The 112,566-nt window shown below is 67.9% G+C and carries 108 protein-coding genes and 1 pseudogene (1 of these 109 only partly in view); 65 read left to right on the forward strand and 44 right to left on the reverse strand.

Features of this window, described 5'->3' with window-relative positions:
• On the forward strand, window positions 1-185 hold a 185-nt coding region (locus tag CFN17_RS15690; RefSeq protein ID WP_208748670.1), incomplete at its 5' end, for a transposase.
• A 348-nt stretch (window positions 186-533) separates the two neighbouring features.
• Window positions 534-710, forward strand: a complete 177-nt coding sequence (locus CFN17_RS15695) for a CsbD family protein (protein WP_208748671.1) — start codon at window positions 534-536, stop codon at window positions 708-710.
• A 181-nt stretch (window positions 711-891) separates the two neighbouring features.
• Here the strand turns inward: CFN17_RS15695 and CFN17_RS15700 are convergent, their stop codons facing one another.
• From CFN17_RS15700 to CFN17_RS15710, 3 genes are all read right to left on the reverse strand, one after another.
• The gene (locus CFN17_RS15700; RefSeq protein ID WP_208748672.1) at window positions 892-1,032 is read right to left on the reverse strand and encodes a hypothetical protein; all 141 of its coding nucleotides are present in this window, start codon (window positions 1,030-1,032) and stop codon (window positions 892-894) included.
• Window positions 1,033-1,309: 277 nt separating this feature from the next.
• Window positions 1,310-2,953 (reverse strand): amidohydrolase, encoded by a 1,644-nt coding sequence (locus CFN17_RS15705; protein WP_208748673.1) that lies wholly within the window; start codon window positions 2,951-2,953, stop codon window positions 1,310-1,312.
• Complete coding sequence (locus CFN17_RS15710) at window positions 2,943-4,400, reverse strand: APC family permease (protein WP_208748674.1); 1,458 nt, start codon at window positions 4,398-4,400, stop codon at window positions 2,943-2,945. The genes CFN17_RS15705 and CFN17_RS15710 overlap by 11 nt, the downstream gene beginning before the upstream one ends.
• 151 nt (window positions 4,401-4,551) lie before the next feature.
• Between CFN17_RS15710 and CFN17_RS15715 the strand changes: the two genes are divergently transcribed.
• Both CFN17_RS15715 and CFN17_RS15720 read left to right on the forward strand, forming a co-directional pair.
• Window positions 4,552-5,160 (forward strand): TetR/AcrR family transcriptional regulator, encoded by a 609-nt coding sequence (locus CFN17_RS15715; RefSeq protein WP_208748675.1) that lies wholly within the window; start codon window positions 4,552-4,554, stop codon window positions 5,158-5,160.
• 214 nt (window positions 5,161-5,374) lie between these two features.
• A pseudogene (locus tag CFN17_RS15720) lies at window positions 5,375-5,862 on the forward strand (VOC family protein).
• A gap of 467 nt (window positions 5,863-6,329) precedes the next feature.
• On the opposite strand, the gene CFN17_RS15725 reads toward CFN17_RS15720, so the two are convergent.
• The 8 genes from CFN17_RS15725 to CFN17_RS15760 form a co-directional block, all read right to left on the reverse strand.
• Entirely contained in the window at window positions 6,330-7,496 is a 1,167-nt protein-coding gene (locus CFN17_RS15725; protein WP_208748676.1) for a CdaR family transcriptional regulator, read from the reverse strand.
• A 77-nt stretch (window positions 7,497-7,573) separates the two neighbouring features.
• Complete coding sequence (locus CFN17_RS15730) at window positions 7,574-8,830, reverse strand: M20 family metallo-hydrolase (RefSeq protein ID WP_208748677.1); 1,257 nt, start codon at window positions 8,828-8,830, stop codon at window positions 7,574-7,576.
• A gap of 8 nt (window positions 8,831-8,838) precedes the next feature.
• Window positions 8,839-10,533 carry an amidohydrolase gene (locus tag CFN17_RS15735; protein WP_208748678.1) on the reverse strand — a complete coding sequence of 565 codons (1,695 nt, stop codon included), beginning with the start codon at window positions 10,531-10,533 and terminating at the stop codon, window positions 8,839-8,841.
• A 54-nt stretch (window positions 10,534-10,587) separates the two neighbouring features.
• On the reverse strand, window positions 10,588-11,919 hold the full coding sequence (locus tag CFN17_RS15740) for an MFS transporter (protein WP_208748679.1): 1,332 nt from the start codon (window positions 11,917-11,919) through the stop codon (window positions 10,588-10,590).
• 248 nt (window positions 11,920-12,167) lie between these two features.
• A complete protein-coding gene (locus tag CFN17_RS15745) occupies window positions 12,168-12,794 on the reverse strand; it encodes an RraA family protein (RefSeq protein WP_208748680.1) in 627 nt (208 codons plus the stop codon).
• Window positions 12,791-13,186, reverse strand: coding sequence for a RidA family protein (locus CFN17_RS15750; protein ID WP_208748681.1), 396 nt, complete (start codon window positions 13,184-13,186; stop codon window positions 12,791-12,793). The genes CFN17_RS15745 and CFN17_RS15750 overlap by 4 nt, the downstream gene beginning before the upstream one ends.
• 1 nt (window position 13,187) lies before the next feature.
• Window positions 13,188-14,576 carry an MFS transporter gene (locus tag CFN17_RS15755; protein WP_261792221.1) on the reverse strand — a complete coding sequence of 463 codons (1,389 nt, stop codon included), beginning with the start codon at window positions 14,574-14,576 and terminating at the stop codon, window positions 13,188-13,190.
• 52 nt (window positions 14,577-14,628) lie between these two features.
• Window positions 14,629-15,855 (reverse strand): PLP-dependent aminotransferase family protein, encoded by a 1,227-nt coding sequence (locus CFN17_RS15760; RefSeq protein WP_208748682.1) that lies wholly within the window; start codon window positions 15,853-15,855, stop codon window positions 14,629-14,631.
• Window positions 15,856-16,024: 169 nt separating this feature from the next.
• Here CFN17_RS15760 and CFN17_RS15765 point away from each other — a divergent pair, with 169 nt between their 5' ends.
• From CFN17_RS15765 to CFN17_RS15780, 4 genes are all read left to right on the forward strand, one after another.
• Window positions 16,025-16,927 carry a LysR family transcriptional regulator gene (locus tag CFN17_RS15765; protein WP_208748683.1) on the forward strand — a complete coding sequence of 301 codons (903 nt, stop codon included), beginning with the start codon at window positions 16,025-16,027 and terminating at the stop codon, window positions 16,925-16,927.
• Between the two features lie 148 nt (window positions 16,928-17,075).
• A complete protein-coding gene (locus CFN17_RS15770; RefSeq protein WP_261792222.1) occupies window positions 17,076-18,728 on the forward strand; it encodes a thiamine pyrophosphate-dependent enzyme in 1,653 nt (550 codons plus the stop codon).
• A gap of 9 nt (window positions 18,729-18,737) precedes the next feature.
• The gene (locus tag CFN17_RS15775) at window positions 18,738-20,114 is read left to right on the forward strand and encodes an NAD-dependent succinate-semialdehyde dehydrogenase (protein ID WP_208748685.1); all 1,377 of its coding nucleotides are present in this window, start codon (window positions 18,738-18,740) and stop codon (window positions 20,112-20,114) included.
• Between the two features lie 113 nt (window positions 20,115-20,227).
• Window positions 20,228-20,806, forward strand: a complete 579-nt coding sequence (locus CFN17_RS15780; RefSeq protein ID WP_208748686.1) for a DoxX family protein — start codon at window positions 20,228-20,230, stop codon at window positions 20,804-20,806.
• A 29-nt stretch (window positions 20,807-20,835) separates the two neighbouring features.
• On the opposite strand, the gene CFN17_RS15785 is transcribed toward CFN17_RS15780, so the two are convergent.
• The 4 genes from CFN17_RS15785 to CFN17_RS15800 form a co-directional block, all read right to left on the reverse strand.
• The gene (locus CFN17_RS15785; protein WP_208748687.1) at window positions 20,836-21,585 is read right to left on the reverse strand and encodes a dienelactone hydrolase family protein; all 750 of its coding nucleotides are present in this window, start codon (window positions 21,583-21,585) and stop codon (window positions 20,836-20,838) included.
• Between the two features lie 9 nt (window positions 21,586-21,594).
• A complete protein-coding gene (locus CFN17_RS15790) occupies window positions 21,595-21,795 on the reverse strand; it encodes a hypothetical protein (protein WP_208748688.1) in 201 nt (66 codons plus the stop codon).
• Between the two features lie 332 nt (window positions 21,796-22,127).
• Entirely contained in the window at window positions 22,128-22,676 is a 549-nt protein-coding gene (locus tag CFN17_RS15795) for a TOPRIM nucleotidyl transferase/hydrolase domain-containing protein (RefSeq protein ID WP_208748689.1), read from the reverse strand.
• 100 nt (window positions 22,677-22,776) lie between these two features.
• Window positions 22,777-23,364: a hypothetical protein gene (locus tag CFN17_RS15800; protein WP_208748690.1), complete on the reverse strand. Its 588-nt coding sequence runs from the start codon at window positions 23,362-23,364 to the stop codon at window positions 22,777-22,779.
• A gap of 380 nt (window positions 23,365-23,744) precedes the next feature.
• Here CFN17_RS15800 and cls point away from each other — a divergent pair, with 380 nt between their 5' ends.
• Together cls and CFN17_RS15810 are read left to right on the forward strand one after the other, a co-directional pair.
• On the forward strand, window positions 23,745-25,211 hold the full coding sequence (gene cls, locus CFN17_RS15805; protein ID WP_208748691.1) for a cardiolipin synthase: 1,467 nt from the start codon (window positions 23,745-23,747) through the stop codon (window positions 25,209-25,211).
• A 62-nt stretch (window positions 25,212-25,273) separates the two neighbouring features.
• Window positions 25,274-26,410 carry an aminopeptidase P family protein gene (locus tag CFN17_RS15810; RefSeq protein WP_208748692.1) on the forward strand — a complete coding sequence of 379 codons (1,137 nt, stop codon included), beginning with the start codon at window positions 25,274-25,276 and terminating at the stop codon, window positions 26,408-26,410.
• On the opposite strand, the gene CFN17_RS15815 is transcribed toward CFN17_RS15810, so the two are convergent.
• The 4 genes from CFN17_RS15815 to CFN17_RS15830 form a co-directional block, all read right to left on the reverse strand.
• Window positions 26,373-27,941 (reverse strand): alpha-amylase family glycosyl hydrolase, encoded by a 1,569-nt coding sequence (locus CFN17_RS15815; protein ID WP_208748693.1) that lies wholly within the window; start codon window positions 27,939-27,941, stop codon window positions 26,373-26,375. The genes CFN17_RS15810 and CFN17_RS15815 overlap by 38 nt on opposite strands.
• Window positions 27,925-30,693, reverse strand: coding sequence for an MGH1-like glycoside hydrolase domain-containing protein (locus CFN17_RS15820; RefSeq protein WP_208748694.1), 2,769 nt, complete (start codon window positions 30,691-30,693; stop codon window positions 27,925-27,927). The genes CFN17_RS15815 and CFN17_RS15820 overlap by 17 nt, the downstream gene beginning before the upstream one ends.
• Window positions 30,694-30,860: 167 nt before the next feature.
• Window positions 30,861-32,111: an MFS transporter gene (locus CFN17_RS15825; protein WP_261792223.1), complete on the reverse strand. Its 1,251-nt coding sequence runs from the start codon at window positions 32,109-32,111 to the stop codon at window positions 30,861-30,863.
• Window positions 32,108-33,496, reverse strand: coding sequence for an MFS transporter (locus tag CFN17_RS15830; protein ID WP_208748695.1), 1,389 nt, complete (start codon window positions 33,494-33,496; stop codon window positions 32,108-32,110). The genes CFN17_RS15825 and CFN17_RS15830 overlap by 4 nt, the downstream gene beginning before the upstream one ends.
• A 166-nt stretch (window positions 33,497-33,662) precedes the next feature.
• Between CFN17_RS15830 and CFN17_RS15835 the strand changes: the two genes are divergently transcribed.
• The 3 genes from CFN17_RS15835 to CFN17_RS15845 all read left to right on the forward strand — a co-directional run bounded on the left by CFN17_RS15835 (window position 33,663) and on the right by CFN17_RS15845 (window position 35,072).
• The gene (locus CFN17_RS15835) at window positions 33,663-34,544 is read left to right on the forward strand and encodes a helix-turn-helix transcriptional regulator (protein ID WP_208748696.1); all 882 of its coding nucleotides are present in this window, start codon (window positions 33,663-33,665) and stop codon (window positions 34,542-34,544) included.
• Window positions 34,545-34,623: 79 nt separating this feature from the next.
• Entirely contained in the window at window positions 34,624-34,773 is a 150-nt protein-coding gene (locus tag CFN17_RS15840) for a hypothetical protein (RefSeq protein WP_208748697.1), read from the forward strand.
• Complete coding sequence (locus CFN17_RS15845; protein ID WP_261792224.1) at window positions 34,770-35,072, forward strand: hypothetical protein; 303 nt, start codon at window positions 34,770-34,772, stop codon at window positions 35,070-35,072. Before CFN17_RS15840 ends, CFN17_RS15845 begins: the two co-directional genes overlap by 4 nt.
• A 16-nt stretch (window positions 35,073-35,088) precedes the next feature.
• Here CFN17_RS15845 and CFN17_RS15850 read toward each other — a convergent pair whose 3' ends face one another.
• The gene (locus CFN17_RS15850; RefSeq protein WP_208748698.1) at window positions 35,089-36,360 is read right to left on the reverse strand and encodes an amidohydrolase; all 1,272 of its coding nucleotides are present in this window, start codon (window positions 36,358-36,360) and stop codon (window positions 35,089-35,091) included.
• Between the two features lie 319 nt (window positions 36,361-36,679).
• On the opposite strand from CFN17_RS15850, the gene CFN17_RS15855 reads away from it, so the two are divergent.
• On the forward strand, window positions 36,680-37,075 hold the full coding sequence (locus CFN17_RS15855; RefSeq protein WP_261792225.1) for a hypothetical protein: 396 nt from the start codon (window positions 36,680-36,682) through the stop codon (window positions 37,073-37,075).
• A 353-nt stretch (window positions 37,076-37,428) separates the two neighbouring features.
• Here CFN17_RS15855 and CFN17_RS15860 read toward each other — a convergent pair whose 3' ends face one another.
• Together CFN17_RS15860 and CFN17_RS15865 are read right to left on the reverse strand one after the other, a co-directional pair.
• The gene (locus tag CFN17_RS15860) at window positions 37,429-39,141 is read right to left on the reverse strand and encodes an AarF/ABC1/UbiB kinase family protein (RefSeq protein WP_208748700.1); all 1,713 of its coding nucleotides are present in this window, start codon (window positions 39,139-39,141) and stop codon (window positions 37,429-37,431) included.
• Window positions 39,142-39,144: 3 nt separating this feature from the next.
• Window positions 39,145-39,675 (reverse strand): PadR family transcriptional regulator, encoded by a 531-nt coding sequence (locus tag CFN17_RS15865; RefSeq protein ID WP_208748701.1) that lies wholly within the window; start codon window positions 39,673-39,675, stop codon window positions 39,145-39,147.
• A gap of 149 nt (window positions 39,676-39,824) precedes the next feature.
• Here CFN17_RS15865 and CFN17_RS15870 point away from each other — a divergent pair, with 149 nt between their 5' ends.
• Window positions 39,825-40,577 (forward strand): lytic transglycosylase domain-containing protein, encoded by a 753-nt coding sequence (locus CFN17_RS15870; RefSeq protein ID WP_208748702.1) that lies wholly within the window; start codon window positions 39,825-39,827, stop codon window positions 40,575-40,577.
• A 16-nt stretch (window positions 40,578-40,593) separates the two neighbouring features.
• Here CFN17_RS15870 and CFN17_RS15875 read toward each other — a convergent pair whose 3' ends face one another.
• Complete coding sequence (locus CFN17_RS15875) at window positions 40,594-41,406, reverse strand: MBL fold metallo-hydrolase (protein WP_208748703.1); 813 nt, start codon at window positions 41,404-41,406, stop codon at window positions 40,594-40,596.
• A 138-nt stretch (window positions 41,407-41,544) separates the two neighbouring features.
• Here CFN17_RS15875 and CFN17_RS15880 point away from each other — a divergent pair, with 138 nt between their 5' ends.
• Window positions 41,545-42,135 (forward strand): dihydrofolate reductase family protein, encoded by a 591-nt coding sequence (locus CFN17_RS15880; protein WP_208748704.1) that lies wholly within the window; start codon window positions 41,545-41,547, stop codon window positions 42,133-42,135.
• On the opposite strand, the gene CFN17_RS15885 is transcribed toward CFN17_RS15880, so the two are convergent.
• Both CFN17_RS15885 and CFN17_RS15890 read right to left on the reverse strand, forming a co-directional pair.
• A complete protein-coding gene (locus CFN17_RS15885) occupies window positions 42,120-42,902 on the reverse strand; it encodes an isocitrate lyase/phosphoenolpyruvate mutase family protein (RefSeq protein WP_208748705.1) in 783 nt (260 codons plus the stop codon). The genes CFN17_RS15880 and CFN17_RS15885 overlap by 16 nt on opposite strands.
• A 2-nt stretch (window positions 42,903-42,904) precedes the next feature.
• The gene (locus tag CFN17_RS15890; protein WP_208748706.1) at window positions 42,905-43,480 is read right to left on the reverse strand and encodes an HhH-GPD-type base excision DNA repair protein; all 576 of its coding nucleotides are present in this window, start codon (window positions 43,478-43,480) and stop codon (window positions 42,905-42,907) included.
• Between the two features lie 81 nt (window positions 43,481-43,561).
• On the opposite strand from CFN17_RS15890, the gene CFN17_RS15895 reads away from it, so the two are divergent.
• The 3 genes from CFN17_RS15895 (at window position 43,562) to CFN17_RS15905 (ending at window position 45,764) form a co-directional block, all read left to right on the forward strand.
• Window positions 43,562-43,885 carry a hypothetical protein gene (locus tag CFN17_RS15895; RefSeq protein WP_208748707.1) on the forward strand — a complete coding sequence of 108 codons (324 nt, stop codon included), beginning with the start codon at window positions 43,562-43,564 and terminating at the stop codon, window positions 43,883-43,885.
• Window positions 43,886-43,993: 108 nt separating this feature from the next.
• Window positions 43,994-44,260, forward strand: a complete 267-nt coding sequence (locus tag CFN17_RS15900; protein ID WP_208748708.1) for a DUF1876 domain-containing protein — start codon at window positions 43,994-43,996, stop codon at window positions 44,258-44,260.
• Between the two features lie 40 nt (window positions 44,261-44,300).
• Window positions 44,301-45,764 carry a YdiU family protein gene (locus tag CFN17_RS15905; RefSeq protein ID WP_208748709.1) on the forward strand — a complete coding sequence of 488 codons (1,464 nt, stop codon included), beginning with the start codon at window positions 44,301-44,303 and terminating at the stop codon, window positions 45,762-45,764.
• A gap of 38 nt (window positions 45,765-45,802) precedes the next feature.
• Here CFN17_RS15905 and CFN17_RS15910 read toward each other — a convergent pair whose 3' ends face one another.
• A complete protein-coding gene (locus CFN17_RS15910) occupies window positions 45,803-46,117 on the reverse strand; it encodes a hypothetical protein (protein WP_208748710.1) in 315 nt (104 codons plus the stop codon).
• Window positions 46,118-46,153: 36 nt separating this feature from the next.
• The gene (locus tag CFN17_RS15915) at window positions 46,154-47,365 is read right to left on the reverse strand and encodes a M43 family zinc metalloprotease (RefSeq protein ID WP_222612640.1); all 1,212 of its coding nucleotides are present in this window, start codon (window positions 47,363-47,365) and stop codon (window positions 46,154-46,156) included.
• Between the two features lie 195 nt (window positions 47,366-47,560).
• Here CFN17_RS15915 and CFN17_RS15920 point away from each other — a divergent pair, with 195 nt between their 5' ends.
• The gene (locus CFN17_RS15920) at window positions 47,561-47,968 is read left to right on the forward strand and encodes a histidine phosphatase family protein (protein WP_208748711.1); all 408 of its coding nucleotides are present in this window, start codon (window positions 47,561-47,563) and stop codon (window positions 47,966-47,968) included.
• 16 nt (window positions 47,969-47,984) lie between these two features.
• On the opposite strand, the gene CFN17_RS15925 is transcribed toward CFN17_RS15920, so the two are convergent.
• Window positions 47,985-48,296 (reverse strand): protealysin inhibitor emfourin, encoded by a 312-nt coding sequence (locus tag CFN17_RS15925; RefSeq protein ID WP_208748712.1) that lies wholly within the window; start codon window positions 48,294-48,296, stop codon window positions 47,985-47,987.
• The gene (locus tag CFN17_RS15930; RefSeq protein ID WP_208748713.1) at window positions 48,293-49,369 is read right to left on the reverse strand and encodes a M4 family metallopeptidase; all 1,077 of its coding nucleotides are present in this window, start codon (window positions 49,367-49,369) and stop codon (window positions 48,293-48,295) included. Before CFN17_RS15930 ends, CFN17_RS15925 begins: the two co-directional genes overlap by 4 nt.
• A gap of 186 nt (window positions 49,370-49,555) precedes the next feature.
• Here CFN17_RS15930 and CFN17_RS15935 point away from each other — a divergent pair, with 186 nt between their 5' ends.
• Window positions 49,556-50,266: a bacterial transcriptional activator domain-containing protein gene (locus CFN17_RS15935; RefSeq protein ID WP_208748714.1), complete on the forward strand. Its 711-nt coding sequence runs from the start codon at window positions 49,556-49,558 to the stop codon at window positions 50,264-50,266.
• A gap of 79 nt (window positions 50,267-50,345) precedes the next feature.
• Here the strand turns inward: CFN17_RS15935 and CFN17_RS15940 are convergent, their stop codons facing one another.
• The gene (locus tag CFN17_RS15940; RefSeq protein ID WP_208748715.1) at window positions 50,346-50,576 is read right to left on the reverse strand and encodes a hypothetical protein; all 231 of its coding nucleotides are present in this window, start codon (window positions 50,574-50,576) and stop codon (window positions 50,346-50,348) included.
• Between the two features lie 234 nt (window positions 50,577-50,810).
• On the opposite strand from CFN17_RS15940, the gene CFN17_RS15945 reads away from it, so the two are divergent.
• Window positions 50,811-51,113, forward strand: coding sequence for a hypothetical protein (locus CFN17_RS15945; protein ID WP_208748716.1), 303 nt, complete (start codon window positions 50,811-50,813; stop codon window positions 51,111-51,113).
• Window positions 51,114-51,137: 24 nt separating this feature from the next.
• Here CFN17_RS15945 and CFN17_RS15950 read toward each other — a convergent pair whose 3' ends face one another.
• Window positions 51,138-51,722: a helix-turn-helix domain-containing protein gene (locus CFN17_RS15950; protein WP_208748717.1), complete on the reverse strand. Its 585-nt coding sequence runs from the start codon at window positions 51,720-51,722 to the stop codon at window positions 51,138-51,140.
• 121 nt (window positions 51,723-51,843) lie between these two features.
• Here CFN17_RS15950 and CFN17_RS15955 point away from each other — a divergent pair, with 121 nt between their 5' ends.
• From CFN17_RS15955 to CFN17_RS16025, 15 genes are all read left to right on the forward strand, one after another.
• The gene (locus CFN17_RS15955) at window positions 51,844-52,866 is read left to right on the forward strand and encodes an NAD(P)/FAD-dependent oxidoreductase (protein ID WP_208748718.1); all 1,023 of its coding nucleotides are present in this window, start codon (window positions 51,844-51,846) and stop codon (window positions 52,864-52,866) included.
• A 75-nt stretch (window positions 52,867-52,941) separates the two neighbouring features.
• Window positions 52,942-53,517, forward strand: a complete 576-nt coding sequence (locus CFN17_RS15960; protein WP_208748719.1) for a TetR/AcrR family transcriptional regulator — start codon at window positions 52,942-52,944, stop codon at window positions 53,515-53,517.
• Entirely contained in the window at window positions 53,514-54,476 is a 963-nt protein-coding gene (locus CFN17_RS15965; protein WP_208748720.1) for a DMT family transporter, read from the forward strand. The genes CFN17_RS15960 and CFN17_RS15965 overlap by 4 nt, the downstream gene beginning before the upstream one ends.
• Before the next feature lie 106 nt (window positions 54,477-54,582).
• On the forward strand, window positions 54,583-55,074 hold the full coding sequence (locus CFN17_RS15970) for a dual specificity protein phosphatase family protein (RefSeq protein ID WP_208748721.1): 492 nt from the start codon (window positions 54,583-54,585) through the stop codon (window positions 55,072-55,074).
• A gap of 145 nt (window positions 55,075-55,219) precedes the next feature.
• Window positions 55,220-56,014, forward strand: a complete 795-nt coding sequence (locus CFN17_RS15975) for an IclR family transcriptional regulator (RefSeq protein WP_208748722.1) — start codon at window positions 55,220-55,222, stop codon at window positions 56,012-56,014.
• 165 nt (window positions 56,015-56,179) lie between these two features.
• Window positions 56,180-57,457: a cytochrome P450 gene (locus CFN17_RS15980; RefSeq protein WP_208748723.1), complete on the forward strand. Its 1,278-nt coding sequence runs from the start codon at window positions 56,180-56,182 to the stop codon at window positions 57,455-57,457.
• Between the two features lie 5 nt (window positions 57,458-57,462).
• Entirely contained in the window at window positions 57,463-58,542 is a 1,080-nt protein-coding gene (locus tag CFN17_RS15985) for a PEP/pyruvate-binding domain-containing protein (protein ID WP_208748724.1), read from the forward strand.
• A gap of 82 nt (window positions 58,543-58,624) precedes the next feature.
• On the forward strand, window positions 58,625-60,493 hold the full coding sequence (locus CFN17_RS15990) for a PEP-utilizing enzyme (protein WP_208748725.1): 1,869 nt from the start codon (window positions 58,625-58,627) through the stop codon (window positions 60,491-60,493).
• Window positions 60,486-61,247 carry an SDR family NAD(P)-dependent oxidoreductase gene (locus CFN17_RS15995; RefSeq protein ID WP_208748726.1) on the forward strand — a complete coding sequence of 254 codons (762 nt, stop codon included), beginning with the start codon at window positions 60,486-60,488 and terminating at the stop codon, window positions 61,245-61,247. The genes CFN17_RS15990 and CFN17_RS15995 overlap by 8 nt, the downstream gene beginning before the upstream one ends.
• Window positions 61,248-61,293: 46 nt before the next feature.
• On the forward strand, window positions 61,294-61,614 hold the full coding sequence (locus CFN17_RS16000; protein WP_208748727.1) for a 2Fe-2S iron-sulfur cluster-binding protein: 321 nt from the start codon (window positions 61,294-61,296) through the stop codon (window positions 61,612-61,614).
• A gap of 2 nt (window positions 61,615-61,616) precedes the next feature.
• Window positions 61,617-62,939 carry an NAD(P)/FAD-dependent oxidoreductase gene (locus tag CFN17_RS16005; RefSeq protein WP_261792226.1) on the forward strand — a complete coding sequence of 441 codons (1,323 nt, stop codon included), beginning with the start codon at window positions 61,617-61,619 and terminating at the stop codon, window positions 62,937-62,939.
• Between the two features lie 41 nt (window positions 62,940-62,980).
• Window positions 62,981-63,718 (forward strand): HD domain-containing protein, encoded by a 738-nt coding sequence (locus CFN17_RS16010; RefSeq protein WP_208748728.1) that lies wholly within the window; start codon window positions 62,981-62,983, stop codon window positions 63,716-63,718.
• Window positions 63,715-65,235: an aldehyde dehydrogenase family protein gene (locus CFN17_RS16015; protein WP_208748729.1), complete on the forward strand. Its 1,521-nt coding sequence runs from the start codon at window positions 63,715-63,717 to the stop codon at window positions 65,233-65,235. Before CFN17_RS16010 ends, CFN17_RS16015 begins: the two co-directional genes overlap by 4 nt.
• Window positions 65,236-65,352: 117 nt before the next feature.
• Entirely contained in the window at window positions 65,353-66,558 is a 1,206-nt protein-coding gene (locus CFN17_RS16020; protein WP_261792227.1) for an alanine racemase, read from the forward strand.
• Complete coding sequence (locus tag CFN17_RS16025) at window positions 66,551-67,216, forward strand: GAP family protein (protein WP_208748730.1); 666 nt, start codon at window positions 66,551-66,553, stop codon at window positions 67,214-67,216. Before CFN17_RS16020 ends, CFN17_RS16025 begins: the two co-directional genes overlap by 8 nt.
• 31 nt (window positions 67,217-67,247) lie before the next feature.
• Here CFN17_RS16025 and CFN17_RS16030 read toward each other — a convergent pair whose 3' ends face one another.
• Complete coding sequence (locus tag CFN17_RS16030) at window positions 67,248-67,532, reverse strand: hypothetical protein (protein WP_261792228.1); 285 nt, start codon at window positions 67,530-67,532, stop codon at window positions 67,248-67,250.
• Between the two features lie 261 nt (window positions 67,533-67,793).
• Here CFN17_RS16030 and CFN17_RS16035 point away from each other — a divergent pair, with 261 nt between their 5' ends.
• Window positions 67,794-68,165 (forward strand): VOC family protein, encoded by a 372-nt coding sequence (locus tag CFN17_RS16035; RefSeq protein WP_208748731.1) that lies wholly within the window; start codon window positions 67,794-67,796, stop codon window positions 68,163-68,165.
• Window positions 68,166-68,190: 25 nt separating this feature from the next.
• On the opposite strand, the gene CFN17_RS16040 is transcribed toward CFN17_RS16035, so the two are convergent.
• Together CFN17_RS16040 and CFN17_RS16045 are read right to left on the reverse strand one after the other, a co-directional pair.
• Window positions 68,191-68,856, reverse strand: coding sequence for an FMN-binding negative transcriptional regulator (locus CFN17_RS16040; protein WP_208748732.1), 666 nt, complete (start codon window positions 68,854-68,856; stop codon window positions 68,191-68,193).
• A complete protein-coding gene (locus CFN17_RS16045; RefSeq protein ID WP_208748733.1) occupies window positions 68,822-69,841 on the reverse strand; it encodes a DMT family transporter in 1,020 nt (339 codons plus the stop codon). Before CFN17_RS16045 ends, CFN17_RS16040 begins: the two co-directional genes overlap by 35 nt.
• Between CFN17_RS16045 and CFN17_RS16050 the strand changes: the two genes are divergently transcribed.
• The 3 genes from CFN17_RS16050 (at window position 69,840) to CFN17_RS16060 (ending at window position 72,285) form a co-directional block, all read left to right on the forward strand.
• Complete coding sequence (locus CFN17_RS16050) at window positions 69,840-71,246, forward strand: PLP-dependent aminotransferase family protein (RefSeq protein ID WP_208748734.1); 1,407 nt, start codon at window positions 69,840-69,842, stop codon at window positions 71,244-71,246. The two genes, CFN17_RS16045 and CFN17_RS16050, sit on opposite strands and share 2 nt — an antisense overlap.
• 179 nt (window positions 71,247-71,425) lie before the next feature.
• Window positions 71,426-71,941: a flavin reductase family protein gene (locus CFN17_RS16055; protein WP_208748735.1), complete on the forward strand. Its 516-nt coding sequence runs from the start codon at window positions 71,426-71,428 to the stop codon at window positions 71,939-71,941.
• A gap of 125 nt (window positions 71,942-72,066) precedes the next feature.
• Window positions 72,067-72,285, forward strand: a complete 219-nt coding sequence (locus CFN17_RS16060) for a hypothetical protein (RefSeq protein WP_208748736.1) — start codon at window positions 72,067-72,069, stop codon at window positions 72,283-72,285.
• Between the two features lie 151 nt (window positions 72,286-72,436).
• On the opposite strand, the gene CFN17_RS16065 is transcribed toward CFN17_RS16060, so the two are convergent.
• Window positions 72,437-72,775, reverse strand: coding sequence for a YnfA family protein (locus tag CFN17_RS16065; protein ID WP_208748737.1), 339 nt, complete (start codon window positions 72,773-72,775; stop codon window positions 72,437-72,439).
• Window positions 72,776-72,996: 221 nt separating this feature from the next.
• Here CFN17_RS16065 and ribA point away from each other — a divergent pair, with 221 nt between their 5' ends.
• The 7 genes from ribA to CFN17_RS16100 all read left to right on the forward strand — a co-directional run bounded on the left by ribA (window position 72,997) and on the right by CFN17_RS16100 (window position 81,419).
• Window positions 72,997-74,886, forward strand: a complete 1,890-nt coding sequence (ribA, locus tag CFN17_RS20055; protein WP_208748738.1) for a GTP cyclohydrolase II RibA — start codon at window positions 72,997-72,999, stop codon at window positions 74,884-74,886.
• Window positions 74,887-74,972: 86 nt separating this feature from the next.
• A complete protein-coding gene (locus tag CFN17_RS16075) occupies window positions 74,973-75,770 on the forward strand; it encodes a dioxygenase (RefSeq protein WP_208748739.1) in 798 nt (265 codons plus the stop codon).
• Window positions 75,771-75,798: 28 nt separating this feature from the next.
• A complete protein-coding gene (locus tag CFN17_RS16080) occupies window positions 75,799-76,350 on the forward strand; it encodes a universal stress protein (protein ID WP_208748740.1) in 552 nt (183 codons plus the stop codon).
• 166 nt (window positions 76,351-76,516) lie between these two features.
• Window positions 76,517-77,638, forward strand: coding sequence for a hypothetical protein (locus tag CFN17_RS16085; protein ID WP_208748741.1), 1,122 nt, complete (start codon window positions 76,517-76,519; stop codon window positions 77,636-77,638).
• A 67-nt stretch (window positions 77,639-77,705) separates the two neighbouring features.
• Window positions 77,706-78,905, forward strand: coding sequence for an SLC13 family permease (locus CFN17_RS16090; RefSeq protein ID WP_208748742.1), 1,200 nt, complete (start codon window positions 77,706-77,708; stop codon window positions 78,903-78,905).
• Between the two features lie 117 nt (window positions 78,906-79,022).
• Window positions 79,023-79,616, forward strand: a complete 594-nt coding sequence (locus CFN17_RS16095) for a PRC-barrel domain-containing protein (protein ID WP_208748743.1) — start codon at window positions 79,023-79,025, stop codon at window positions 79,614-79,616.
• A 195-nt stretch (window positions 79,617-79,811) separates the two neighbouring features.
• Window positions 79,812-81,419, forward strand: a complete 1,608-nt coding sequence (locus CFN17_RS16100; RefSeq protein ID WP_208748744.1) for an MFS transporter — start codon at window positions 79,812-79,814, stop codon at window positions 81,417-81,419.
• Between the two features lie 27 nt (window positions 81,420-81,446).
• On the opposite strand, the gene CFN17_RS16105 is transcribed toward CFN17_RS16100, so the two are convergent.
• The 4 genes from CFN17_RS16105 to CFN17_RS16120 form a co-directional block, all read right to left on the reverse strand.
• Window positions 81,447-82,109 carry a GAP family protein gene (locus CFN17_RS16105; RefSeq protein WP_208748745.1) on the reverse strand — a complete coding sequence of 221 codons (663 nt, stop codon included), beginning with the start codon at window positions 82,107-82,109 and terminating at the stop codon, window positions 81,447-81,449.
• Between the two features lie 39 nt (window positions 82,110-82,148).
• Window positions 82,149-83,303, reverse strand: a complete 1,155-nt coding sequence (locus CFN17_RS16110) for an AI-2E family transporter (protein ID WP_208748746.1) — start codon at window positions 83,301-83,303, stop codon at window positions 82,149-82,151.
• 83 nt (window positions 83,304-83,386) lie between these two features.
• Entirely contained in the window at window positions 83,387-83,773 is a 387-nt protein-coding gene (locus CFN17_RS16115) for an SHOCT domain-containing protein (protein WP_208748747.1), read from the reverse strand.
• A 53-nt stretch (window positions 83,774-83,826) separates the two neighbouring features.
• On the reverse strand, window positions 83,827-84,264 hold the full coding sequence (locus CFN17_RS16120) for a hypothetical protein (protein WP_261792229.1): 438 nt from the start codon (window positions 84,262-84,264) through the stop codon (window positions 83,827-83,829).
• A 292-nt stretch (window positions 84,265-84,556) separates the two neighbouring features.
• Between CFN17_RS16120 and CFN17_RS16125 the strand changes: the two genes are divergently transcribed.
• Window positions 84,557-85,387: a class II glutamine amidotransferase gene (locus CFN17_RS16125; RefSeq protein ID WP_208748748.1), complete on the forward strand. Its 831-nt coding sequence runs from the start codon at window positions 84,557-84,559 to the stop codon at window positions 85,385-85,387.
• Between the two features lie 10 nt (window positions 85,388-85,397).
• On the opposite strand, the gene CFN17_RS16130 is transcribed toward CFN17_RS16125, so the two are convergent.
• Window positions 85,398-86,990 carry a hypothetical protein gene (locus CFN17_RS16130; RefSeq protein ID WP_208748749.1) on the reverse strand — a complete coding sequence of 531 codons (1,593 nt, stop codon included), beginning with the start codon at window positions 86,988-86,990 and terminating at the stop codon, window positions 85,398-85,400.
• A gap of 275 nt (window positions 86,991-87,265) precedes the next feature.
• On the reverse strand, window positions 87,266-87,832 hold the full coding sequence (locus tag CFN17_RS16135; protein ID WP_208748750.1) for a potassium channel family protein: 567 nt from the start codon (window positions 87,830-87,832) through the stop codon (window positions 87,266-87,268).
• 153 nt (window positions 87,833-87,985) lie between these two features.
• Here CFN17_RS16135 and CFN17_RS16140 point away from each other — a divergent pair, with 153 nt between their 5' ends.
• The gene (locus CFN17_RS16140; RefSeq protein ID WP_208748751.1) at window positions 87,986-90,622 is read left to right on the forward strand and encodes a LuxR C-terminal-related transcriptional regulator; all 2,637 of its coding nucleotides are present in this window, start codon (window positions 87,986-87,988) and stop codon (window positions 90,620-90,622) included.
• A 63-nt stretch (window positions 90,623-90,685) separates the two neighbouring features.
• Window positions 90,686-91,150 (forward strand): universal stress protein, encoded by a 465-nt coding sequence (locus CFN17_RS16145; protein WP_208748752.1) that lies wholly within the window; start codon window positions 90,686-90,688, stop codon window positions 91,148-91,150.
• Between the two features lie 104 nt (window positions 91,151-91,254).
• Here the strand turns inward: CFN17_RS16145 and CFN17_RS16150 are convergent, their stop codons facing one another.
• Window positions 91,255-91,551, reverse strand: coding sequence for a hypothetical protein (locus tag CFN17_RS16150; RefSeq protein ID WP_208748753.1), 297 nt, complete (start codon window positions 91,549-91,551; stop codon window positions 91,255-91,257).
• Window positions 91,552-91,744: 193 nt separating this feature from the next.
• On the opposite strand from CFN17_RS16150, the gene CFN17_RS16155 reads away from it, so the two are divergent.
• The 3 genes from CFN17_RS16155 to CFN17_RS16165 are packed head-to-tail and all read left to right on the forward strand — an operon-like array spanning window position 91,745 to window position 95,996.
• A complete protein-coding gene (locus CFN17_RS16155; RefSeq protein WP_208748754.1) occupies window positions 91,745-92,851 on the forward strand; it encodes a DUF2235 domain-containing protein in 1,107 nt (368 codons plus the stop codon).
• Complete coding sequence (locus tag CFN17_RS16160; RefSeq protein WP_208748755.1) at window positions 92,848-94,701, forward strand: hypothetical protein; 1,854 nt, start codon at window positions 92,848-92,850, stop codon at window positions 94,699-94,701. The genes CFN17_RS16155 and CFN17_RS16160 overlap by 4 nt, the downstream gene beginning before the upstream one ends.
• A 2-nt stretch (window positions 94,702-94,703) precedes the next feature.
• Entirely contained in the window at window positions 94,704-95,996 is a 1,293-nt protein-coding gene (locus CFN17_RS16165) for a hypothetical protein (RefSeq protein ID WP_208748756.1), read from the forward strand.
• Between the two features lie 35 nt (window positions 95,997-96,031).
• Here CFN17_RS16165 and CFN17_RS16170 read toward each other — a convergent pair whose 3' ends face one another.
• Window positions 96,032-96,877 carry an IclR family transcriptional regulator gene (locus CFN17_RS16170; protein WP_208748757.1) on the reverse strand — a complete coding sequence of 282 codons (846 nt, stop codon included), beginning with the start codon at window positions 96,875-96,877 and terminating at the stop codon, window positions 96,032-96,034.
• A gap of 183 nt (window positions 96,878-97,060) precedes the next feature.
• On the opposite strand from CFN17_RS16170, the gene CFN17_RS16175 reads away from it, so the two are divergent.
• From CFN17_RS16175 to CFN17_RS16225, 11 genes are all read left to right on the forward strand, one after another.
• Window positions 97,061-98,617, forward strand: a complete 1,557-nt coding sequence (locus tag CFN17_RS16175; RefSeq protein WP_208748758.1) for an ABC transporter substrate-binding protein — start codon at window positions 97,061-97,063, stop codon at window positions 98,615-98,617.
• Window positions 98,618-98,674: 57 nt separating this feature from the next.
• On the forward strand, window positions 98,675-99,628 hold the full coding sequence (locus tag CFN17_RS16180; protein ID WP_208748759.1) for an ABC transporter permease: 954 nt from the start codon (window positions 98,675-98,677) through the stop codon (window positions 99,626-99,628).
• Window positions 99,625-101,784, forward strand: coding sequence for a dipeptide/oligopeptide/nickel ABC transporter permease/ATP-binding protein (locus tag CFN17_RS16185; RefSeq protein WP_208748760.1), 2,160 nt, complete (start codon window positions 99,625-99,627; stop codon window positions 101,782-101,784). The genes CFN17_RS16180 and CFN17_RS16185 overlap by 4 nt, the downstream gene beginning before the upstream one ends.
• Entirely contained in the window at window positions 101,781-102,788 is a 1,008-nt protein-coding gene (locus CFN17_RS16190) for an oligopeptide/dipeptide ABC transporter ATP-binding protein (protein WP_208748761.1), read from the forward strand. The genes CFN17_RS16185 and CFN17_RS16190 overlap by 4 nt, the downstream gene beginning before the upstream one ends.
• Before the next feature lie 76 nt (window positions 102,789-102,864).
• Window positions 102,865-105,552, forward strand: a complete 2,688-nt coding sequence (locus CFN17_RS16195; protein ID WP_208748762.1) for an alpha-L-rhamnosidase — start codon at window positions 102,865-102,867, stop codon at window positions 105,550-105,552.
• A complete protein-coding gene (locus tag CFN17_RS16200; protein WP_208748763.1) occupies window positions 105,549-106,565 on the forward strand; it encodes an alpha/beta hydrolase in 1,017 nt (338 codons plus the stop codon). Before CFN17_RS16195 ends, CFN17_RS16200 begins: the two co-directional genes overlap by 4 nt.
• Window positions 106,562-107,521: an alpha/beta hydrolase fold domain-containing protein gene (locus CFN17_RS16205; RefSeq protein WP_208748764.1), complete on the forward strand. Its 960-nt coding sequence runs from the start codon at window positions 106,562-106,564 to the stop codon at window positions 107,519-107,521. The genes CFN17_RS16200 and CFN17_RS16205 overlap by 4 nt, the downstream gene beginning before the upstream one ends.
• A gap of 97 nt (window positions 107,522-107,618) precedes the next feature.
• Complete coding sequence (locus tag CFN17_RS16210; RefSeq protein WP_208748765.1) at window positions 107,619-108,488, forward strand: alpha/beta hydrolase; 870 nt, start codon at window positions 107,619-107,621, stop codon at window positions 108,486-108,488.
• Window positions 108,489-108,628: 140 nt separating this feature from the next.
• On the forward strand, window positions 108,629-109,477 hold the full coding sequence (locus CFN17_RS16215; RefSeq protein ID WP_208748766.1) for a fumarylacetoacetate hydrolase family protein: 849 nt from the start codon (window positions 108,629-108,631) through the stop codon (window positions 109,475-109,477).
• Window positions 109,477-111,195 carry an FAD-dependent monooxygenase gene (locus CFN17_RS16220; RefSeq protein ID WP_208748767.1) on the forward strand — a complete coding sequence of 573 codons (1,719 nt, stop codon included), beginning with the start codon at window positions 109,477-109,479 and terminating at the stop codon, window positions 111,193-111,195. Before CFN17_RS16215 ends, CFN17_RS16220 begins: the two co-directional genes overlap by 1 nt.
• Window positions 111,173-112,411: a DUF3500 domain-containing protein gene (locus CFN17_RS16225; protein ID WP_208748768.1), complete on the forward strand. Its 1,239-nt coding sequence runs from the start codon at window positions 111,173-111,175 to the stop codon at window positions 112,409-112,411. The genes CFN17_RS16220 and CFN17_RS16225 overlap by 23 nt, the downstream gene beginning before the upstream one ends.
• Before the next feature lie 75 nt (window positions 112,412-112,486).
• Here CFN17_RS16225 and CFN17_RS16230 read toward each other — a convergent pair whose 3' ends face one another.
• On the reverse strand, window positions 112,487-112,566 hold the 3' end of the coding sequence (locus CFN17_RS16230) for a quercetin 2,3-dioxygenase (RefSeq protein ID WP_208748769.1). 988 nt of this gene lie beyond the right edge of the window; the window shows 80 of its 1,068 coding nt (coding positions 989-1,068); its start codon lies off the right edge, out of view — the gene reads right to left on this strand; its stop codon occupies window positions 112,487-112,489.

Consider the following 112,566-nt stretch of genomic DNA (forward strand, 5'->3'; position numbering starts at 1 on the left):
ACCGCAGGCACCGGCCCATGGTCGAACGGTCCATCGCCTGGCTCACCCGGGGCAACCGGCGCGTTCCCCATCGCGGCACCAGCCGAAACAACGCCTGGCTGCAGCTACGGATCGCCGGGCTGAACCTCCGCAGGCTCCTGAAGCTCGGACTCACCAGCGAACACGGATCCTGGGCCATCGCGTGAGGGCCGCCCCAAGGCCCTGGAAAGACCCGGAGGGCCCCTCGGCACCAGGCCTCCGCCCCAAACCGACAACTGACCACCCAACGGAATCCGAACCGGCCACCCGCACACGCCCGANGGGCCGGGCAAAGCGCTCACGCGCCCGCCCGACCCCTCTTAAAAGCGATTAGTTCAGCAGTCTCCTAGCGCCCGGCGGCGCCGAACGGGTGCTGCCCCAGAACCGTACGTTAGTCCGGGCGCCGCATATGGGGATGGAGCTGCGCCCCCACTTTCGACCGTTTTTGTACTTACAATTAATTGTTGGCCTCCGTGGCATCCACGTCGCGGAGGCGACCAATAAGGAGGATCATCATGGGCTTGGGTGACAAGATCCACAACGCCGCCGAGAAACTCCACGGCAAGGGCCAGGAAGCCGCCGGAAAAGCCACCGGCAACGACCGGCTGAAGGCCGAGGGCAAAGGCCACCAGATCAAAGCCGACCTGAAGCAGGCCGGCGAAAAAGTCAAAGACGCCTTCAAAAAACACTGACACGCGGCCCGTCCGGGGGCGGAGGTCCGGTCCGACGGAGCGCACCTCCGCCCAGGCCTCGCAACATATCGCTTCTACCGGCCGACGATTCTTGTCCGGAACCTGGGTTTTCATTTTCAGGGCTTCAAGAACAACCACCGGGTCCCCGGCCCAGACCTCGGCGCCGGTCCTACCAGCCACTTCACCACGGTGCCAGCCATGTCGGCACGCAGCTCCCCGGGTCGGCGGCGGCGGGACCGCCGTCGGTGAGGTCCAGGTTGAGGGCCGCAGCCGCGTCGGTCAGGTGGTGTTGTTTCGTGGCTCCGAGGATGGGGGCGTCCACGACCGTGTTCGTCAGGACCCGCGCGTTCGCGACCTGCGCCGTTGAGACGCCCGTGCTTCGGCGATGTGCTGGATTGCGTCACTAGTGCCCCGGTCGCTGTCGAGCCGGAACGGGTTCATGTTGACGTCGGAGTGGGCCTTGGCCCGGTCGGGCTGTTCTCACCCCAGGGGCGGGCGATAGGCCCGCAGGTTGGGTGCCCGGTCATTTCCAGGGGTGGCAGAGGCGCGTCTCGTGGCCGGCCCATCGGTCCGGCCGATAGGCCGTGGCCCACGCGTTCCTACCCGAGCGACCCCACCGCCAGGTGCTGGACCTGCCCGTCCACGAATGTGGCCAGTGCCTGCGCGGCAGCGAGGTCGTCCGGGGCAACCGACAACGGGTCGACGTCGAACACCGTGAAATCCGCACGCTTGCCTACGGTGATCGACCCGGAATGGGCCCACTCTCCCGCGGCCTTGGCGGCGTGGGAGGTGTAGCCTTCCAGCGCCTGCCGTGCCGTGAGGGCCTGACCCGGAACGATCGGCTGTTCGCCCCGGTGGCCTGCCCGCCGTCGTAGTTGCGCGTCCGCCAGGATGGGCAGCGGTTCGAACGGGGCAATCGGCCAGTCGGAGCCCAGCCCCAGGGTGCCTCCGGCCGTACGGAGATCCGCGCACCGCCAGGCGTTGTTCGCCCGGTCCGTTCCGAGCCGGGTGGACCAGTTGTCGGTATGGTCGGCGCGGGAGTAGTGGGTGCAGTGCGTCGGCTGCATGCTGGCCACCAGCCCCGAGCGTGAGAACCGCCCGATGAGGGCGTCCGGGACGGTTTCGAGGTGTTCGATCCGGTGCACGGCCTCCGGCGCCGCTGACCGCGTTGCGGGAGGCAGAGACTCGAAAGCGTCCAGAACGGCCGCCACGCCGGCGTCGCCGATCGCGTGGGTAGCGGTGGGAATGCCGCGGCCGGCGAAGTAGCGCACCGCCGCCGCGTACTCCTCAGGGCGCGGCCAGAAGGGGGCCTCCGATTCCCCGTAGGTGTCGGGCTCAAACAGCCAGGCCGTGCCGTTGTCCACCGTCCCGTCAACGAACAGCTTGATGCCGGCCACCCCCCAGCGCTTTCCGCCCAGCCCGATCTGTTCCGCAAGTCGGTGCCAGTCGTCCTCGCCGCTGCCGGGCATGCACCATGGCGAGATCCGCAGGCGCAGCGGGAGGCCGCCGTCCAGGTCATCTTCGAGGGCGCGGTAGAGTTCCAGTGAACCCTCCCCGCAGTCCATGACATGGGCACCTGTCAGCCCGGACCGCGCAAACTGTTGGAGGAGGTCCGCAAGCCTCGCCTTCCGCTCGTCGAAGGACTCCGCCGGCATCACCTGCGCAACGAGTTCGACGGCGGCGGCCTCCAGCAGGAGCCCCGTGGGCCTGCCGCTGCCGTCGCACACCACCTCGGAGGCCTGTTCGAAGGTCCGCGGCTCGGTGATCCCGGCGATCTCGAGGGCGCGGGAACTGGCCAGCGCGGAATGCCCGTCGAAGAGCCGGAGCAGGCACGGCCTGCCAGCGGCGGCATCGTCAATCAGCTCGCGTGTAGGGGCCGCGGTTCCGAACACGTTGGGGTCCAGGCCCCAGCCCCGCACCCAATCCCCAGGGGGCGTTGTCGCGGCTTCGGCGCGCAGCAGTGCGCGCACCCCGGCAAGGTCCCCGGCGCCGGACAAGTCGCAGCCGCGTGTCAGTTCCAGTCCCAACACAGGGTGCATGTGGCAGTCCACCAGGCCGGGGGTCAGCACCGATGCGCCGAAGTCGATGACTTCAGCTGCCGGCCAGGATTCGGCGTCGGAGCGGCTCCCGACGGCGGCAATCACGCCGTCCCGGACCGCCACCGCCTGCGGTCCAGGGCTGTCGGCGGCCCCGCTGTCCATGGTGTGGATGGTATCGGCGAGGATGATTACATCAGGATTCATGGGTTTCGAAGCTTCCAATCTGTGCGAAGGTACCGGGACGGTTGCGGCGCACCCAGCGGGCGGCCAGGAGTCCGGCGATGAAGACGAGGGGCGTCACCAGGATGAGGATCGTGTTGGTCAGCGTGTCAGCGAATGTGAGCAGTTCGATGTTCAGGCCGATCAGCAGCACCACGCCGAAGAGCAGGATGGCCGAGGCGAGGCTGAGCGGGACCATGAGCTTGTGCGTCGCCGCCGCGGGATTCCGGCGCAGGTACAGGAAAGCCGCAACCGAAACCAGGCCCTGGAGCCCCACGATGCCGAAGATGCCCGGCGTGTTCACCCAGATCAGCAGCTGCTGGTAGGGGTCGGCGCCCAGCAGGGCGCAAACGGTGATCACGACGGCGGCCAGGACTGTCTGCAGCTGGCCGGCCCGGTGCGGGGACTGGAACCGGCGGTGGGTCCGGCCGAGGAAGGCCGGGAGCACGCCGTCGCGGGCCAGCATGTACACGTAGCGGTTGATCGCGTTGTGGAAGGCCAGCTGCGACGCGTAGACGCTGGTGACGATCAGGAGATACATGACCACTTCGGCCCACGGGCCCACGTAGTGGTTGATGGTCTGGAAGAACATCCCGCCGGCCAGTTCACCGGCGGCTTCCACGGCGCGGTCTTCGCCGAAGGCCTGGACCACGGTCCAGACAATGAAGGCGTAGAAGACAGACATGAAGCCGACGGCGATGTACATGGCCCGCGGCACGGACTTGTCCGGGTTGCGGGCTTCGGAGCGGTACAGCACCGTGGACTCGAAGCCCATGAAGGCGGCAAAACAGATGCCAAGGATCGCCAGCACGCCGGGTCCGAACGCCTGGTCCGGGCTGAAGGAGCCCAGGCTGATCCCGTGCGCTCCGCCGCTGCCAAGGATGCCCGCTCCCATCACGGCGAGGATGCCCGTCTCGGCCACCAGAAGGACGCCGAGGACCTTCGCCCCGACGTCTATGCCCCGGTATCCGAGGAACCACACGGCTGCGACGGCGGCCAGCGCGATTGCGGGCCAAGGTACTTCGAGCCCGAAGAGCACCTTGAACATGTCGTGGGTCTGGACGGCGAAGAGGCCGTAGACGCCGATCTGGAGGCAATTGTAGGAGACGATCGCCAGGATGGCGGAGGCCAGGCCCGCGGTCTTGCCCATGGCGAGCGAAATGTAGGTGTAGAACCCGCCGGATGCTTTCACATGACGGGTCATCGCCATGAAGCCGATGGCGAAGAGGGTGAGCACGATGCCTGCCAGCAGGTAGCCTGCCGGGGCGCCGATACCGCCCACGCCGATGGCTACCGGCGCCACCCCGGCCATGACGGTGAGCGGAGCTGCTGCCGAGATGACGAGGAAGGCAATGCCGCCTGTACCCAGGGCATTGCGCTTGAGGGTGCCGTCTGCGGACGACTTTGGTGGTCTGGTTTGGGTTTCCGGCACTAGTCCGTCCTTTCTTGGGAGCCTAAACGAAAGGCTTTCGTTTATTATGGATGCCTGTGGCGCGGAACACAATAGTGTTCCCACGGCGGCGTGGCGGTGCCCCGCCCACTAGGCTGGGACTGACTTTCAAGAGCTGCAGTCAGGAGAACCCATGGGGCGCCCGCTCCTCCCGCTGATATCCGTGGAGGCCCTGACCACGGCCGCCCTTGAGCTGGTTGATGAGAGCGGCGATTTCAGCTTCCCGAAACTGGCGAAGAGGATCGGCGTAAGCCAGTCCTCCATCTACAACCACGTCAGCGGCCGGGACCAGATCCTCGAACTGCTGCGCCACCGGATCATCACCGAAGAGCCGTACCCGGCCGTTAACCACAGCGACTGGGAAGCGGCCCTAAGGGTCCTGATCCGCGCCTACCGGGACGCGTTTGCCCGCCACCCGCGGCTGGCGCCGCTGCTGGTGCTGCAGTCCATCACCGATCCGGCGGTCATTGGCCTGTACGAGGACCTCGCGCTGGCCCTCGAGGGCGCAGGGTTCCGGGGACGGGACGTGGTGGCGGCCATCTCCACGATCGACAGCTTCGCCCTCGGCGCAGCCCTGGATCTGGCGGCCCCGGAAGTTGTCTGGGACCCGCCGGCGGAGGGCTACCCCACGCTCAAGCGCGCCCTTGGCAATGCCGGGCCGGCGGAGGAGAGAGGCGGGCATGCCTTCGATTTTGGCCTGGAGGTGATCATCGGCGGGCTCCGGGCCAAGCTGGCCGGATAGCGCCGCAAGGGCATGCTCGTACGCAGGGGCCGGCCGATCCGCAGCTGAACGATGCGGCAGGATCTGCTGGTCAGGATCAGGGCGACAATGATGCAACGAGGGCGGGAGTGGTGCCTTCCGGCCGGCAGTGCGTTTGGGCCTATTCATCGGGCGGCCGTCGTCGGGTTCGGGGTCGACGCTGGAGCTAATGGGCCCGGCTTGGTAGCTTCAACGCATGGCCATCAAACTTGAGAACGTCGGCATCGCCGTTCGCGACCTCGAAGCAACCATCGCCTTTTCACCGACCTCGGGCTCACGGTCATTGGCCGTGACACGGTCAGCGGCGAATGGACCGATACGGCCGTCGGGCTGGACGGGAACCACGCGAACATTGCGATGCTGCAGACCCCGGACGGTCACGGTCAGCTTGAGCACTTCGAGTACATCCACCCCAAGGCGATCGAGTCGAACCCGACCCGACCCAACGACATCGGCATGCACCGCGTGGCCTTCTCGGTTGACGACATCGACAAAGCCCTTAAGGTAGCTGCGAAGCACGGCTGCCATCCTCTCCGCGGCGTGGCGACTTATGGCGACGTCTACAAGCTGACGTACCTCCGCGGTCCCAGCGGTATCCTAGTCATGCTCGCCGAGGAACTGAAGAAGACTGAGGCGTCCGGGCGTCCGGACATCGATGTTATTACCTGCTTGGCCCGCCTGTGATGTCTACATTGCCCACACCCACGACGCTGGGTGATGCCCGTTCCTCGACTGGAGTTTCGCCGTAGGCCGGACGTGGAACTGCAGGTTGCCGAACTAGACGCGCACCACGGGCGCGACCGGCTGCTTCGACGTGAGCTGGACGTGACCGTCGGGTATCAGTCGTAGTCGGTGTCCGTGTCATCGTCGGTGGAGTCCTTCGCCCAGGCCCTGACGGTGGGATGGGCCGATCCACACCGGGTCTCCGGCGCCCCGTCCGGGACGGTCGGCGTAGGCGTGGGTGCAGGCTGGTGAGTTCGAGAAGATCATCGGGTTCCAGGGGACGGACGGGGATTTGGGCCGGCGTGGTGTTCTCGTCTCCGGTCGTGGCAACCCGGGTGGGGTGCTTCTTGGTGGAGGGCTGACGAGCAGGACCATATAAGCGCAGCGAATGGATGAAGCAAGTGGGGAGACCACCCCATGGCGATGTCCTAAGCCCACGCCACTACGAGCCGTGCCGCCTGATCGGGAACCGCGGGGTCGATGCCTGTGAGTTCCCGGAAACGGCTGAGCCTGTTGAGGACCGTGTTGCGATGACAGAAAAGCTGCTCGGCCGTTAGGGAAACGTTCCCTGACCGGAGAAAATGGTGCACTGCCTCGATGAGCCTCTCGCGTTCGACGCCGCGGCAGTGTTGCAGGGCTTCATCAATTTCCTCCGAGAGGTCCAGCCCGGCTTCCTGAAGTTGCCGTTTGGCAAGCCGCGGCCAGGCGAGATCTGCTGACAGCGGGCCCATATCCGTTGGGCTCAGGAGGGCAGCCAGGCTTGAAGCGGTCCGTGCTGCTGCCGGCAACGCGCGCAGTCCGTTGGCCATCGCCACCCCACAGGGAACAGTGGCCAGCGCCGGTGGCACCACGGAGAGGAGCGCCCCCGCTTCAGGGTGCTCCGGGACGGGCCAAAAAACGTAGGCCATGTCACCGGATTCGCGCAGAAAGAGCCTGCGGCCAAGGCGGGCCGATGTTGCGCTGTGGACAGCGCGCAGCCGGGAAGCGGCTTGTCCGCTGGCAGCAGCGAGGCCGAACTGGCCCGACGCCGAGAGACCCAACGCGTCGGCTACTTGGGCCGCCGTTTCCGCAGACGGTGTGACGACACTGAAAAGCCGCGCGATAAATTCGTGCTGAAGGCTTGACTCCTCCTGTGCCATGCGTACGCGCTCGTCGAGGTAGCTGGTGTGCGTGCGGGCCGCGAATTCGTCGACGATCCGCCAAACTTGCTCCACCTTCGACGTCAGCATCGGAGCATCCGCGGGAGTGGCGATATCGAGCAGCTCCGCCCATAGCAGGGCGAAATCCAGCCTCACCGCAGTGATCAGCGCCTCGGCGGGTATTCCGGCCCGGGCGCGCTTGGCTCCGAGCTGGACCGACAAACCCCCATCGTCACCGACTACCGCTCCGGGCCGGTTCTTCAGCGCATGCACCAAACGGTGGAATGTTTCACGCGCGGTGTCCGCAATCTCCTCGGTTCCGACACCGGATTCCCGGTAGTCGTCCATCTGCCACAGCCGTGCGATGAATTTCTCGGTGAGGCTGTCGACCCTGGTCTCCAACAGGTCCAACAGCTCGTACCACCGTGGGGACTCTTCGTCTTCGGTTTTGTGCATTCCCACACTTTATGGCTTGATTTTGGCTGCCGCTAGCGGCTGTCCTTGGGGATAAGTCCGGCCAGAAGAGAAGCCAGCTACTTCTCCAACGCCCCATCGCAAAGCCGGCTGACAACCTCAGTGAGCATGGTCAGCCCCGCGACGATGTCCTCGTCCGTCGTGTATTCGTGTTCGTTGTGGGAGATTCCATCCACGCTGGGCACGAAGAGCATCACGGTGGGGACGAGATCCTTCATGTTGGTGGAGTCGTGCCCGGCGAGCGTCATGACTTCCCTGTTGGACAGCCCGAGGTCGGCGGCGACCTTGGCCGCGAGTTCCACGCCTTCGGGCTGGTACGGAGTCACAGCCCAGGAGTGGGAGTGGTGCTTCTCCACGGAGACGTTGGCTGCCCGTTCGATCTCCGCGATCCGTTCGTGGAGGAGGGTGTCGGCCTGGGCCAGCACGGCCTCATCGGCGCTGCGCAGATCGAGCAGCAGGTTGACGCGTGACGGCACCACCACCGGCGAGTTCGGGTACACGTTGAGCTGGCCCACGGACGTATGTAGCGCTCCCGGGAAACGGTCCGCGAGTTCGCGGGCTGCGACCACCAGCATGGAAGCTCCCAGGAGTGCGTCCTTGCGGTCGGCGATGACCGTGGACCCGGTGTGGGCCTGCTCGCCGTGGACCGCGAATTCGTACTTATTGGCAGCCCAATTGGACCTCACCAGGCCGATGGTGATGCCTTCGCGTTCCATATTGCGGCCTTGCTCGATGTGGATCTCTGCACAGTACGCAGCTTCCGGTCCTTCGTAGTCGCCGCGGCAGCCGATCGCGTCCAGGGCGTCCCGTACCGTGATTCCGGCCGGGTCTTCGGTGTTCAGCGCGTCTTCGAGGGCCAGCTTGCCGGTGTAGACAGAGGAGCCCATCATGGACGGCTTGAAGCGGCTGCCTTCCTCGTTGAACCAGTTGACGACGGCGAGGTTGAACTTGGGTGCCTCCGCGCCGCGCTTCCAGCGGTCCGCCAAGCGGAACGCGGCGTGGGCGGCAGCGAGGACGCCGTATGCGCCGTCGTAACGTCCCGCCGTCGGTTGTGAATCCATGTGCGAGCCGACCACCACGAAGGGCGCGCCGGGCACGGCCTCGTAGAGGCCCCACTGGTTGCCCGCGCGATCGAACTTCACCGTGAAGCCGCGCTCTTCGAGGAGGCCCGTGAGCCAGTGGCGCTGTTCGCCGTCGGGGACGGTGGCCGCTTGGCGGTCCACCCCGCCGTTCCCGGTGGCGCCGAACGCGCTCATGGTCCGGAAGTCCTGCACGAAGGCGGTGTCCCGGGCGGTGAAAGTGGTGGTGGTTGTCATGGTTTCCCTTAAGAGCGGTGGGACGCGAACGGACTCTCCGAAGAGAGTGCTGCGTGGAACTCGGTTGACTGATAGGTGAAGCGGCCGCCGACGGCGGTGCCCAGGACGCGCAATTCGCTGATGTCCGGCGCGTCTAACGGAGAGGCGGAGAGGACGGTGAAGTCCGCGAGTTTGCCGGGCGTCAGCGAGCCCTTGTCGCCGGATGTCCCGGTCGCCTCCGCAGCACCGCTGGTATAGGCGGCAAGTGCCTGCAGCGGGGTGAGCCGCTCGGCCGGATTGCCGAAAATGGCGCCGGACGCCGTGTGCCGGTCCACGAACGCCTGCATCGCGCGGAGGACATTCCCGTCGGCCACGGGCCGGTCGGAGCTGCCGGCAAGGGTGACCCCGGCTTCGAGGAAGCTCGCGGCGCGGTAGGCCCAGGAGAGCCGGTCCGGCCCCAGGGAGTTGGTCATGCCGTCGCCTCCGTCACGGAAGAAGCTGGCCTGCGGGGTCACGGCAATTCCTGCGTTCGCGAGCCTGGCCAGCTGATCGGGGCGCGTCATGGATGCGTGTTCGATCCTGTTGGGGATTGTGCGTAGGCCGTGTGTTGCCTGGCAGTTGGTGATGATGTCCACCGCGAGGTCGATCGCGCGGTCACCGATGGCGTGGGCAGCGATGGACCATCCGGCTGCGTAGGCCGCTTCGATGCGCCCCCGCAGCTGGGCGGGGTCCGCTTGGAAGTAGCCGACGTTTCCGGAGTTGTCCTTGTGTCCGTGGCTGCAGAACTCATAGCTGACGGCCGCCGTCTCGCCCAGCAGCGAACCATCCAGGAACACCTTGGCCGGTCCAAGTGACAGGAGCTCATTCCCGAACCCGCTGCTGATGCCGAGGTCCAGGCCGGCCGGGACCGCTCCGGCACTGTCTGCGGCATGCCCGCCCAGCGCGTGCAGGACGTCGAGCACGGGCATGACCTGAGCCCGGGCATGGAGCTTTCCCTTGGCAGCCGCCCGCTGGTACGCGGAGAGCTCGGCAGGACTGTGCCCGATCCACCCGCCGCCGACCCCGGCTTCGGTGAAACTCGTGATCCCCTCGGAGGCGTAGTGGCGGGTGGCCCGCTCCAGCGCGGCCTCGATATCTTCCAGCGAATAGGGCAGGATCAGCTGCTGGATCAGTTCCTGCGCCGTCTCCTGGACGAGGCCTGTGGGACGTCCCGATGCGTCGCGGACTATCGCTCCGCCGTCGGGGTCGGGGAACGACGGCGACTCCGCACCAGCCAGCCGCAGTGCGGCTGTATTGACCACGGCCATATGCCCGGAGTTGTGGCGCATGAAAAGCGGCCGGGCTCCCGTGATGCGGTCGAGCTCTGCGATGTCCGGGAACAGGCCGTCATGCTGTGTCTGGCTGAAGCCGGTGGCGAAAAGCCAGTCCTCGCCGTCGGAGCCCGCACCGCGGAGAAGGTCATACAGCTCCTCCAGTCCGCGGGCACCGGAGACGTCCAGTTCCGCAAGCCCGAGCCCGAACCACGTGGTGTGGCAGTGGGCATCGATGAATCCGGGCGTCACAGTGGTGCCGCGGAGGTCGAGAACCGTTTGGGCCTCCAGGCCCTCGACGTCCCCGTCGAGGCCCACGATGCGGCCTTGCCAGATACCCAGGGAACTGGCCGCAGGGCGGACCGGGTCCATGGTGATGATGTGCGCATTGCGCAACAGAAGGTCGAGTTTCATTTCGTTCTCAGCAGGGGAGGTAGTGACGGGCAACCGGGCTGCCGGCGGTGGGGCTCAATGCTTCATGCCCTCTTCCGCGATGGAGAGCTTCGGGAGGAACAGCCCGGAGAGGGCCGTCAGTGCGGACACGATCAGCAGGATGATGGCGCCGGGCCAGAAGGAGTTGTTGGCCGCGACCAGGGCAGTGGCAACGAGGGGCACGAAGCCGGAGATGACGCCTGCCGTGTTCGACGTGATCGCGACGCCTGTGTAGCGGACCTTCGTGGCGAACAACGCTGTCAGCGCTGTGCCGGAGACGGCGTACGGGATGGACAGCACAGCGACGCCGAACATCATGCCCACGACAACGAGGAAGGGGTTGCGGGAGTCGATGGCCAGGAAGACCGGGACTGCAATCAGGGCGGAGGCCACACCGCCCCAGAGGATGACCTTGCTGGCGCCGAACCGCTCACCGAGACGCCCGGCCCAGATCAGGGCACCGATCTCCAGGGCCGCGGCCAGCAGGGTGCCTAGGAGCAGGAGCTCCGAAGGCATTTTGAGGACCTTGGTGCCGTAGAAGACCACAAAGCTGGTGATCAGGTAGAACCCGCCGATGCCGAGAAGGGCAGAACACATGCCTACCAGGATCTGGCGCCAGCTGTTCTGCAGGACGCCGCGGATGGGAGCGTGCTCGGTCTCGCCGGATTCCATGAGCGCTTCAAATTCGGGTGATTCGCTGAGGCGGCTGCGGATCCAGAGGGAAATGGCCAGCAGCGGGATGGCCGCGATGAACGGGATGCGCCAGCCCCAGGCATCGAAGTTGGCCTGGCCCACTAGAAACAGCATGCCGAAGAAGCCGCCGGAGGACAGGATCGTGCCGATCGGGGATCCGATCTGTGGCAGCGCGGCGTAGCGGGCACGCTTCTCCACGGGCGCGTTCTCGACGGCGATAATCACCGCGCCGCTCCACTCACCACCCACGGCTAGCCCCTGGACGATGCGCAGGGCCACCAGCAGGATGGGGGCGGCCATGCCGATGGTCATGTAGTTCGGAAGCAGGCCGATGAGGCCGGTGACGACGCCGATGCCCACGATCGTGACCATGAGGATCTTCTTGCGGCCCACTTTGTCGCCGAGAGCACCGAAGATGAAACCGCCGATGGGGCGGGCCACGAAGCCAACCGCCAGCGTAGCGAACGATCCCATGGCCGCCACGAAGGGATCCTGCGACACGAAGAACTGTGCGTTGAACACCAGCGCTGCCGCTGTGGTGAAGAGGAAGAAGTCGTACCACTCCAGCGCGGTGCCGACCAGGGCGGCCAGGGCCACCTTCTTCGTTACATTCTCGTCGACGACGCGCACGGCCACGGGACTGGTGTCCGTGGCTCCACTGACGGTACTTGCCATTGTTGCTCCAAATTGCGTTCGGAACCGGGCCGGGAACCCGGTGGGTGTTTGTGAGGGGTTTCACTTCACAGTGATTCATTCCATAGTGACAGTAATTTTGCCCAGAATATCTAGCTAAAACTCACCAGAAAGCTCGTTCCCGGTGTGTGAATGCACAATTCGCGTTTGGCTCCCGCGCTGGCCGTTGTAGAGGCGGGCCGCCGCCTCGCGTGGAAGCGGGGCGGCCCGCGTGGCTATTGGGGGAGGGGTTAGTGAACGAGGATGCCTTCGAGGGGTTCGCCGGCGCGGATGCGGCGGAGCAGGTCGGGCTCGGCGGCATCGGATTCCTGCGCGGGGCGCACGACGCCCGCCGCGGCGTCGCGCGTGAGGCTCGCCACGCCGTCGTCCGAGGCCAGGACGAGGTCGCCGGTGGCTACCCGAACGCCGCCGCACTCGACTGGGGCGCCCTGCTCCGAATCGCTGCCGTAGTGCCGCTTGGTAGTGAGGCATGTGGTCCCGCGGGCGTGGACGGCGAGGCGCGAGGCGCGGAGGTCCGCGACGTCGGTGACCATGCCGTCGACGACGACGCCGAGGCCGCCCCGGGCGACGATGGCAGCGGCTGTCACGGCGCCGAGCGGAGCGTGGCGGTGGTCTCCGGACATCGAGACGACGAGGATCTCTCCGGGCTCGAGGGCGAGGATTGCCTGGTTCATGGCGATGGCGTCGTTGCCGGCGATCCTGACCGTGCGGGCGGGCCCCACCACAGTCCCGGAGCCGGCGAGCCGGGCGATTCCGGGGTCGAGGAAGCCGTCCTCGAGGAAGTGCCCGATCGTGGGGACGGTGACGCCTCGGAGCCGTTCCAGGAGGGTTTCTGTCTCAGTGGCCGCCGGAGTCATGAGGCTGCGGCGTTGTTGTCGGGAATTACTGCGATGCAGTCGATTTCGAGGTCCAGGCCCCACAGTTCCACGCAAATGCTCGTGCGGGCGGGGCGGTGGCTGCCGAAGAACTCGGCGTAGATCTTGTTGTACGGTTCGAGTTGGTCCTTTGACGTGAGGTATCCGTTGCAGCGGACAACGTGGTCCAGGTCCGTTCCGGCTTCGTTGAGGACGGAGCGGAGATTCTCCAGGGTGCGGCGGACGCGGTCCTCGAAGCTCTCGGGCTGGTCCTCGAGCCCGCCAGGGCCGGAGGCCATTTGCCCGGTTACAAAGACGAACCCGTTGGCGACGACTGCCTGGGAGAAGGGGCCGATGGCGTCGGCGAGGCCGGGGGCGTGTGCGATCTTCTGCATGTCAGTGAACTTCCGTTTCTGCGGGCTGGGGCTGGGTCTGGTGGAGCTGGACGGCTGCGGGGGCGCCTTCGACAACGTCGATGTTGCTGCTGCGGGTCTCGGCGAGGACCACGAGCGCGACGAGTGACAGGCCGGCGCTGATGAGGATGAACCACGCGACCGAGGAGCTTTGGTGCGTGACGCCGAGGAGCCAGGTGGTGATGAACGGCGTGGTCGCCGAGCCGAGCAGGCCCGAGAGCATGTAAGCGAGGGACAGTCCCGAGTAGCGCACCTTGGAGCCAAAGAGCTCCGCGAGGAACGTGGCCAGCGGGCCGTAGTGGGCGGCGAACGCCGTCATCATGGCCAGGTAGGCGACGAAGAGGAGCGCCACCGACTTGGTGTCCATGAGCCAGAACATCGGGAACGCGATGAGCGCCTCGGCGCAGACGCCGGCCAGGATGATGGGCTTGCGGCCCACCCTGTCGCTGAGGCGGCCGAAGAACGGAATGAGCACAAAGCACAGGGCACAGGCGGCCATGACCGCGATGAGCATCGTCGTGTCTGAGTGGCCGAGGTCCTTCTTGCCGTAGGCCACGGCGGTGGCGGTAATGAGGGTGAAGGTCGAGCCGGTCGAGAGTGTGGCGAAGGCGCCCAGGAGAACCTGCTTCCCGTGGTCCCGCATGAGCGAGGCGAAGGGGAGCTTGGCCTTCGCACCGGCATCGCGGACCGCCTGGAAGGACGGGGTCTCCTCGATGTTGAGGCGGATGTAGATACCTACTGCAACAAGCACCGCGGAGGCCAGGAAAGGGATGCGCCAGCCCCAACTGACGAGCGCGTCCGCGGAGACGCTGGCGGCCACGAGGAGGAAGGCCAGGTTGGCGATGAGCGTTCCGACGGGCACGCCGATCTGTACAAGCGAGCCGTAGAAGCCGCGGCGGTTGGACGGCGCGTGCTCGACGGTCATGAGAACCGCCCCGCCCCACTCGCCGCCGAGCGCGAGGCCCTGGATGACGCGGAGGGTCAGGAGGAGGACGGGCGCCCAGACGCCGATCGTGTTGTAGTCCGGGACCAGGCCGATCGCGAACGTTGCCGCGCCCATGGTCAGGAGCGAGACGAGGAGCATCGATTTGCGGCCCAGCCGGTCGCCGAAGTGGCCGAAGATGATGGCGCCGATCGTGCGTGCGAGGTAGGCCGCGGCGAACGTGCCGAAGGCCAGAAGTGTCCCGACGAGCGGGTCGAAGGACGGGAAGAAGATCTTGTTGAAGACCAGTGCTGAGGCGGTGCCGAACAGGAAGAGGTCGTACCACTCGACGGTGGTGCCGATAACACTGGCCATCGCGATTTTCTTCATCTTGGCCGCATCGAGCCGCGCCGACGCGGCACCTGCCGGCGGTTGGACATGCTGTGACATGGAATCTCCTATGAGGGTGCGGAAGGGGTGGAAGGGACCGGGCCCGCCGGATTCAGGCGAGGGCTTCCGAGAAGAGACGGCCGAGGATAGCGGCGCCATCCCGGATCTCTTCGACGGAGGGGAGGCAGAAGCTCAGGCGCAGCTCAGAGCGGCCGGCCCCATTGGTGTAGATCGCCGTGCCAGGGACGTAAGCGACGCCTCGTTCGATGGCCTCATGTACCAGTTCGTGCGTGTCGATGCCCTGCGGTACTGTGACCCACAGGTAGAAGCCGCCGGCCGGGAGGTCCCAGGTGGTTCCTGCTGGCATGTGCTCCGTGAGGGCACCAACGAGCGCCTCGAGCTTGGCGCGGTAGAGGCCCCTATACCTTGCCAGGGTGTCCCTCCATGACGGGCCGTCGAGGTAGGCGGTGAGCAATAGCTGGTTGAACACGGAGGGGTTGAGGGCCGCCGTTTGGGCGATATCAGTCAGGGGCTGGTGAAGCGCCTCAGGCGCCAGAAGCCAGCCCAGGCGAAGGCCGGGCGCGAACATTTTCGAGAAGGATCCGAAGTAGAAAGTGATGTCGGGAGCGTCCGGCTGGATTGCCCGCATGGTCGCACCGTCGAATCCGAGGAGACCGTAAGGGTTGTCCTCGAAAAGGAGCAGCCCCTGCTCCTGGCAGATCCGGCCGAGCAGGATTCTGCGCTCGGCGGAGAGGTTCATGCCGCCGGGATTCTGGAAGTTCGGGACGGTGTAGAGCATCCGCGGCAGCTTCCCGGCGGCCCACGCCACACGGACGAGGCATTCGAACTCTGCCGGGATGAGGCCATCCCTGTCGCCGGGGACGTGCACAATCTCCGCCTCGTAGGCAGCGAAAACTGCCATGGCGCCGGCGTAAGACGGGCTTTCAGCGAAGACCACGTCACCCGGGTTGATTGTCGCGTGCGCTGCGAAGCCGAGTGCCTGTTGCGAGCCCGCAGTGACGATCACCTGTTCGGGGTCCGCCGCGACGCCCTCAATGGCCATGAGGTCCACGATGTGCCTGCGGAGCTCGGGGATGCCGTTACTCGCGCCGTACTGGAGGGCGGTTGATCCGAACTCGGTGACGATCCTGTGAGCGTCGTCGGCGAGCTGGTGGAACGGCAGCTCGCCCAAGTATGGCGAGCCATTCGCGAACGAGATGATGCCGGTGCGTTTCAGCGCCGTCTGGAAGATTTGCCTCACCTCGGAGGACGGGCCGGACGCCACGCGGTCAGCGACCTTCAGTGGCGGCGATGACGTCGTCAAGGGTGAGGGCGGCATGCTGCAGCCTCCTTTTCGTGTTGGATTGGTGACCTGCGCCACCCGGGTGACCTCAACTATCACCGCCCGGTTCTCATGCTGTCTAAGACAACTTTTGGCTGGGTTCCATGCCGAAGGCGCATAATGTCGCGCTGTGCCAGTGGACCCGTGTTGTGACCATGATGGGGGCATGAACTTCAGACGTATCGAGTGTTTCCTCGCCGTGGTCGACGCCGGGACGGTCACCGCCGCCGCCGAGCAGTTGCATGTGGCCCAGCCCGCCCTGAGCCGGCAACTCAAGACGCTTGAGCGCGAGCTGAAACTTACGCTCTTCGAGCCTCAGGGAAGCCGGCTCAGCCTGACCTCGGCCGGCCGGGCCCTGGTGGCACCGGCGCGCCGCCTCATGGCGGAGGCGCGCTCGTTCGACGGCGCCGCCTCCACCCTGCGCACGGGCAGTGTCGAGGAACTTGTCGCCGCGACGACCAGCGCATCGCTGCGCTCATTCCTCGCCCCCTTTATCGCGACCACCGGCCCAGACGATCCCAGGATCACAACCCGCGAGGTGGGCCATTTCGAGATGACCGAGGCGCTACGCCACGGCTGCGACCTTGCAGTGTCTCCCGCCGCCCCGGACGGTTCCCTCGCCACGGCGCCGCTGGGTCAAGTGCCAATCAAAGCCTTTGTTGCCGCAGGCCATGAGTGGGCGCGGTCCGGGGTTGCCGCGCTGCCGTTGTCCGCGTTCGAAGGGTCGACGGCGATCATCCCTACCCGCCACAGCGCGAGCCGCTATGTTTTGGACGACGCGCTATCGCGGGCAGGGATCACGTTCCCGCACGTGACGGAGTGCGACGACGGCCAGACCATCCTCGCGCTCGCTGCTGCCGGGCGCGGGGTCGGCTTCTCAACGGACCGGCCCCGGTACGGAGCCCATCCGATCCTCGTCCTTGACGGCCAGGGCGGAGACGGCCGCCCGCTGGCTCTGCCACTCCACGTCGCGTGGCTTCCCGGGCACTTCGCCGAGGAGACGATCGCGGCTTTCGCGGTCCGGATCCGGGCCTTCCTTCTGGATAACGGCATCACGGTCGCCGAGTAGTTGTCCCATGGCGGGCAGCGGCTTGCTCCCGACACGATCTATGCATTTCGGGCATGGAGATTCTGCAAATTTTCTATTGGACGGCATGGCGCGAAGCGGAACACACTGGAATCCACGCCAAAAATTCGAATGCTCCAGGAGATTACCCGTGCCCCAGAAACCCCGCCACGCAGGCCAAGCAATTGTCGATTCCCTCGGGCTTCATGGCGTCAAACGCGTCTTCGCCGTCCCCGGCGAGTCCTATCTCGCGGTGCTCGACGGCCTGCACGGGACGGACATCGATACCGTCGTGGTACGGCACGAGGGCGGCGCCGCGTATATGGCCGAGGCGCACGGCAAGCTGACCGGTGAGCCCGGCGTGGCCATGGTGACCCGTGGACCGGGCGCCGCCAACGCGTACGTGGGGATCCACACGGCGTGGCAGGACGCAACCCCGATGGTCCTGTTTGTAGGCCTCGTGCCCATCGCCGACCGAATGCGCGAGTCCTTCCAGGAGTTCGATCCCAACGCCTGGTTCGGGTCCCAGGCAAAGCGCGTGTTTATCCTCGACCAGTCAGAGCGGGCCTCCGAAATTGTTGCTGAAGCATTCTTCGCCGCGAAATCCGGCCGCCCGGGCCCCGTGATCGTGGGCCTGCCGGAGGACGTCATCACGCACGACTTCACGGGCACCCTGGCGGACCCCATCCCGGTTGCGGACGGCGCCGTCTCGCCCCGCGAACTCGAGGCGATCACGGCCGCACTTTCGGGTGCCCGGAAGCCGCTCCTGTTCGTTGGCGGTCAGCGCTGGACACCCGGGGCTGCCGCGGCGCTCACACGCTTCGCGGAGACCAACGGCATTCCAGTCGCACAGGACTGGCACGCCTCGGACCGCGTCCCGTTCCGCTCCCCGGTCAACATCGGCACGCTTGGCTACGGCCGCGGCGACACGGCTGCCGCCATGTTCGACGAGGCGGACGTCGTCATTGCCATCGGCGCCCTGCCAACTGACGTCCCCACGGACGGGTTTAGACTGCGCCAGCGCCCGAACGCCGTGAACTGGCTGGTAAGCATTGACTCCGCCCTTCGGGGCCGCTCCGGAGCGGTCACCGGTCATGTCCTCGCCTCACCGGTGGCGTTCGCGCAGGCAGTCGGCGGACTGGCGCTGGGTCGCGCCGCTGTCTGGGACGCCTGGCGAGCCCGCGGCCACGATGCACACGCTGCATTTGCGGCGATCGGCGGCGACGCCGGCCTCCCCGTTACGGCGGACGGCACTGCGCACATGTCAGTAGTGGTCCGGGAACTACTCCAGCGTCTCCCCGAGGACGCGCTGTACACCATCGGCGCAGGCAACCACACGATGTGGGCCCAGCAATTCATCCCCACAAACGTGTACCCGTCCCAGCTGGCCACGCGCAACGGCTCGATGGGCTACTCCATCCCGGCCGCGATCGCCGCGGGCCTCGAGTCACCCGGGCGACTCGTCGTGGCTGTGTGCGGCGACGGCGAGTTCCTCATGAACGGCCAGGAGCTCGCGACGGCGGAGCAGCAGGGCGTCCCCGTCCTCGCGATCATCCTCGACAACCGCCAGTTCGGCACGATCCGCGACCATCAGGAACGGGACTTCCCGGGCCGTGTCTCCGGCACCCAGCTCGCCAACCCGGACTTCGCCGCCTTCGCCCGGGCGTTCGGCGGCCACGGCGAGACCGTAACTGCCGACGGCCAGGCGGCCGGCGCCGTCGAACGCGCCTTCAAAGCAGTGACTGAACAGCGCAAACCAGCCCTGATCCACGTCATTGCCGATCAGTCGATCAACCTACCGTAAAGGAACCCCATGACCCACTACGCCGTGATCAACCCCGCCACCGGCCAGACCGAGGCCGAGTACCCGGCCGCCACCGATGAGCACGTTCAGGACTGCCTCGCAGCCGCGGAAAAGGCGGTCGCAGTCCTCGCAGGCTTCACTGCCGCCGAGCGTGCGGCCCTCCTGCGCCGGGTTGCGGACCTGCACGCTGAGCGCCGCGACGAGCTCGCTGCGATCATCACCCGCGAGGTGGGCAAGCCCATCAGCCAGTCACTCGGCGAGGTTGATATCGTCATCTCCATCTACCGCTATTACGCCGAGAACGGCCCGGGCTTCCTGGCCGAGGACGTGCTGAACCCGACGGCCGGCGGTTCGGCCGTGGTACGCAAAGAGGGACTCGGCGCCCTCCTGGGCATCATGCCGTGGAACTTCCCGTATTACCAGGTGGCCCGGTTCGCGGCGCCGAACCTCATGATCGGCAACACGATCCTGCTCAAGCCGGCCCCGCAGTGCCCCGAGTCGGCCCTGGCGATGGAGGCGATCTTCCGCGACGCCGGCCTACCCGACGGTGCGTACGCGACCCTGTTCGCGACAAACGACCAAGTCGCCGACGCCATCGCGGACCCTCGCGTGGCCGGCGTCTCGCTCACGGGCTCGGAACGCGCGGGCTCGGCGGTCGCTGAAATCGCCGGGCGGCACCTTAAGAAAGTCGTTCTCGAACTGGGCGGTTCGGATCCGTTCGTGGTTCTTGACGCGGACGGGGCTGGCATGGATGCCCTCGTCAAACGGGCCGTTGCCGCGAGGCTCGGCAACGCCGGGCAGGCGTGCAACGCGGCCAAACGCTTCGTGGTTCTTGACGCGGTCTACGACGAGTTCGTCGAGAACTTCAAAGCGGCCCTCGCTGCCACCGCGCCCGGCGACCCGACGGACCCTGCAACGTTCCTCGGCCCGCTGTCCTCCCAGGCGGCCGCGGACACACTCCAGGGCCAGCTCGATGCGGCCGTGGCCGGCGGGGCCACCGTGCTCCTGGCCGGTGGGAAGACGGCCACCGATTCGGCCTACTTCCGCCCCGCGGTCCTCGCCGACGTTACCCCGGACATGGGCGTGTACTACGAGGAGCTGTTCGGTCCCGTGGCGATGGTCTTCCGTGCCCGCTCCGAGGCGCACGCCATCGCAATCGCCAATGACACTCCATTCGGTTTGGGCGCCTCCGTGCACTCGGGCGATGCGGACCGGGCGGCCCGGGTCGCGGACCAGATCACCGCCGGCATGGTCTCGATCAACGAGGCGGGCGGCAGCGCGGCGGAGCTTCCATTCGGCGGGGTGAAGCGCTCCGGCGTCGGCCGGGAGCTGGGCCGGTACGGGATGGAAGAGTTCGTCAACCGCAAGCTCGTCCGCACCCGCTGAGCCGGCAGCTGTCCGCAAGATGCGGCGGAACTTTCCTCTGACTTTTGACGTCTTGCGCCCTAGAATGGCGCAGGAACCCCAATCTCGCATCATTGCCGGAAAGGACCATCAGCATGAGCCGTGAAAACGTAACTCCAGCGGCCACAACGGCGGCCCGCACCCTGTTCCGCGCCGCACTTGGCGGTGTGCTCGTCGCGCACGGTTCGCAGAAACTTTTCGGATGGTTCGGTGGGGGCGGCATCGAGGCGACCAGCAAAGGCATGGATGCCATGGGCTTCCGCCCGGCCAAGACCAGTGCCATGCTGGCCGGCCTCGGTGAAGCAGGTGCGGGCCTTGCGCTTGCTCTCGGCTTCGCCACGCCGGCGGCAGGGGCCGCCGCAGCGACGACCATGGGAGTCGCAGCCAGCGTGCACGCACCCAACGGCTTCTTTGCCACGGACGGTGGCCTGGAGTACCCGGCGGTCCTCGGGCTCGCGGCCACGTCCTTCGCGATCGGCGGCCCCGGACGGGTTTCCCTGGATGCCCTGACCGGCCACGTCCTGGACAGGCCGTGGATGCGGGCGGTTGCCGTCACAGCCATACCGGTGGCGATCGGCATACAGATTTACCGCCGCCGCAAGGCGCTTGCTGCGGACGACAAACCGGCATCGGGTGCCACCCCGGAAGGGGACGGATCCGCAGAACCGGGCTGAGGCCACACTGCAGGGTGGAAGCAGGCAGCTCAGCCCTTCAGCGTCGCGTCGAGCAAAGCCCGCAGCTCCTGGAAGTGCCGTTCGGTCGCCTCCGGGTCGAAGGCGGACGTGTCGGCCATGGTGTAGCCGTGGGGCGCCCCTGCATAGATCTCGTTGGACGCCTCAAGCCCCGCGGCCCGCAGGGCGTCGCCGAGCCGGGCGACGGCGTCCGGAGCCATGCTGCGGTCATGGTCCGCGTGGCCGAACACGAACCGGGCCCGTGCATTGCGAAGCTGCAGGTGCGGGCTGTCCGTCTCGTCCGTGGCCAGGCCGCCGCCGTGGAAGCCGCCGCACGCCGTCACCACATCCGGGTGTGACGTCGCTGTCCGGACGGCCAGCCGGGCGCCCATGCAGTAACCGGTGGTCCCGATGGGGCCCGGCGCTACGCCGTCAAGCCCGGCCAGCGCGGATACCCACGCACTGATGTCCGGCAGCGCCTTGTCCGTCGTCAGGCGGCCTACCCGGGGAAAGGCAGCCTTGCCTGCAGCCTCCCGCCCTTCCTCGGTGGACATGTCCACGGCCGGGGCGAGGTCAGCTATGGATCCGTCACGGTAGAAAACGTTTGGAGCCAGCACCACGTAGCCCCAGTCAGCGATGCGCTGGGCCATGTCCTGGATTCGAGGGCGCAGGCCGAAGGCGTCCATGTAGAGAATGACGCCGGGAAGAGGGCCGTTGGCGGTGGACGGGCGGGCCACGAGGGCCTCGGCGGTGCCGTCTGCGGCGGGGATTTCGATGGGCATGGGCCCACACTACCGCCCGTCGATGGACGGGTCCCCATTGTTGATGCCGATCGAACGACCCCGGGCGAAATGGGCGTTGGCGATTTCGTTGACTTCACGGACACTCTTCCCGGGACAAGCCAGCCGGATCCACTCATAGTCCCAGTCCTGCATCTCCCGGACGCGGCGGATCCGTTTATTGACGCGCATCTGGGCAGCAAGATCATCCATGCCGGGGACCGGTCGGGGAGGGGCCACGACAGGTTGGGGCTTAGGTCTCGGCACTTTGGCCGGTCGGGGCGGGGCCTTTGCGGAGTGGACGACTGCCACTGTCAACGCAACCACACCCAGGGCAACAAGCAGGACCCACCAGTATTGGATGATGAGGACTATCACGAAGAGGGCGAGAATGGGGGCACACCCGATGGCGCCGGCGCCCCCGCTTCGTGAACGACGTCGTTTAGCTGCCATGCTGGAACTCTCGCACCAGGGGAGCGGCGTGTCATGAGTATTTACTACTCACTTTGGGCGGTGCCCTCTTTATGCAAAGCCTCGACAGATGCTCACTGTGAGAACGACGCAACGAGGCCGGCGAGCGGAGGGGGTGCATGTCCGGCCGGCAATGCGTCGATGAGCAGGGGCGCGTATCGGACCTTGTTACCGCTGCGTCCTCTGAAGAACCGGCGCAGTTGCGACGTCACCGGTCGCTCTCGCTGCGACGGCTGGCGTTGGAGGAGCCGGAACGACGCGAGCTCACCTTGAGCTTCGATGACCTTGAGCACGGCATCGACGCCGAGGCATCGGATGAGTTCGTCCTCCAGGTCGGCGTGACAGACGTGGAACCCAAGATCGGCCAGGGGCCCGGATCCGATGCCGGCCCGCTCGAGCGCGCGGGCGATGCCACCAGACTCTCCTGCATCGCAGACACCAAGTAACCGGTGGCCTGCGCCATTCGGGCCGTAGCGGTCGAGGAAGTGCACGATGCTGGTCGCGCCTCCCATTGCCACGACGAACACCCGCGCTGCTGTCAGATCATGGCCAAGCCGAAGGGCCAGCGCCTCGACCGCCAACCGGTCACTTTCGCCCTCGACCAACACCGTCGTCGCCTGCATGGAAACCAGTATGTCGGACGCCCTGTCGCGGCGACGATGGTGATGCTGTTTAGGAAGCTTGGACGGGCCGGAGTTGGCCCCCAGTTCGAGGTGATCGCTCCTATGACGGAGGGCCGAGTGACCCCGGATCGACGAAAGCAATCTTGCCAAGGAGGGTGATGTTGTAACTAAGTTTCAAGATCCACGCATCGTTGTCACGAATCCCTACATCGACTGTGAGGCCAGAGAAAATGTTACTGACTGGCTGCGCAGTAAACGGCGCGTGCCCCGCAAGGAAGTGGCGCGGACGCCACTTGTCGATAGCGAATCCAGCGTTTATCGACTGATGATCGTCGGAGATTGCGCTCAGGCCAGCGAACGGAGCCCATAGTTGGAGTGAAAATACCGTTGTATAGTCGTGCTGGTTTGATGACGGCCGTGGAATTGAATAGTGGTTGATCGCCCAATTAAGCGGCCCTTCCTGCAATCCAAAGCCGAGGGATACGGTGTTGGTGGGAAGGAAATCGACGGTTTCGTTCAACCAGGCCGCATTGCTGTTTCCCTCCAAGTTGGCCTCCACGACGCCGGACAGGACCAACAGCCAGTTCTGATCAAGAATTGTCCGTGGCGGTGCCTGTCCCACCGCCAGTGCGGCCGGAGTAATCAGCCAGTTTTGACCCGAGAAGTTATTGAGAACAATTTCGGTCATCAGGATTCTCCTTAGGTTCCGATACAAAGTGCCGCCCTGCATAGGATCATTTTGGGAAAACTACCCGTCAAAGGGGTCTGATAGGGAGACTAAGAGGCACCCGTTACTGGGGCGTTACGGGCCGGCAAGCAAAGGTGAGCCGGCTTCACCCCTGCCGCTGCGGTGGTGCAAACCTGGGGACCCTGCATCTATTCAGCGGATCTCACCCGGAGCGGGTGAGGTTCTTGCCGGGCCTTACGCCAACAATAGTCATACCCTTCACGGGTAGGGCCGAGGGACAGGCCGTCCTGGAAACGAGAATGCATCTTTGAGAGCAGGTACGCCAAATGAGTTTCCGCGGTGTGACGGCCTTCGCGACATCGACGTACGCTTAGGCAACCGTGCGCGAATTCTTACAGGACCCTGAAACGTTTGCGTTGCTTCTGCTGGCGGCGCACATATTAATCGTGACGGTCGTAGCTGTCCTCGTGTCGATGAATCGCCGTCCTTCCTCCGCTATTGCCTGGGTGCTCGCCATAATCTTCATACCAATTCTTGGTGCCGTAGCGTATTTCTTTGTCGGCTACTCGAAGCTGCCCAAAGCGCGCCGGGACAAACAGCGCGAAGTCAACTCCCTGGTCCTGGAGCGGACTGAAGGCAGCCCGCTGATTAGCCGCGGCCTCGACTGGCCGGACTGGCTGCATTCGGCGGTGGCGTTGAACAACAACCTTGGGGCGCTCCCTATGGTTGCTGGAAACAGCGCGACCCTGTTGGACGATTACAACGGCACCTTCGATGCCATGATTGCTGAGATTGATGCGGCCACCAGTTACGTGCACGTGGAGTTTTACATCCTGGTGCTGGACGCGACGACGGCGCCGTATTTTGATGCGCTGGCCCGGGCAAGGCGGCGCGGCGTCGACGTCCGGGTCCTGTCCGATCATCTGGCTGGCCTGAAGTTCCCCGGCCGGAAAGAAACCCTGGACTTCCTCCAGAAGATCGGGGCAGAGTACCGCCCCATGCTGCCGGTGCGGCCGTGGCGCGGCGAATGGCAGAGGCCGGACCTGCGCAACCACCGGAAGATCTTCGTCGCCGATGGCCGCGTGGGATTCACAGGATCCCAAAACGTCATCGACGCGAGCTACGACACCAAGAGCAACCTGAAGCGCGGGCTCCAGTGGCACGAGCTGATGATGCGCGTTGAGGGACCTGTGGTCCGGGAGCTGGATGCGGTCTTCGCGACGGACTGGTACAGCGAAACGGGTGTGATACTGCCCCTGGCCTCAAGCCCCGTAGGAGTCGGCCATCATTCTGTGCCCATTGACGCGCAGGTCCTGCCCAGTGGTCCCAGCTTCGACAACGACAACAATTTGAAGCTCTACGCGACGCTTATCCACAAAGCTGAGCGTCGGGTCAGCATCACCAGTCCATATTTTGTCCCGGACGAATCCATCCTCATGGCGGTTGTCACGGCAGCCGCGCGGGGGCTCAGCGTCGAGCTCTTTGTTTCCGAGGTCGGCGACCAGAGCATGGTCTACCACGCGCAGCGTTCCTACTATGAGGCACTGCTCCGCGCCGGCGTCAGGATTTACCTTTACCGGGCGCCCAAGGTGCTGCACTCGAAGCACTTCACCCTCGATGAGGAGGTTGCGGTGATTGGGTCCAGCAACATGGACGTCCGTTCATTCAGCCTCAACATGGAAGTATCCGTACTTGTCCACGGGCGCGGCTTTGTGGATGCAATTCGCGAGATCGAAGACGGCTACCGCGCGGAAAGCCGCGAGCTGCACCTCGGGGACTGGGTCCGGCGTCCCATAGCCCAAAAAGTATTCGACAACCTGGCGCGCCTGACGGCGTCCCTCCAATAGGGAAGCGGTGCAGCCCAGGCGATGGGTTGACCGTTGCTGCCCCGCGCACGAGAATGCGAACCATGAGTGATCCCAGCCTTTCCGAGCCGGCTCCATTCACCGCCGATGACTTCGCCGAGCGGTTGCGGCGGGCAGCCCGCGCCGCGGGGGAGGCCGGGCTTGACGGCATCCTGGTCACTCCCGGACCGGACCTGCTTTATCTCACCGGCTATGCACCCGTGGCCATCACTGAGCGCATCACCATGCTCGTGGTCCCCGTCGACGCGGAGCCAGCCATGATCGTTCCGAGGCTGGAGAGGCCCGATGCCGAAGCGGCCGCCGGCGCTTCGATTCTGCGGATCACCGACTGGACCGACGGGAGCGATCCCTACATGGAATCTGCGGCGCTGATGGCCGGCGCCGGACGTTATGCCGTCTCTGACTCGGCCTGGGCCATGCACCTGCTCGGCCTGCGGGATCGACTGCCCAAGTCGTCCTACGTGTCGATGACGAGCGCCCTGCCGATGCTTCGGGCGATCAAGGATGACGACGAGATCGAGCGGCTGGCAGCGGCCGGTGCGGCCGCGGACCAGGCGTACGAGGAGATCATCACCGTGCGGTTCGCTGGGCGTAGCGAGACCGACCTCGGCTCTGATCTGGCCGACCTGCTTCGCCAATTCGGTCATTCGCAGGTGGACTTCACGGTCGTCGGTTCGGGCCCCAACGGCGCCAACCCCCACCACGAGATCGGCCCGCGGATCATCGAGGACGGCGACATGGTGGTGCTCGACTTCGGCGGCCTCAAGCACGGCTACGGATCCGACACGACGCGGACCGTGCACGTCGGCGAGCCTACCGCCGAGGAGCGCGAGGTCCATGACGTCGTCAGACACGCACAGCAAGCCGGGTTCGAGGCTGTGCGGCCAGGCGTCGAGTGCCAGGAGATTGACCGTGTCGCCCGGGCGGTGATCACCGAAGCGGGCTACGGCGACTACTTCATTCACCGAGTCGGGCACGGAATCGGACTGACCACCCACGAGCCGCCGTACATGGTCGAGGGCGAAACCCAGATCCTCCACCCCGGCATGTGCTTCTCGATCGAACCCGGAATCTACCTGCCGGGCAGGTTCGGTGTGCGGATCGAGGACATTGTGACAGTCGTTCCCGACGGCGGACGGCGGCTCAACCAGACCTCGCGTGAGATGAGAATCGTCCACTAGTTTGCCGACGTGACGATGACCAGGATGCCTGCGGCGGGTCGAGGCGCAGCAGGTGCCATTGCCATGCGTCAAGCCGGACGAAGAGTCCGTCGACGAGATCGTCACCGGAGCGGTCGAAACTTTCGTCCCGGGTCGGGTCGGTCAGTCTCCACCGGTGACCCCGCAGGTCAGGCCACGGTGCCTTCACCTGGCCGGTTGCGGGCGCATTGCCCAGATTCACGACGATCAGCCACCGGGTGTCACCGTCCCAGCTCCAGGCGACGAGGTGTTCGAAGCTGGCGTCGCCCGGCCATCCCGCACGGTCACACAATTGCCAGTGGCCGTCCCGGAAGGTCGGGTCGGCGACGGCCGCCAGGAGCCGGCGGTAGAACGCCGCGACCTGGTCATCGACCGGTTCGGTCGGGAAGCGGCCGAGGAACACCGGAAGGCGCACCTTCCACCCGGACAGCTGGCCGTGATGAATCAGCCGGGCGCCCGTTTGGGTCAGTGCCGTCACTGCCGCCGCCTGTGCCCGGCCGTCCACGAATACCGTCGCGGCCCGGGGCTCGTCGTGGTTTTCCACGAACCGAACCAAGGCGTTCTGGTACGTGGGCCCGGCGAGCAGGTGCAGCCGCACATCATCCGCACTGCCGCCACGAAGGCGGTCATACAAGCGCTTGTCGTAGCAGTAGTCGAAACCCTGCTGCATCAGGGACCACTCGAGATCCCAGTAGGCTTCGGCGAGGAAGACGAACCCGGGGTGGGTTTCACGGACGGCCCGGGTCACCGTTGGCCAGTACTCCGTGCCAGGTGCCCGGCCGACCCGGGCACCCCAGGTGCGGGCGAAAACGTCGTTCATGACCAGCATCGCCATATCGCAACGCACCCCGTCGCACTGATCAGCAATCGATCGCACCGTCTCTACCGCCGCCGCCCGCAGGGCGGGGTCGAACGCGTTGAGCTGAACGACGTCGGGCCACGCCGGGAAATAGGGGTCCCGGCCGTTGGCGAGCACCCGGCCGCTGGCCTCGATATAGGACGCAGGCTCCGCCGCCAGATCCGCGGCTGTTCCCTGCACGAAGAGCCCGGGTGCCGCCGTCGTCCACGGATGATCCGGGGCGACGTGGTTCGGGACGAAGTCCAGGATCAGGCGGACACTCCGCGCCGCGAGCGCCTCCCGGGCGGCGGCCAGCCCGGCGGGTCCACCCAGGCGGTCATCGACCACATAGTCCCGTACGCAATACGGCGATCCCACGACATCCTCGTCGCGCCAATCCGGGAGTGCCTCCTGGAAATCTGACCTCAGGGCGGGATTTGCCAGGGCGATCGCGATACCGGCGGGGCTGCGACGCCAGACCCCCATCAACCAGACCCAGTCGAAACCCAGGCCCGCAATCCGGTCCCAGTGCCGTTTCGGGACGGAGCCGAGATCGATAGGTGTGCCTTCTTCGAGGCTGATTGATTCCAGCCAGGCCCAGGTGTTGATTTCGTAGATGAAGGGATGGGCTGCCGACGGCGGCAAACGGTCGGGCCCCTCAGTCTTGGTTGCCATGGATTCCCGGTTCCGTTTCCGGTGGTCCAGCCGCAATGGTCGGGTCCGGGGTCTCCGTGAACACCATCCGGTAGCTGTGGCGGGGCGGGTCGAGGAGGAGGTCCGCGACCAGGGCGGTCCATCCGGTTTGGTGCATGGCGCCTAGTCCGGCCCCGTTGTCGCCGTGGAAGTACTCGAAGAACAGCAGGTGATCCTTCCACGCGGGATCCTTCTGTAACCGGTCCACGCCCCCGTAGACGGGTCGGCGTCCGTCCGGTCCGGGGAGCCAGATGTTCACGAGCCGTTCGGCGAGGTCACCGGCAATCTCCCGCAGGGTCAGGTGCTGGCCCGACCGGGTGGGGTATTCGACGGTGAAGTCGGGGCCGAAGAACTGGTCGTACAGCAGCAGCGCCCGAATGGTGAGGTAGTTGACCGGCAACCACACCGGTCCCCGCCAGTTGGAATTGCCGCCGTACATGGCGGTCCGGGACTCGGCGGGTTCGTACTGGATGGTCGCGGCGGGCAGCCCCGGAACCGTGTACGGGGTGGTGTGCCGCTTGGAGATCGACCGCAGGCCGTAGGGCGACAGGAACGCCTCCTCATCGAACAGGGTCCCGAACAGCCGGACGAGTTTGTCCATCGGGACGACCGACAGCAGCGTCCGCCGGGAATCCCCCGAACCGCGGACCTGCCATTCGAAGATCTCGTGCCGGTCGGTCTGTTCCAGCCGGCGGGCGAAGCGCTTCCGCAGGCGCAGGATCCGGTCCGTGTCCTGGGTGGGGAGCGCCACCGCGGGCAGCACCGGGATCAACCCGACGAGGGTCTGCACCCTGATGGGGATGCTGGAGCCGGCGGGGTCGGTGAGCCGGTCGTAGAAGAAGCCGTCCCCGGCGTCGTAGCAGCCTGAATCTTCCAGCGCGTCCATGATCAGAACGGTCTGTTCCAGGAATTTCACGACCATGTCATCGTAGGCGGCGTCGTGTTCGGCGAGCTTGGTCGCCAGGGTCAGCATGGCCACGGAGTAGTACGCCATCCACGCGGTGCCGTCGGCCTGGTCCAGCTTGAAGCCGGGCGGCAGGTGCGAGCGGTCGATCGGGCTAATGTTGTCCAACCCCAGAAAGCCGCCACCGAACAGGTTGTTCCCGTCGGGGTCCTGCCGGTTGAGCCACCAGGTGAAGTTCAGCAGCAGCTTGTGGAATACCCGTTTCAGGAAGTCGACGTCGGTGCCGCCGCTGATGACGAACACCCGGATGGCGGCCAGCGCATGGACCGGCGGGTTGACGTCGTCGAAGCTCCACTCATAGGACGGCAGCGCCCCGTTCGGATGCTGGAACCACTCCCGAAGGAGCACCAGCAGCTGGTATTTGGCGAACGCGGGGTCCAGGTGCGCCCAGGTGATGGAGTGGAACGCCAGATCCCAGGCCGCGAACCACGGGTATTCCCAGGGGTCGGGCATCGCAAGAACGTCGAAGGAGTCCAGGTGACGCCATCCCGTGTTCCGGCCGTTGCGGTGCCCGGCCGGCGGCGCCGGTTGGCCGGGGTCGCCGTCCAGCCACCGGTTGACCCGATACGGGTACATCTGTTTGCTCCAGACCAGCCCTGCGCAGGACTGACGGAGCACCCGCATCGGCTCGGCGCCGATGTCGGCGGGGGCGATCGCCGCGTAGAACTCGTCGGCTTCCCGCTCCCGGTCCCTCATGACGCCGTCGAAGTATGAGCCGGACCAGCGGGGGCCGGGTGCGGACTGGTCCGGGACGGCCCGGTGCAGCCGCAGCCGCAGCTCGACCCGGTCCCCGCCCGGCACGCTCACCTGGTACCACCACGCGGCCTTGGTTCCCTGATGCTGCGGATTCACGGTATCGGCGCCGGAGACCACGTGGTCGTTGATGCCGTCTTTCGGGTAGGCGGTGACCGGAGGCGCCCCGAACAGCCGGGCCGTGTTCGTCTCGTTGTCGCAGAACAAGGCCTGCGGCCACACTCCCTCCCTGGTCGGAGCGGCATCGAGCCGGTAGCCGGACAGTCGTGGGTGCTGGACGGCAACGCCGTCCCCGTCCAGGAACAACGACGGCGGCTCACCGCCCGAGATACGCCACGTGTTGCGGAACCACAGGGTCGGCAGCACAGACAGCACGGCTTCCTCGGACGCATGGTTCTCGATGGTGATCCGGGCAAGCACATCGGTCGGTGAGGCCTTCGCGTACGCGACATCCACCGACCAGTACCGGCCGCCGTCGAAGACACCGGTATCCAGCAACTCGAACTCTGGTTCGTCCCTGGAACGACGGGCGCTCTCATCTATCAGCTGCTGGTAGGGAAATGCTGTCTGCGGGTAGTGGTAGCGCCACCGCAGCCATGCGTGGCTGGGCAGTGCATCCGGGTACCACCAGTACTCCTTGACGTCCTCGCCGTGGTTGCCCTCCGGGCCGGTCAGCCCGAACATGCGCTCCTTCAGGATCGGGTCGGTCCCGTTCCAGAGCGCCAACCCGAGGCACAGGTCATGCTGAATATCGGACAGCCCCGCCATGCCGTCCTCGTTCCACCGGAACGCACGGGACCGGGCATGGTCATGCGGAAAATATTCCCACGCGTCTCCACTGTCGCTGTAGTCCTCACGGACTGTGCCCCAGGCCCGCTCGGCCAGGTAGGGCCCCCATTCGTACCAGGGATTCGCCTCGAACAGGTCGTCCTCCGCCGCGCCCGTGGCCTCAGCCAGCCGGGCGTGCTCGGCGGTCGCGCCCCGGGGCGCCGCCGGCGGCGTCGTGTTCTCGGTCATGGGTCCTCCCAAGGAAGCGTGCCTGCCGAACCTATCAAGACATGCCCGGATGGCGGCCCGCGACCTGGCCTGCCGACCCTCCACGACGCGCCGCGCCGGGTGTGCCCTCTGGCACGACGATAGCAGGGGCTGTGCAGCCCTGGCTGGCCCGGAACGACAATTCACCGTCAGTTCACGTCTATGGCGCGCGCCGCCGTGAGCGGTCCGCGGCGGCCGAGCGCCCAGACGGTCAGGGCGAAGCAGCTTAGCGCCGCGCCCGTGAGCGAAACCGCCGACCAACCGCCCGCGCTCCACAGGAGCGCCGCGGCCGCGGAGCCGATGGCCCCGCCGATGAAGTTGGCCGTGACGTACACAGTGTTGAGCCGGCTGCGGGCCTCGTGGGACATCGACAGCAGGCGTGTCTGGTTGAGGACGTTTTGCCCCTGGACCGCGACGTCCAGGACAAAGACCACGACGACGAGCAGGGCCACGGAGCTGCCCGCGAAGCAGGACAGCACGAAGGACGCCACCGCGAGTACCCAGGCGATGCCCGTTGCCGGCAGGGACCAGCCGCGGTCGTGGAGGCGGCCGGCACGCTGCACGGTCACCGCGCCGGCGATGCCCGCGAGCCCGAACAGGCCGATCACCTCGACCGGATAGCGGAACGGCGCCCCCGCCAGCAGGAACGTGAGCGAGGTCCAGAACAGGGTGAAGACCGCGAACCCCGTGGAGGAGAGCGCGAGTGTCCAGCGCACGGCGCGCTCTTTGACAATGACGGCCCCGAGCGATGCGAGCAGCGCCGGGTAGGGGATGCGCGCCTTGGGCGGGAGCGGCGGCAGCACGCGGTACAGCAGCGCGCCGAGGAGGACGACGGCTGCTGCGGCCGCCGCGTACACGGCCCGCCACCCGCCCGCGGCGGCAATGAAGCCGCTGATGGTCCGCGAGGCGAGGATGCCGGTGAGGATGCCCGCGACTACGGTCCCCACGACGCGGCCGCGTCGTGCGTCGTCGGCGAGATCCCCGGCGAGCGGGGTGAGTATCTGCCCGGCGACCGTCGTGACGCCGAGCAGGCTCACCGCGACGAGGAGGAACGTCATGGACGGCGCGGCCGCGCACAGCCCGAGCGCGACGGCCGAGGCGAGCATCATGAGCGCCACCAGCCGCCGCCGGTCCAGAACGTCGCCAAGCGGCACGATGAGCAGGATGCCTGCCGCGTAGCCGAGCTGGGTGGCCGTGACCAGCCAGCCTGCGGTGGCGGCGGAGGAGTGCAGATCGGCCGCGATCATATCGAGCAGCGGCTGGGCCCAGTACAAGTTGCCGACGGCGGCACCCGCCGCCACGGCGAACAGGAGCGTGAGCCCCGTGGTCATGGCGGGCCGGGGTGCGGGCATCGCCCTTGGCCGGACGGGTTCCCCGGCTGTGGTCTTCCGGCGGGTCATTGAGCATCCCTTGCGTTGAGTTGTCGACTTGCGAAAGCCGCGCACAGGGCGACGGCGGCCGCGAGGAGGAGGCTGGTGAGCACTCCGGCGTGGAACGTGGAGGGGTCGGCCAGCAGGGACCCGAAGACGGCGACCGCGAGGGCCCCGCCGAACTGCCGGCTCGTGTTGAAGACTCCGCTGGCCGTGCCGGATAGATGTGCCGGGACGGCGTTGAGCAGGGCGGCGGTGATCGGCGGCATGATGAGCGGGCCGGCCAGACCGACGAGGACCATGAGGCCCGACACCGCTCCTACCGGTGCCCCGGCGGGGAGCAACGCGATGGCCGCGAGACCCGTGGCCATCACCACGAATCCGAGCACCACCAGCCGCCTGGTGCCAGAGCGCTCGACGATCCGGGCGCTGAAGGGTGTGATGATGAGCCCGATCAGCATCATCGGAAGGAACGCGATCCCGGTCTGGAACGACGACAGCCCCCGGTGTTGCTGCAGGTCCAGGCTCATCACGAACGGAAGCCCGTAGTACCCGACCATGAAGGCAAAACCGGCAGCGGCGGCGACACGCACCGTGCCGGAGCGGCGGAGCTCCGGCGGCACCATCGGATGCCGCCCCCGGGCCTGCAGGACGGCGAACGCGGCCAGCGCTGCCAGGCCGGCAGCCAGCGCTGTGACGACTTGCGGGGCGGCAAACCCGGCTGCGCCGGCCTCAATGACGCCGTACGTGATGCCGCCCATGGCGAGCATCGCCGTCGTCTGTCCGATCCAGTCGATCGGAGCACTGTGGCGGGCCGAGCGCGGCGTACGGGCCAGCAGGATCAGTGCGGCGACGCCGACCGGGAGGTTGATGAGGAAGATGAGCCGCCAGCTCACGAGGTTCAGCAGCCCGCCGACCACCGGCCCGGACGTCGACGCGATCGCCCCGCCCATGGCCCAGAAGGCGACTGCCCTCGCCCGCCGGGCCGGCTCAGGGTACGCCTGTCCGATCAGGGCCATGGATGCGGGCATCATCAGGGCGGCCGCGGCGCCCTGCACGAATCGGGCCGCAAGGAGGGTGGCGAGATCCGGCGCGACGCCGCACGCCAGCGAAGCGATGACGAAAACGGCCAGCCCGACACCGAAAGACCGTTTGGCGCCCAGCCGGTCGGAGAAGGCGCCGGCCGAGAGCAGGAACGCGGCGAACATGAGCGTGTACCCGTCCAGGACCCACTGGAGTCCTGTCATGCCCCCGCCGAGGTCGGCGCGGATGCTGGGCAGGGCCACGTTCACCACCACTGCGTCCAGGGTGATCATGAAGAAGCCCACGACGGACGCGGCCAGGGCGGTTCCGGCACGCCGGACCTTGGTGCCGGCCTGCACGTCAGGGGGCGCTGCGAGGCTGCCGATCTCCATGGAAACTCCTTAGGTACTGCGTGTTGGGTACTGTGTGCAAATCCCGCATCGCGCTGTCGGTGGTACATCCATGCAACCGTCCCCGGCCGGGATCAGGCAGTGCCCTGCCTTTACTGGTTCTGGCAGTACCTCCCACGAGTGCGGCCGCCTGTGTAGCGTGGACAGCATGGACAATCGGATGGAGGTGCGCGAGTTCCTGTCCTCGCGCCGTGCAAGAATCACGCCGGAAAAGGCCGGGCTCACCGTTTACGGCGCCATCCGCCGCGTGCCGGGTCTGCGGCGCGAGGAGGCGGCCATGCTCGCCGGCGTCAGCGTGGACTACTACACGCGCCTCGAGCGCGGGAACCTCGCCGGCGTGTCCGAGGGCGTTCTTGACGCACTGGCCCGGGGACTGCAGCTCGACGACGCCGAACGGGACCACCTCTTCGACCTCGCCCGGGCCACCAACGCCTCAGCCCGGACCCGGCAGGTCAAGGCTCCGAAGCAGCGTATCCGCCCCAGCGTGCAGGCCATGCTGGACGCCATCATCGGCGCCCCCGCGTTCATCCGTAACGGGCGCATGGACCTGCTCGCAGCGAACCGGCTCGGCTACGCCCTGTACGCCCCGATGTTGACGGACCCGGTGCGGCCGGTCAATTACGCGCGGTTCATTTTTCTCAATCCCCGCGCCCGTGACTTCTACCCCGACTGGAACCTCGCGGCCAACAACAACGTCGCGCTCCTGCGCACCGAGTCAGGACGCAACCCCTATGACAAGGGCCTCGCTGACCTGGTCGGAGAGCTGTCCCTGCGCAGCGAGGAATTCCGTGTCCGCTGGGCCGCCCACAATGTGCGCAGGCATTACTCCGGCAATAAGCACTTCCACCACCCCGTCGTAGGAGACCTTGAACTGCAGTTTGAAGCACTGCAGCTCGCCGAGGACCCCGGCCTCACCCTGACGGTATATCCCGCGCAACCCGGTTCGGCGTCCGCGGAATCCCTGCGGCTGCTCGCAAGCTGGGCGGCGACGGAGCAGGCCGAGGAGCTCACCGCGGACAACCCGGCCTGACGTCACCGGCCAGGCGACTGTTTCACATTGGAACACGGGGCCCGCAGGCGCGCCCCTACTGGCGCTGGTCGGAGCCGAAGTGGGATGCTCCCTGACGGTGTCCTCGGTTGCCGAGAACGTCACCGACCCGCACGTGCGGTTCATCCGGGTCCTCGACGAGACCCTGCCGGTCTACCTGAGGATGGCGTGGCGCGGGGAGGCCGGGGCACGTATTCGTCATCAACCTTGAGAACAAGGGCTACGGCACCGTTTGGGCGCGGCACCGCTTCGCCGGGCGACCAGGACGCCACCCGCCACAACCCCTTCGTTTACTTCGAGGCAAAAACGTCGTCTCCGGAGTGCCAGCGCAATGTCGTGGACTTCACCCAACTCGTCCGTGACCTGGGGGCGGCCGCGACGACGCCGAACCTTTCCTACTACAGCCTTCTGGCGACCATCGAAGACATCTTCGCGCTGCCCCGCCTCGGCTACGCCGGTGCGCGGGGACTGAACAGCTTCGGCCCCGACGTCTTCAACGCCGCACACTGACCACAACTACCCTTGGTCATGGTGTGGCCGGGACTTCCGGGCGCCCGACGGGCCGTTCGTCCGGCACGGAGAGGCAAGACAGTGCGGCAACGACGTGGGCCTGGACGCCTATGGACAGGGTCGGGTCGATCACGGGGGCGAAAAACGGGGAGTGGTTCGCCGGGATATCCCGGGCGACTGTTCCCTTCACGGCCGCGGCCCGGTAGGTGTCGGGGTCCACGCCGCCGAGGAGCCAGAATGTGTAGGGAATACCGAAGGCGTCCGGAATGCGGCTGAAGTCCTCGGACGCGGTCTGCCGCTCGGCGGCGTGCACCGCGTCTGCCCCGAAGCGGGCGGTAAAGGCAGCCCGCACCCGTGCTGTCACGGCCCCGTCGTTGCTCGTCAGGGGGAACTGATCGTAGTACTCGAACTCAGGTTCCCGGGGTGATCCGGCCGTGGTGCACTCGCCCTTGACGATCCGCTCAATCGCGGCGAGCACGCCGGCCCGGACCTGGTTGTCGTACGTGCGGATGTTCAGCAGGAGCGTGGCGCTGTCCGGGATGATGTTCGATTTCGTTCCCGCGTTGAGCGCTCCTACGGTGACGACGGCGAAGTCGCCGGGCTTCGTCTCGCGCGAGACGATCGACTGCAGCCTGAGCACGATCGAGGCGGCCAGCACCACGGGGTCCACGGCCATGTGAGGCATCGAGCCGTGCGCGCCTTTCCCGTACACCGTGACCTTGAGCGAGTCCCCGGCCGAGAGGACCGGCCCGGCCGCGGTGGCCAGTGTTCCCGCAGCGAACGGCATGACGTGCTGGGCGAGCGCGACGTCGGGTCGTGGCACTTTGGCGACGAGACCGTCGTCGAGCATAGCCCTGGACCCGGCACCGACCTCTTCGGCCGGCTGAAACAGGGCGATGTAGGTGCCGGACCAGGCATCGCGGCCGTCCGCCATCAGCTTGGCGGCTCCGAGCAGCGTGCTGACGTGAACGTCGTGCCCGCACGCATGCATGACGCCGTCTATGGTCGAGGAATAGGGCACCCCGGTGGCCTCGGTGACCGGAAGCGCGTCCATGTCGGCACGGGCCAGCACAGTGGGGCCTTCTCCGTTCTCAAAGACGCCGACGACGCCGGTGCCGCCGATCCTGGTTACCGAATAGCCGAAGGCGGTGAGTTTCTCCTCGACGCGGTAGGAAGTTCGATGCTCTTCGAGGCTCAATTCGGGGTGCCGGTGCAACTCGGTGTAGGTTTCCCGGACCCAGCCGAGCTCGGACTCGAGGGCCGCCAGGACGGTTTCAGGACTGTTCATGCGTGTCACGCTCCCGGAGTCCCGGCGCCCGGGCCAGCCGGGCGCAACTGACAGAACCCAGCATAGACCGGCACGCCGACGGGGAGCAGGGCTCTTCACTCAGGTGGCCGGAGGTATCGGCGCCCCGGTGGTGGCACCCGTCGGCTAGTCGGCCCCCTGCACGTTTCACCTTCCCCGGATGAGGTCCACGCTACGGTGCGGGACGAGAATGAGGGTACTCGCCCGTGGCAGGGCCGCCTGCCGCATCCATGTCGGAAAGGGGCCCCCAATGTCGAGACCACATCGGATTTTTGCAGGATCAGTCGCAGCCGCTGCAGCCATGGCGCTGCTCACGGGCTGCGGCTCTCTCACCCCCAATAACACCGTCAGCAGCAACAGAGCGGAAAAGAATGTTTCGCAGGCCTGTGCTGCTGCCAGCGCCTTTGCCGCATCCCTGACCAATTTCAAGCAAACCCTTAAGCCGGGGGCCACGGTGGGGCAGATCGATTCGGCGCGGGATCAGGTCGCGAAGTCGTACAACGACCTCGTGAAAGCGGGCCAGGACGTCGTCAAGGACGAAATGAACGCCGTCCAAGCTGCCGAGGACAAGTTCGACCGGGCCGTCAGGGCTGTTCCGAACGATGCCACCTTGAGCCAGGCGCTTACTTCGCTGCGGGACGAGGCAGCCAACGTCCAGGCCGCGGTCAGCGACCTCCAGACAGGGGCCAAGTGCTAAGCCCGGGATCCTCCGGCGGGTACTACCCGCCGGAGGATCCTCGGTAACGGCTTACTCGGCTCCTGGCGATGCGGTTTGCCAAATCAAGTCGCCGAGTTCGCGCAGCGTCTCGCCGGTGATCGCGTGCCCGCCTTGGTCCCGACGGGCGCGGGACGTCGCCGCAGAATCCGTCAGCAGATAGGCCCATGTGCGCTCCAGGAGCTCGGCTGGGATCACCCTGTCCTGATCGCCCTGGGCAACGAAGACCCGAAGCCCGGCCAGGCGCGCCGGCGGTCAGCGACTCCGCGATGGGTCTTCCAGGTTTGTTGAATCGTCAACAAAATTCGGAGGGGGTCTATTCCCGCCCGCAGCGCTCAGGGGCCGCGGCGGCCGGCCCACAGTGCATGCAGCAGCGGAGCCACCGATGCGATCATCAGCACGCTGCCGAGCACCGGGTCATCCGCCCGGACCAGGGAACCTGCGACGAGCAGGGCGCCAAATATGAGCGCCGAGCCCGCCCGCTGCACTGTGCGGTCCAGCCGTGCCATCTGGCGTTCCAGGCGCGGATTGGCCGTGGCCAATGAACCGTCTTCGATTCGGGTCACGAGCCGGTCCAGGCGTTTTGGCAGGCGCAGCGCGACCCCGGCGGTGTCGAGCGCCTGCTGGGCCGCGTCCTGCACAATGTTGCCACGCTCGTCGCGCAGCAGCCGCGCCGCATAGGGCTCGATCGCGTCCCACAGATTGAACCGGGCATCCAGTGCGCTGCACACCCCCGAGGTCAGGGACATCGCGCGGATGATGAGCAGGAAATTCTCCGGCAGCTGGAACGGCAGTGAGCGAACCAGATCCCCGAACTCCACCGCAAAATCAACGAACTCGCGTGGGTCGACCTCGCGAAGCTCGGCGAAGCCCATCCCGCCAAACCGGGCGAACAGGTGCGTCATCGCCCGCTCGAGTTCGGCCCTGTCCGCCGACGGCGCCAGCACACCCACGTCGCTGATCGCGCTCACCAGACCCTTGCCGTCACGGGCGGCGGCCGCGATCAGCAGCTTCCGCAGGCCGCGGCGGGTGCTGGGCGGCACCTCGCCCATCATGCCGAAGTCGATAAACGTCAGCTTCCACGGGCGCCCGCCGGCTGAGTCGGTAACCGGGGTGACGAAGATGTTGCCGGGGTGCGGATCGGCATGGAAGAAACCGCTAGTGAACAATTGCTCGAACATGACCGAGGCGAAAACCGGGGCCACCCGCGTGGGATCGATGCCCGCCGCCTGAAGGGCCTCCGCGTCCGTAATCTTGATTGCCGTCACGTCTTCGAGGATCAGTACGCGGCGGGTACTCCACTCCCACGCGACCTCGGGCACCTCCACCCGGCGGTCGTCGGCGAAGTCAGCCGCGAACCGCTCTGCATTCGCGGCCTCACGAAGGTAATCGATCTCCTCAAGGCTGGTTTGCGCAAACTCCTCGACCAGGGCGGGCATGTCCGCTCGGCTGGACACCACACGGAAGCGGCTGAGCCAGCCGCCCACTTTGCGCAGTGCCGCCAGGTCGACGTCGACAATTGCGTCGATGCCGGGACGTTGCACCTTCAACACCACGCTGCCGAGTCCGGCGTCGGCAGCGTTGGCGGGAAGCAGTTGGGCGCGGTGCGCCTGCCCGAGGGACGCGGCGGCGATCGGCGTCTCCTCGACAAAGGAGAAAATCTTCTCCAGCGGCGCACCCAGCTCCGCCTCGGCAAGTGCCCGGATGGCCGGGAACGCGACGGGTGGAACCTCGTCCTGCAACCCCTCAAGTTCCTTGGTGATCTCCGGCGGGAGCACATCGAGCCTGGATGACAGGAACTGACCGACCTTGATCATCAGGCCGCCCAGATCCACTGCGAGCGTGCGGAAGCGCTGCGCGAACCCCAGCATCCTTTTGGCCCGGTTGCGCTCGGCAATCCTGCCCAATCCGATGCGGGGGAGGAACAGCTCAAACCACCAGGTCCTGGCAAGGTGCCATGCCGCGAAACGCAGGATGCGTCGGTACCGGGCGCGGGCGTCCCCGGCGCCGGGTACCGGGTCCGCCCGGCTCCGACGGTCCGACGTCACCCCTCAGTCCTGGGCGAGGATCGAATACAGCCGACGGCGTGCGTCGTTCAGCACCGCCACGGCTTGCTGGACCTGCTCCGGTGTTCCCGTGCGACCGACCTGGGACGCGGCCTGCGCGAGCTCGATTCCGGCCTTGGGCAGTGCCGCGAATCCGGTGCCCGTCGCGTCCCACGGTGCCGGCTCATCGGCCTGCGCGACCTCCTCCCTGCCCGCCTCGGTCAGCGAGTAGATCTTGCGGCCGTTGGATTCCTCGGCAAGGATGATGCCCTCATCGGCGAGCAGTTGAAGTGTCGGGTAGACGGACCCGGCGCTCGGCTTCCAGCTGCCATTGCTTCGCTCCTCGATCTCCCGGATGATCTGGTAGCCGTGCATCGGACGCTCCGCGAGCAGGGCCAGCACGGCGGACCGCACTTCGCCCCGCCCGGCGCGGGTGCCCGAGCGCTTTTCAAACCGGGACCGCAGGTCCTCAAGGGCCTGCCACATGCCGTCGATGTTGGGACCGCCAAATCCGCCGGCCGGGTATGAATTACGCATGTTGCTCTCCTTATCGAATCGCGAACGATACTCAACGATACGTACCGATATACGAAAAAAACCAGCAGTCTGGCGGGCCGCCGGCCTCCTTCAGCCGCTGATCACCGTTTCGTCACCCGGTCACCGAAGTTGGGTGGTTTGATTGGTCAGTGCTCCGTCTAAAACGCCTTGTGGTTTTCACCCTGTTCGCGGTTTGTGCCATCACCGCATTCTCGTTCTGGGTCATCCGGCAGCCCGGCGCAGACACCCACGGTGTCCTTTCCGCGCCGCCACAGGCGGGGGCGAAGCTTGAAATGCTGTCCGCCGGCATCACCAGTGCCGTGAACGTCACCCCGAGCCCGGATGCCCAGTGGCTGATCGGTGCTGCCGCGGAGACCGGAATCCCCGCCCGCGCCCTCCGGGCCTACGTTGCTGCGGCCGTCACGGCCAACGAGTCCGCTCCGGCCTGCGGGATTGGCTGGAATACAGTGGCGGCCGTCGGCTTCGTCGAATCAGGGCACGGCACGTACGGTGGCGGCAGCCTCAATACGGCGGGGCAGGCGAGCGGCCCCATTGTGGGCCCCAGCCTCAACGGCGCCGGGTTCGCCGCCATCGCGGATACCGACGCCGGTGCCCTGGACGGCGACGCCCGCTGGGACCACGCCGTCGGACCCATGCAGTTCATTCCCTCCACCTGGCAACTTGCGGGGCGGGACGGAAACGGGGACGGCGTAGCCGACCCGTTCAATATCGACGACGCCGCCCTCAGCGCGGCGACATATCTGTGCGGCCACGGCCGCGACCTCACGACCGCGCAGGGCTGGACCGACGCCATCTACTCCTACAACCAGTCCGACCCCTACATTCGACAGGTGCGGGCCCAGGCGACCGCCTACGCCGCGAAGGCGGGCACCGCCGGGTAACCTCGGATGGAGGCGGCTAGGTCAAGTGGTCGAAGTCCCCTCGCGTCCATGCCGCGTGGCGCTGGGCGGAATCGTGCAGAACGGCCCTGGCTCCGGACGCGATGACATTATTGAAGTTGCCGTAGATCCGATCGAACTCCAGCTCACCCAGCTGCCTGGCGATCCGCAGCGCCACCGCGCCGGATAGCGGCAAACGGTTCGGGTAGCTGCGCATGAAGGCGATGGAACGGCGGTCTGGATTCGGAAAGACGCTGTCACCTGTCAACAGCACTCCGTTGCCGGCCGCTCCTGGAACCCAGTGGGCCACCGCGCTGCCCGGAAAGTGCCCCCCGGTCTGGTGCAGTGTCAGCCCTTCGGCGATAGTCCGACTGCCGGACCAGTAGTCGATGGCCGGATCGTTGCGTCCCAGCCATGTCCGGTCTGCCTCGGCCACAAGGACAGGGACACCGCCCAGCCGACGCGACCACTCGACCTGCACGCCAAACATGTGCGGGTGACTGGCGGCGATGGCCAGGACCGGGCCTCGCTCGAGGACTGCCGTCACAGCGCTGTCATCGACGTATCCGACCGGGTCCCAGAGCAGCGAACCCTCGCCCGTCACCACAAGCTGCGCCGTCTGGCCGATCCCCACTTTCGGCGCAGTCGTGATCCCGATAAGTCCCGGTTCGTTCTCCTGCAGCAAGGCCCGGTGCCCCTGCTGCGCCAGCCCCTCCAGGGTGAGCCACTGCTGGCCGTCTGCGGGCACGTACTGCCGCTCGTCGCAGCAGATCGGACAGACTTCCGGGACGGGTTCGTCGCGTTCGACGCCGCAGGTTGCGCAGATCAGCATGGTCGGCCCCCTCTCACCCTCTTGTGTCCTGCTCGCCTGTGTCTTTCATGGTCGGCTGCAGGCCGGCACTCCCAGACTATGGCAGACGGGAGTACCAAGCCGGGACCCGGGGGCACCCAATGGTGGCATGATGGGCGCATGAGCCGAGTCACGTGCGATCTGACCATCTCCCTCGACGGATTCGTCGCCGGTCCGAACCAAAGCCTGGAGGAGCCCTTGGGCGCGGGCGGAAAGAACTTGCACAGGTGGCAGTTCGAAGAGCCCGAAGCCAATGCAGCCGAGCGAGCGGGCATCCTCGCGGCGGGCGCCTACATCATGGGACGCAACATGTTCGCCGGTCCCGGGGCGTGGGCTGAGGAATGGCGGGGATGGTGGGGTGAGGAACCGCCCTATCACGCGCCCGTATTCGTTCTCACCCATAGCCCGCGCCGGCCCCTGCTGATGCAGGGAGGCACCACGTTCAACTTCGTGAGCGATGGCATCGAATCGGCGCTGGCGCAGGCGCGCGAGGCCGCCGGCAGCAAGGACGTGGCGATCGCCGGCGGGGCGCAGACCGCCCGCCAATACCTGTCGGCGGGGCTGGTTGACGAGCTCCGGCTCCACATCGCGCCCGTGGTCCTGGGAGCGGGTGAGCGGCTGCTCGACGGCGTCGCGAACCTCAAGCTTGTGCCGACGGAAGTGGGCGGCACGCGCCTGGTCACGCACGTCCGGTATCAGGTAGTGCGCTGACTGAATTCCACGAGCCGCGATTGCATCTCCCAGTACGGCGTCGCGCCGGGCACCTGCTTGCCGTCCCGCAGGGCAGTGGCCACGTTCACCGCCGCGTCAACGGCCGCGCGGTACGGCAGCGAGCCGGAACTGACCCGCCGGACCCCCAGCTCACCCAGCTCGGCAACGGTCAATGACGGATGCGCCAGCACGTTGACCGGCAGCCCGATGCCGGCGGTGATCCTCCGGATGTCCTCCGGAACCACAAGTCCGGGGACAAAGATCCCGTCGGCTCCGGCGTCGGCGTAGACGCCCGCACGGAGCAGGACGGCATCGACGGTGGCTTGTTCGCCGAACCATATGTTGTCCACCCGGGCGTTGATGAAGATCTCCGGGCAGCGCCGCTTGACGGCGGCAACCTTGCCGGCAAAGGCTGATGGATCGACCAGGTGCCCGGCCGTGCTGTCCTCCAGGTTGATCCCGGCCACGCCCAGGTTGGCCAGTTCGGCCACATGTTCTGCAACTTCGTCTGGGTCATCGGAGTAGCCGTCCTCGATGTCCACCGTGAGGTGGACCGGCAGCCGGCGCAGCTGCGCCACCAGCGCGGCGGTTGCGGCCTGGCTGGACCGGCCGCCGTCGGGCAGTCCGGCGCTTGCTGCAATGCCGAAGCTGGTGGTGCCGACGGCCGGGAATCCCGCCGCCGCAAAAGCCAACGCGGATCCGACGTCCCACGCATTGGGCAGCAGGAGTGGCTCCCTGGTGTGGTGAAGTTCCCGAAAAGTGGCCATGCTCATCCCTTCGCGGCTTTGGCGGCCTTCTTGGCAGCCTGCTTGCTGGCACGCACCTTTCCCAGCGACTCCGGGTCCACAATGTCGGCCACGGAAAGGTACGCGCCGTCCTGGCCGTACGGGCCGGCAGCCTCCCGCCAGCCTTCAGCCTGGAGTCCGCACTGCTTGCCGAGGAGGGCCAGGAAAATCTTCGACTTCTGCTCGCCGAAGCCGGGCAACCCCTTTAGCCTGCGGAGCACTTCCCTGCCGTCCGGGGCATCCTGCGTCCAGATGGCCGTTGCGTCCCCATTCCACTCCCGCTGGATGGTCTCCGCCAAGGCTTGAACGCGTCCGGCCATGGAGCTGGGGTAGCGGTGGACCGCCGGGCTTTGCCTGAAAATTTCCACGAACCCGGCGGGATCGCAGCCAGCGATCGCGGCAGGGTCCATGGATCCCAGACGCGACCTGATCTTTTCCGGCCCCGAAAACGCCGACTCCATGGTCACCTGCTGGTCGAGCAACATGCCGGTGAGCAGCGCGAAGGCGTCATCGCTGAGCAGTTTGTCGGCGGCGGGGTCGCCGGTGATATGCAGTTCCATGCGCCCATCCTGCCACCTGCACCGGGCTCCGCGGGCGTAATCTACGACAGAAGGGTATCTTCCAATGCCAGGGAGCTCATCATGGACAACGAATTCGCCGACGTCGTGGATCATGACGTCACCACCATCACCTGCGTATGCGGCAATACCGTCGGCAACGAGGGATTGATACAGGCCAACTCCCAGGGCGTGCCCGTGCACCTGGGCCGGAGTTCTCCCGTGCCCGCGGGGCTGGCTCCGTGGCCCGAGGACGAGGATCTCTACACCCTGTGCCCCTCATGCGGCCGCGTCTACCATGACACGGTCATAGAAGAGACGGGGACCGCGCCTGTCGCCTTCCGTGTCGATGCCAGCGCCGGACCGATTGCAGAGGCGATCCGCGTCCACTGGGACCTCAGCAAATAAGAGACCGTTCCTGCCCTGAACAAGGCAAGTCACAGGGGCAATTTTTCGGTCCTTGACGCCTCCCGGCGAGCTTGGCATGGTGGAAATTGGATCGAGGAGGCGATCGCCATGCAAGAAAAAAGCTGGTCGGTGAACATCGTCATCGACGAACATGAGAATCAAACGCGGGCCGTGGCGCGACTGAGTGCCGGGAACCGGGCCGAGTTGGAAGGCAGCGGCCTGGCCAGGCTGAATCCGGTGGACTCCGACGTCCCGGAGATCGGGGACGAACTGGCGACTGCACGCGCCCTGGCGGACCTGGCGCACCAGCTGATCGAAGTCACCGCGGCCGACATTGAAAAGATCACCAAGGAGCCTGCGCATCTGCGGCCTTAGCCGGGCCGCACTGCTGAGTGTGTCCGCCTATGCTTGATAGGTGAGTGACATCGCGCATTCAAGCGTCACACTGGATGGCCGTTTCGCCCGGGAGTTCAAAGAGATGGCCATCCCTTGGCGCGCGCAGGAGGCGCCTGATCCGCACCTGCTGGTGCTGAACGAGGACCTCGCCGCCGAGCTGGGCCTGGATCCGGTCTTTCTCCGAAGCCCCGAAGGTCTGCTTCTGCTGACCGGCAACGCCGTCCCGGCCGAGGCCAGCCCGGTGGCGCAGGCCTACGCGGGCCACCAGTTTGGCTGGTACGCGCCCCGTCTCGGGGACGGGCGTGCCCTTCTGCTTGGCGAGATCGCGCACGCGGACGGGCAGCTCCGCGACATCCACCTCAAGGGCTCCGGACGTACACCGTTTGCGCGAAACGGCGACGGTCAGGCGGTGGTCGGTCCCATGTTGCGCGAGTACATCGTGAGCGAATCGATGCACGCCCTGAACATCCCCACCACGCGGTCCCTCGCCGTCGTCGCGACGGGGCGCCCGGTGCAGCGTGAGGCGCTGCTGCCCGGCGCCGTCCTCACCCGGGTTGCCGGCAGCCACTTGCGCGTGGGCAGCTTCCAGTACGCCCGCTCCGCCGATGACACCGGACTGCTTCGCCGCCTCGCCGACTACGCAATAGCCCGCCACCACCGGGCTGCCGCCGGGGCCGGGAACCGTTATCTCGCGCTGTTCCAGGCGGTCGTATCCGCCCAGGCGACCCTGCTCGCCCGGTGGATGCTCGTGGGATTCGTGCACGGCGTCATGAACACCGACAACATGACGATCTCGGGCGAAACCATCGACTACGGGCCGTGTGCCTTCATGGACGGCTTCGACCCCGCCGTCGTTTACAGCTCGATCGACGAGTCCGGACGCTACTCCTACCGCAACCAGCCGGTGGTGGCGGAGTGGAACCTTGCCCGGCTCGCCGAGTCCGTCCTGCCTCTACTGCACGATGACCAGGAGCAGGCGGTGGACCTCGCGGTGGAAGCCCTCAGCGGATTCCGCCCGCAGTACAGTGACGCCTGGTCGGCCGGCATGAACGCCAAGCTGGGGCTTCGACAAGGACTCGACGCCGAACTGACGTCGCCACTGGTGGACGAACTCATGACTCTGCTTCAGGAATCACGGGCGGACTACACGTCGTTCTTCCGGCACCTCGGCACAGCTGCCCGCGGCCAGGCTGAAGCAGCCCGCGGTCAGGTCCTGGACCCGGCACGGTTCGATGCCTGGGTACGCCGCTGGCGTGCCCTGGCGCCGGATGCTGACGCCATGGACCGGGTCAACCCCGTCTACATCCCGCGAAACCACCTGGTGGAGGAGGCCCTGGCCGCCGCCACCGGCGGAAACACGGGCCCGCTGGAGCGGTTGATGGACGCACTCGCCGCACCCTTCGACGAGCGGCCGGGTCTCGAGCGGTACGCCGCCCCCGCCCCGGAAAGCTTCGGCCCGTACCGGACCTTCTGCGGAACCTAAGTCGCTGCATCCGGTGGGGCACGGCGCAGCGGGTGGCCCTACTTCTCCACAACCAGCATCTCAGGTGTCCACGACTGAACCCGGCGGCGGGAGGGTTCGCCGGCAGCCGTGGGGAGCGTGATTTGCGCCCGCCCGTCGCCCAGGTCCTCCCAGCGGCCCGGAACGGCCAGCCCGCGGTCATCCGGGCCGCTGCCGTGCCAGGTGCAGGTGCCGTCCGCCTGCAGTTCAATCGCGTCCCGCCACCGAGCGGGCCCGAAGGCGTAGTGGCGCGGCCGGAACACCATCGTCGAGGCCGTGTCGTCCTCGTGGGAGTGCAGCCAGATGCCAATAATCTCCGGCGGGGGCCCGCTCACTGCTGCGCCCTCCCGGTGGATGCCGTCATCATCCCATCATCCACCGGCCGGGCTGGCCTCGTCACCTTCGAGCGCGGCCCGGATGGTGTCCAGGATCGCCTCAGCCCGTTCGTAGTCCCGGCGGAGCCGCTCCACTTCCTGCCGCAGCCGGACTACCTCACTGTCCACCGGTTCCCCTGCCTCGGTCTCTGCCTGATCCGGGGGACCCGCAGCCGGGGGAGCCGCCGTTGCCGGGGCGGCGGCAGTCGCGGGAGCCGGTGCGGGCTGGGCGGCAGGCAGCGCGAACCCTGGTGCGGTCAGGAACGACGCCCGGGCGCCCTCGAGGCATGCGTCGATCCGCCTGGACTGGCCCCGGGTGAACATGAACATGGCCGCGTCATCGGTGTAGTCCATGTAGTTCATGAACATGTTGCCGTTAGGTCCGTTATTGCAGCTGATTTGCGGGAACTGCGGCTTGCCGAACGTGGCGTCTGCCTGGTTGGGCGTGTCGGCGACCAGGTCGCTTCCGCTGCAGGTGCCGCGGTCGTCGCCCCAAATGTGCCGCAGGTCCAGCCAGTGGCCGATCTCGTGAGTCGCCGTCCTGCCGAGATCGAAAGGCGGCTGCGCCGTTCCACCCGTGCCGAAGCAGAAGCCCGCGATCACGACGCCGTCGGTGGTCGGCGGGCCGCCAGGGAACTGGGCATATCCGAGGATCACCCGCCCGATCCCGTCTTTGAGTTGATTGCACACCCAGAGGTTGAGGTAGTCGTCGCTGGGCCAGGGGTCCGCCCCGCCAGTGGCGCTGGACTTGACGTCGTCGTGTTCAGTGGAGAAGGACGCGACTGTTGACGGCGTCCGGGTGATGCCGTCGGTGGGATTTCCGGCCGGGTCCTGGGACGCGAGCTGGAACTGGACCCTGCAGTCGGCCACCCGGTTAGTCCATACGGCCGGCACCTGCGCTACGTCGGGGTTGGCGGCCCGGAAATCCTGGTTGAGGACTGCTATTTGGCCCTGGATCTGGCTGAGGCTGATGTTCTGGGTTGGGTCAGCCGGGTTGTGCACCACGTGGACGACGACCGGAATGGTGACCACGCCGCTGCGCGCAGTGCTGCGCGTCCGCTGCTCATATGCCAGCGCCCGGTTGTCGATCAGGGCACGGCGTTCCTGGTAGGTGATGCTCCTGTTCAGCAGCCGGCGGTGCACTTCCATGGTGCCGCACAGTTCACGGATATGGGGGCTTGTGAGGTTGAGCTGGATGATCTCGGGCATCGTAACTTCTCCTTCACCTGGGCTCGGGCAGGATGCTGCCCTTCTCGGGCTGAGTCTCTGCCTCTGGCGTTACTCCGGTGTTACCAGCCTCAACGAGTCCTCGGTTCCGTTCCGGGCTGTAACGCCGCGATAACGCGGCAGGGGCTAGATTCTCCAGTCTCTGGTGGAGTTGCCGAGGAGGAAGCGGGTATCAGCGTGGTGGTGATCCTGATCAGGCACGCGGATGTGACGCCCGACGGCGGAGCGGACCCTCCGCTCAATGCCTCCGGCGCCACCCGCGCACAGCAGTTGCGGCACGTGTTGAGCGACGCCGGGGTCACGGCGATCTTCGTGAGTTCGCTCCAGCGGACGCAAGCGACCGCCCAACCGCTTGCTGGGGACCTTGGGCTGCAGGCAGTGGTCCAGGACGACACGGCGTCGATTGCCGCCGCGATCCGCCAGTTGGGGAACGCCGGGACGGCGCTGGTGGTCGGACACACCAACACGCTGCCCGACGTCGTCGTGCGGCTGGGCGGCCCGCCGATGACGCCCATCGCTGCCACGGAGTTCGACCGGCTGGTTGTCTTGGTAAACGGCAGCCTCTGCACTCTTCGCTACGGGTAGTCAGGCGTGGCCGGTGCTAGCGCTCGATGGATTCGGTGCGCTCGGGCCGCCCGTCCACCCACGCGACGAGCTGACGGACGCCCTCGGGCAGGTTCGACTCTGAAAAGCGGCGGCTGCCGGTGTGTCCGGACTCCTCCCAGGAGAGGTCGTAGAGCTGGTCATCAGGTCGCCGCTCAGCGGCAGGGGGTTCCCCTGGTGCCCGCAGTCCCGACTGATCCATGTATGCGGCAAATGTTTCCGCCGCGGGCGGGGGGAGGTCGCTCGTGTCGAGTTCAGTGCGCGCGACAATGCCCGCGATGCCGCCGCCCCTGCGGATTGTTAGCTTCACGGTAGAACCCCGACTCCTTCCCACGCCGTCCTGACCGCCTTCTGCTCGGCGTCACCGAAAAGCGACCCGGCGACGTCGACCGTGGCCTGCGCCGCCTCATCGAATTGGGTGCTGGGTCCCAGGCGCGTGGTCAGGGCCGTGAACCAGATCTTGCCGGCGACGTCCCATGCGTTGCCACCAAGCGCCGTGGCCGCCAGGTAGAACGCGTGGTTCGGTATTCCCGAGTTGATGTGCACGCCTCCGTTGTCGTTGCGCGGGTCGTTGTCATCGGGGAGGTCGACGTAATTGTCCATGTGGGCCGGCTGCCGGTCTCCCTCGTAGGCCGTGCCCGGCTGGCTCATCGAGCGTAGCGCCTTGCCCAGTGCGGGGACAAGGATCCCCTCGCCGATCAGCCAGTCCGCTTCTGCCGCCGCCTGTTTCAGGCTGTACTGCTTGACGAGCGAACCCACCACGTCGGAGAAGTGTTCGTTGAGGGCTCCGGGCTGTTTGCTGTAGACAAGCCCCGCGGTGAATTCGGTGACCCCGTGGGTGAGTTCGTGGGCGATGACATCAAGAGCCCGGGTCAGGCCGCCGACCTGGAAGATCCGTCCGCTGCCGTCGCCGTAGACCATCTGCGCGCCGTCCCAGAAAGCGTTATCGAACGCCACCCCGTAGTGGACCGAGGATACGAGCTCCATGCCGGCTCCATCCAGGGAATTCCGGTGAAAGACATCGCGGTAGAACTCGTATGTCGCCGCGCTGCCGTCGTAGGCCTCGTTGACCGCAACATCTTCTACGGGCGGTTCCGTCCAGCCGCGGGCCCGGACACCGGGCAGGAACGACCTCCCCTTCTTCTGGTTGTCGTAGACCGTTTGGCGGCGTTCGGTCCTGATGCCCAGTCCGGCCAAGCGTCCGCCGTCCAGGCTGAGCTGACGGGCGAACCGGCCCATCACCGCCCGTTGCGAGCGGATCGCCGCTGACGTGGCCAGCGCACGTACTGCGGCTTCCCGCTGTTTGGGCTTACCCTCGATGGCAAGCCGGCCCAGCAGGTCGGGAGGGGCTATGTGGCAACAGGCCCTGGGAATTCCGGTCATGATGTTCCTTCCATGGAGGTCGGCGTATCGAAGTGCGACCGCAGGCTAACGCCGCAAGCGTTACGGCAGCGTTACTCCCGGGTCGGGGGCGTGCACGCGACGGGCCATTGACATCCCCAGCCGAAATGCGGATCCTCTTGGCTAGGACTGTTCCAGCTCGCAGTGACGCTGGCCCGGGGGGTACCAATGGGAAGCGGCGACTTTTGCCATTTTCAACTGAGCTTGTTCCAGTCGTGGAAACTTCGCAGTGACTCGTGCATTCTGCACGTTGCAGCGCGGCAACAGCGGCTCATCACAGCTTTGGCCATCCACGGCCCCCGTCCCCGAAGCTACCTGGTCGGGCTCCTGTGGCCGGAGAGTGCCGAAAGCCGCGCCATGGAAAGCCTGCGGGTGAGCATGCACCTGGTCTCACGACAGGTTCCGGGTCTATTGGTGAACGGGGGCGCCGAGCTTTCCCTCAGCGAGCTGGTCGACGTCGACTTGCACAGGGTCAGGTCCTGCATGCGGGATCTTGGCCAGGCAGGGCTACCCGGGACAAACGTTGCCTCGTCCCTGAACCTGCTGCGCGATGCCGAACTGCTCCCGGGCTGGTATGACGACTGGGTGCTTTTTGAACAGAGCAGATTGCGGCAGGACCGGCTCCACGCGTTCCACATCATTGCCCGCGAGTCGCTGGCTCGCTGCGACTTTGAGGTTGCCCTCGAGGCCTCGGAGGCAGCCCTGGAACTTGAACCGCTCTATGAAAGTGCTGTTGGGCTGCTCATTCAGGCGCAAAGGCTTCAGGGCAACAATGCTGCGGCGCTGCGGGCCTTCGAAACTTATAGAGCGAAGCTGAGCGAGGACATGGGTCTTGCGCCGTCGGAGGGCATCCGGCGCCTCGTCGCTGACGTTGTGTGAGGGCGACTGTGCTTTTTTGACGGCACGGTGGTCAGCTTTTCAAGGGCACGGCTGTCGCCGGGCGGAGCCATGCAGGTTGCTAATCAGGCAGGTTGCCGAGCCAGCGGTTCACCGCCGCGACGACTTCCTCCCGGCTTCGGGCATAGGTGGTGGTGGATTCGTCACCGTCCGACGATCCTTCGATGATCCTTGAGCGGAATGCATCCGGGTGGTCCCGCTCCCGCCAGACCCGAATAACCAAGGTTGCCTGGGGCAGCGTCCCGTTCGAGTCTTCCGAGCCCACGGACCCGTCCGGCGTTGTCCTGCCCATAACGATCAGCTCCTCCCGATCCGGCAATGAAGCGACTCCCTCAATGTGGTTCACCAACTCCCGCAGCTTGGTTCCGCGCAGTCTCTCAGACGAATCTCGGGATTTTCTGCATCGGCCAAACTGTCAAGAGCAGTACATCGAGCGGTCGGAAAATCGTGTCCGTTGTGTGCCTTACTTGGCGGGGCCTTCCGGGCCTACAGTTGGGCTTGTACAACGGCCGACAGGAGAACCTCAGTGATTACTCTGCAGATCGAACACCAGGTCCGGGACTTCGACATGTGGAGGAGGGCCTTCGACAGTGATCCGCTGAACCGTGCCGCGTCCGGCGTGAAGTCATACCGGATCTCGCGTCCGCTTGGCCAGCAAGACTACGTGATGCTGGAAATGGACTTCGAAACACAGGCCGCCGCTGTGGACTTCCTGGGCAGGCTGCAGAACGACACCTGGAAGACCGGCGTCACAGCGCCGGCGCTGGTCGGTGAGCCTTCCACCAGAATCATCGAGACGGTCTCTATCGAGAACGTGCCCGCCCCTTAGGACCGGTGCGGGGGAGTCGCGGCACTAAGGGCGTTTGGGCCGCGCCCGTACGTGCATCCGCTCGCCCTGCTGTCCAAAGAGGCTGATGAACTCGACAGGCCTGCCGTCGGCGCTGGCGAACCAGTGGGGTGTGTGCGTGTCGAATTCCGCTGCTTCGCCAGGACGAAGTTCAAAGTCCTTGTCGCCGAGCACCAGGCGCAGCCGTCCGTTGAGTATGTACAGCCATTCGTACCCTTCGTGAACCCGCGGGTCGGGTTCCGCGCCGCGGGCATCTCCGGCGAGCACCATCTTGAAGGCCTGCAATCCGCCGGGGCGGCGTGTGAGGGGAACCGCCGTCATGCCGCTGTGGGTGATGGGACGGAGGTGAATTCTCGGATCCCCGGTGGACGGAGCGCCGACCAGATCATCGAGGGGAACGCCGTATAACCGCGCCAGAGGCAGCAGGATCTCGAGGTTCGGTTTGCGTTGGCCGGATTCAAGGCGGGACAGGGTGCTGACCGATACCCCGGACGCTACGGACACCTCTCCGAGCGTCAGGTCCCTTTCCGTACGGAGCGCCCGAAGCCGGGGGCCGACCGCCCCCAGGACGTCGTCGAGTTCATTAGCCATATCCCTACTTTGCCATACCAGCAAACTACTTTGCCAGAAGTCGCCTGGCCGTTGGACGCTTGTAGAGCTGCTGGATGACCCTGGCGGCGATCAAGCAGGATGCGACGAAAGGCACATCAGTATGGACACCACACGCTATGACGTTGTCATTGTCGGGGGCGGCGCGGCGGGACTGAGCGCGGCCACCACACTGGGCCGGGCCCTGCGATCGGTGCTGGTCATCGACGCCGGCACTCCACGCAACTCACCCGCGGAAGGGGTGCACGGCTACCTTTCGAGGGACGGCATGAACCCGCTGGAACTGCTGTCCATCGGACGCGACGAGGTGCACTCCTATGGAGGAACCGTCATTGACGGCGAAGCCGTTGCGGCACGGCGAACCCCGGGTGGATTTGAAGTGACCCTCGGTGACGGCCGCCGGTTCTCCGGCAGGCGCCTGCTCGTCACGACCGGCTTGACGGACGAACTGCCTCCCATTGAGGGGCTGCGCGAGCAGTGGGGCAACGGCGTTGTCCACTGTCCCTACTGCCACGGCTGGGAAATCCGCGGTCAGCGGATTGGCGTGCTCGGGACGGGCCCGCAGTCCGTCCATCAGGCACTCTTGTTCAGGCAGTGGTCCCCGGAAATCACCCTCTTCCTCAATGACACCGTGGCACCCACCGATGAGGAGTGGGACAAACTTGCGGCCCGGTCCGTGACGGTCGTGGACGGCGCCGTGGCCTCCGTTGACGCCGTCGACGGTGTCCTCACCGGACTCTCACTCCGCCAGGGCACTCCGTTCGACCTGCAGGCCCTGGCGGTCGGCCCGCGGATGGAGGCCGGATCCGCCCTGCTGGAATCACTCGGGTTGAGTTCGCAGGTGCACCCCTCGGGGGCCGGCCGCTTCGTCGAGACCAACGGCGCGGGCGCGACGGCGGTCCGGGGCGTGTACGCGGCGGGCAACGTGACGAACGTGATGGCCCAGGTGATCACCGCCGCCGCCGAGGGTGTCATGGCGGGTGCGGCAATCAACGCCGACCTGGTGGAAGAGGAAACCCGGTGGGCTGTCGAGGGGCACTTTGGCGCCTTCTCCGCCGCGTCGGAAGCAGCCGTCGCTGAGATCGTGCTGGGCCACCGGCGCCATGGCGTGGAGGCTGGCCAGTAGGCCGGCTGCCTCGGGCCCTCGACGGCCGGACGGGAACTAGGTAGACTGGTCTACCTAGTCGAAGCGAGGGTGGGCATGAGTCGAAGACTGGCTCCGGCGCGGGAGCGCCTGCTGGACGCGGCAGCGCGGTTGTTCTATGCCGACGGCATGATGGCGACCGGAATTGATGCGATCACTGCGGAAGCGGGGGCCGCGAAGATGAGCCTGTACAACAACTTCTCCTCGAAGGAGGAGCTCATGATGGCCTATATCGAGGCCCGTCATGAGGAATGGCTGCAGCTGTACCGGGCCCGCGCCGAACACGTCCACTCGGCCGTCGACGGGGTGCTGGCCGTGTTCGACGCCTACATCGACCACGCGTCGGCGGCATACCCGCATGGTTTCCGCGGATGCGGTTTGCTCAACGCAGCCGCCGAACTGCCGGCAGGAGCGCCGGGCCGGGACGCGGTGCGCCGGCACAAAGAAGAGGTCGAGGCAATCCTCGCCGGGCACCTGCTGGGTGTCACCGCCGATGCCGGCGCCGCAAAGGACGCCGCAGAGCACCTGACGTTCGTACTCGAAGGTGCCATGAGCCGCGCCGGACTGGAGGGACGGCCGGAGCGTCTCCGGCACGCCCGGAACATCGCCCGCGCCGTCGTCGAGGCCCTGTGAACCGCCCCCGCCTTGTGGGGCTCGGAGCCATAACTGTCACGTCCTTGCTGTGGGGAACGACCGGCACGGCTGCCACCTTCGCGCCCGGGGCCGGGCCGCTGGCCATCGGCGCGGCCGCCCTCGGGATCGGCGGTCTGTTACAGGCGGTTATCGCGGTGCCGGCCCTGCGCACTGCCGGCCCGGCGCTCCGTGCCAACCTGTGGGTGGTCTCGCTGGCCGCACTGGCCGTCGCGGTCTACCCCCTGGCGTTCTACAGTTCCATGCACTACGCCGGTGTCGCCGTGGGCTCGGTCGTCTCCCTCGCGTCCGCACCGCTGGCCTCGGGAGTACTGGAACGGGTCGTCGACCGCCGGCCGCTGAGCCTTTGGTGGATGCTGGCGGCCGGCCTCGGAGTGTCCGGCAGCACGCTGCTCTGCCTGTCGAAGATGCACGGCCCGGAGTCCGCCATCGTGTCCACCGTCCTCGGGACCGGCCTGGGGCTCGTCGCCGGCATGACCTACGCCACGTACTCGTGGGGCGTGCACCGGCTCATGTCACGGGACGTGTGCCGTGCGGCCTCCATGGGGGCAGTTTTCGGCGCCGGGGGTCTCTTGCTGATGCTGGTCCTTCTCGTCACGGGAGCGCCGCTCGTCGCTTCCGCCGAGGCGTTCCTCGTTGCCGGGTACATGGCCCTGGTCCCGATGTTCCTCGGCTACCTGTTGTTCGGCTTCGGGCTCACGCGGGTGAGCGCCAGCACCGCTACCACCGCCACCCTCACGGAGCCCGCTGTGGCCGCAATCCTGGCGGTGGTGATCGTAGGGGAGCAGCTCGAAATCCTCGGCTGGATCGGCCTGGGAATCATTGCCGTCGTCCTGCTCATCCTCGCCCTGGCGCCGACGAACACGCCGGCGGCGGTCCCTGCGTCGCCCCGGGAGCCCACCCGGAGCGAAGGCCTGCCGGTGACGGTGCCCACGCGATAGTGGCGGGGCCGCCGTCGTCCCCGGCCCGGAACGGTAGCGATGGGCGAGCGCCGTGCGCGGCGAATGGGTGGAGAATTTAATCCAGGGTTCTGCTGAAGGAGCGGACATGACCGTGGACCCCACCAGGATTGACATCCAGTTCGATCCGACTGTCCAGCGCATGCGGGGGATCTCCAAACACGGCCTCATGCCCTTCGACGTGCCGTACGTCAGCGGCATCGTCGAGAACCTCTGGCTGGGCGGCTGCCAGGCCGGGCTGATCCTCCCCGAATTCGTCAAGCATCTCGTCTCGCTGTACCCGTGGGAGTCCTACGTCGTCACGCACCCCATCAGCTCGCTGCTCCTCGTGACGATGTACGACAGTGAGGACCAAGGGTTCGCGCAGGTCGATGCGATGGCGCTCTGGGTCAACGTCTGCAGGGCTGACGGCCCGACCCTGGTCCATTGTCAGGCGGGCCTGAACCGATCGGCGCTCGTCGTTGCCCGGGCGCTTATCCTCGACGGCATGCCCAGCGCGGACGCGATCCGGCTGATCCGGGCCAAGCGCTCGCCGGCGTGCCTCTGCAATCAGTCGTTTGAGCGGTGGTTGCTGCACTGAACTGCTGCACTCAGCGGCGGTATTGAGAGGCTGCGCATTGGCTCTTGCGGTCCGGGCGGTGGCTGCGGTTTAGACTCGATTCCGGGCGGCCCGTCGGCCGTCCTGCGGCCGCAGCCGGGCCACTGACGACGACGAGGAGGTCACCATGGCGGGCGGAAGCCGCGAGCCGGGACGCACCGTGACCTCCAAGGTGCTGGCCATCCTGGAGGCGTTCGAACAATCCCGCGGCCCGCTGAGCCTGACGGACATCGCCGAGAAGTCCGGCCTGCCGCTCAGCACGGCCCACCGGCTGGTTAACGAGCTCACGGACTGGGGCTTCCTGGCCCGCGGCACCAACGGCCGGTACCAGCTCGGCATCAGGCTCTGGGAACTTGCCCAGAACACCGGCCGGCAGCTCCGCGAGGCCGCGCGGCCCTACGTGCAGGACCTCTTCTCTCTCACCGGCGAAACCGCGCACCTGGCCGTCCGGGCGGGCCACGAGGTGCTGTACATCGACCGCGTCTATGGTTCCAAGCGCGTCCCGCGCGCGTCGCGGGTCGGCGGCCGGCTGCCGATGCACGCGACCGCCGTCGGCAAGGTCATTCTGGCGTTTGATGAGGACTGGGTGCGCGCCGCCTACCTGAACCGGCAACTGGAACGGCACACGGCCCACACCCACGTGGATCCGAAGCGCCTGTCCGAGGAACTCCTCCAGATCCGGGAGCAGGGCTACGCCACCACGCTGGAAGAGGTCCGGCTCGGCTCATGTTCCATCGCCGTCCCCGTCTTCCACACGGGCCGCCTCGGCGCCGCGCTGGGCCTGGTCCTGCCGACCTCCCAGGCGGCCACGATGACCCGCCACCTCCCCGTGCTGAAGGGCATCTCGGCGCAGATTGAACGCGCCACCGCCCGCATCCCGCTCGAAACCCTTCTCGGCAACCGCTTCGCCGGCAACGGCTGAACGCCCGTCCGCTGCACGCCGCCATGAGGCGAGGGGCCACACACGATTGCCTTCCACTCAGTGGAAGGCAAGCCTCCCATCCGGCAGTGATCGGGACCACACTGATGGAAGTGAAGCCGCAGGCTGCGAAGACGCGGCCGGCGGAAACAATCTCAAGGAGTCCACATGTCATCGTCGACAGAAACGGCCGGCCGCTGTCCGTTCGGCCACGGCGCCGAAGCCCCTGCCGGTCACCACGGCTACGAGCCGTTCCAGATGAAGGATCCCTTCCCCGCCTACGCCGAGCTGCGGGCCGAGCAGCCCGTCATGTTCGACGAGCGGACCGGCCTGTACGTCGTCTCCCGCTACGACGACATCAAGGCCGTCTTCGAGGACTGGGAGACCTTCTCCAGCGAAAACGCCCAGGCCCCCGTGCGCGAACGCGGCGCCGCCGCGAAGAAGATCATGGACGACGGCGGCTTCACCGCCTACTCCGGCCTCTCCGCGCGGCGGCCGCCGGAGCACACCCGCATCCGCGCCGTGGTCCAGAAGGCTTTCACTCCGCGCCGCTACAAGGCTCTGGAGCCTTTCATCCGGCAGAACGTCGTGGGGCTGCTCGAAACCATGCTCGCCCGGCCGGACCGCCGCGGCGACATGGTCAAGGACCTTGCTTACGACGTCCCCACCATCACCATCCTGACCCTGATCGGCGCCGACGTCTCGCAGGTGGACACCTTCAAACGCTGGAGCGATTCCCGCGCCGCCATGACCTGGGGCAACCTCAGCGACGAGGAGCAGATCCCGCATGCCCACAACCTCGTGGAGTACTGGCAGGAATGCCTGCGGCTGGTGAGGGCAGCGCACGAGGAAGGCGGCGACAACCTCACCGCGGACCTCGTCAAAGCCCAGCAGGACGGCGCCGAAATCTCGGACCACGAGATCGCCTCGGTCCTGTACAGCCTGCTGTTCGCCGGGCACGAGACCACCACCACGCTGATCTCCAACGCCCTCCGCGAACTCCTGGCCCGCCCCGCACAGTGGGCGCAGCTGGTCGAGGACCCCAAGAAGATCCCCGCCGCCATCGACGAAGTGCTGCGCTACGCCGGCTCCATTGTCGGCTGGCGCCGCAAGGCGCTCAAAGACACCGAAGTCGGCGGCGTGCCGATCGCCGAAGGCAGCCAACTGCTGCTCCTGATGGGATCGGCCAACCGGGACGAAGCCAAGTTCGACGCCGGCGAGGACTTCGACATCACCCGCCCCAACGCCCGCGAGCACCTCTCCTTCGGGTTCGGCATCCACTACTGCCTGGGCAACATGCTCGCCAAGCTCCAAGCCAAAATCGCGCTCGAGGAAGTAGCCCGGCTCGCCCCGGAGCTGCAGCTGGAGGACCCGGAAGCCATCGCCTTCCGCGAAAACCTCTCCTTCCGCGTCCCCGAGACCGTCCCTGTCAGCTGGAAGGCCTGAGAAACATGCAAAGCAACGAATACATCCAGTTCTTTGACGGCGGGATCGAACCGAAGCTGGAAATCCTCGGCGGCAAGGGCGCATCCCTGGTCACCATGACCTCCGCCGGCATGCCCGTCCCTCCCGGCTTCGTGGTCACTACCGCCCAGTTCGATGCCTTCATGGAAGAAGCCGGCATCACCCGGGACATCCACCAGCTCCTCGCCGGGCTGGACCCCGAAGACACGGGGCAGGTGGACAAGGTCTCCGCCGCCATCCGTGAGGACATCCACTCCCGTCCCGTGCCGCAGGCGCTGCGCGAGCTCACCATCGCGGCCTACGAGTCCCTGATGTCCCGCTTCGAGGCGCCGGTCCCCGTCGCTGTCCGCTCCAGCGCCACCGCCGAGGACCTTCCCGATGCCTCCTTCGCCGGGCAGCAGGACACCTACCTGTGGCTCGACGGCGTCAAGGCCGTCACGGACCACATCCGCCGGTGCTGGGCCTCGCTCTTCACCTCGCGCGCCATCATCTACCGGCTCCGGAACAACATCCCCAACGAGGGGCTCTCCATGGCAGTCGTGGTGCAGAAGATGGTCAATTCCAAGGTCTCCGGCGTCGCGATCACCATGGACCCCACCAACGGCGACCGCTCCAAGATCACCATCGACTCTTCCTACGGCGTGGGGGAGATGGTGGTCTCCGGCCAGGTCACCCCGGACAACATCATGCTGGACAAGGTCACGCTGACAGTCATCGCCGAACACCTCGGGGACAAACATGCAGAACTCGTCCCCGACGCCGGCGCCGGGAAGCTCGTCGAGCGCGAAGTCGACGCCGGGCGCCGTGGCCGGCGCAGCCTTTCCGATGCCGAGCTGACCGCCGTCGCACAGATGGCCAAACGCGCGGAGAAGCATTACAAATGCCCGCAGGACATCGAATGGGCCCTCGACGCCGATCTGCCCGATGGCGAAAACCTGCTCCTGCTCCAGTCCCGCCCCGAGACCGTGCACTCCGCCAAGGCATCAATCCACACCGCCCCGCAACCGGTGGTTTCCGGCGGCTATTTCAGCGGATTCAGCGGCGGAACCCTCAAGCCGTCCGCGTAGCACCACGCCCGTCCTGTACCGATTTTTACTGATCCGCTCCATCACCCAGGCTCAACGCCGAGCCCGTACTGAAAGGACCGCCATGTCCCTGAAGTCCTTCCCCAAGCCCTCCGAGCTCCCGGTCCCCGCCGGCGCCGAGGGCTGGGAAAAGATCTACCCCTACTATCTGGTCTTCCAGGACAAGCTGAAGGAGCAGGAAGACGCCAAGTTCTGGTTCTGCGACAGCCAGCACTGGCCCACCGTCTTCAAGCCCTTTGAGACGATCGGCGGCGAGTTCGCGGTCAAATGCCTGGGCCAGTACAACGCCCGGCACCTGATGATCCCCAACGCCAACGGCATCGAATTCCGCATCCACCTGGGCTACCTTTACATGTCGCCCATCCCGGTCCCGGAGGACCGGATCGCCGCCCGCGTGCCCCTGTTCGAACGGCGCGTGGGCCACTACTTCCAGAACTGGGAGCAGCTGCTCAAGCAGTGGCACGTGAAGGTCAAGGGAACGATCGACGAGATGGAAAGCATCTCCTTCCCCAAACTCCCCGACGTGGTGCCCATGGAGGACATCCTCTCCGGCAAGGGCAAGGACGGCTCCGAGACGCTGCTGGAAAGCTACGACCGCCTGATCCAGCTGGCCTACCAGAACTGGCAGTACCACTTCGAGTTCCTCAACCTCGGCTACATCGCCTACCTGGACTTCTTCAACTTCTGCAAGCAGGTCTTCCCCAACATCCCTGACCAGTCCATCGCCACCATGGTGCAGGGCGTGGACATGGAACTCTTCCGCCCGGACGACGAGCTCAAGCAGCTCGCCAAGCTCGCCGTCGAGCTCGGACTGCAGGGTCATTTCAGCAACACGGACGACGTCGACGCCACCCTCGGCGCGATCGCCGCCGCCGCAGGCGGGGACCGCTGGCTGGCCCAATATGAGGGCGCCAAGGACCCGTGGTTCAACTTCACCGTGGGCAACGGCTTCTACGGCCACGACAAGTACTGGAACGAGCACCAGGAAATCCCGCTCGGGTACATCGCGGACTACATCCGCCGGGTGGACGACGGCCAGGAAATCATGCGCCCGGTGGAGGCCCTGATCGCCGAACGTGACCGCATCATCGAGGAGTACCGGGACCTGCTGGAAGGCGAAAACCAAGCCCTCTTCGACGCCAAACGCGGACTCGCCGCCACCGCCTACCCGTACGTGGAGAACCACAACTTCTACATTGAACACTGGACCATGGGCGTCTTCTGGCGCAAGATCCGCGAGCTGAGCCGCATGATGCAGGCCGAGGGCTTCTGGACCGAACCGGATGACCTCCTGTACCTGGGCCGCAACGAGGTGCGCGACGCGCTGTTCGACCTCGTGACCGGCTGGGGCGTGGGCGCCAGGCCGATCGGCCCCGATTACTGGCCGGCCGAAATCGAGCGCCGCCGCGGGATTGTCGAAGCCCTCAAGACCGCCCGTCCCGCCCCGGCGCTGAACACGCCGCCGGAATCCATCACCGAACCCTTCACCCGGATGCTCTGGGGCATCACCACCGAACAGGTCCAGCAGTGGCTCGGTGCCGGCGAGGCAGTGGAAGGCGGCGGCCTGCGCGGCATGGCGGCCTCGCCCGGCGTCGTCGAAGGCCTGGCGCGGGTGGTCACCGACGCGGACCAGCTTGCCGACGTGCAGCAGGGCGAGATCCTCGTCGCCACAGTCACCGCGCCGTCCTGGGGGCCGATCTTCGGCAAGATCAAGGCCACGGTCACGGACATCGGCGGCATGATGAGCCACGCCGCCATTGTCTGCCGCGAGTACGGGCTGCCGGCTGTCACCGGGACCGGCTCGGCCTCCACCACGATCAAGACCGGGCAGCGGCTGCGGGTCGACGGCACGAAGGGCACGGTCCGGATCCTCGACGCCGAGCCCGAACTCCTGGCCGCCGGCCCGTCCGCGCACAGCCACAGCCATGTCTGATCCCGGGACGGCGGAGACGCGCACTGTCCTGGTCACCGGTGCCGCCGGCGGGCTGGGCCGGGCGTTCGCGCTCGGTTTCGCCCGCCGCGGCTACCGCGTCGCCGTCGCGGACATCAACCTCGACGGCGCCGAGGAAACCGCCCGCCTCGTCAAGGACACCGGCGCCGAGGCGGCCGCCTTCCACGCGGACGTCACCAGCGTCGACTCCACGGAGACCCTTGCGAAGGGCTGCGCGGACTTCGGCGGCGGAAGCATCGACGTCGTACTCAACAACGCCGCGGTGTACGCGGGGGTGACCAGGAGCCCGTTCGAGGACATCGATCCGGCCGAATGGGACCTGGTGATGAACGTGAACCTCAAGGGCCCCTGGCTCGTGACCCGGGCCGCGAGCCCGTACCTGCCCGAGGGCGGGCGCGTCATCAACCTCTCCAGCGCAACGATCTTCAGCGGCTCGGAACACTGGCTCCACTATGTTGCCTCCAAGGGCGGCGTGGTGGCCCTCACCAGGGTCATGGCCAAGGAACTCGGCCGGCGGGGGATCACCGTCAACGCGATCGCCCCCGGCTTCACCCTCACCGAGGCCAGCTACGGGCTCATGGAGAACGCCGAGAACTACGGCGTGGACCGCGGTGCCATCAAGCGGGCCAGCCAGCCCGAGGACATTGTGGGCGCCGCGCTCTTCCTGGCCGGGCCGGACAGTTCCTACTACACCGGCCAGACCATGGTGGTCGACGGCGGCCGGCAGTTCATCTAGCCCCGTCCCACCCCTACCCACCACCTGCCACCCCAAGGAGAACCCCATGCCAACGGTCCATTTCACCGACGCCGAGGGCGCTGTCCGCGACGTCCAGGGAAATCCCGGCGACTCCGTCATGGAAACCGCGGTCCGTAACGGCGTGCCCGGCATCATCGCCGAATGCGGCGGCTCACTGTCCTGCGCCACGTGCCACGTCTTCGTTCGGGAGGACTGCCTTTCGCAGCTGCCGCCGATGGAGGACATGGAGGACGAGATGCTCTACGGCACCGCCGTGGACCGCGAGGAGAACTCGCGGCTGTCCTGTCAGCTGCGGCTCACTGACGAGCTCGACCTGTTCGTCACCACTCCGGAAACGCAGGTGTAGCCATGAGCACGCACGTCGCGGCAGCGGCCCCCGCAGCGGCGCCCGGCCTGGAATCGCAGCCGGGCACACCCACCCGGACCGGGTTGCTGATCATCGGCGCCAGCCAGTCCGGCGTCCAGCTCGCGGTCTCGCTCCGGGCCCTCGGCTTCGACGAGCACATCACCTTGCTCGGCGACGAGGACCACCGCCCTTACCAGCGTCCGGCCTTGTCCAAGGAATTCCTGCAAGGCACTGTGGAAAGCGAATCGCTGATCTTCCGGTCCAACACGTACTGGGCCGAACACAACGTGGACCTGGTCAAGGGCGAATTCATCGTCCGGATCGACAAAGAACCCGACGGCTCGGGAGTAGCGCACTCCGCGTCCGGGAAGCAGTTCCCGTTCAAGCGACTGGCCCTCACGGTCGGCGCCCGCGCCCGGAAACTGGAGATTGAGGGCGGGGACCTTGACGGCGTTCTCTACCTGCGCAACGCTGACGACGCCCTGGCCCTCAAAGCCCGGGTAGGTGACGCCCGGGACGTCGTGGTGATCGGCGGCGGCTTCATCGGCCTCGAAGCTGCGTCCAGCCTGCAGAAGATGGGCAAGAACGTCACGGTGCTGGAATTCGGGCCGCGGCTGGTAGGCCGGGCAGTTGGCGAGGAAACGGCCGACTACTTCCTGCAGGCGCACCGCGCCCGCGGGCTGGACATCCGGCTCAACACCGCCGCCGCGCGGTTTACCGCGGACGCGTCCGGGGCCTCCGTCGCCGGCGTCGAACTTCAGGATGGCACCGTGCTGCCCGCTCAGATCGTCCTGATCGGGATCGGCGTCATCCCCAACACCCAGCTGGCCGAACAGCTCAGCCTGGCCGTTGACAACGGGATCGTCGTGGACCGGTATGCGCTGGCCTCCGACGGCACCACGGTCGCGATCGGGGACTGCGCCAACATGCCCAACCCGGTGCCCGGCTCGGCGCCGGGGGAGCGGATCCGGCTCGAAAGCGTCAACAACGCGATCGAACACGCCAAGGTGGCCGCCTACTCGCTGACCGGCCGGCGCGAAGAATACGCGGGCATCCCGTGGTTCTGGTCCAACCAGGCCGACCTCAAACTCCAGATCGCCGGCCTCTGCAACGGATACGACCAGACCGTGATCCGGCGCGACCAGGAACGCGGCAAATTCAGCGTCCTGTACTACCGGCAGGGCCAGGTCATCGCGGCAGACTGCGTCAACGCACCCCTGGACTTCATGGCCGTCAAGAACGCCCTCGCCAAGGGCCAGAACATCCCCGCCGGCCCCGCCGCGGACCCTGCAACACCCCTCAAGACGATCACCACGGACAGCTGACTGCGCGCAGACAGTAAGTCGGCCGCCACCGAAGGAGCACCATGAGCACCCCCCAGACCCCGGTCACCGATACCGGCCCCGGCACCTCCGTAGACCCGGCGGCGGAGGCCTTTGCCGCCGCCTATCCCGTCAGGCCCGTCCCGGCACAGGGGCCGGTCGACACCGCACCGATCGCCGCCACCCCCGCAGCCCGGGGCGAGCTCGACGGACTCTGGCGGGCCGTGTTGCACGAGACCCGGACCCGCGGCAACGACATCCACCTGCCGATTTCCCTCGCCTTCGCCGAACGGCTGTGCCGGGCCCATCCGGACGCCGACGCCGAACTCGTGCGCGTGGCTACGCTGCTGCACGACACCGGCTGGGCCCACGTGGACGAATCCCGGATCATCTCCGAAGGGTTTGCCGGGGACTGGCGCAAGGCAGCGATACGGTACGAACACGAGAAGCAAGGCTGCGTCGTGGCCCGCAGGGTCCTGCCCGGGCTCGGCTATCCGGCGGAGTTCGTGGACCGGGTTTGCGCGATCATCGACGGGCACGACACCCGGTTCGTCGCACGCTCCCTGGAAGATGCCCTGGTGCGCGACGCGGACCGGCTATGGCGCTTCGACCAGGCGGGCATCGCGCTGGCCTCCTCCTGGTTCGGCCTGGACCCGGCCGCCTACACCGACCGGCTCGCCGCAGAAATCGTGCCCGAGCTGATCACCCAGGCGGCCGTGGACATGGCCACCGCCGACCTCGGCCGGTCCACCGCCCTGCTCAAGACGGCGGTCCTCCGATGACCGCCGGGACCCACGAAGCCCCGGCGCTGGCGGCACGCAAAGCGCTGAGGCTGCCGTACACCCACGTGGATGACTTTTTCATCGACGGTGGCTGGACTCCGGCGCGCGGAACCGGCCGCAATCCGGTCACGGACCCCGCCACGGGCGAAGTCTGGGGCTCCGTCCCGGACGGCACGGCTGACGACGTGGACGCCGCCGTCGGCGCCGCCCGCAGGGCATTCGACGGCGGCATGTGGCCCCGGCTCGCGCCCGCCGAACGGGCCGCCCACTTGGTCCGCATCGCCGAGGAAGTGGAGAAACGGGCCGAGGCGCTCTCGCTGACCAACAGCCGTGAGAACGGCACGCCGGTGTCCGAATCGGCCGGCGCCGCCGCAAACGCGGCGGGCATCTTCCGCTACTTCGCGACTCTGGCCGGGTACCTGGAACGTGAGGACGTACGGGCCTTCCCGAAGGGCGGCGGCGAATCGGTGGTGCGGCGTGACCCCGTCGGCGTCTGCGCGCTGATCGCGCCATGGAACTTCCCCATCAACCTCGTGGTCATCAAGCTCGCGCCGGCGCTGCTGGCCGGCTGCACCGTGGTGATCAAACCGGCGTCCCCGACGCCGCTGTCCATCCGGATCATTGTCGACGCCGTGGCGGCCGCCGGGGTTCCTGCCGGCGTCGTTAACCTGGTCACCGGCTCGGGCCGGCTGGGAGACGCCCTGGTCAAGCATCCGGACGTGGACAAGGTGGCATTCACGGGCTCGACTCCGGTGGGGCGGAAGATTGCGGCCGCCTGCGGAGAGTTGCTGCGCCCGGTCACCCTGGAACTCGGCGGCAAATCGAGCGCCATCGTGCTGCCGGACGCGGACCTGGATGCCATGTCGAAGGTCCTGATCCGCTCCTCGATGCGCAATACCGGACAGACCTGCTACATCTCCACCCGCATCCTGGCCCCCGCCAGCCGCTACGAAGAAGTCGTGGACATGGTCACGGCCACCATCGCTGCCGGCAAGCAGGGCGACCCGCTGGACCCGGACACGGTGTTCGGGCCGTGCGCCACCGAATCCCAGTACCGGACAGTGCTGGATTACGTCGCCTCGGGGCTGGCCGAAGGCGCCCGCGCCACCACCGGCGGACACGCCGCGTCACCGGGCGGCGGCCTGGACGGCGGCTACTTCGCCGCGCCCACCGTCTTCGCCGGCGTCACGCCGGAGATGCGGATCGCCCGCGAGGAAATCTTCGGCCCGGTCATCTGCATCCTCAAATACGACGACGCCGGCGGCAACGTTGACGAGGCCGTCGGGCTCGCGAACAACACCGAGTTCGGGCTCGGCGGCCTGGTGTTCGGCACGGACCCGGCGGCGGCGCTTGCCGTTGCGGACCGGATGGACACCGGCTCCGTAGGCATCAACTTCTTCGCCTCCAACCACGCCGCCCCCTTCGGCGGCCGCCACGACTCCGGCCTGGGCACCGAGTACGGCATCGAGGGCCTGAACGCGTACATCAGCTACAAATCGATCCACCGGAAGGTATGACCGGCAGCCCGACCGCGCCGGTCGCGCAGCCCGGTCAAGCCCTAACACGCGGCCCGGTCAAGTAAATTGTCCTAGGGGCAATCCGGCGTACCGGCAGCAACTAACCTAGGGAGTAGCGTGAGCGAGCTGATCACGAGCCAGGAAGGGACCGGCAATGGCGCGGCACCGTCCGGGACCGGCGCGGCGTATCCGCAGTTGCGGCTCAACACGGCGGCCCTGGAGAATAACATCCGGGTCATGGCGAACTGGTGCCGGGACCGGGGCGTTGAGCTGGCCCCGCACGTCAAGACCACGATGTCGGCGCCGATCATTGAACGGCAGCTGGCGGCCGGCGCGGTCGGCGTCACCGTCGCCACCGTGGACCAGGTCAAGTCGGCCCTGACCTGGGGACACAGCCGGGTCCTCGTCGCCAACGAGATCGTCGACGGGTACGGCCTGCGGCGCCTCCGCGGCTGGCTGGAGGACGATCCGAACCGGGAAATCCGGTGCTTCGTCGATTCCGCCGCCGGCGTCGCAGCGGCGGCCGCAGCATTCGACGGCGCCGCGGCCGCCCTCGAGGTGCTGATCGATGTCGGGACGCCCGGCGGGCGCACCGGGGTCCGCAGCCTGGACGAAGGCCTGGTCCTGGCCCGGACGGTCCATGCCACACCGGGCCTGAAGCTGGTGGGCGTCGCCGGTTATGAAGGCGTGGTGCCCAACAGCCGGGCGGAGGACACGGTCACGGCGGTTGACCGGCACTGCCGGCTGGTGCGCGACCTGTACATCGAAGCGTCAGGCTTCTTCGAGACCTCCGCCCCCGTCTATTCCATGGGCGGGTCCGCGTTCCCGGACCGGGTGGTGGAGTTCCTTCCCGACCCCGGCAGGGTGCCGGGAACCAGGAATGTCCTCCGTTCCGGGTGCTACGTCACGCACGACCACGGGACGTACGCCGCTGTGAGCCCCATTCCCGGACTGATCCCGGCGCTGTCCGTCCGCGCCGTCGTCCTGTCCACGCCCGAACCGGGGCTCGCCGTCGTCGGTGCCGGCAAGCGAGACCTTCCCTACGACGCCGGACTGCCCGCCTTCCTGTCGGCCCGGACGGCGGACGGCGCCGTCAAGGACGGCGCATCCGCACAGGTGCGGACTCTCTTCGATCACCACGCGGTGCTGGCCGGGGCGACCGGCCTGGACGTCACCGACACAGTCGATTTCGGGATCTCCCACCCCTGCTCGGCGTTCGACCGCTGGCCCGACTACGTCGTCACCGACGGCGACGGGCACGACATTGACGTGTGGGGCACCGACTTCCACCGGTCATCCCTGGCAGGGAAGCGGCGTGCTTGAACTGGTCGCGGAACTGGTGCCGCAGGCCATTGGCGTGGCGGCCAGCCCGCTCCCGCTGATCGCGGTGCTCCTGATGGTCCTGTCCCCGGACGGCCGGGGCAGGAGTACCGCCTTCGCCGCCGGCCGGGTCCTCGGGGTCCTGACCGCAGTGCTTGCGGTGGCCGCCCTGTCCGAATTTGTCACCCAAGCCTCGGGCGGGACGCGCGCGGGCGCCGTCATTCGCCTCGTGCTGGGTGCAGCGTTGATCGTCCTGGCCGTCGCCAAGCTCCGATCGCGACCAAAGGATGCAGCCGAGCCGAAGACCCCCGGCTGGATGCAGGCCCTGGACAGCATGCCGCCCGCGAAGGCCCTGAAGACCGGATTCATGGTGACAGTGGTCAATCCTGAGGAACTTATCTTCGCCATCGCGGCCGGCGTCGTGATCGGCAGCGCGACGGTCCCGCCCGGCATGGTTGCCGCGGCAGTGCTCGTTTATACGGCGATCGCCACTGGCACCGTCGTGGTGCCGGTGGTGGCATATCTCCTGGGCGGCGCACAGGTACGCGATGTGCTGGAACCGGTCAGGACATGGCTGGTGCGCTATTACAACATCATCATCGCGGCGGTGCTGGCCATCATTGGCGCGGTCATGATCGGCAAAGGCCTCGCCGGCCTCTGACCGGTCCGGCGTTGGCTGGCCACGCTGCAGCTCAGCTCTTGAGCTGCCTTGTCAGGACTTCGAATTCCTCCACGCCCAGGACCTGCATGTGCTGCTCGGCGCTGGTTTCGGTGCGGATCTTCGTGGCGGCTTCCTCGCTGCCGGAGAGGGCGGCCTCGTCGTCCCACAGCGTGATGGACAGCGATTTGTTGTCCTTCCCGAGCAGGTAGTAGATGCCGAGGCAGCCGGGCAGTTGGAGTACCCGGCTGACGGTCTCGTCCGAGGGAGCTCCGGAGCTGTCCGGGCCGGGCTGGTACGTGCTGACGCGAGCGAACATGTCGATCCTCCTGGATCCGGGTGTGTTGCGAAGGCCTGCCCTCCTCCCACCAGTAAGGACCCGTTCCGGCGGGATGCACAAGAGGGATGCACAAGGGTGGAGTTGCTTGATCCCGCCGGCAGGGGTCCCAAGACTCTGTCTTGCGGCCGGCGGACAGTGGGACGATCCGGGGGCGGGCGCAAGGATCCGGCTCACTGCTCCGTGCCCGGCGCGATCACCATCCGGTCCCGCCGGGCGGACGGGTCCGTCAAGGAGGTTCACATGATTACTGCCACGATGGTTGTCGCAACGATTCCGGTCACCGACCTCGAGCGCGCGAAAGCATTCTACGCAGATACCCTCGGCCTGGAATTCCTGTGGGAGACCCCCGTCGGCGTCCGGTTCCGCTGCGGCACTGCCAGCGAGATCTCAATCTTCAAACGCCCGCCGGTCACAACGGAACACACGCTCGCCCACTTCGAAGTGGAGGATATCGAGGCCGTTGTCCGGGACCTGGGCGGAAAGGGCGTGGAATTCCTGGACTACACCGAAGGCCCGCTCGTCACCACCGGCCATATCGCGCAACTCGGCCCCGCGCGGGGCGCGTGGTTCCGCGACCCTGACGGCAACACCCTCGGACTGCGCCAGGGCTAGCGAACCGGCCCGGCAGGTTCCGCATTCAGACGGGTGCCCCGCCGGACTGCGGGCACCGCGCCTGATCGCGGGCCTCGCGGGCCGCCGCGACGTCGGCGGCGCTGTCCATGTCGCCCCGCGCGTGCAGACCGGCCACCACGCCGTCGATGTCGGCGTCGGGCCGGTTCTGGCTGAGCTTGTTCTTGGCCTCGATGCGCGTGATGAGGAGCTCGACGCCGACGATTGCGCGCAGCTGCCCCGCAATGTAGCGCTCGGGAGCGTCATCGACGCTCCAGGGCCGCTCCTCGCCTGCCTCGTTGTGTTCGCTGAGCCGCCGCACGTGGCTGGCGAGCCAGACGGGATCTTCGTGGATGACGAGTGTGCCGTACACGTGGGCGATGGAGTAGTTCCAGGTCGGAACGACGCGCCCGTGCTCCGCCTTCGAGGCGTACCACGACGGCGAGATGTAGGCGTCAGCGCCCTGGATGATGACAAGCGATTCGCCGAGCGCCGGTTCCGACCACTGCGGGTTGTTGCGGGCCAGATGCCCGCGCAGCGCCCCCTGCTCGCCGGCGTCGGGGTCGAAGACGAACGGCAGCAGGGTGGCCAGCATGCCCTGCGCGGTGGCGGTGATCAGGTTGGCCGCGGCCGGGCGGGTGAGCAGGTCCCGGACCGAGTCAGGGCTGGCGGCGAAGTGTGCGGGTGTGTACAAGACGATCGTCCCCTTCGGAATGCGGCGTGAGGAATGCGGACTGCGGACTGGTGCGGCGCGGGGCGCGGGGGGACGGGCGGGACCGGACGGCCAGGCCCGCCAGGAGGACCACCGCGGCGCCGCCGATGATGGTGCTCCAGCCCAGGGTCTCGCCGAGGATGAGCCCGGCCCAGCAGATGCTCAGCACCGGTTGGACCAGCTGGACCTGGCTGACCCGCGCCATGGGGCCGATAGCCAGGCCGCGGTACCAGGCGAAAAAGCCGAGGAACATGCTCACGACCCCAAGGTACGCGAAGGCCGCCCACTGCGCAGGACTGGCGCTTGGCGGCTGCCCGGCGACGGAGAGGGCGGCCATGGACGCCATGACGGGGGCGGCGAGGACCAGTGCCCAGGAGACGGTCTGCCAGGCGCCGAGTTCGCGGGCCAGCGTGCCGCCCTCGGCGTAGCCGATCGCCGCGGCCACAACCGCGCCGAAGAGCAGGGCGTCCGCCAGGTGCAGTTGACCGATCCCGCCGGACTGCACCGACGCAAAGGCGATTGCCGCAACGGCGCCGACGCCGGTCATGGCCCAGAACGTAGTGGGCGGGCGTTCGTGGCCGCGCAGCACCGCCATGGTTGCCGTCGCGGCCGGGAGTAGCGCGATGACGACGGCGCCGTGGCTGGCGGGGACCGAGGTGAGGGCAAAGGACGTCAACAGCGGGAATCCCGCAACTACCCCGCCGGCGACGACGGCGACGCGTGCCCACTGGGTGCCGCGGGGCAGCCGCTGGCGGGTCACGGCCAAGGCGGCCGCGGCGAGAACGGCCGCGACAACGGCCCGGCCCGAACCGATGAACAAGGGGGAGAGGCCGGCGACCGCCACCCTCGTGAACGGAACCGTGAAGGAGAAGGCGGCGACGCCCAGCAGTCCCCACCACAGTCCGGCCGCCGGCCGGGGCGATAACGGTTGGCGCAGAACGTGAGTAGCGCTACTATTGTGTCTCATGTCCAACGATAGCACTTCGAGAATTGCGGCAGGACTCCGCGACTGGATGGCGGGGGCGGCGCCCGGGGCCCGGCTCCCTTCGACCCGCTCCCTCGTGGCCGAGTATCAGGCCAGTCCCGTCACCGTGCAGAAGGCGCTCCGCACGCTCACCGCGCAGGGCCTGATCGAGAGCCGGCCCGGCGTGGGGACCTTCGTGCGGGCGGTCCGGGCGGCCCGCCCCGCCGACTACGGCTGGCAGACGGCCGCCCTGGGCACGCCGCGGGCGCCGCTGCGTCCCGTCTCCACCGCGATGCGCAGCGCGCCGAACGATGTGATCGCTTTCCACTCCGGGTACCCGGACCGCGAGCTGCTGCCCGAGCGGCTGGTGCGGGCAGCACTGGCCCGCACCAGCCGTTCGGAAGCGGCGTTGTCCCGTCCGCCCGCCGCGGGCCTGCCCGAGCTGCAGTCCTGGTTCGCCCAGGAACTCTTGGCCGCCACCCCGGCGGGCGTCACGCCGCCCACGCCGAGTGACGTCGTCGTGCTCCCCGGCAGCCAGAGCGGACTTAGTTCCGTGTTCCGGGCGCTCGTTGGCAGCGGACAACCGCTCCTGGTGGAATCGCCCACATACTGGGGAGCCCTCCTGGCCGCGGCCCAGGCCGGCGTCCGGGTTGTTCCCGTGCCCAGCGGCCCCGGAGGCCCCGACCCGGAGGAGCTGGACCGCGCCTTTGAGGAGACCGGGGCGCGGCTGTTCTATGCGCAGCCGAACTATGCCAATCCCACCGGCGCCCAGTGGTCGCCGCGGGTGGGCGACGCGGTGCTGGACGTGGTGCGCCACCATGGCGCGTTCCTGGTCGAAGATGACTGGGCGCATGACTTCGGGATTTCCACGGACGCCATGCCTGTTGCCGCCCGCGACGATTCCGGCCACGTGGTGTACCTGCGCTCGCTGACCAAGAGCGTGTCCCCGGGCATCCGGGTTGCCGCCGTCACCGCCCGCGGCCCGGCGCGCGACCGCATCCTGGCCGACCGGCGCGCCGAATCCATGTACGTCAGTGGCGTTCTCCAGGCGGCAGCGCTCGACGTCGTGACCCAGCCGGCGTGGCAGACCCACCTCCGCGGGCTGCGGCATCAGCTCCAGTCCCGCCGGGATCTGCTGGTCGGCAGCCTGCGGGACCTCGCCCCGCGGGCCCATGTTGAACATGTGCCCGCGGGCGGGCTGAACCTGTGGGCCAGGCTGCCGGACGGGACCGACGTCGACCGCCTGGTCCGTGACTGCGAGGCAGCCGGGGTGATCATTGCGGCCGGCTCCGACTGGTTTCCGGCCGAACCGGCCGGGCCCTTCATCCGGCTCAACTATGCCGGACCCAATCCGGCAGCCTTCCGCGAAGGTGCACGGATCATCGGCCGGGTGCTCGACGCCTCGTGAGCGCCGCCGTCCGTCTCCGCAAGGCACCCGGCTTCACGGAGCCTGGCGGGCCCGGATTCCTTACGCCACGTTTCGGCTGGTGAAGCCGCGTTTCCCCGCGCGTCCATCCGTTTCATCCGGTCTTGGGAACCGGCCGCCGCAGTGGTTGATTGGGTGCACACGCATCGAAAGGACACGCCATGACGGTACACACCGACCTCAGCCCCCGCCGGCTCCGGACCATCCTGGGCCACTTCGCCACCGGCCTGACCGTGATCACGGCGGCTACCAAGGACGGCCCTGCCGGCTTCACATGCCAGTCCTTCTCCTCGCTGTCGCTGGAACCGGCACTGGTGACCTTCAGCCCCTCCCGGACCTCCAGCACCTGGCCGCTCCTGCGCGAGGCCGGGCGCTTCACCGTGAACATCCTGCCTGCCGAACATGAGCACCTGGCAACCCGGTTTGCCCGGTCGGGAACCGACAAATTCGCCGGCGTCAGCCACGCGCCGTCGCCCCTGGGCAACCCGGTGCTGGACCAGGCCCTGGCCTGGGTGGATTGCGAACTCCACCAGGAGTACGACGGCGGCGACCACACGATCGTGGTCGCCTCCGTCCGCGCCCTGCACGCCCGTGACGAGGCCGAGCCGCTGCTGTTCTTCAAGGGCAGCTACGCCGGGGTGCGGTCGCGGTCCGGCGCGCTGGAGAGCGTGGCATGACGACGGCCAGGAACGGTTCCCGACGACGCGTCCTCTGAGGCGGCCGCGCCGACCGGCACCCGGACCCCTGGGCGTCCGCTGAAGACTGGAGCGGAATCGCCGAGGGAAGCAGCGTCGAAGTGCGCGTGTCGGCCCAGCAAGCCTACCTGGGCCGGGTGGATGCAAAGACTCCCGACTCCAGCATTGTCTGGGTGGTCAGCGTCGCCGGTCTCGGCCGCCGGATGTACGGAAACCGCGATGGCGTCCGCCTGCGGCCGGAGTCCGATGATGCGGTGGGCGCCGTCGCGGCCGGTGACGACGGCGTGGGCGCGGGCTTCGCCGACTACTTCACGATCTATCCCTGAAAGCCATGCCCCACAACGGAGCAGCATGCAACACTGGTCCGATGCCCGAGTTCACCATCTCCACTTCCAGCCAGCCATCCGATGCCGAAGTCCGGAACCGGTTCGCGTGTTTGCCCAATTTCGTTAGCCGAAATTTACTGCGCGGCGGACGTCATCCGGCGCTGCGGGGCGCGAACATGATCACGGCGACTCCGAACAGGCAGATGACCGAGCCCGCGATGTCCCAGCGGTCCGGCCGGAAGCCGTCGAAGATCATGCCCCATGCCAGCGAGCCGGCTACGAACACGCCGCCGTACGCGGCGAGGATCCGGCCGAAATGCGCATCCGGCTGCAGCGTGGCCGCGAAGCCGTAGATGCCCAGCGCCACGACCCCCAGGCCGGCCAGCCACCAGCCTTTGCCCTCACGGACGGACTGCCAGACGAGCCACGCCCCGCCGATTTCAGCCGCCGCGGCCAGGACGAACAGCAGGATGGTTTTAGCGATAGTCACGCCATCATGATGGCATCCGGCACTGGGCCGCCCCGACCGGTGCACTGCGCTGGGTCCTGATGCCGTCACATGGGGTCATCGCTTGCGTCATCGGCTCCCCGCTCTTATAACTTTAAGGTTCAAGTAAAATTTCCGCGGGACGTGCCGCGGAGGGATGTCGTCCGGCCGGCGGATACCGCCGGCCGGACGGTTGTCCCGTTGCCGAGGCCTGAGGATCTAAGATGACCGTTTCGCTGGAGTCCGTCGAATTGGCGGCCGCCGTCGCCGCGGCTGCCGTGCGCAGCCGGGTTTCCGTGCCGCTGCGCTTCCCGGACGGCTTCACGGCCGACGCCGAGGTGCTGACGTTCAGCGGCCTCGCCGACGGCAAGGAGCACTTGCTGCTCGCCTTCGGTGACTGGAGGCGGGCGTTGGGCGGTCAATCTGCGCGGCAGCATTCACCGGGGGAGCGGGAGCCGGCCGGGCCGGCGCCCCTGGTCCGGCTGCACAGCGAGTGCCTGACGGGCGACGTCTTCGGCAGCCAGCGGTGCGACTGCGGGCCGCAGCTGCGGGAGGCGGTGGAGCGCATCGACGCCGCCGGCGGGTTCCTTCTCTACCTCCGCCAGGAGGGCCGCGGCATCGGCCTGTATTCCAAGTTGGACGCCTACGCCCTGCAGGACACCGGCCTGGACACCTACGAGGCCAACCTGGCCCTGGGGCACGGCGAGGACGAGCGGGACTACACGGCCGCCGCCCAGATGCTCGCCGCCGTCGGCGCCGGCTCGGTGCGGCTGCTCACCAACAACCCGGACAAGGCGGCCCAGTTGACCGCCCTCGGAATCGACGTCGCCGAGCAGATTGCCACGGGCGTCCATCTGTCCCCGGCCAACCGCCGCTACCTGGCCGCCAAGCGGGACCACACCGCCCACACCCTGGACCTCCCGCCAGCGGCGGCAGATGCTGCATCCTCGGCCGTCGTCCCGACCCATGAGGAGATGCTCGCCCGGGTTGACGGACTCGTCCCCGGCCTGCGTGCCCGGGCCGAGGAAACTGAGCGCCTCCGCCGCCTGCCGGATGCCACCATCGCTGAGTTGCAGGCCGCGGGGGTCTTCCACGTGCTCTCCCCGAAGTCCGTCGGCGGATTCGGTATGGGGCTTGAAACCTACGTCGAGGTGGTACGCCGGCTTGCCCGGGGATGTGCCTCCACGGCGTGGAGCGCCGGGCACCTGATCGAGCATGTGTGGATGCTCGCGCGCTGGCCCGAAGCGGCGCAGAGCGAGGTCTTCGCGAGCGGGCCGGCGCCGCTGGCGGCCGCGACCGGTGCCCCGGCAGGCACGGCCGAGCGCGTGCCGGGAGGGTATGCGATCTCGGGCCGGTGGACCTTCGCTTCCGGCGTCATGCATTCCGAATGGGCCCTGCTGGCCGCGCAGTACGACGGCGTGCGCCTGCAGTGCCTGGTCCCGCTGGCCGACGTCGAACTGCTCGACGTGTGGCACACGGCCGGCCTCCGGGGGACGGGAAGCAACGACATCCGGGCAGAGAGGCTCTTTGTCCCGGAGCGCCGGGCCCTGGACTGGGAGCGCCTGGGTGCGGAGGACAACCCCGGCAGCCTGCTTCATCGTGACCCGCTGATCCACACGCCCATGGGCTCGCTGCTGAATATGGTGGCCCCGGCCGCCGCCCTCGGCTCGGCCGAATACGCCGTCGAGATCTTCCGGGAAGTGGTGCTCGCCCGCAAGGTCAAGCACACGGTGGAGGAACGCCAGGCGGATTCGCCCCTTGCGCAGGCCCGCTACGCGCAGGCCTACGGGCTGGTTGCCACCGCCAGGCTGCACTGGCAGGACGCGGTCCGGGTGGTTTCGTCCTCCCATGCGCGCAGGAGTTCAACGCTGACAGACGACGAGCGCTCGCGGTACCGGCTCTCGCTCGCCCTGAGTGGCGAGGCGTCGGCCGAGGCCGTCCGCCTGGTCCTGGCCGGTTCCGGCGGGAGCGTCCACCGGCTCTCGCATCCGCTGCAGCGCATCCAGCGGGATGTCAACGTCCTGCTGAACCACGCGGCCCTGACCCGGGACCCCATCCTGGAGCAGGCGGGCCGCGGCCTGCTGGGCCTCGGATTCTCTGTGCCTTCATTCTGACCCGGCGCCGCGGGGTGCCGGCGAGGGCTGCTGTCCACTGAGATTTATGCTTGAAGCTTCAAGCAAAATGCGGTAGGCTTTTAGGTATGACGCAGACAGCTGACCGCCCTCCGGTACTCTTCCTCAGCCACAGTGCCCCGCCGCTGGCAGACGATTCCACGTGGACCCGCGAACTTAATGCCTGGTCCGGTACCTTCGGGAAGCCGAAGGACATCCTCATGGTCTCCGCCCACTGGGAGAACGCCCCGGTCACGCTGAGCGCCACCCGGCGCGACCCAGGCCTGGTCTATGATTTCTGGGGCTTCCCGCAGAAGTACTACGAAGTGGCGTATGACGCCCCGCAGGCCCCTGAGCTGGCCGCCGAGGTGGAGCGGCTGGTCAACGGCCACGGCCATCACGTGGAACGCGACGAGAGCCGCGGCCTGGACCACGGCGCTTATGTTCCGCTGAAGGAAATGTATCCGGAAGCGGACGTTCCCGTGGTGCAGATGTCCATGCCGACGCTGGATCCGCAAGGATTGTTTGAACTTGGCGTGTCCCTCGGGCCCCTGCGCGACCGGGGAACGCTGATCGTGGGATCGGGTTTCACCACCCACAACCTGCGCTGGTTCAACCCCGCCGGCGGTCCGGACGTCGCGCCGCCCGCGGCCTCCAGCGAATTCGACCACTGGGCCGAAGAAGCGATGGCGCGCGGCGACGTCGACTCCATCCTGGACTTCCTGAACAAGGCGCCGGCCGCCCGCGAAGCCCACCCCCGGAGTGAACACTGGGCCCCGCTCTATGTTGCCCTCGGTGCCGCCTACGGCTCGGGCGACATTCAGGCCAGGACGGCGATCGACGGATTCTGGTTCGGACTCTCCAAGCGCTCCTGGACCCTCACGTAGAACGATGTGAGCCCAGCCCATGGTTCCCATGCCGTCACCAGGCGATTCCACCGCGGGGGACTTCACCCGCGGTGATTTCGGGCCGGGCGATTTCGCGCAGGCCGGCGCCGGGGCGTGGTCGGACGGCCCGCTGGTGCTGGGCGTGCCGTGGGAATTCGACGGGCAGCTGGTGCGGTCGGCAGCCGGGCTGGCCGCCATCATGGAAAAGCATCTGATTTGCGCTTTCGTGGACCCGGCGAGCTACCTTACGGAATGGGAACCGCCCGGCTCCCGCGACGGCACCTCCCTGGATCCGGTGCCCAGCATCGACGCCGAATTCCCCGCCCGCCAGATGCTCACCAAACTTGAGGATCTCTTGGGTCAGCCCGGCGGGGCATGGTCCTTCCGGGTGTTGAACGGCGAGGTTGCCCAGGCCCTGGTCCGGCTTGCCGAGAGCACGGATGCCGCCGCCTTGATAGTCGGCGGACAGCGGCCGGGACGGGTGGCCCGGATGGGCCGGCTCCTGGAAGGGTCGGTCAGCGTCTCCTTGACCCGGCTGCAGGCCAGGCCCGTGCTGATCGTCCCGCACACGGCATCCTGACAGTCAGCGGCGTGACCGCCGGCGCCGCTCGTTTCATCCGTTTCGGATGACGGTCCGTGGCGGGACCCGGCATAGCGTTGGAGTACCGCCGACGGGGGAACGCCCGGGCTGCTGCCCCCGACGGCGGACCAGGACGAGCCGGAACGCCAGCGAATCGAAGTGAGCGATGTCAGAGCCGAACAAGCACGCCGCCGTGGCTGCCGAGGCGCGGGCACTCTTCGTAGGCAGCGCGGGCTTCGTGGTACTCGGCGCGGTAGCGTTCCTGCTGCTCGGCCGGGAGCCTGTTGCCTTGTCCGGCCGGGGTTCCGCCGGCGACATTTCGGCCATGGGCACGGCGGTTCTTGGTGCCGGCGCGGTGGTGGCCGGCTCCCTGCAGCGACGCGCACCGCGCTCACCCCAGCTTCGGAAGAGCCGCGGGACACGTCGCGTGATCGACATCGCCGGACTCGCCCTGGCCCACGCCTGCATCTTCCTGCTCGGCTGGCTGGCGCTATTCTGGATCTTCCAGCAGGCGTTCATCGGCGCGGTCCTCTATCCCGTGTCAGCCGCGGTCCTGATCGGCACCACGGGCGCCGTCAGCGCCTACGCTGCGTACCTCTCGGCGCTCGGCATGACCGCGTACCGGCTTGCCGCGCTCCTGGCAGGATTCCTGGTCATCGGGATCCTGACGAGCATGCTGACCGCCGCGGATCCGCAATGGTGGCAGAAGAACCTCAGCGCCCTCGGCATGAACTCCGGCATTTCCGCGGTGGCATTCAACTTCACCCTGATCGTCGCCGGTGTCGTGGTCACCACCCTCGCCGGATACTCGACGACGACGCTCGCGGCGGCCGCCACGACCCCGTCCGAGCTGCACCGGGTCAGGCGGCTCGAACGCGGCCTTATCCTCATGGGGATCTTTCTGGCATGCGTCGGCCTGTTCCCGGTCGATGAACGCTTCGGGCTCCACACCCTGGTCGCGTCCGGCATGGTGGTGGTCTTCGCTTCGCTCATCGTCCGCATCCGGACCCTCGTCCCGTCCGTCTCGTCGACCTTCGCGGCGCTCGGCTGGGTGTTCCTCGCGGTCATCGTCGCCGCTGCCGTGCTGTGGTTTCCCGTCGGCTACTACAACCTGACCGCGGTGGAGCTCATCGCCGCCTCGCTGATTTTCGCCTGGCTCATTGTCCTGATCCGGAACCTTGCCGCCGTCGACGCCGACCTGTTGAGTGTTGATCAGTCCGGTGTTGAGCCCGGAGTCGATCAGCCCGATGTTCCCGACGCCGAACGGCCGGCCAGACCGCTGGCCTAGGCTTCCGATCCCAGCCAGCCTGTTTCAAACGCAGGGGGAATAGAAGCAGGGGGAATAGAATCCGTCCATGCGTCTGGCGATCATTGGTGCGGTGTTGCTGGCGGCCGGTGCCGTGGCGGTGGCCGTGGGGGCGTTGCCCTGGGCCGATCTTGTGGCGCTCGTTGACCGGGTGGCTCCGATCCTGCTGTTCGTCCTCGCCATGACCGTCGTGACCGAGTTGGCCAGCGAGGCCGGCGTCTTCCTCTGGACGGCCCGCCGGCTCCGGCACTGGGGCCGCGGACGCAGCGTGGTGTTGTGGCTGCTCCTGGCGGTCTTCGCGACGCTGAGCACCATCTTCCTGTCCCTGGATACGACGGCGGTGCTGCTGACACCGGTGGTGGTCAGTGTCACCCGGCAGGCGGGACTGCCGGCGCTGCCGTTCGCGCTGACCACAGTGTGGCTTGCCAACACGGCCAGCCTGCTGCTGCCCATCTCCAACCTGACCAACCTCCTGGCCCAGCACAGCCTGGGCGGCATCAGCCCGGCCGGCTTCGCGGCCCTGATGTGGGCTCCGTCCCTGGCGGCCGTCGTGGTCCCGCTGGTGTTCATCGGCATCGTGTTCCGCCGGGACCTCCGCAAGCGCTACGCGCGGATCCCGGTCCGGCGGATCCGGCCGGATCAGGCCGGCGGCGCAGGTTCCGTTCCCGCGGCGACCGACCGGGTGCTGCTTGGCGCCAGCGCACTTGTCCTGGCGCTGCTCCTGCCGGCGCTCGTGTCCGGCGTTCCGGTCTGGATCCCGGCCCTGGCGGCCGCCGCCGTGCTGACGGCGGTGTTCGCCCGCCGGCGGCCGCAAGTGCTGAAGATCTCCATGATCCCGTGGTCGCTGCTGCTGTTCGCCTCAGGCCTCTTCCTGGTGATGGAAACGATCCGGCAGCTGGGTGCACCGGTGGTGCTCAGCCAGCTGGCCGGGCAGGGCCAGGGCACCGCGGACCTGCTGCGCCTCGCCGCGACGGGCGCCGCCGGGTCCAACCTGCTGAACAACCTGCCGGCCTACCTGCTGGCCGAGCCGCTGGCCGACTCGCCGCAGCGCATGGCGGCGTTGCTGATCGGCGTCAATGCCGGCCCGCTCATCACCCCATGGGCCTCGCTGGCCACCTTGCTCTGGCACGAGCGGCTCGTGCGGATGAGGGTCCTCATCACGTGGAAGGGCTACGCGGTCTTCGGCCTGATCGTCGCACCCCTGACGGTTCTGGCCGCCGTGTTGGCCCTGGCGGCAGCCCGGCCCTGAACCGGCCCGCGCCGTTCTTTGGGGACTCCGCCCTTTCTGAATCTGCGCAGACCGGCGAGAATGGAGTGCGGCCGGCACGGAATCCTTGCCCGCCGCAACCGCGACGGAGGGGCCCTCATGATCAGCCTGCAGGACATCGACAACATCGTCCTCAACGGAGGCATCGTGGTGGACGCGGCCGGGGAGAAAATCGGCTCCGTGGAGCAGATTTTCACGAGCGGCGACTCAGGCGATCCGGCCTTTGTCACCGTGCGGACCGGGCTGTTCGGGATGTCCGAGACCTTCGCGCCGCTGTCCGGGGCCAGCCTCGAGGACTCCGTCATCAAGGTTGCGTTCGACAAGGACACGATCAGGAACGGACCGCGCATCGACAGCGACCGCGGCGCGATCACGGAGGCCCAGGAACAGGAACTCTACCGCTACTACGGGCTGCCGGCCGGCACCGGTGCCAGCCCCGCCGACACCACCGCCGCTGACGCGGTGACCACGGCGCCGCACCCGCCGCCGCCAGGTCCGCCGCCTCCGCCGCCGCATGGCGGGCCGGGCCACCCGCCGCCTCCGCCGCCGCATGGCGGGCCGGGCCACCCCCCGCCGCCTCCGCCGCCGCATGGCGGGCCGGGCCACCCCCCGCCGCCTCCGCCGCCGCATGGCGGGCCGGGCCACCCCCCGCCGCCTCCGCCTCATCTGCACCGACACGTGCCCCCGCGCTGAAACCTCACCTGCCGGGAATGATCCGGCGGGGACGCCGGACGGCTAACTTGGCATTGACATCGCACTGCGCTGGGTCCCGCGGCATGCACTCCCGCAGCACCACAAAGCCGTGTGCGCCCGTCCCGTCGACGCCAGAGGAGGCGACATGTCCGGTGAAGCAGCCCCGGATGCTGCGGGCCAAGGGAGGGGCCGGCCATGAGCGCGTCCGACGACGCCGGGACCGTTCCCCTGCCCGTTCCCGTGCAGTTCAACCAGAGGCTCGCATTGCTGCTGGCGATGGCGATGTTCGTGCTCGTTGTCGACACGTCGATCATGAACGTTTCGATCTCCGCCGTGGTCAGGGACATCAACAGCACGGTCAGTGACCTGCAGGCCACCATCGCCCTGGAAGCGCTTGTGTCGGCGGCCTTCATCCTGATCGGCGGCAAGGTGGGAGACCTGATCGGCCGCAAGCGCGCCTATGTCCTGGGCCTGTGCGGCTACGCCGTGGGCGCTGTGGCGATGACCCTGGCCCAGAGCATCGTCCCGATCCTCATTTTCTGGGCTCTGGTCGGCGGCCTCGGCGCGTCGCTCCTGCTGCCGGCCATGCAGTCGCTCATCCATGGAAATTTCGACGGCGAGGCCCGCAAACGGGTCTATGCCTTCGTCGGGGCCTCGGCGGCGATCGCCGCCGCCGTCGGGCCGCTGCTCGGCGGTTTCATCACGACGTTCCTGTCCTGGCGCATCGCCTTCCTGCTCGAGGCGATCATCATCGCCGTCGTGCTGTCCGGTATCGGGCTCGTCAAAGACGTTCCGTACACGGGACCGCGGGAGTTCGACGTCGTCGGCTCCGTCCTTTCCGTCGTGGGCATGGGCGGCATTGTCCTCGGCATCCTGCTCTGGCAGGAGGGCGCCGAATCCGTGGCGGCAGTCCTGGCCATAGGCGCGGCCGGACTGGCCGGTTTGTTCTATTGGCTCCGGCGGCGGGAGCGGCTCACCAAGCCGATGCTGCTGGACCCGGGGCTGTTCCGGTCGGAGGGCTTCCGGTTCGGCGCGACGCAGCAGATGCTTCAGCAGGTCGCCCTCGGCGGCACCATGATCGTGCTGCCGATCTACCTCCAGATGGTGCTCGAATACAACGCGATGCAGGCGGGGTTGTCCATCGCCCCGCTCTCGCTGAGCATGTTCGGGATCGCGCTGCTCGCCGGGAAGAGGGCCGGCAAGCGGCGCCCGGCAGCCATCATCCGGTGGGGCTTCCTCCTTCTGCTCGCCGGATTGCTCGCGATCCTGCCGGTCGTGCCGCGCGCCGACTCCGGCTGGTGGCTCCTGATCCCGCTGATCATCGCCGGCTGCGGTCTTGGCCTGCTGGTGTCGCAGCTGAACAACTACACCTTGTCCCCGATCTCCGACGAACGCGTCAGCGAGGCGGCGGGCGTGAACTCGGCCGCCGGCTCGTTTGGCTTGTCGTTCGGCCTCGCCTTTGCCGGTGCCATCATGCTGGCCTCACTCTCGCTCGTCTTCACCGCCATGGCGACGTCGAGCACGGTCCTCCCGCCCGCCGAGCAGCAGCAGGTCGCCCAGGTCCTGGAGGAGGACGCGCAGGTGCTCAGCAACACCCAGCTCGCCTCGCTGCTGGCAGGGCAGCCGGCCGAGATCCAGAACGAGATCATCCGGATCAATACCGAGGCACGGCCCATCGCGCTGCAGATCGGGCTCTTCGTTCCGATCCTCGCCAGCCTCGCGGGGCTCCTCATGTCGCTGCGGATGATGCGCATTCCCGATCCCAAGCCGGCCGGCAGCGGCGAGGGCGCGTTCCTGGACTGAGCGTCCGGGAAAAGCCCCGTCTTTCGGTCAGAGCTGCACGGCGCTGTAGCCGACCATGAGAAGCCCGATTGCCAGTGTGGCGATCGCCGCGATCCTGCGGCCGTTGCGCTGCAGCCACTCGTAGAGGGCGGTCAACGGTGCATTTGCGCGCTCCGGGGACCGCAGCCACACGGCGATGGGGACCACCACGGCTGACTGGACCACAGTGGCGTAGGCAAGGACCAGCAGGCCCGCCTGCAGCGGGGGCAGTTCCCGGACGCTGATCAGGGCACCGGCCGTGACCGCCAGCAGGAGTGCCTTGGGACGCAGGTTCTGGGCCAGGCCCAGGAGCAGGAATTCCCAGGGCCGGGCGGAATGAAACCTGGCCTTGATCTTTCCCAGCATGGCGCTGTCTGACTCCCGCATGTGGGCGAAGAGGTACACGGAGTAGGCAACCAGGATCACGCCTGCGGCCAGGGTGAACGAGGCGAGCACTTCGTCCTTCATCCGGGGCCGGACGGGCAGGAGCTGGAGCCCGACGGCGGACATCCCCACGATCACGGCAGATCCCGCGAGGCTGCCGACCAGGAACGGCACGGCGCCGCGGCGTGGATCGGGGGAGAGCAGGATCATGATGGTCGCGCTGGCAGGCACCGTGCTCATCGCTCCGGCGAGGGCAAAGAGAACCAGGCTGGTCAGGGTGCTCAGCACGGGACCGTCACCCGCCTCCGGCGGCACCCGGCGGCCACGTCATGCCTTGGGGGCACTGCCGGCGTCCGGGCGGCCTGTCCGCGGCCGGCCACGGCGTGCGCGGATCGCGTCGTCTTCTTCCTTGAGGAGCACTTGCAGGTCCGTCCGGTCGCCAGTCAACGGCCTCCACCATGAGATGGAAGGGTCGGCATCCAGCAGGATCGTGCGCACAAACAGCGTCAGCGGAACCGCCAGGACGGCGCCGATGGGTCCGAGGAGCACCGCCCAGAACAGGACGGAGGCGAAGGTCAGGGTTTCGCTGAGGGATACGGCGTTGCCCACGTATTTGGGCTGGATGATGGACTGGATGACGCTGTTGATCCCGCCGTAGATCACGATGATGGCGACGACGGTCGGCCAGCCGCCGGTGAGGAACCCGAAGAACAGCGGCGGAACGATCGCAATGAAGTAGCCAATGTTGGGGATGAAGCTGCAGATGAAGGACAGCAGCCCCCAGAGCAGCGCGCCCGGGACGTGCAGGATGACCAGCACCAGCCAGTTGAACAGGCCCTGGGCGATTCCGAGGACCGTGGTGGCGACCATGTAGCGCCGGACGCCGTTGCCGAAGCCGTTGAAGGCCGTGACCAGGGCCGGCCGGTGGTAGTTCAGATGGGTCAGGAGCGCCGGCACCCGCGAGCCGTCGACCGCCATGAGGATGAGCATTGTCAGGATGATCACGAGGCCGGTCACCATGCTCGTGATGTTCCCCAGAATGCCCGCGAGGAAACTCAGGATACGGCCCGGCGTAAACCCGGTCAGGACTTCCTGCACCTGCTCCGGGCCGAATCCCACCGATTCCAGCATGGCGGAGAGGTTGGCGCCGAGCTGGGCGATCTCGGGCGCGTATTGCGGCAGCAACGCGGAGAACTGCGCGATTGCGGCAACCAGGACTGCCGCGAAGGCGGTCAACAGTCCAAAGACGGCCGCGATGGTGGTCCCGGTCGCTATGCCCCGGGAAATTCCCCTCGCCTGCATCCAGCGGCGGATGGGATGAACGCAGAGCGTGAGCACGAAGGCCAGGAAGACCGGGGTGACGATGCCCCGTGCCGCGGAAACGCCGAAAGCTGCCACGGTGGCGCCGGCCAGGGCGAGCAGGATGGTTACCGTACGGGGGAGGACCGGGCGTGGATGGGATTCCGATGATTCCGGCTCCATTGAGCCCTCCTTGACTCTGAGTGTCCCTATCTTAGGGGCGAGGGGGTGTGAAGAGTAGTGCCGGGATCCCCTGTCGGCCTGAGTCAAACAACGGCTTTGCCCTTGATCTGTTCAAACTCCGCCGCGCTGATCGTCCCGGCGTCCAGGAGCGCCTTCGCCTTGGCGATTTCGTCACTGGGGCTCGCCGCGGCGACCTGGCGGATATACGCATCCGCCGCTTCCTGGTCCCTGCGGGCGTGCGCCATGGAGCGCTCCGTCATTCCCTTACCCCGGGCAACCATGTAGACCAGCAGCGAAAGGAACGGCACGAAGGCCAGGAAGACGATCCACACCGCCTTCCACCAGCCACTGAGCTTGTGGTCGCGGAACAGGTCAGTGATCACCATGAACAACGCGTACAGGAAGGCGAAAATCGCGTAGACGCAGAACAACCACCAGAAAATACTCCAGAAGTTCTCGAAGAAATCCATTTGGCTTCCCTGCTTTCAACTCATGCGGCGCCGGTTGGGAATGCAGCCGCGGCTTAGCACTTAATCTCGGTCGTGAGGTCGCTGACGGCTTTTTGCACGTTCGCGGCTTCATCCCGCAGCGAGTTGACCGCCTGGGACAAGGTTGCCGAGTCGGGAACAGCGTCCACGGCGGCAGCAAATTTCTGCTGGGCTGCCTTGACGGCATCCACCCGGTCTTTGGCGACGTCGGACGCTGCGGTGACGAGGCTGTCAAAAGTACTGCGGACCTGGTCCCGGGCCGCGCGGATCTGGTCCAGGGTGGCGCCGGACTTGAGCGTGTCCTTGAAATTGGCCAGGGCAGCGGAGTAGGCGGCGGAAGCGCTGCAAACCGCTGAGATGCTGGGCGTGGGGCTGGCACTGGGGCTGGTGCCCGTGCTGCCGCACCCGGCGAGCAGGCACAGCGCCGCGCCGAGCGCGGCCATTCGTGCGGCGACTGATCGTGGTCTCGACATCCGAGGCTCCTCTCTGGCAGACCTTGCGGTCCCCATGGGCTTTCGCCTGGCAGCGCAAGCGCTTGCATGTACCACCAGTGTTGGCTTCGGCCCCCAACAGGCGCCTCACCCGCCGGGGGTGATCCTTCGTTCCGCCGGGTCCCGGCTGCCGGGAGGCCGCGCCCGGGACTCACCCGGTTCGTGCCCGGACGCTGCCGGACCGCCGCAAACGTCGACGCCGAATCACCCCCGGGTGATGATGTGCGGCCCTCCGGCCCGTGATGGACTGCTGTCCACACCAGAGGAGGATGCCATGTGCCGTTGGCTTGCGTATTCGGGGTCACCTGTCAGGCTTGATGAGCTGCTGTACAAACCGGCCAACTCGCTCGTGATGCAGAGCAAGCACGCGCGCATGGGCGTTGAAACTACCAACGGGGACGGCTTCGGTGTCGGCTGGTATGGTTCGGTGCCGAACCCCGGAGTTTTTCACAGCACGGAGCCGGCCTGGCACGACCGCAACCTCCGGGAACTGGCGGGCCAGGCCTCGGCCGGGCGCGTCTTCGCGCATATCCGTGCCTCCACCGGCTCGGCAGTGCAGCAGACAAACTGCCACCCGTTCCGTCACGGCCACTGGCTGTGGATGCACAACGGCCTCATCAGGGACTTCCCGACCGTGAAGCGGGACCTCACCATGGCCGTGGATCCTGAGCTGTTTCCGCTTATCGAAGGGGCCACGGACTCCGAGCTGTTCTTCTTCCTGGCCCTCACGTTCGGCCTGGAGCAGGACCCGCCCTCGGCCGTCGCAGCCGCCGTCGGGCTGATCGAGGACACCGGCCGGCGCCACGGCGTCGAACACCCGATCCAGATGACTGTGGCCACCACCGACGGCAAGACCACCTGGGCGTTCCGCTACTCAAGCGAGGGCCAGTCCCGGTCGCTCTTCCACAGCACCGACATCTCGACCCTCCGCGCCCAGTACCCGGACAACCCGATGCTGCACGGACTGTCGGACGACACACGCCTGGTGGTCTCCGAACCGCTGGGGGACCTGGTCGGGGCGTGGCGCGAAGTGCCGGAGTCAACGTGCGTCGTGGTGCACGGTGCCGGGGAAGACCTGCTGCCGTTCTCGCCCGCAGTCGCCTAGAAAGGCGCCGTCAGGCCTCCGGGGAATCGCTCTCCCGGGGGATCGGAAGCGTGGGGTTCAACTTTTCCGGGTTCAGCTTCTCCGTGTCGCGGACCCCCGCTGTCCCGGTCCCGGCTGCTGCGGGAACGGTTACCGCTTCAGGCACGGTTACCGCTTCGGGCACGGCTGCTGTTTCGGACACGACCGCTGGTTCTGCCCCGGGTGCCGGCTCGGCCGTGGACACTGCACCGGGCATGGGCTCTGCACCGGCGTCGGGGCCGGCGCCCGGCGCCGGTGCAACGGCCGGGCGGCACAACAGTTCGACAATCAGGACGGCCAGCAAGGCAAAGACCGCTGTCCAGATGGCGACCGCCGCCGTCGGATCCTGCCAGAAGATCAGTACCAGGACCGCGATGCCGATGACGACGGCCTCGAGGATCCGCCGGTAGCGGGCCAGCCAGAGCTGCCAGGGCCTGGCCTGGCCGGCGCCGACCTTTCCGTTAATGTAGTCTCCCGCCCGTCCCAGGCCGTGCCGGACAAATTCCGCCGACCGGGAGTGACCGCTGAGGAACGCGGCAAGAGCGATCAGCAGGCCGACGACGAAGACCAGGCGCACACTGGTGCGCAGGGGAACCAGGAGCGTCTCGACAAGGCCCTGCGCCGCCGCCGGGGAAACCGTGTCCGGCGGGATCGAATTCAGCAGGATGCCCCGTCCGATCACGAGACCCAGCGCCAGCACGGCCATCGACACCGCCACGGCCAGGCCGACGCCGCTGGTAATGCTCCGCCGCCGGCCACGCGGTGCCACGGCGACGGCACCCACGGCGCTGATCACTGTCAGCCACGCCAGAATGGGTGCCGTCTGGTTCAGCGTCCTGATCGCATCCGTGGCCCGGACCAGTTCCTTCGACTGGAACACCGGGATTTGCGCGTCGACCTCCGGGATCCTGGCCGCGATGTCCACCCCCTGCTGGACCAGGAGGGCCTTAACCCGGGCAATGATGTCCTTGGTGGAGATTGTCACCGTGCCGTTTGCATCGATACTGACGGTGCCGCCCGTGTTCCCGGTGGCGAGGTTCACCAGTCCCTGGTGCGCCACCCGGTTCACCTGGATCCAAAGGTCCTGGAACTGCGGTGTGGCCACGAATTTGGCGACGGCGGTGTGGATGAGCTGTTTGGTCTGCTCGGCAATCATCGGCGCCAGGCCAGTGATCACCGCGGCTGCGCGCGGCGCCGTCTTGCTGAGCTCGTTCAGCGCATCCCGGGTGATGGCTTCGAAGTCCACGGCCTCGGTGATCTGCTGCGTGACTTTGTCAGCGATCTCGGCCTGGATCGCCGGGTTCGATGCCAGGGGCGCTACCGTGGCTACGTAGCGGTCGGTGTCGATCAGTTCGCTGCGCAGGTACAGGGCCGGGACCGCGGCGAACGTCAGTATGCCTGTCAGGACCACCAGGATGATCGCCACGATTCTCCGGGCCAGCCCCGGGTGCGTACGGGACGGCTTCGGGTGGGCCTTCATGGCGTCGTCGCGCTCGGCCTGCAGCCGGGCGACTTCCGCACGCAGCCGCAGTATTTCTTCCTGTTCCGGGCCGCTGGGGCTCGCGGACTGATCGTCGAGAGACATGGGACTCCACCTATGCATCTGCTCGTCGCGCCGGCCCGTTGTCACAGGCGGCCACGGTTGGGCACTCGTGGCTGCTTCGATTGTCCGCCCGTCGCGCCGGTGCAGCCCCATCCACAGCGGGTGATCTCTCACGCCGCACCGGATCCCGGATCGGCCGCGGGGTCCGGGTGCCGGTGTCGTGGCGCGCCGCTTCCTTCGTGGCCCGCCGGCCGGCCTCATCTCCTTCGGATGATGACTCTTTCGGATGATGACGACGGCGGACCCTTCGGCGGTAGCTAGGGTCGCCGTCCCAGCCGCCGGCCGGCCGCGAAGAATGCAACCCTCGCGATCAGCAGGAGAGCGCCCAGATCGGCGATCATTTGCACCGACACGACACCCCGCGCCAATTCAGTCGTTGGCGTGATGTCGCCGAAACCGACCGTGGCGAACGTGGACGTGGTGAAGTACAGCGCGTCGGTTTTGGTGAGAGGTTCGCTGAAGGACGCCTGGTCTGTGGTCGACATCGACGTGTAAAGCAGGGCGAACAGGCACAGGAACATCAGGACGGATTCCACGACTGCCACGGCGGCGCGGACCTGCGGGATGTGCGCAGTGAGGATCATCCGCAATTCGAGGATCAGCGTGGCCAGAAAAATCACGACGATTGCCGCCAGTCGGATCCACGCGGCCGCCGGGTTGTCGTCGTTGAAGCCGCTGATCGGAACAACGTAGTAGAACCCGAGGACGACCACTGCGAATCCGGACAGGCGTATCAGCGCGGACAAAACGACGTTCCTCCGGCTTGCCTTATCGAGGTCGCGGAGGAAAACCGGGTCCACCTGGCCGTCCTGCTTCGAAGCCATGACTGATGATACCCCCGCCCGCTTTCTGCGCACCGTGCCGCCTCCCGGCCCTGCTGCTGGCCCCAAAACCACGCCGCAGAGCTCCCCAACAAGGGGTCTTTGCGCCCTGTTGGAGCCATTTTGCGCCCGCCTAGCATCTGAAACGTGGGAGACATGCAAAACGCAGGACGGGTCCCAGGTCCGCAATTCAAGATCCGGCCGCCGCTGCGCGGCCTCGGAGACGTTGAGCGGCCCCGGCTGGTCGACGCCCTGTCCGCGGCGGCCGACTCACACCGGCTGACGCTTGTCGCGGCCCCGGCCGGCTACGGCAAAACCACGCTCCTGGGTGACTGGGTCCGCACGAACGGCCTGACCAGCGCCTGGCTGTCGCTCGACCGGTTCGATACCCAGCCCGCCCGGCTCTTTCACGGCGTCGTCGGAGCCATCCAGGCAGCGGCCGCCCGGCTGCCCCTGCCCGGCAACGACGCCCTGCTGGCACTCGACCGGGGACTCGCCCCCGATCAGGCGTCCTCCTACGACCTGCTTCTCGGCGCGCTCGAACACCTCACGGAACCGATTGTCCTGGTGATCGACGACGTCCACCTGGCCGGACCGGGGCTCGCGAACGGAGTCGTCGGCGTGCTCGCGGCCTCCGGGCCGCCCTCATTGCGGCTGGTTTTCTCGGGCCGCGGCCATACGTCCATCCAGCTGGAAAGGTTCCGGTACGGCGAGGGCCTGGGCGAACTTCGCGCCGCCGAACTCGCCTTTACCCGGGAGGAAGTTGCCCGTTTTGCCTCCTCAATGGGCGAAGACGATACGTTCGACGCCGGATCCCTCTGGAAGGCCACTGCCGGCTGGCCCGTCGCCGTCCACGCCAGCCTTGTCGCCCTGGCGCAGTCCCGGAACGTTCCGGCGGCCCCGCCGGGCACCGTCCCCACGCACATACCCCTGACCGATTACGTCGGCGAAGAAGTCCTGGGCCAGCTCGAAGCGCCGCTGGCGGAGTTCATTCTGCGGGCCGCCACCTGCGACTGGCTGGACCGGCGCCTCGCCGTCGAACTCTATGGTCGGCCCCAGGGTGGCATGCTGCTGGAGGAATGCCTCCGCAACGGTCTGTTCATCGAAGAGCATGACTATAGCGGCGGTGAACCGGTGTACCGCTGGCACTCCCTCTTCGCGGCGCAGTGCCGCCGGCTGCTGGAGCGAAGGGACCCGCTGTTGGCCGAGCGCCTGCACCGGATCGCGGCGCGACACTACCAGGACGCCGACGTCGTCGAATGCGTGGCCCAGGCGCTGCAGGGGCGGGCGCCCCGGCAGGCAGTGATGTCGTTGGGTGCGCACTGGCTCGACTATGTGCTCAGAAACGACGTGCACGATCTTGACCAGGCGTGCAGGAACCTCCCGACTCCGTGGAACGATGACCCCGAAATCCTCATGGTCAGATCCGTCTGCAAAGCCCTTGCCGGCGATGGGACCGCCGCGTCCGAGCTCGCCGACCGGGCGCTGTCCAGAACCTACGTGCTGGATGCGATCCGCCGGCGGCGGCTGGAAGGCTGCCGGGAACTGTTTGAACCCCCGCCCGACGGCGGCCAGCCGGGGCACCGGGTGATCCCTGCGGACGATGACCGGTCAGCCAGGGAGGTGCGGACCGGGACCCGTCCGGCCGCCGGCTCCACAGCCCAGTTCCTGCTGGCCCAGGCCGAGTTCCGGCTGCACCGTGGCGGCGAGTTCGCGGCCGCGATACTCAATGCGGCCGGAGGCGCCGGCCGCCCGGAGCAGTCGGAGGCGATGGAAATCTCCGCCCAAGCGGACCTCGCGCTGGCGTTCGCGGCGGCGGGTGACCTGGCAGCCGCCGAGACGAACGCCACGGAGGCGTTGGAGCGGGCCGACGCACTGGGCTGGACGTCGCAGGAGCTGATGGCGCCGGCGTGGGTGGCGCGCGGTATTGCGTGCTACTGGAAGGACGAGCTGAAAGCTGCACGGACCTGGTTGGTCAAAGCCCAGCGCCTGGGCAGCGACCTCCGCCCGTCCGGGCGTCTTGGGGCCATCTATCGGGTGCTGGTTGATTGCGCCGCCGGCGATCTGACCCGGCTTGCCGACTCCGCCGCCGCGCTGGAAACCTCCCACGGACGCGGTCTGTTCGCGGTGTCGTGGCATGCCCTGTACACGGTCGCCGTGGCTAAGGTTGCCGAAGCCAGGGATGACCTCACCGGTGCCATGCGGATTGTTCAACCCCTGGGTGCCGGAGGACACGGGGCGCTGGCCGACACGCTGCTGGCGGAGCTGCTGCGCCGGGGAGGGGAGTTCACCACGGCGCGGAAATGCGTAGAGTCACTGGCCGGCCGCCGCAAGAATCCGTACGTCGACACGTGCCTGAGCCTGACCGAGGCGCTCCTGGCGCACGGCGTCGAAGACACCGTGGCGGCCCATGAGCGGCTGGAACATGCCGTGCACCGGGCTGAGCCGGCGACGGTCCTGCGGCCCTTCGCCGCGACAAGCGACGAACTCGCGGATCTGCTCGTGCAGCACGCCGTCTGGGGTACCGCCCACGAATCGTTCATCGCAGCGCTGATGGCACGCGATGCGCAGGGCGGAGCCCGGCTCCGGGCGCAGTCCTACTGGAGCCTGACCGAGCGCGAACGCGAGGTCCTCGCGTACATGCGGTCCATCATGACCGCGGCGGAAATCGCCGATGCGCTGTACATCTCCGTCAACACGGTGAAAACCCACGAACGGTCCATCTACCGCAAACTCGGGGCAGGAAGCCGGCGGGACGCCCTCAAGACGGCGGCCAAGCGCGGCATCCTCTGAGGCCCGGACAAGAGGGGTCAGAGGCCCCTAGGCGCGTGAAACCCGACATGAAAAGCTGGAACCATGACAAACGCGGATCCCTACGTGATCGTGATCGGGTTTGACGGCTCGAAGCAGTCGCGCAGCGCCCTGGAGTGGGCTATTGAAGAGTCCCGGTACCGTGACGCGGAACTGCGCGTCGTGACGGTCTGGAACAAAGCGCCGATGTCCTGGTATCCAGCGCTGCTGGAAACGGCGGCAGGCGAAATCGTGGCGGAGGACTCTCCGGAGCAACAGGCCAAGGCGATCAGCGCGGACGCGGCGCAGGCCGCAACGGGTGTAAACGTGGTGACGCAGACGGTCCATAACGACTCGGCGGCGTCGGCCATCCTCGAAGCGGCGCGGGGCGCCGACCTGGTGGTGGTCGGGTCCCGTGGCCACGGCGGTTTCGCGGGCCTGCACATCGGCTCGGTCTCCTCCCAGGTGGCAGGGCACGCGCCATGCCCTGTCCTGGTGGTCCGGCCGAAAACCGCGGCGGCGACCCACTGAAGGGTGGCGTGGCCGGCTGCTGGCGTTGAGGGGGCCCGACGGCCGGCCCAGCCGGTGGAACACCCCGCGGGCGCTACGTGTCCTGGACTGGTATGAGGCAGGGGTCAGGGCATGACCTTGTAGAGGTCGATGACGGTCTCTTCGGGCGGGGACGTGAAACCGCCCGCAATGCCCTGCTGCATCCGCGGCATGAGAATGGTGTCCCGGAACTTTTCCCAACTCTCCTTCGATTCATGAACCGCCATGACCGTCCACCCGCCGGCGGACGCCCCGGCCGCATGGAAGATCTGGCCCTCAGGCATGAGCCCCGCGCCCGGATGGACGGCCGCAATTGAGGCCTCATATTGCTCCTTGGTGCCTCCCGGGAAGAAATGCACGATTCCGTACGGTGCGGTTGCCATTGCTGCTCCTAGGCTGCTAGTCGGGACTCGACAAGGCCAGTCCTAGACTCCGCCGCCGGACGTGTCAAGTACCCGCTCAAGCAGGCCCGTTAGCGGATTTCGCGGGGCGTCTACCCAAGGCCTCTTCCCATGGCCGGGCTCGAGGGGGATGATACGCAACAGGTGCCGCAGGTGCTTGACGGGGAGGTGTCCGATGTCCCGGAATCTGGTGGTCTGTCTGGATGGGACGGGTGCGCAACTGCGCGCCAAAGGCAACACCAACGTCCTGCTGCTCTACAAGCTCCTCGACCACTCCGATCCCGCCCGACAGGTCGCCTACTACGACCCCGGCGTCGGCACCTTCGCCTCGGCCGGCGCGTGGAGCCCGCTCGCCAGATCCGTCTCCCGCCTGGGCGGCCTCGCCTTCGGATCCGGGCTGCGACAGAACCTGGGGGAGGCCTACACGTGGCTGATGCGCAACTGGGTCCCCGGCGACCAGGTGTTTATCTTCGGGTTCAGCCGCGGCGCCTACACGGCGCGCGCCCTCGTGGGGATCCTCCGCACCATCGGTGTGATGCGCCCGGGGTCGGAGAACCTCGTTCCGTACGTGATCGCCACCTACGCCCGGCGCGGCGGTGAGGCAAAGATCGATTGGGACGAAGTCCACCTCACCTCGGACGTCTTCGCCCAGCACGTTGACGGCAGGTCCACGGTGCCGGTGAAATACCTGGGGCTCTGGGACACCGTCAAGGCTGCCGGGTTCCTGCGGTGGGAAATCCGCTGGCCCTTCACCAGCGAACTGCCGAACGCCCTGCGCATCCGGCACGCCGTGTCTATCCATGAGGAGCGTGCCCCGTTCAAGGAGTCGCTGGTCGATCCCCGCACGGACGGAACCCTCGAGGAAGTCTGGTTCGCCGGTGTCCACAGCGATGTCGGAGGGACCTTCACCGACAAGCCGACCGCCGGCCCGGGCGCCCGCCCCGGGACGAAGGCGCCTGACCCCCGGCTGTCCACCATCGCACTGAAGTGGATCATCGAGGGCGGCATCGCAGAGGGACTGCTGGTCCGCTCCCGTGCCGTCGGTGCGGCCTGCGCCGTCACTCAGGCCGACGCGACATCCACGCTGCACCGCCGCGGCCGGGCCTGGGTGCTCCTTGGCACGCGCCGCAGGAAAATCCCCGCCGGCGCCTCCGTCCACTCCAGCGTGCAGGCCCGCGCCCTGGCCGATCCGGGGTTTGAGGCGCCGCCGGACGTCACATGGGTCGACCCCGACTGGACGGGGGAGCCTCGGGTGCGTTCCTCGGCCGGGGCCGACCAGTGACTGCACCCAGGCGGGGCCGGCCCGAGCCCGTGCTGCCCGCCCGGCGGTTGCTGCGCGCCTACGCCTTCGATCCGATGTCCACCCGCCTGTCCGGCAGGTTCCTCACGGTCGATATCCCTTTCGAAAAGGACCTCCGGCCCGGGCCGTCCGGACGGCTCCTGCAGGTAGTCGACTACGACGCGGCCCGGGACCTCTGGTACTTGCCGGTGGACCTGAATGACGCCGCGATCCTCGCCCAGCGGGGCATGCGTCCCGCCGAAAGCGATCCCAGAACCCACCAGCAGGTGGTCTACGCCGTGGCGATGAGCGTGATCGAACGCGTGGAACGGTTCGGCGGCTTCCGCTTCCGCTGGCGCGGGGACGACAAACTCCGCGTCGTCCCGCACGCGTTCGAAGGACGGAACGCCTACTTCGACAAGGACCGGAGGGCCGTCCTGTTCGGCTACTTCCACGCCGACGCGAAGGACCCCGGCGCCAACCTGCCGGGGCAGCTGATTTTCACGTGCCTGTCCGTTGACGTGGTCGCCCACGAAGTGACCCACGCCCTGGTGCACCGTATGCGCAAATACTTTTCCGAACCGACCCACCCCGACGTGCTGGCCTGGCACGAGGCCTTCGCCGATCTCGTGGCGCTGTTCAACCACTTCGGCTTCCCCGAGGTGGTGGCCGAGGCGGTGGCGAAATCCGAAGGGACCCTCGAAAAGGGTTCGGCGCTGCTGGACCTCGCCGCGGAATTCGGGGAGTCCACCGGCCGCGGTGCGGCGCTGAGGTCGGCCCTCGGATCCCCGCGGACCCCGGACGCGTTCCTGCACGCCGTGGAACCGCACGACCGCGGCGCCTGCTTTGTCGCCGCCGTATTCGACGCGTTCCTCGACACCTACAAGGCGCAGATCGCTGATCTGCGCAGGCTCGCCAGCGCCGGCACCGGCATCCTTCCGCCGGGCGCGCTCCCGACAGACCTCGTCAAACGCGTCACTGCCGCGGCGGCCATGAACGCCGACCGGTTCCTGGAAATGGTGGTCCGCGCCTTCGAATACCTGCCCGTCGTCGACGTGACCTTCGGCGACGTCGTCCGGGCGATCGTCACCGCCGACCAGGCGCTCTACCCCGACGACGCCGCGCAACTGCGTGCCATCCTGGTGGAGGCCTTCCGCCGGCGCGGCATCTACCCGCCGGGCGTGACCTCCCTCGCCGACGAGGCCCTGGTCTGGCCCAAACCGCCCGTGCCCCTGGATCTGAGCACCGGTCGCAGGGCCTTCGGCCTGGCCCCGCTCATCCTGGAGGCAACCCTTGACCTCGACCCCGGCAGCACCGTGTCCTTCGACGACGACCCCGGAAGCCTGCCGGACCGCATCCACGAATGGGCGCGGGAACATGCGTACGAACTGGGCCTGGACCGGGCGGCGGGGGAGATCGAAGTAGTCAGCGCCCGGGTCGCCTACCCCCGGGCCGCCGACGGGCAGCCGCGGCCTAACGTCGTCCTCCAGTTCGCGCAGCGCCGGGACGACCTGGAAGATCAGCGAACCGACGCGGCCGGGGCGCAGATCCCGCGAAGCCAGCGCGCCGCGATCCGCGCCGGCACCACCGTCATTGCCCGCGTGGACGGCCACGTCGAATTCCTGGTCACCAAACCTCTGCCGCTCGCCGACCCCGCACGACTCGACGCCGTCCCGCCGGAGATCAAAGAGTGCGCCCTCGCTTTCCATACGGCCGGCACCGAACGGCTGGAGCTCATCCGTGACTGGATGGGCGACGTCGAAGATCAGGACGCGCTCTCGGCCTGGACGGTCGAGCCAGCGACACTCCGGCTCTCCTTCGCCCGCCTCCACGCCGACCAGTTCGGAACCTGACCATGGCTGCAAACTCCGTCACCGTCCGGATGTACGACGTCGGCTTCGGCGACGCCTTCCTGGTCACCGTCAGGCAGGATGACTTGGCCTGGCGAATGCTGGTGGACTGCGGCGTCCACAGCCTGGGCAAGGCGCGGCCCCTCCTCGACGTCGTGCGTGCGATCATCGCCGACCTCACCGAGGCGGCTGCCCCGGGAACCCCGCCGGCCCTCGACGTGGTGGTGGCAACACACCACCATGCCGACCACATCACCGGGTTCGCCTACGACGACTGGACTGCGGTCCGGGTCGGCGAAGTCTGGGTGTCGTTTGTCGAAGACGACGCCGATGAGGACGCCGTAGTGCTGAAGAACGGGCTGACCCGTGCGGCACGCAACCTGAACACGCTGGTCGGACGCGCCGCGATGACGCCAGGCGATGAAACGCGGACCCTCGCGCTGGGCCTGGCCGGGGCCCTCGCCGTGAATTCGCTCGGCAACGAGGACGCCATGGACCGGTTGCTGGGGCGCAACGGCAAACACTTCCTCAACGTCCCGGCGATCCGCTACCTCCCGGAGAAGTTCGCCCTGCTCAACGTCATCCGAACGCCGCTGCCGGGGGTCACTGTGCATGTCCTGGGACCGTCGCGCGATCCTGGTCAGCTTGCCCGGATGAACCCGCCCCAGTCCGCCCGGTGGCTTGCCCTCCAGGAGGCCCTGGCCGCCGGGCCCGACGGCGGTCCCGCTTCCGGCCCGGCGCCCGTCGGGCCCCTCTTCGACGAGATCTACAGCGTCAGCCCCGACGAAGCCGGCCAGGTGATCGGAATCGAACTCCTTAGCACCTTGGCAAGCCTGGACTTGGGCACCCTGGCGGACGACGCCGTCGAAATTCTGGCCGCGGCGTCGATCCTGGAACGCTCGGTCAACAACACCAGCATCTTCTTCGTACTCGACGTCGACGGCACCAGGCTGGTCTTCGTGGGCGACTCGCAGCAAGGCGCCTGGGACCATGTGCTCCAGGACCCTGCCGCCCGCGCCCTGGTCTCGGACCCGGCCTTCTACAAAGTCGGCCATCACGGCTCACACAACGCCACCCCGCGCGACTATGTCACCCACGCGCTCGGCAACCAGGGTGCCTACGCCATGCTCCCGTACGGGAAAGTCGAGCAGTGGGGAGACATCCCAAACGAGCACCTGCTGACCGCCCTGGCCGGCATGAACGCCCGGATCGTCAGGGCCGACGCTCCCGTCGCCGACGCCCGGGTCCGGGTGGGACCGGGAAACCTCTGGAGCGAAATCACGTTCCCCGCACCCTGACCGCAGGGCCGTTGACGCCGCAGGTGCCGCGGCCGTCAGTCCTCCGCCAGGGTACGGATGTCATCGGCCGGGGCTGTCCGGAAGCCCAGGTTCCGGGACACGGCCCTGGCCGTGGCCATCACGGCAGGGGCCAGGACATTGGGCGGGGTGGTCCCGTCCGGCACCACGATCGACAACGCGGCCGCCACAGTGCCCTGGGCATCAAAAACCGGGGCGGCGACCGAAACCGTCAGCGAGGGCGCGGAGCGGCGGATCATGGCGACACCGGTCCGGTGGACGTCGGAGAGGGTGCGCCGCAACTGGCCTTCGGGCATGGCCGCCACACCGGGCTCGGCTTCCGCCGGTTCCTTCAGTATCTTCTCCTGGAACGCGGCGCCGGCACCGGCCAGCAGCACCAGGCCGACGGCGGTGGACCGCAACGGGAGCCGCCCGCCCACCCGGTAGGCCACCTCCGTGGCCTGCTTGGACGACAGCCGCTCGATCAGGACCGCCTCTTCCTTGTCCCGCACCGCCAGCAGGACGTGATGCCGGGTGACCTCGAACAGGTCCTCCAGGTAGGGCAGGGCGATGTCGCGGATGCCGTGTCCCCGCGGGCAGAGGGACGCGATCTCCCACAGCCGCACGCCCACGACGTACCGGCCGTCATCGAGCCGCTCCAGGGCGCCCCAGGCAACCAGCCGGGCGATGAGCCGCAGCGCCGTCGGGGCCGGCATGCCGGCGTAACGGGCCATTTCGGACAGCGTCAAGGCCCGGCGGCGGTCCGTGAAGACGGCGAGCAGGCTCAGGGCCCGGTCGATCACCGGCTCGCCCTGTTTGGGGCGCTTGCCGCGCGCGGCGGCTGGTGTTTCGGGACCGGAAAGCGTGTCCTCGGGTGCCGTCATTCGTGTTGTGTCCTTACTTTGCCGCCAGTGACCTTCACCACAATAGTGTTCCAACCATTGAAATTCTCGTGTGACGGGACTGCGTCTGCCCACGACTCTTGATGAAGCCGGTCCCCGCTCTACCGGACCCCAGCCAGATGTCGAAAATCCCGTTGTTTTAGAGAGAATGCGAAGGCGCACCACATGAAAGTTCTGAACCCCACTGCCCGACGGAGCGCGGCCGTTTTGGCCGGTGTCCTGCTGCTTAGCTCCGTGACTGCCTGCGGCGGTTCCGGCCAGGCGGCCTCCGCCGCGGACAAGAGCACCCTCACCATCGGCGTCGAGAGTGACAGCGCGTCCTTTGGTTTCGACCCCTTGCGGGTCTCGGACGCTCAGCGGCAGTTCTTCGAGGGCCTCTACGAGAACCTTATGACCCTCCGGCCGGATGGTTCGGTGGGGCCGGGCCTGGCCACCGGGTTCAGCTACAACGCCGACAACACCGTCCTGACGCTGACACTCAAGCAAGGCGTCACCTTCACGGACGGCTCCACCCTGGACGCGGCACTCGTCAAGGCCAACCTGGACCGCCGCACCGATCCTGCCCTCTCGGCCTACTCGGCGATCGCCAAGGGCGGCGCCCAGGAAGTGACGTCCGTGGACGTGGTCAGCCCCACCCAGGTGTCCCTGACCTTCGCCACGGCGCAGCCCGGCTTCGAGAAAAACCTGGCCTCCACACTGGGCATGATCGTCGGTAAGGCCGGCGCAGCCGACACGGCGAGCCTCGCCGCCACGCCGGACGGGTCCGGTCCGTACACCCTGGACACGGGGAGCACCGTGAAGGGCAACAAGTACGTCCTGCAAAAGAATGACAAGAGCACGGACGCCGCGAAGTACCCGTACAGCAAGATCGTCTTCAGCGTCATCCAGGACCCGCAGGCCCGCGCCAACGCCCTCGTCTCCGGCCAGGTGGACGTCGCCCAGCTGACGTCACCGACCGTTGACTTCGCCAAATCCAAGGGCGCGGGCGTCTCCCAGATCGGCGGCACCATCCAGACCATGATCTCCTTCGACAAGACCGGCAAGACCGCGCCCGCGTTCGCCAGCGAAAAAGTCCGCCAGGCCATCCAGTACGCCATCAACCGCCAGGCCCTGGTCGACGCCCTGCACAAGGGCGACATCCCGGCCTGGAACGCTCTTCCCAAGGATTCGGCCGGCTTCACCCAAGAACTGAACACCAGGTTCGCCTACGATCCCGCCAAGGCCAAGAGCCTGCTGGCCGAGGCGGGCTACGCTAACGGCTTCGAATTCACCATCGTCGCGAGCGCCACCACGCAGACCGACCTCCAGGCCGTCCAGAAGGATCTCGCCGCCGTCGGCATCACCATGAAGGTCAAGATGGCCACCTCCACCGACGAGGCGTTCGCCGCCGTCGCCACCACCCCGCTGGGCTACGCGCCGCTGGGCTGGGACAACCCGGTGGGACTGATGTACGGTGCCATCCTCAATGGCTTCACCAACGTCCAAAAGGCCACGGACGACCAGCTCAGTGCCGCCACCGGCGAGGTCGCCGCCGCCAAGGACGATGCCGCCCGGAAAGCCGCGCTCACCAAGCTCAACACCCGGCTCGTCGAATCCGGCTGGATGATCCCGCTCTTCGAATCCCTCACCAGCCAGGGCTACAACACCAAGAAGGTCAAGCCGGTGGAGTTCGCCGGCAGCAACGTGTACCCGCTGCTCTCGTCCTACGCCCCGGCCAACTGACCCCCACCCTGCCGGCCGGCCTTCACCTTCCAGCCGAAGGCCGGCCGGCCCTGACCGATGGAGGTCATCATGGCGATTTACGTCGCAAAGCGCCTGCTGATGGCGCTGGCCACCGTGCTGCTGGTTGCGCTCCTGGCGTTCCTGTTGGTGCACGCCATGCCCGGCAGCCCGGGAGCCGTGTCCCTCGGCGCCGGCGCCACCCAGCAAGCCATTGACGAGGTCAACGGCCGGCTCGGCTGGTCCGATCCGCTTCCCGTCCAGTTCTTCCGCTGGCTCGGCAGCGCGGCGCAGGGAGACTTCGGGGTGTCGCTGATCGACGGCCGGTCCGTCAGCGCCGACCTCGCCAACAGGCTGCCCGTGACGGCGGCCCTGGCAGCCGGGGCCACGCTCCTGAGCGCCGTCCTCGGCATCGGTCTTGGCGTGACGGCGGCCGTGCGCGGCGGGCTGGTCGACCGGGCCGTTGGTGCCCTGTGCGGCCTCGCCGTGGCGCTGCCCGCCTTCTGGATCGGCATCATCTTCGTGTACCTCTTCGCCGTCCAGTCCTCGGTGTTTCCGGCCACCGGCTACGTCCCCTTCGAGGTCTCGCCCCGGGACTGGGCCCTGTCCCTGGCCCTGCCGGTGATTACCCTGGCCGTGGGCGGGGCGGCTTTCATCGCACGCCAGACCCGCGCGTCCATGCTCGAGGCGCTGCAGCAGGAACACATCCGGACCCTGCGGGCAACGGCCACCCCGACATGGAAGATCCTGTACGTGCACGCCCTGCGCTACGCCAGCCTGCCGATCGTGGCCGGCATTGCCCTGCAGTTCATCGGACTGTTCGGCGGCTCCGTGATCGCGGAGCAGTTGTTCGCCATGCCGGGCCTCGGCCAGGCAGTCCAGAGCTCCGTCAGCACCCACGATGCCCCGTCCGTGCAGGGCGTGGTGGTGGTCGCCACCGTGGTGGTGGTGGCCGTGAACCTGGTGCTGGAGCTCGCCACCAAATTTCTCGACCCGAAGTTGCGTGCCTCATGATCCCTCCCGCCGCCCCCGCCTCAACGGCGCCCCCCACGATCCCTGCCGCCGCGGAGGGCCCCGGCGAGGGCCCCGGCGCGGATGCCGGCACCGCCGCCGGCCCCGGCCCGGGCCGCTCCGGGCGCGGTCCCAAGACCCGTTCCGCCCGGTTCTCCGCCCGCCGCCTGGCCGGCTCGCCCGGCGCCCTGGCCGGCGTGCTCTGGCTGGCGGCCCTGGTGGCTGCCTCGCTCACCGCCCGCTGGTGGCTGCCCTACAAGACCGAAGACCAGGATTTCACCGCCATCCTGTCCGGGCCCACGGCCGCCCACTGGCTTGGTACCGACGAACTCGGGCGGGACCTGCTCAGCCGCATCTTCGCCGCGGCCGCCGGCACCTTGGGGACATCGCTCATCACGGTGATGGTCGGCGTCGGGCTCGGCACCGCCCTGGCTCTGCTGGCTGCCGCCGGACCACGGACCGAAGGGCCGATCAGCCGCGTCACAGAGATCATGATGTCCCTGCCCGGCACCGTCATCATCCTGGCCGTCATCGGCGCCGTCGGAACCAACATTCCCGTCATCATGGCAATCCTGGGCGTGCTGATCTCTGCCGGCATCTACCGCGTGATGCTGGGCCAGGCGGCGTCGCTGCAGTCGCAGCTCTACGTCGACGCCGCCAAGGTGGACGGCGTGGGTCCCCTCGCCATCAGCCTTCGCCACGTCCTGCCCGGCCTGGCCACCACGATCGTGGTGCAGTCCGCCCTGATCTTCGCGGTGGGCATGCTGATCCAGGCCGGCCTGGCCTTCATCGGGTTCGGCCCACCCATCCCGGAACCCAGCTGGGGCGGCATGATCCAGAGCGCATCCCAGCACATCTACGACGCCCCGTGGCTCATGGTTCCCACCGGCGCGGTCCTGGCCCTGACGGTCCTGGCGGCCAACGCGATCGGCAATGCCCTGGGCACGTCGCCGAACGCGGCCGCCTCCCACCTTCCCCCGGCTGCCGAGCGCCGACGCCGCGCCGCGCGCTCCGCATCCTCATCCACCGTCCCGGCGGCGGCAGCGGAAGCCCCGGCCACTCCGGGCCACCTCAGCGTCCGCGGCCTGTCGGTGGGGGTCGACGGCGGCACTCCGCTGGTCACGGACGTTTCCTTCGACGTCGCGCAGGGCACCGTGCTCGGGCTCGTGGGCGAATCGGGCTGCGGCAAGACCATGACGGCACTGTCCCTGCCCGGTCTGCTGCCCTCCGGCGTCTCGGTCACGGGAGGCCGGATCCTGTGGGACGGCCGCGACCTCGCGGGTGCCGCCGAAAACGCCATGGCCGGCATCCGGGGCCGGGACATTGCGCTGATCTCCCAGGAACCCATGCGGGCCTTGGACCCGATGTTCACGATCGGCTACCAGCTCATCTCCACCGTGCGGCGCTTGCGGAACACCGGAAAAGCCGAAGCCCGGTCCGAGGCGCTGAGCCTGCTCGAGAAGGTGGGCATCGTGGACGCCACGCGCATCCTCGCCACCTACCCCCACCAGATATCCGGCGGCATGGCCCAGCGCGTGGCCATCGCCCTGGCGCTGGCCGGGCGTCCCAGGTTGCTCGTCGCGGACGAGCCCACCACGGCACTGGATGTGACAGTGCAGGCCGAAATCCTGTCGCTGCTGCGGGCCCTGGTCCGGGACACCGGCATGTCCGTGGTGATGGTGACCCACGACCTCGGCGTGGTGGCGGACATCTGTGACAGCGTCGCCGTCATGTATGCAGGACAGGTCGTGGAAAGCGGCCGGACCGCCAGCATCCTGGACAACCCGCGGCACCCCTATACCCTGGCGCTTCTGGCCGCTGACCCGCACGCCGCGACCGCCGGCGGCATGCCCGGCCGCCTGGCCACCATCAGCGGCCAGGTTCCCCAGCCCAAGGACTGGCCGGGCGGCTGCCGGTTCGCGGCACGCTGCCAGTTCGCCGGCTCCGCCTGCGTGGAACCGGTCCCGCTGGTGCCCTCCGGCTCTGAAAACGGCGAGGTGCGCTGCGTCAAAGCGGACGAACTGGCCGTCGAAGGCCTCGCCTGGGTGGCCACCGACGTGCCCGCGCACCAGGCATCCGGGCCGCGTGAGGTCGCCAGGACAGCTGAGAAGGACACGCCATGTGCGACGGACAAAACGATCGAGAGGGACAGGGCATGAGCATCGACACTTCGCCAGGGCAGGACGGAACGGCGCAGGTTCCCGGCCGGCCGCTTCTGGAAGTGGCGGACCTGGTGGTCCGGTACGGCAGGGGCCGGAAGGCCGCCGCGGCGCCGCCGGCCGTGGACGGTGTGAGCTTCGGCATCCTGCCCGGCGAAACCGTGGGCCTGGTGGGGGAGTCCGGCTCCGGCAAGTCGACCATCGGGAAGGCCATTCTTGGCCTGGAGAAGTGCAGCGCGGGTTCGGTCCGGTACAACGGAACCGACATCACCCACGCCGGCGCGGCCCGGCGCCGGGAACTGGGCGGGGAATTGCGCGCCGTGTTCCAGGATCCGAACTCGTCCCTGAACCCCCGGCAGAGCATCGGCGCGTCCCTGGCCGAACCGCTGCGGATCCGCGGCGTGGCCGCCGGGGACGCCCGGCGGCGTGCCGCGGACATGCTGGCAAGGGTGGGCCTGCCCCGCGAGGCCGTTGACCGCCATCCGGCCCAGTTTTCCGGCGGGCAGCGGCAACGGATCGCGGTTGCCCGGGCCCTGATCTGCGAACCGAAGCTCGTGGTCTGCGATGAAGCGGTCAGTGCACTGGACCTCTCCACCCAGGCCCAGGTGCTAAACCTTCTGGCCGACCTCCGCGACGAACGGGGGCTGAGCTACCTGTTCATCGCCCACGACATCTCCGTGGTCCGGTTCCTCGCCCAGCGGGTGGTGGTCCTGTACCGGGGACAGGTCATGGAATCCGGGCCTGCGGCGGCGGTCACGGAGTCGCCCAAACACCCGTTCACCCAGGCGCTCGTGGCGGCCTCGCCCGTGCCCCGCCCGGCCGAGCAGGCCGCACGCCGGCACCAACGCGAAGCACTGGGCGTCCGGACCGCGGCCGCCGCGGCCGCCGCCCCCGCTGGCTGCCCCTTCAGCAACAGGTGCCCCCTGGCCACGGACCTGTGCCGCACCCAACGCCCGGCGCTGCGGACGGCGGGCATGTCCGACGTCGCCTGCCATTACGCGTAAGCAAGAACTGAACCGCCATGACCCTCACACCCCGGTCCGCCACGATGATTGCCCCCGGGCACGACAGGAGACAGCAATGAACAGGCCCACGCGCCTGAAGGCCGAACACCTCAGCGAGGCCTTCGGCATCACCATCACCCGTCCGCGGCTCAGCTGGACCCAGCCGGAGGGCACTCTGCGGCAGACCGCGTACCGGATCACCGCCAGCAACGGCTGGGACAGCGGCCGGGTGGAGTCGGCTGGACACTCCCTGGTGCCCTACGGCGGCCCGGCGCTGGATTCACGGGACCGTTTCGACTGGAAAGTCCGCACCTGGGACTTGGGCCCGGACGGCAGCGAACGCGCCTCTGCCTGGTCCGTACCGATGCCGGTTGAACTCGGACTATTGCACCCCGCCGACTGGACCGCCCGGTGGATCGGCCCCCGGGAAACCGCCCTCCCCGCAGCCGGCGCCCGCCCCGGCCACGCCTTGAGCACCACGTTCGACCTCGCGGTGCTGCCGCACTCCGCAAGGGCGTACGCCACCGCCCACGGGATCTACGAACTCTTCATCAACGGGAACCGGGCCGGGGACCAGGAGCTCACGCCCGGCTCCACGAGCTACCACACCACCCTCCAGGTCCAGGCGTTCGACGTCGGGCCCCTGCTCCGCCCCGGCCGCAACACCGTCACCGCGGTGCTCACCGATGGCTGGTACCGCGGCACGTTCGGGTACACCCGCGACGCCGACAGGTACGGCACCGCGACGGCGCTGCTGGCGCAGATCGAGCTCACCACCCCGGAAGGACGGACGGTGATCGGAACCGACGGCACCTGGCTGGTGACCGCGACGGAGATCGCCAGCGCCGACCTCATGGCCGGCCAGCACGTCGACTTCCGCTCCCGCCGGCTCCCCGGCAGCGGGGACCGCGAGCGCGCAGTGCTCCGGGCCGGAAGCTTCACGACCCTGACGGGTCCGGTCGCGCCGCCCACCAGGGTTGTCGCGGACATCACGCCCGTGTCCGTCACGCGCCTGGCCACCGGGCACCAGGTGGTGGACCTGGGGCAGAACATCAATGGCTGGGTGCGCCTGACCCGGCTGGGCGCCCCGGGCCGGCCGGTGACCCTCGTCTACGGGGAGGCGCTGGACGGCCGGGGCGACGTGACGCAGGAGAACCTGCGGCCGCACGATTTCCGCAATCCGGGCCGGTTCCTGTCCGCCGGGCAGGTCGACTCGGTGGTGTCCTCCGGTGCGCCGGGGGAAGTTTTCGAGCCCCGCCACACGACGCACGGCTTCCGCTACGTTTCGGTCAGGGGCCTGTCAGAGCCCCTGGGAACGGGGGACATCACGGGCCGTATGGTCCAGACCGACCTCGAACGCGCCGGCACATTCAGCTGCAGCGACCCCCGGCTCAACAAACTCCACGAGATCGTCGACTGGAGTTTCCGCGGCAATGCCTGCGAGGTCCCCACGGACTGCCCGCAACGGGAAAAGGCCGGATGGACCGGCGACTGGCAGGTGTTCGTCCCCACCGCGGCCTACCTCTACGACGTTGCAGGATTCACCCGGAAATGGCTCAACGATGTCCGGGCGGACCAATGGGACAACGGCGTGATCGTCAACATTTCGCCGTCGCCGGGCCCTGAAGCCACCGCCGCCGACCACATGGCGTTTGTCAACGGCTCCGCCGGCTGGGGAGACGCGATCGTCCTGGTCCCGTGGGAAATCTATCGGGCCACGGGAGACACGGACATCCTGGAACAGAACTGGGAGGCCATGAACCGCTGGCTCGGGTTCATCCGCAGCACGGCCACTGACGGCCGGCACCCGGCCCGGATCGCCGCCCGCCCGACGCCGGAACCGTACGAACAGTATCTCTGGGACACCGGCTTCCACTGGGGTGAATGGCTGGAACCCGACGGGCCGGAACCAGACCTGTTCGCCGCCCGGACCGCGGACCACGGCATCGTGGCCACCGCCTTCTACCGCCACTCCACCCGCATCATGGCCGGAATCGCCGCCGTCCTGGGCCGCGACACCGAGGCCCGTGCCCTCGACGAACTCTCCGCCAAAGTCCGCGACGCCTGGGAACGGGAATACCTCACCGCCGCCGGGCAGGTCTCCGACGCCAGCCAGGCCAACTGCGTGCGGGCGCTCGCCTTCGACCTCGTCCCTGAGCGGCACCGGCCGGCGGTCGCCGCGCAACTGGTGTCCCTCATCCGCGGCGCCGGCACCCACCTGGGCACCGGCTTCCTCGCCACCGGAGACCTGCTGCCCGTCCTGGCCGACAACGGCCACCTCGACCTCGCCTATGAACTGCTCATGCAGGACACCGAACCGTCCTGGCTGGTGATGGTGGACCGCGGAGCCACCACCATGTGGGAAGCCTGGGACGGCATCGGCCGGGACGGAACCGTGCGGCAATCGCTGAACCACTACAGCAAAGGAGCCGTGGTGTCCTTCCTGCACCGCTACACCGCCGGACTCCGGCAGGCGCCGGGCAGTGCAGCATATGAGGAGATCATCATCGAACCGCGCCCGGGCGCCGGCCTCACCTCCGCCAGCACCTCGCACCGCGGCCCCCGGGGCCTGATCGAAACCGGCTGGCGGATCGACGACGGCGCGCTCAGCGTGCATGTTCTCGTGCCGCCGGGCACCACGGCGGAAGTCCGGCTTCCCGGCCGGCCGGCCGCCGTCGTCGGCCCCGGAACGCACACCTTCTCAGTTCCGTATGGCCCGGCTGTCCCGGCATCCCTGTCCCACCTCATCAGGAGCGCACCATGACCTTTATCGAATCCGCAGCGACTGACAGCGAGGCACGCCCCGACGCCGCAGGAAAGGACGGGCCGTCTTCTGGCCCAGCGTTCCCCGGGTTCCCTGCCTTTGATGGCCCGGGCATGGCCGTGCCGGTATCCGAGGGCTCCGCGGTACACCGCGAAGTCAGGTACGCCCGGACCGTCGGGTTCCGGCCGCTGACCATGGACATCTGGCTTCCGCGGACGGCCGGGCGTCCGCTGCTGCGGCCCGTTCCGCTGGTGCTGTGGATCCACGGCGGCGCTTTCCAGCTGGGGGACCGCCGTGAGCTGCCGCCCACTTTCCCTGTGAATTCCGTCTTTTCCCGGCTTAACGCGGCGGGGATCGCCTGCGCCACCGTCGACTACCGGCTGGCCCTCGAAGCCGCCTTCCCGGCCCAACTGCATGACCTGAAAGCGGCGGTCCGCTACCTCCGCGCGCACGCACAGGAGCTGCGGATCGATCCGAAACGGTTTGGCGCCTGGGGCGAATCCGCCGGCGGCCACCTGGCTGCTCTGCTGGGCCTAACCGGCAGGCGGGAAGACCTCGAGGGAGAACTCGGCGCGCAGGGACACTCCAGTGCCGTCAGCGCCGTCGTGGACTTCTACGGTGTGTCCTCGCTGCCCCTCATGCCCCCGATGCAGCTCCCGGCCCGCCTCCTCACCGGACCCATGGTGGCCGCCGTTCCGGCAGGCATGAGCATGGAACCGGGGCCCATGCTCATTGGCGGTTCCAGGGACCCGGACCGACTGGCGGCCGCGAGTCCGCTCGGCCACGTCAGCGCCGGGGCGCCGCCGTTCCTGCTGATCCACGGCGACACCGACGCCCTCGTGCCCCTGTCCCAGAGCGAGCTCCTCGCGCAGGCCCTCAGCGCCGCCGGAGTCCGCAACGACGTCGTCGTCATCGAGGGCGCCGACCACTGCTTCTTCGGCGCAGAAGACCGGATAGACAGCATCCTGGACACAGCCATCACTTTCCTCGCCACAGAGCTGGGCCGGCCATGACCCTGGACCCGGACCTGGCCGGCACCCTCCATCACCTGGCGGGGGCGGGTTCGCTGGCGGAGCTCCTGTCCCGACCCGGCGGCGCGGACCGGCTGGAGGCGTTCAGCGGCGGCCCCGTGCCCTACCAGGCTCCGGACGTCCGTGTCCGCGACGCCGAGGCGCCCGGCCCGAACGGGCCCGTCCCGGTCACGATCTACGGTGCCGGCAGCCATGGCGGTCCTGCGCTCGTCTGGATGCACGGCGGGGGATTCGCCGGCGGCGGCCCGGAGATGCGCGAAGCGGACCAGCTGGCCCGGGAAGTCGCGGCCCGCAGCGGCGGCGTGGTGGTGTCCGTGGACTACCGGCTGGCCCGCGACGGTGTGCACTTCCCCGTCCCGCACGAGGACGTCCTGGCCGCCTGGCTCTGGACCGTGGAGCACGCCGCGGAGCTGGGCGCCCGCCCCGACCGCGTGTGCCTGGGCGGCGCCAGCGCGGGCGGCAACCTGGCCGTCGGGGCCGCGCTCTTCCTCAAAGACGCCGGCCTGCCCATGCCGGCCAAACTGCTGCTCGCGTACCCGTTCCTGCACGCCGACCTGTCGGTGTCCGGCGCCGCCACGGCGCGGGACATCCTCGACGCGCTCCCGCGGCCCCTGCGGTTCACCCCCGATGACTGCCGCGCCCTCGTGGAGAACTACATCGGCGGCCCCGTCGCCGTGGCGCCCTCCTATGCGATGCCCGGCAAAGCGGACCCTTCCGGGCTGCCGCCCGCGGCGATCATCGCTTGCGAATACGACGACCTGCGCCCCTCGGCAGAGGCGTTCGCGGCAGGACTCCGACGTGCCGGAACTGACGTCGACTTTCGCCTCGAAGCCGGTGCCGTCCACGGCTACCTCAACCATTCCGCGGGGCTTAGGATCGTGCAGGACGGCCTCGCCTTCCTGGCCCGGGCCCTGGTGGAGACAAAGCCGTTCCAATGATTGAAATCCCCGCTGTCCGGAGACGGCGGCATCAGCGACCCTTGATTCAGACGCCGGAACACCACCACACGCCGGCCAGCAGCGGATGGAGCCGACGATGACATCAGAACAGATCCTGCAGGGGATCGAGTTCGCCTGCCCCACGGGCGCAGGACCCCTGCTGCTGGACGTGTACCTGCCCGCCGCAGAAGAACAGCCCGCCGAAGGGCGGACCCCGAAACTGTTCCCCGCCATCGTGCACTTCCACGGCGGCGGCTGGCGGACGGGGGAGCGATCCTCCCTCGGCCCGGTCCTGGACGGCTTCGGCTTCAGCCCGTTCCGGCGGCTCACGGACGCGGGCTTCGTCGTGGTGTCCGCCGACTACCGGCTCAGTACGGCCGCCCGGTTCCCGGCGCAGCTGGAGGACGCGAAGGCCGCAGTGCATTGGCTACGGAACCACGCGGCGGAGTTCCGCGTGGATCCTGACCGGATCTTCGCGTGGGGCGACTCCGCGGGCGGGCATCTCGCCAGCCTCGTGGGGCTCACCCCCGGCGACGCCGCCACCACCACCGCCGCGGTTGCTGCCGTGGCCGCCTGGTACGCGCCCACGAACCTGGCCACGATGGCTGAACAAAGCCTGCCCCACGCCGTCGCCCGTGCCGACGACCCCGCCTCGCGCGAAGAACTGCTCATCGGAGCGGTGCTGGCCGAGGCCCCCGGCAAGGCCGCCGCCGCCAGTCCCATGGGCCATGTGACCCCGGCGGCGCCCCCGTTCCTCCTGATCCACGGGACCGCCGACCGGTTCGTCCCGCCGGCCCAGTCGACGTCCCTCGCGGCGGCGCTGGAAGCCGCCGGTACCGACGTCGAACTGCTCCTGATCGAGGACGCGGACCACATGTGGGTACTGCCCGATCACAGCCAGGAGGCTGCGGAGAAGGCCATGGATGCCACCGTCGACTTCTTCCTCCGCCAGGCCCACGTCCCCTGACGGACCCGTCCCCGCGAAGCCAGTGCAGGACTCAGCAGGACAGGCCTCGGCAGGACCCGGGCAGCTTTGCCGTGCCAACTTTCCACGATCATCATTTCCCTCACCGTGCCCGCCCGGGCCGAACCCGAAAGGCCCTTCACATGCAGTACATCGGCATCATCCACGACGGCGCAGCATGGGTCGCGGCCCTGGCCGGACCGCGGGTCTACCCGCTGGCTCCCGTGCAGGACTTCTGGGCCGATGCCCCCGGTTGGCAGGAAAAGTCCGTGGCATTGACAGCCGACGGCGGTCCGGCACTGAACCGCTCCGACGTCACCGAAGTGCCCCCGGTCCCGCCGTCCGCCCGCATCATCTGCGTGGGACTGAACTACAAAGCCCACGCCGCCGAGGGCTCCTTCGCGGTCCCGGAGTACCCCACGCTGTTCGGGCGCTGGACGGCGTCGCTCTCGGTCGGCAACGTGCCCGTGCCGGTCCCGGCCGGCGAGGCCGGACTGGACTGGGAAGGCGAAGTGGCCGCCTACCTCGGCCAACGGGTCGAATCCGCCGACGAAGCCACCGCCGCAGAGGCCGTCTTCGGCTACTCCACCTTCAATGACCTCACGGCCCGCCGGGCCCAAAAGCTCACCGCGCAGTGGACCCTGGGCAAGAACGGCGACTTCAGCGGGCCACTCGGCCCGCTGGTCAGCCGCGACGAAGCCGGTGACCTCCGCGACGGCCTGCAGGTCCGGACCCGGGTCAACGGCACCGAAGTCCAGAACGGCAACACCCGGGACATGATCTTCTCCGTGCCCGCCATCATCGCGCTGATCAGCCAGACCCTGACCCTCCACCCCGGCGACATCATCGCCACGGGAACCCCCGAGGGCGTGGGCTACGTCCGCACCCCGCCGTGGCTCCTGCAGCCCGGCGACACGGTCGAAGTGGAGATCGACACCCTGGGCACACTGACCACGCCCGTCGGCGCCCCGTCACTGCGGGCACGGGCCTGATGACCGCCATCCCCAACGCGGCCCTCGCGGACCTGCCCGATCACACACCCGTGCTGATCGCCGGCGGGGGACCCAGCGGACTGTTCCTCGCCCTGGACCTGGCGCACCGCGGCATCCCGAGCCTCGTGATCGAGCCGCGGACGGCGATCGACCCCGACCGGCCCCGGGCCAAGACCACCAACGCCCGGACCATGACACACCTGCGCCGCCTGGGACTGGCCGACAGGCTCCGCGCCGCCGCGCCGCTGCCGGTCGGCTACGCCCAGGACGTCATCTTCTGCTCCGCCCTGACCGGTCACGAAGTCACCCGCTTCCGCGAGGCCTTCCAACTGGTCCCGGGCCGCTACGGGCCCCAGCCGGAATGCGGCCAGCAGGTCCCGCAGCCTGTCATGGAAGGCGTGCTCCGCGACGCGGCCGGCGAATCCCCCCTCATCACACTGCTGACCGGCCTTCGGGTCGAGGACCTGGACGCCACCGGGGGCAACGGCCCCCGGGTGACGGTGTCCGACGCAGCGGGACAGCGCAAGGACGTGGACTGCAGCTTCGTGGCCGCGGCCGACGGCGGTTCCTCCACCGTGCGCCGCCGCCTGGGCATCCGGCTGGCCGGCAGCTCGGCAGAGCTGTCCAACATCAGCGTCCTGTTCCGTTCGGACACCCTGGCCGCGGCGATCACGCTGGAGCCGGCCGTCCAATACTGGGTCCTGGGCCCGGACGTCGCGGGCATGGTGGGGCGGCTGGATCTCGGGAATACCTGGTGGGCCATTATCCAGGGCGTGGACGGCACCGGATCCGTCGGGGCCGAAAGCCTCGTCCGGTCCCTCGTGGGGACCGACGTCGACGTCGAAGTCATCGCCACCGATCCCTGGACAGCCCGCATGCTGCTCGCCCCGGACTACGGACACCACCGTGTGTTCCTGGTGGGGGACGCGGCGCACCTGAACCCGCCCTGGGGCGGCCACGGCTTCAACACTTGCATCGGCGACGCCGCCAACCTGGCCTGGAAAATCGCGGCCGCCCTCGGCCACTGGGCCGGCCCGGCGCTGCCCGGCAGCTACGCACTGGAGCGGCGGCCCGTGGCGGCCCGCACCATCCGCGACGCGGCAGCCAACGGGCAGGCGCTCGCCTATCACTTCGCGGACCCTGCCCTCGGCCTGGACGGTGCAGCCGGGGACGCGGCCCGGCAGGCGGCCAAAGCAGCGCTCGCGGTCAAACAGAGTGAGTTCGATTCGCTCGGACTGGTGCTCGGGTACGGATACGGCTCCTCGCCGCTGGTCGTTCCGGACGGCCTGCCCGTCCCCGAGGAGCACCCTGTCCGCTATGTCCCCTCGGCCAGCCCGGGATCGCTGCTGCCGCATGCCTGGCTCGACGAGTCGACGTCGCTCTATGACCTCCTGGGGTCCGGCTTTACCCTCCTCGTGGACCGGGAACGCCTGGCCGGCCGGGCAGCCCCGGAGGCTTACGCGGCGGTACTGGCCGCCGCCGCGGTGCACGGCATCCCCGTGGCCTTCGCCGGCGTCGGCCCCGACCGGGACGGGACCGCCATGTCCACGCACTGGCAGGCCGACGCGGTGCTGGTCCGCCCGGACCAGCACGTCGCCTGGCGGGGCGCCGACCCGGTGCAGGCCGCCGCCGCTATTGGCGTGGCGGCCGGATGGCCTCCGGCTACCACTTCCGAAGACCCAGACAGGAGTTCGCGTGTCCGAGCCCACTTTCCGTGACTATCTCTATCCCCCCGACCACCCGCGGCTGGCCGCGATCCGGGGCCTCGATGCCCGCGGCTATGCCGAGGCGGCGAAGACCGACGCTTTCGCCGGTCCCATGATCCACGGCTGGGCTGCCCTGTACCCCAAGCCTTTTACGGGGGTGACGAACGACGGCGTGCTGCGGCCGGGGTTGTACCCGCTGCGGCCCGCAGCGGCGGGGGAGGAGGCCCCGGCAGCAGCGATGGCATCCGCCGCGCGGGAACTCCTGGCCGGGCTCACGCCGGCCCAGGCCGGGCGGCTCCGCTACGCCGTGGACGCCCAGGAATGGCAAAGCTGGGCCAACCCGGAATTCATGCAGCACGACACCGGCCTGCGGCTGGACGAGCTGGCCCCGGCAGCCCGCGAGCTGATCCTGGCCGTCGTGGAGGCGAGCCTGAGCCGTGCGGGCTATGACCTGGTGCGGAACCTCATGCGGATCAACGGGTTCCTGGGCGGGCTGGTGGCGTTGCCGGACCTGATGAACGAGTACAGCTACAACTTTGCGCTCTATGGTGCACCGTCGGAGACGGAGCCGTGGGGCTGGCAGCTGTTCGGGCACCATGTGGCGCTCAACGTCCTGGTCGTCGGGACGCAGTTGGTCGTTTCGCCGGTGTTCCTGGGCGCGGAACCCGATGTCATCGACGCCGGCCCGCACCGGGGCGTGAAGGTCTTCAAGGAGCGCATCGCCCTGGCGCGGCAGCTCATGGCGACCCTGCCGGGGCCGCTGGGCCGCAAGGCCACAGTCTTTGAGGACATGCAGGACCCGGCGATGCCCGCGGGCCGGCTGCACGCCGGGGACGAACGGCACCTGGCCGGTTGCTTCCAGGACAACCGCGTGATTCCCTACGAGGGCATTCCGGTCAGCGCGATGCCGGCCGCGGCACGCGGGATCCTGGACCGCCTCGTGGACGACTTCATCGCCCTGCTCCCGGACGGGCCGCGGTCTGCCCGGCGCCGGGAGATTGCCGCCCACTGGGACGAGACCTGGTTCTGCTGGATCGGCGGCCGGGAAGCGCAGGACGCCTTCTATTTCCGCCTGCAGAGCCCCGTAGTGGTCATGGAACTGGACCACCACACGGGCGTGTTCCTCAGCAACGAGACGCCGGCCCCGTTCCACATGCACACCGTCATGCGCACGCCGAACGGCAACGACTACGGGCGCGCACTGGTCCGCCAGGCACAGGGTTCCTGAGCCAACAGCGGAAGCCCGGACCCCTTGGGGAGTCCGGGCTTTCGTCGTCGCACGTCCAAAAGCAGCCAGTCCGGCCTAGATGTCCAGCGCCGCGCGGCGCTGCGGCGGCGGGCCGACCACCGTCAGGTCCATCTCCGCCTGTGCCCGGCCGAAAC

It is taken from the genome of Arthrobacter sp. PM3, assembly GCF_003352915.1.
In the GTDB taxonomy this organism is placed as follows: Bacteria; Actinomycetota; Actinomycetes; order Actinomycetales; family Micrococcaceae; genus Arthrobacter.

What these genes read in the sequence shown, in the direction of transcription:
- CFN17_RS15695 (WP_208748671.1), top strand. Translation starts at nt 534, where the DNA reads ATGGGCTTGGGTGACAAGATCCACAACGCCGCCGAGAAACTCCACGGC.
- CFN17_RS15705 (WP_208748673.1), bottom strand. Translation starts at nt 2,953, where the DNA reads ATGAATCCTGATGTAATCATCCTCGCCGATACCATCCACACCATGGAC.
- CFN17_RS15715 (WP_208748675.1), top strand. Translation starts at nt 4,552, where the DNA reads ATGGGGCGCCCGCTCCTCCCGCTGATATCCGTGGAGGCCCTGACCACG.
- CFN17_RS15725 (WP_208748676.1), bottom strand. Translation starts at nt 7,496, where the DNA reads ATGCACAAAACCGAAGACGAAGAGTCCCCACGGTGGTACGAGCTGTTG.
- CFN17_RS15730 (WP_208748677.1), bottom strand. Translation starts at nt 8,830, where the DNA reads ATGACAACCACCACCACTTTCACCGCCCGGGACACCGCCTTCGTGCAG.
- CFN17_RS15735 (WP_208748678.1), bottom strand. Translation starts at nt 10,533, where the DNA reads ATGAAACTCGACCTTCTGTTGCGCAATGCGCACATCATCACCATGGAC.
- CFN17_RS15740 (WP_208748679.1), bottom strand. Translation starts at nt 11,919, where the DNA reads ATGGCAAGTACCGTCAGTGGAGCCACGGACACCAGTCCCGTGGCCGTG.
- CFN17_RS15745 (WP_208748680.1), bottom strand. Translation starts at nt 12,794, where the DNA reads ATGACTCCGGCGGCCACTGAGACAGAAACCCTCCTGGAACGGCTCCGA.
- CFN17_RS15750 (WP_208748681.1), bottom strand. Translation starts at nt 13,186, where the DNA reads ATGCAGAAGATCGCACACGCCCCCGGCCTCGCCGACGCCATCGGCCCC.
- CFN17_RS15755 (WP_261792221.1), bottom strand. Translation starts at nt 14,576, where the DNA reads ATGTCACAGCATGTCCAACCGCCGGCAGGTGCCGCGTCGGCGCGGCTC.
- CFN17_RS15760 (WP_208748682.1), bottom strand. Translation starts at nt 15,855, where the DNA reads ATGCCGCCCTCACCCTTGACGACGTCATCGCCGCCACTGAAGGTCGCT.
- CFN17_RS15765 (WP_208748683.1), top strand. Translation starts at nt 16,025, where the DNA reads ATGAACTTCAGACGTATCGAGTGTTTCCTCGCCGTGGTCGACGCCGGG.
- CFN17_RS15775 (WP_208748685.1), top strand. Translation starts at nt 18,738, where the DNA reads ATGACCCACTACGCCGTGATCAACCCCGCCACCGGCCAGACCGAGGCC.
- CFN17_RS15780 (WP_208748686.1), top strand. Translation starts at nt 20,228, where the DNA reads ATGAGCCGTGAAAACGTAACTCCAGCGGCCACAACGGCGGCCCGCACC.
- CFN17_RS15785 (WP_208748687.1), bottom strand. Translation starts at nt 21,585, where the DNA reads ATGCCCATCGAAATCCCCGCCGCAGACGGCACCGCCGAGGCCCTCGTG.
- CFN17_RS15790 (WP_208748688.1), bottom strand. Translation starts at nt 21,795, where the DNA reads ATGGATGATCTTGCTGCCCAGATGCGCGTCAATAAACGGATCCGCCGC.
- CFN17_RS15795 (WP_208748689.1), bottom strand. Translation starts at nt 22,676, where the DNA reads ATGCAGGCGACGACGGTGTTGGTCGAGGGCGAAAGTGACCGGTTGGCG.
- CFN17_RS15800 (WP_208748690.1), bottom strand. Translation starts at nt 23,364, where the DNA reads ATGACCGAAATTGTTCTCAATAACTTCTCGGGTCAAAACTGGCTGATT.
- CFN17_RS15810 (WP_208748692.1), top strand. Translation starts at nt 25,274, where the DNA reads ATGAGTGATCCCAGCCTTTCCGAGCCGGCTCCATTCACCGCCGATGAC.
- CFN17_RS15815 (WP_208748693.1), bottom strand. Translation starts at nt 27,941, where the DNA reads ATGGCAACCAAGACTGAGGGGCCCGACCGTTTGCCGCCGTCGGCAGCC.
- CFN17_RS15820 (WP_208748694.1), bottom strand. Translation starts at nt 30,693, where the DNA reads ATGACCGAGAACACGACGCCGCCGGCGGCGCCCCGGGGCGCGACCGCC.
- CFN17_RS15825 (WP_261792223.1), bottom strand. Translation starts at nt 32,111, where the DNA reads ATGACCCGCCGGAAGACCACAGCCGGGGAACCCGTCCGGCCAAGGGCG.
- CFN17_RS15830 (WP_208748695.1), bottom strand. Translation starts at nt 33,496, where the DNA reads ATGGAGATCGGCAGCCTCGCAGCGCCCCCTGACGTGCAGGCCGGCACC.
- CFN17_RS15835 (WP_208748696.1), top strand. Translation starts at nt 33,663, where the DNA reads ATGGACAATCGGATGGAGGTGCGCGAGTTCCTGTCCTCGCGCCGTGCA.
- CFN17_RS15850 (WP_208748698.1), bottom strand. Translation starts at nt 36,360, where the DNA reads ATGAACAGTCCTGAAACCGTCCTGGCGGCCCTCGAGTCCGAGCTCGGC.
- CFN17_RS15855 (WP_261792225.1), top strand. Translation starts at nt 36,680, where the DNA reads ATGGCGCTGCTCACGGGCTGCGGCTCTCTCACCCCCAATAACACCGTC.
- CFN17_RS15865 (WP_208748701.1), bottom strand. Translation starts at nt 39,675, where the DNA reads ATGCGTAATTCATACCCGGCCGGCGGATTTGGCGGTCCCAACATCGAC.
- CFN17_RS15875 (WP_208748703.1), bottom strand. Translation starts at nt 41,406, where the DNA reads ATGCTGATCTGCGCAACCTGCGGCGTCGAACGCGACGAACCCGTCCCG.
- CFN17_RS15880 (WP_208748704.1), top strand. Translation starts at nt 41,545, where the DNA reads ATGAGCCGAGTCACGTGCGATCTGACCATCTCCCTCGACGGATTCGTC.
- CFN17_RS15885 (WP_208748705.1), bottom strand. Translation starts at nt 42,902, where the DNA reads ATGGCCACTTTTCGGGAACTTCACCACACCAGGGAGCCACTCCTGCTG.
- CFN17_RS15890 (WP_208748706.1), bottom strand. Translation starts at nt 43,480, where the DNA reads ATGGAACTGCATATCACCGGCGACCCCGCCGCCGACAAACTGCTCAGC.
- CFN17_RS15895 (WP_208748707.1), top strand. Translation starts at nt 43,562, where the DNA reads ATGGACAACGAATTCGCCGACGTCGTGGATCATGACGTCACCACCATC.
- CFN17_RS15900 (WP_208748708.1), top strand. Translation starts at nt 43,994, where the DNA reads ATGCAAGAAAAAAGCTGGTCGGTGAACATCGTCATCGACGAACATGAG.
- CFN17_RS15915 (WP_222612640.1), bottom strand. Translation starts at nt 47,365, where the DNA reads ATGCCCGAGATCATCCAGCTCAACCTCACAAGCCCCCATATCCGTGAA.
- CFN17_RS15930 (WP_208748713.1), bottom strand. Translation starts at nt 49,369, where the DNA reads ATGACCGGAATTCCCAGGGCCTGTTGCCACATAGCCCCTCCCGACCTG.
- CFN17_RS15935 (WP_208748714.1), top strand. Translation starts at nt 49,556, where the DNA reads ATGGGAAGCGGCGACTTTTGCCATTTTCAACTGAGCTTGTTCCAGTCG.
- CFN17_RS15940 (WP_208748715.1), bottom strand. Translation starts at nt 50,576, where the DNA reads ATGGGCAGGACAACGCCGGACGGGTCCGTGGGCTCGGAAGACTCGAAC.
- CFN17_RS15950 (WP_208748717.1), bottom strand. Translation starts at nt 51,722, where the DNA reads ATGGCTAATGAACTCGACGACGTCCTGGGGGCGGTCGGCCCCCGGCTT.
- CFN17_RS15955 (WP_208748718.1), top strand. Translation starts at nt 51,844, where the DNA reads ATGGACACCACACGCTATGACGTTGTCATTGTCGGGGGCGGCGCGGCG.
- CFN17_RS15960 (WP_208748719.1), top strand. Translation starts at nt 52,942, where the DNA reads ATGAGTCGAAGACTGGCTCCGGCGCGGGAGCGCCTGCTGGACGCGGCA.
- CFN17_RS15970 (WP_208748721.1), top strand. Translation starts at nt 54,583, where the DNA reads ATGACCGTGGACCCCACCAGGATTGACATCCAGTTCGATCCGACTGTC.
- CFN17_RS15975 (WP_208748722.1), top strand. Translation starts at nt 55,220, where the DNA reads ATGGCGGGCGGAAGCCGCGAGCCGGGACGCACCGTGACCTCCAAGGTG.
- CFN17_RS15980 (WP_208748723.1), top strand. Translation starts at nt 56,180, where the DNA reads ATGTCATCGTCGACAGAAACGGCCGGCCGCTGTCCGTTCGGCCACGGC.
- CFN17_RS15985 (WP_208748724.1), top strand. Translation starts at nt 57,463, where the DNA reads ATGCAAAGCAACGAATACATCCAGTTCTTTGACGGCGGGATCGAACCG.
- CFN17_RS15990 (WP_208748725.1), top strand. Translation starts at nt 58,625, where the DNA reads ATGTCCCTGAAGTCCTTCCCCAAGCCCTCCGAGCTCCCGGTCCCCGCC.
- CFN17_RS15995 (WP_208748726.1), top strand. Translation starts at nt 60,486, where the DNA reads ATGTCTGATCCCGGGACGGCGGAGACGCGCACTGTCCTGGTCACCGGT.
- CFN17_RS16000 (WP_208748727.1), top strand. Translation starts at nt 61,294, where the DNA reads ATGCCAACGGTCCATTTCACCGACGCCGAGGGCGCTGTCCGCGACGTC.
- CFN17_RS16005 (WP_261792226.1), top strand. Translation starts at nt 61,617, where the DNA reads ATGAGCACGCACGTCGCGGCAGCGGCCCCCGCAGCGGCGCCCGGCCTG.
- CFN17_RS16010 (WP_208748728.1), top strand. Translation starts at nt 62,981, where the DNA reads ATGAGCACCCCCCAGACCCCGGTCACCGATACCGGCCCCGGCACCTCC.
- CFN17_RS16015 (WP_208748729.1), top strand. Translation starts at nt 63,715, where the DNA reads ATGACCGCCGGGACCCACGAAGCCCCGGCGCTGGCGGCACGCAAAGCG.
- CFN17_RS16030 (WP_261792228.1), bottom strand. Translation starts at nt 67,532, where the DNA reads ATGTTCGCTCGCGTCAGCACGTACCAGCCCGGCCCGGACAGCTCCGGA.
- CFN17_RS16035 (WP_208748731.1), top strand. Translation starts at nt 67,794, where the DNA reads ATGATTACTGCCACGATGGTTGTCGCAACGATTCCGGTCACCGACCTC.
- CFN17_RS16050 (WP_208748734.1), top strand. Translation starts at nt 69,840, where the DNA reads ATGTCCAACGATAGCACTTCGAGAATTGCGGCAGGACTCCGCGACTGG.
- CFN17_RS16045 (WP_208748733.1), bottom strand. Translation starts at nt 69,841, where the DNA reads ATGAGACACAATAGTAGCGCTACTCACGTTCTGCGCCAACCGTTATCG.
- CFN17_RS16055 (WP_208748735.1), top strand. Translation starts at nt 71,426, where the DNA reads ATGACGGTACACACCGACCTCAGCCCCCGCCGGCTCCGGACCATCCTG.
- ribA (WP_208748738.1), top strand. Translation starts at nt 72,997, where the DNA reads ATGACCGTTTCGCTGGAGTCCGTCGAATTGGCGGCCGCCGTCGCCGCG.
- CFN17_RS16075 (WP_208748739.1), top strand. Translation starts at nt 74,973, where the DNA reads ATGACGCAGACAGCTGACCGCCCTCCGGTACTCTTCCTCAGCCACAGT.
- CFN17_RS16080 (WP_208748740.1), top strand. Translation starts at nt 75,799, where the DNA reads ATGCCGTCACCAGGCGATTCCACCGCGGGGGACTTCACCCGCGGTGAT.
- CFN17_RS16085 (WP_208748741.1), top strand. Translation starts at nt 76,517, where the DNA reads ATGTCAGAGCCGAACAAGCACGCCGCCGTGGCTGCCGAGGCGCGGGCA.
- CFN17_RS16090 (WP_208748742.1), top strand. Translation starts at nt 77,706, where the DNA reads ATGCGTCTGGCGATCATTGGTGCGGTGTTGCTGGCGGCCGGTGCCGTG.
- CFN17_RS16095 (WP_208748743.1), top strand. Translation starts at nt 79,023, where the DNA reads ATGATCAGCCTGCAGGACATCGACAACATCGTCCTCAACGGAGGCATC.
- CFN17_RS16100 (WP_208748744.1), top strand. Translation starts at nt 79,812, where the DNA reads ATGAGCGCGTCCGACGACGCCGGGACCGTTCCCCTGCCCGTTCCCGTG.
- CFN17_RS16110 (WP_208748746.1), bottom strand. Translation starts at nt 83,303, where the DNA reads ATGGAGCCGGAATCATCGGAATCCCATCCACGCCCGGTCCTCCCCCGT.
- CFN17_RS16115 (WP_208748747.1), bottom strand. Translation starts at nt 83,773, where the DNA reads ATGGATTTCTTCGAGAACTTCTGGAGTATTTTCTGGTGGTTGTTCTGC.
- CFN17_RS16120 (WP_261792229.1), bottom strand. Translation starts at nt 84,264, where the DNA reads ATGTCGAGACCACGATCAGTCGCCGCACGAATGGCCGCGCTCGGCGCG.
- CFN17_RS16125 (WP_208748748.1), top strand. Translation starts at nt 84,557, where the DNA reads ATGTGCCGTTGGCTTGCGTATTCGGGGTCACCTGTCAGGCTTGATGAG.
- CFN17_RS16130 (WP_208748749.1), bottom strand. Translation starts at nt 86,990, where the DNA reads ATGTCTCTCGACGATCAGTCCGCGAGCCCCAGCGGCCCGGAACAGGAA.
- CFN17_RS16135 (WP_208748750.1), bottom strand. Translation starts at nt 87,832, where the DNA reads ATGGCTTCGAAGCAGGACGGCCAGGTGGACCCGGTTTTCCTCCGCGAC.
- CFN17_RS16140 (WP_208748751.1), top strand. Translation starts at nt 87,986, where the DNA reads ATGCAAAACGCAGGACGGGTCCCAGGTCCGCAATTCAAGATCCGGCCG.
- CFN17_RS16145 (WP_208748752.1), top strand. Translation starts at nt 90,686, where the DNA reads ATGACAAACGCGGATCCCTACGTGATCGTGATCGGGTTTGACGGCTCG.
- CFN17_RS16150 (WP_208748753.1), bottom strand. Translation starts at nt 91,551, where the DNA reads ATGGCAACCGCACCGTACGGAATCGTGCATTTCTTCCCGGGAGGCACC.
- CFN17_RS16155 (WP_208748754.1), top strand. Translation starts at nt 91,745, where the DNA reads ATGTCCCGGAATCTGGTGGTCTGTCTGGATGGGACGGGTGCGCAACTG.
- CFN17_RS16165 (WP_208748756.1), top strand. Translation starts at nt 94,704, where the DNA reads ATGGCTGCAAACTCCGTCACCGTCCGGATGTACGACGTCGGCTTCGGC.
- CFN17_RS16170 (WP_208748757.1), bottom strand. Translation starts at nt 96,877, where the DNA reads ATGACGGCACCCGAGGACACGCTTTCCGGTCCCGAAACACCAGCCGCC.
- CFN17_RS16175 (WP_208748758.1), top strand. Translation starts at nt 97,061, where the DNA reads ATGAAAGTTCTGAACCCCACTGCCCGACGGAGCGCGGCCGTTTTGGCC.
- CFN17_RS16180 (WP_208748759.1), top strand. Translation starts at nt 98,675, where the DNA reads ATGGAGGTCATCATGGCGATTTACGTCGCAAAGCGCCTGCTGATGGCG.
- CFN17_RS16185 (WP_208748760.1), top strand. Translation starts at nt 99,625, where the DNA reads ATGATCCCTCCCGCCGCCCCCGCCTCAACGGCGCCCCCCACGATCCCT.
- CFN17_RS16190 (WP_208748761.1), top strand. Translation starts at nt 101,781, where the DNA reads ATGAGCATCGACACTTCGCCAGGGCAGGACGGAACGGCGCAGGTTCCC.
- CFN17_RS16195 (WP_208748762.1), top strand. Translation starts at nt 102,865, where the DNA reads ATGAACAGGCCCACGCGCCTGAAGGCCGAACACCTCAGCGAGGCCTTC.
- CFN17_RS16200 (WP_208748763.1), top strand. Translation starts at nt 105,549, where the DNA reads ATGACCTTTATCGAATCCGCAGCGACTGACAGCGAGGCACGCCCCGAC.
- CFN17_RS16205 (WP_208748764.1), top strand. Translation starts at nt 106,562, where the DNA reads ATGACCCTGGACCCGGACCTGGCCGGCACCCTCCATCACCTGGCGGGG.
- CFN17_RS16210 (WP_208748765.1), top strand. Translation starts at nt 107,619, where the DNA reads ATGACATCAGAACAGATCCTGCAGGGGATCGAGTTCGCCTGCCCCACG.
- CFN17_RS16215 (WP_208748766.1), top strand. Translation starts at nt 108,629, where the DNA reads ATGCAGTACATCGGCATCATCCACGACGGCGCAGCATGGGTCGCGGCC.
- CFN17_RS16220 (WP_208748767.1), top strand. Translation starts at nt 109,477, where the DNA reads ATGACCGCCATCCCCAACGCGGCCCTCGCGGACCTGCCCGATCACACA.